We start from the raw sequence: 115,343 nt of genomic DNA on the forward strand, positions 1-115,343 counted from the left end.
GCACGGCGGGGTAAAGCGTCCCGCCGAGCCTGCCGGCTGCGACCAGCCTATGGCACTCGAACCCATGTCAAATCGGGCCTCGTCGGCCGGTGGCCGTCACCACGTGGTCCCGTGTGTTCCTCGCGAGTCGTACGTTCAGGTCGGGCGTGTCGTACGTTCGGGTCGGGCGAGTCGTACGTTCAGGACTGGTGAGTTGCACGTTCGGGACCGGCTGGTTGTGTGTTCGGGTCGCGAGTCGAACGTTCGTGACCACCGTGTCGAACGTTCGGGACGGGTGAGTTCCGCGTTCGTGGCCCGGTTCAGAACAGGTCGTCGTCTTCCAGGTGTTGGCGGAGGGTGTTGAGGCACCTGCCCCTGGTCGGGCCGATGGAGCCCCTGGTCATGGAGAGGGCTTCGGCTACCGCTCGGTACTCCGCGCGGCCCGCCAGCACGGTGAGGCGGAGGAGTTCCTGGCACTTGCGCGTCATCCTGCCGAACGCTTGCCAGAGGCGGCGGTCGCGGTCGTCGCGGAGGGCTTCCGCTTCCGGTAGCCAGCGGTCGTCCGGCATGTCCAGGGCCGAGTCGGTGGAGAGGGCCGCTCGGCCGTTCTGGTCGCGCCACGCCCGTTGCGCCTCGCGGCGGGTCGCGACGATCAGCCAGCCCGCCACGGCCCGTGGTTCGTGGAGGCGGTCCAGGTGGCGGAGGAGGCTGAGCCAGACCGTCTGCACGACGTCCTCGGCGGTCGAGCGGTCCAGGCCGTTGCCCCTGGCCACGTGCCAGACCAGCGGGGTCAGCTCGGTGACCAGGGCGTTCAGGGCTTCGTGGTCGCCGGCCTGGGCCGCGGTGACGAGGGTGGCTTGGCGGTCGTGGGGGGACGGGGCCTGCGCCATGATCGCCGCTGCTCCCAGCTCGTCGGGGTCGGGGTCGTCCGGGATCGCTTCGGACAGCTCTGCCCGGAGGTGGTCCAACCGGGGGTCCAGCTCGTCCGTCATCTCGTTCCCCTCCCGCGTCCCCGGGCCCGGCGTTCCTGGTTGCCGACCCGGTCGCTGACCCGCGACCTCGCCTCGGACACGTACCTGCGCACCGACTCGCGCCGGCAGCCCAGCACCTCGGCGATCTCGTCGTCGTCGAAATCCCAGAACCGCAGCACCAGGGCGGTGCGCTGGTGGTCCGGCAGGCGCGCCACGGCCGCCAGGGTGCTGGTCAGCTCGTGCCACGCCTCGGGGTCCCGGTGCCGCTGCACCAGGACCCGGTGGGCGCCGCGGACCTCGTCGGTCAGCTCGCTCGGCCTCTCCCACCTGCGCGCCTGGTCGACGAGCAGGTTGCGGATCACCTTCACCAGCCAAGCACGCCTCGACGTGGCCGCGATCGCCGGCCAGTGCCGCCACGCGCTGACGAACGCCTCCTGCACCGCGGACTCGTGGTCCAGGTGCGGCGACACGACCGCCGCGAACCTGAACAGGCGCGTGCGCTCGCGGTGGTAGAAGTCGGTGAAGGTGGCTGCGTGGTCGTCGGGGTCTTCCGCCGTCACGAACCCTCCTCCCTCGTGGTCTGCGCCCGGTAACGGGTAGACGGGCGGGACCCGGGGTTGTGGAGGAAATCCGGTCAGACCCTCCTCTTGGCCGCGGCGCGCGGCAACCTGGCCCGGGGAGACCACCTGTTCGGGTGAGCGGGTGGGTGGTCCGCGGCTCGGGCGGCGTTGTCCGGCAGGTCCTCGATCAGGGCGTCGTGCGGCGGGCGGATCGCGTGTTGCCAGGTCAGGGGCCCAGCGCTGGGGGCGGTCGACGAGTTCGGCGGGGTCGGGGACCTGGTGGGTGTGGACGTCCCTGGTCACGTTCCGCCCCTCCGTACGGGACCGTACGGTAGCGTGCGGAAGGGTGAAGCGGAGGACGCCGGACGACTGGACCGGGGTGGCGCTGCGGGCGTTGGCCGAGGGTGGGGTCGCCGCGGTCGCGGTGGAGCCGCTGGCGGCGCGGCTGGGTGCGACCAAGGGCAGCGCCTACTGGCACTTCCCGAACCGGGAAGCCCTGCTCAGGGCCACCGTGGAGCGCTGGGAGCGGGAGCACACCGAGGCGGTCATCGAGCTGGTGGAGTCGGTGGAGGGGCCCGCGGCGCGGCTGCGGCTGCTGTTCGGCACCGTGCTGGAGGCGGTGGACCACAGTTCGGTCGAGTTGGCGGTGCTCGCGGCCAAGGATCACCCGGTCGTGGCTCCCGTGCTGGCCCGGGTCACCGCCCGGCGGATCGACTACCTGGGGGCGGTGTTCCGGGACCTGGGCTTCACCGGCGACGCGGCGCGCCACCGGGCCGTCCTCGCCTACTCGGTCTACCTGGGCCAGGCGCAGCTGCTGGCGGCCGCGCCGGACGTGGTGGCGGCGCGGCGGGCGCTGCTGGAGGAGACCCTGGCCCTGGTGACGAGCCGTGGGTGAGGCGTTCCGGTTCTCGGTGCGGGTCAAGCCGGGGGCTGGGCGGGAGGTCGTCGGCGGGCGGTGGGGTGAGGGGGCGCTGATCGTGGCGGTCGCCGCGCCGGCCGTGGAGGGCAGGGCGAACGAGGCCGTGCGCAAGGCGCTGGCCAGGGCTTTCGGTGTGCGGGCGCGGGACGTGGCGGTGGTGGCCGGCGAGCGCGGCCGGGACAAGGTCGTGCAGGTCGACCCCGCCCCGGCCGCCGCTCCGGAGGTGCTGGAGCGGTTGCTAGGCGGCTAGCGTCCAGACCGCGTGCGCGATCGCGTCGGCGTTGCGGTCGAGCGCGGTCGCGTTGATGTTGGCCGTGGTGTCGCAGGAGCGGTGGTAGCAGCGGTCGAACGCCTGGCCGGCGGTGCCGCCCCACTTCTGGGCCTGCGCGGAGGTCTTGATGCCCTCGGCGCCGGTGAACGTGCCACCGACCGGGATGCTCGCGCGGGCGAACGCCGCGTGGTCCGACCTGCCGCCCACGCTGGTCAGTTCGGTCGGCACGCCGATACCGCTGAAGTAGCCCTGGATGACCTGCTGGAGCTCCGTCGAGCCCGTCGGCTGGCCGGAGGCGCTGTAGACGAAGTAGCCGGGGTTCGGCGAGCCCGTCATGTCGAAGTTCAGGTACGCCCGGATGCGCGACCGGTCCGTTGTGGACAGCGAGTTGACGTAGTAGGTCGAGCCCACCAGGCCCAGCTCCTCGGCGCCCCACCAGGCGAAGCGCAAGCCCTTGCTCGGCCGGAAGCCCGTGGACCGGACGGCGAGGGCCACCTCCAGCAGGCTCACGGAGCCGGTGCCGTTGTCGTTGATGCCGGGGCCCGCGGTGACGCTGTCGAGGTGCCCGCCGAGCATGATGACGTTGTTCGCGTCGCCGGTGGTCCAGTCGGCGATCAGGTTGTAGCCGACGACGCCGTTGCGGGTGAACGACTGCACCCGCGTGGTGTAGCCGGCGGCGTCCAACTTGGACTTGATCCAGTTGACCGAGGCCAGGTAGCCGGGCCTGCCGTGCGCCCGGTTGCCGCCGTTGGCGGTGGCGATGGACTGGAGCTGGTTGAGGTCGGCCTGGAGGGTGGCGACCGAGATGTCGGGGCCGGCCGGGGCGGCGGTGGCCGAGCCCGAACCGAGCAGCGCGCCGGCGGTGACCAGCACGACGGAGATCGTTCGCAGTTTCACGGTTTCTCCCGCAGGGAAGTGGAGGTTCTCCCACCGTGCCCTGGTCGGCGCGCCGCCGGTAGCGTCGTTCGGCTGGTGCCTGATTAGTCCAGATCGGCGACAACGGGGAGAATGACCGCGACGCGTGACGACAGGAGGTCGAGTGGGTGGTGTGACGGGCTTCCTCGGTGTCGCCGCCGGGGTGCTCCTGCTCTCGGTCGTCGCGGTGCGGCTGTCGATCCGGCTCGGCCTGCCGTCGCTCCTGCTCTACCTCGGCATCGGCGTGCTGCTGGGCGAGGCGGTGCTGGGCATCCAGTTCGAGGACGCGGACCTCACCCGGTCGCTGGGCACGGTCGCGCTCGTGCTGATCCTCACCGAGGGCGGTCTGACCACGCGGTGGCGCGACGTGCGGCCCGCGCTGGGGCTGGGCGTGGCACTGTCCACAGTGTCCGTCGGGGTCAGCATCGCGGTCACCGCGTTCGGGCTGCACCTGCTGCTGGACATGGACTGGCGCACGGCGCTGCTGTGGGGCGCGGTGCTGTCGTCCACGGACGCGGCGGCGGTGTTCAGCGTGCTGCGCGGGGTGGGCGTGGGCAAGCGGCTGATCGGACCGCTGGAGCTGGAGTCCGGCATCAACGACGCGCCGGTGTACATCGCCGTCGTGCTGCTGGCGGCGCCGGACCCGATCACCTGGACCGCGCCGCTGCTGATGGGCTACGAGCTGGTCGCGGGCACGCTGATCGGGCTCGCGCTGGGGTGGCTGGGAGGCGTGGGGCTGCGCCGGGCGGCGCTGCCCGCGACCGGCCTGTACCCGCTGGCCACGGTGGCGGTGTGCGTGCTGGCTTACACGGCGGGGGACCTGGCGCACGCGTCCGGGTTCCTCGCGGTCTACATCTCGGCGCTGGTGCTGGGCAACGCGCGGCTGCCGCACCGGTCGGACACGCTGTCGTTCGCCGAGGGGCTGGGGTGGCTGTCCCAGATCGGGCTGTTCGTGCTGCTCGGGCTGTACGCCTCGCCCGGTCGGCTGCTCGACGCGGTGGTGCCGGCGCTGGTGGCGGGCGGGGTGCTGGTGCTGGTGGCGCGACCGCTGTCGGTGCTGTGCGCGGCGCTGCCGTTCCGGGTGCCGTGGCGGGAGCAGGTGTTCATCTCGTGGTCGGGGCTGCGGGGCGCGGTGCCGATCGTGTTCGCGCTGATCCCGTTGATCCAGGGGGTGCCGGGGGCGCAGCGGCTGGTGGACGCCGTGTTCGTGCTGGTCGTCGTGCTGACGGTGGTGCAGGGGACGACGCTGCCGTGGCTGGCGAAGTGGCTGAAGCTGGTCCGGTCGGGTGAGGCGCTGGAGGTGCAGGTCGACTCGTCGGCGCTGGACGAGCTGGGCGCGGAGCTGCTCCAGGTGCGCATCCAGCGGGGGTCCCAGCTGCACGGCGTGTACCTGTCCGAGCTGCGGTTGCCGCCGGGGTCCTCGGTGAGCCTGGTGGTGCGGGGCGACAAGGGGTTCACGCCCCAGCCGACCACGCGGTTGCAGGAGCACGACCAGCTGCTGGTGGTGTGCACGGACGTCGTGCGCACGGCCACGGAGCAGCGGATCCGGGCGGTGGACCGGGCCGGTCGCTTCGCCCGCTGGAAGGGCGACGCGGGCCTGCCCTGACCCCGCGAGTCGTACGTTCCCGCCCGTCGTGTCGTACGTCCAGGACCCCCGAATTCAGCGTTCGCGTCACCCTGCGGGGTGCCTGAACGTGTAACTCGGGGGTCCTGAACGTACGACTCGCGGGGTCTGGGCGTACGACTCGCGGTCTCAGGGGGTGGGATGGGTGGTGGGGTGGTGGGGGTGGGGTTAGGGTGGTGGGGAAGGTCATGAGTGCCAGTGACAAGCCCGGGCTTGCTGGCCGGCAACCCTCCAACCGCGGTGGGGTGCCCCCGGTGAGGACCTGGTCGTGCGCGTCGGGCGTGCGGCAAGCGCGGGCCTCCGGTGGAGTCCCGGACTCCCGGAGGGTCTCGTGGCCGTTGCGGTTTCCCCTGTCGTCGGTGCCGGTCTGCCCCGGACGGTGGGCGCCTCGCTGAGGGTGCCGGTGCTGACCGGCGAGCGGGTCGAGTACGCGAACCTGGACCACGCGGCCGGCGCGCCCTGCCTGGAGCAGGTGCGGGACGCCGTCGACGAGCTGCTGCCCTGGTGCGCGAGCGTGCACCGGGGCGCCGGGTTCGCCTCACAGGTGTCGACGCGGGTTTACGAGCAGGCGCGGGAGGCGGTGCGCCGGTTCCTGGGCGCGCGCGACAGCGACTCGGTCGTGTTCACCCGCAACACCACCGACGCGCTGAACCTGCTGGCCAGGGCCCTGCCGCGGCGGACGGCGGTGGTGCTGTTCGACACCGAGCACCACGCGGCGCTGCTGCCGTGGCGCGGGCCGCACGTGCGGCGGCTGCGGACGCCCGGCGACCCGGCCGCGGCGGTGCTGGAGCTGGACCGGGCGCTGCGCGAGGCGCCGGTCGGGCCGCGGCTGGTGGTGGTGACCGGCGCGTCGAACGTCACCGGCGAGGTGTGGCCGGTGGCCGAGGTGGTGCGGGTGGCGCGCCGCCGCGGTGCGCGCGTCGTCCTGGACGCCGCCCAGCTCGCGCCACACCGGCCCATCGACCTGCGGGCCCTGGACGTCGACTACGCCGTGGTGTCCGGGCACAAGCTGTACGCCCCGTTCGGCGCGGGCGCGCTGGTCGGCCGGTCGGACTGGCTCCGGGCCGCCGAGCCCTACCTGGTGGGCGGCGGGGCCACGGCCCGCGTCACCGACCGCGGCGGCCGGTTGGGCGTGTCCTGGTCGAACGGGCCCGAGCGGCACGAGGCGGGCACCCCCAACGTGGTGGGCGCGCACGCCCTGGCCACCGCCTGCGACGTGCTGGCGCGGCACTGGGCGCAGACGCTGGAGCACGAGCGGGTGCTGCTGGCGCGGCTGCGGGACGGCCTGCGGTCGGTGCCCGGCGTGGCGGAGCTGTCGCTGTTCGGGGCCGGGCACGACCGGGTGGGCGTGGTCGGCTTCACGGTGGGCGCGCAGGACGTCGGCTACCTGGCGGCGGCGCTGTCCGCCGAGCACGGCATCGGCGTGCGCGACGGCGCGTTCTGCGCCCACGTGGCCGTCCAGCGGCTGGCCGGCGGCCCCGCGCTGCGCGCCTCGATCGGGCTGGGCACCACCGAGGAGCACGTGGACCGGTTCGTCGAGGCGCTGCGCCGGCTCGTCACCGAGGGTTCGCGGTTCGAGTACGAACTGAGGGAGGGTCGGTGGGCGCCGGTCGACGACGTGCGCCCGCTCCCGCCGTTCCTGCGCTGACGGGGATGCTGGACAATGGCCGGGTGAGCACTGAGCCCAACACCGAGTCCGACGCCGCGGACCAACCGGAGGCGCCGCTGCCCCAGCGCCGCGTCGCCCTGCTGGCCGTCATCGCGCCGCTCGTGCTGGCGCTCGACCTGGGCACCAAGGTCCTGGCGGTGGAGCGGCTGGAGGGCCGGGAGCCGGTCGAGCTGCTCGGCGGCCTGCTCTACCTGCCGCTGATCCGCAACACCGGCGCGGCGTTCGGCCTGGCCGAGGGCTGGACGGTGATCCTCGCGCTGATCGCGTTCAGCGTGGTCGGCTTCATCCTGTGGATCGCCCGCCGGCTGCGGTCGGTCGGCTGGGCCATCGGCCTGGGGCTCATCCTGGGCGGCGCGATGGGCAACCTGGTCGACCGGGTGTTCCGCGCCCCCGGCCCGCTGCGGGGCGGCGTGGTCGACTTCATCTCGGTGCTCGACCCGTGGGGCAACTTCTTCCCCGTGTTCAACCTGGCCGACTCGGCCATCTGCGTGGGCGGCGGCGTCATCGTGCTGATGGCCCTGCTCCAGCGCGACTACGACGGCACCAAGGTGGAGAAGAAGAAGTGAGCGGCTACCGCAACCTGCCCGTGCCGGACGGCCTGGACGGTATGCGCGTCGACGCGGGCCTGGCCAAGCTGCTGGGCCTGTCGCGCACCGCGGTGGCGGCGCTGACCGAGTCGGGCGACGTGGTGCTGGACGGGCACCCGGCGGGCAAGTCCGACCGGCTGGTCGCCGGCTCGGTGCTGGAGGTCACCCTCCCCGAGCCCGAGCGGCCGGTCCAGGTGCAGGCCGTGCCCGTGGAGGGCCTGGAGGTCCTGCACGAGGACGACGACGTGATCGTGGTCGACAAGCCGGTGGGCGTGGCCGTGCACCCGAGCCCCGGCTGGACCGGGCCCACGGTGGTGGGCGGCCTGGCCGCGGCGGGCATCCGCATCGCCACCTCCGGCGCCGCCGAGCGGCAGGGCGTGGTGCACCGGCTGGACGTCGGCACGACCGGCGTGATGGTGGTCGCCAAGAGCGAGGGCGCCTACTCCTCCCTGAAGCACGCCTTCAAGGAGCGGACCGTCGAGAAGCTGTACCACGCGCTGGTGCAGGGCCACCCGGACCCGATCAAGGGCACCATCGACGCGCCCATCGACCGGCACCCCAAGCACGACTACCGGTTCGCCGTGATGGCCAACGGCAAGCCCAGCATCACCCACTACGAGGTGGCCGAGGCGTTCCGGGCCGCGTCGCTGCTGGACGTGCACCTGGAGACCGGTCGCACGCACCAGATCCGGGTGCACTTCTCGGCCCTGCGCCACCCGTGCGTGGGCGACCTGACCTACGGGGCCGACCCGTCGCTGGCCAAGCGGCTGGGTCTCACCCGGCAGTGGCTGCACGCCCGGATGCTCGGCTTCCACCACCCGGCCGACGGCCGGTGGGTGGAGTTCACCAGCGAGTACCCGGCCGACCTGGCGAACTCCCTGGAGCTGCTCCGCGACGAAGGTCACTGAGTCGGCGTGACCTGAGCCATAACGCCGCCCCGCGGTTGCTTCGTCTTGCGAAGCTTTTACCGGAGAAACCGGGGGACGGACACATGGACAACAAGACCCGCCTGGCCGCCCTGCTGGGCGCGCTGTGCAGCCTGGGACCGCTCTCGATCGACACCTACCTGCCCGCGTTCCCGGACATGGCCCGGGAGTTCGGCACGGGTGGGTCCCAGGTCCAGCTGTCGCTGACGACCTTCATCATCGGCCTGTCGCTGGGCCAGCTGCTGGTCGGACCGCTGTCCGACTCGTGGGGCCGCCGCCGGCCGCTGCTGGTCGGGCTCGGCGGCTACGTGCTCGTGTCGCTGGTCTGCGCGGCGGCGCCGGGCGCGCTCGCGTTCTCCGGCCTGCGGCTGCTCCAGGGCCTCGGCGTGGCGGCCGGGTTCGTGGTCGCCGCGGCGATCGCCCGCGACCGCTTCGAGGGCCTGGCCATGGCCCGGTTCATGTCGCTGATGATGATGGTCAACGGGATGGGCCCGGTGCTCGCCCCGGTGCTGGGCGGCCAGCTGCTGCGGTTCACCAGCTGGCGCGGCACGTTCGTGGTGCTGGCGCTGCTCGGTCTGGTGCTGCTGGTCCTGCTCGCGCTCACGCTGCCGGAGACCCTGCCGCCGGACCGGCGCCGGCCCGCGAACCTCCTGCTGACCCTCCGGGTGTTCGGCGGGCTGCTGGCGGACCGGAAGTTCCTCGGCTACGTGCTCGCCTCGTCCCTGGCGCTGGGGTCGCTGTTCGCCTACGTCGCGGGCGCCTCGTTCGTGCTCCAGGACGTGTTCGGGCTGACCGCGCAGCAGTTCAGCTACGTGTTCGCGGCGAACTCGGTGGCCATCTTCCTGGCCGGCGTGCTCAACACCAGGCTCACCGGCCGGATCATGCCGCGCCCGCTGCTCAAGACCGGCCTGGCGGGCGCCGCGGTCGGCGGGGTGGGGCTGGTCGTCGGCGCCGCGCTGGACGGCGGGCTGGCCACGTTCCTGCCGCCGCTGTTCGTGCTCACGATCGGCGTCGGCCTGCTCATGCCGAACGCCTCGACGCTGGCCATGTCGCGGCACCCGGAGGCGGCGGGCAGCGCCTCGGCCGTGCTGGGCGTGCTCACGTTCCTGGTCGGCGGGCTGATGGCGCCGCTGGTGGGCGCGGGCGGGTCGGCCAGCCTGCTGCCGATGGTGACCGTGATGGGTGCCTCCGCCGTGCTGGCCACCGTCGTGTTCGCGGTGCTGACCAGGGGCGACGTGGGCATCACCCGGGACGGTGAGACGCGGGGCAGAGAGGTGCGGGACGGAGAGGCGCGGGGCGGTGAGGCGTCGGCCGCGGTGCCCGCGCGCTAGTCGTCGATCGTCCAGACCAGCGTGTTGAGGTCGGGCTCGGGGCGCGCGCTCCAGCGGACCGAGAAGACCCCGGTCTCCTCGGGCAGCACGTAGACGGTGTGCCCGCCCGCCGTCTCGCCCGGCTGCACGCCGATCTTGTGCGGCGGCCGCGACGACAGCGACACCGGCGCCTTGGCGATCGTCTCGCCGGTCTTGGTCATCAGCACCAGGTACATGTCCGGCAGCGCGTTGAACGGCACCTTGCCGGTGTTGGCCAGCTCCGTGTGCACGACCACGGCCCGCTCGCCGGGCGCGAGCTTGTAGCCCGCCGCGGTGAACAGGAAGTCGGCCGGGTCGACCACCTCGACCAGCTGGATGGTGAACCGGGCGCCCTCCAGGCCCTCGGTCGCCAGGGCGCTGCCGATCTTGCCGGTGCGGGAGCGCGGCGCGCCCTGCTGGTCGCCCCGCGCCCACCCGGAGGTGCCGGGCACGCCCCAGGTGCTCATCGGCTCCGGGAGCGGGACGGGCCCCGACGGCGGCTGGGCCGGGAACGGCTGGCTGGGCGGGCCCTGGGCGGGGGTGTACGGCGGGTAGGGGCCCGACGGCGTGCCGCGCGCCGAGCCCTGCCGGGGGTACGCGCCGCTGGGCGTGCCGCGGACCTGGGTGGGGCCGGAGGACTGCCCGGGGACCTGCCCGGGGTTGCCGGGACCGGAGTAGCTGCCCCAGGCCACGCTGTTGGCCAGGGCCGCGCGCACGCCGTTCGGGTCGCACTCCACGCCGACCAGCAGGGGCAGCCCGCTGCCGGACAGGGTGATCAACCGGGTCGCCGCCTCACGGGGGTCCATGCCCAGCTTCGCCGCCAGCTCGTGGACCGCCGCCCGGCCCGATTCGGCGAGCAGCGCGAGCAGACGTGCGTCGACTGGGTCCGGCGTTACCACACCTCCGAACGCTACCCGCCTGCCACGACCCCCGCGCCATCGGCCTGTCGAGTGGTGGGCGCGGACACGGTCGGACTAGTGTGCGACGGGCGGTGGCGCGGCGGGTTCCGCCACCCGGGTTCCCGCAGGTCCGCAAGGGGGTTCTGGCGTGGCTGACTCGTTCGTGCACCTGCACGTGCACACCGAGTACTCGATGCTCGACGGCGCGGCGAAGCTGAAGGACATGTTCGCCGAGTGCGAGCGGATGGGGATGCCCGCCGCCGCGATCACCGACCACGGCAACATGTACGGCGCCTACGACTTCTTCCGGCAGGCGACCGCCGCCGGGGTCAAGCCGGTCATCGGCATCGAGGCGTACATGGCCCCGGACTCCCGCTTCAACAAGCAGCGCGTGCTGTGGGGCGACCCCGGCCAGAAGTCCGACGACGTCTCCGCCAGCGGCGCGTACACCCACCAGACCATCTGGGCCCGCACCAGCGAGGGCCTGCACAACCTGATGAAGGTCTCCAGCCTGGCCTCCACCGAGGGCCAGCTGGGCAAGTGGCCGCGGATGGACGCCGAGCTGATCGCCGAGCACTCGGCGGGCCTGATGGCGACCACCGGCTGCCCGTCCGGCGAGGTGCAGACGCGGCTGCGGCTCGGCCACGAGCGGGAGGCCCTGGAGGCCGCCGCCAAGTGGCGCGACATCTACGGCGCGGACAACTTCTTCGTCGAGCTGATGGACCACGGCATCGACATCGAGCGCCGGGTCCGCGACGGCCTGCTGGACGTGGCGAGGAAGCTCGCCATCCCGTTCGTGGTCACCAACGACTCGCACTACACCTACGCCGAGGACCGCGAGGCGCACGAGGCGCTGCTCTGCGTGCAGACCGGCAAGACGCTCCAGGACCCGAACCGGTTCAAGTTCGACGGCACGGGCTACTACCTGAAGTCGCCCGAGGAGATGCGCGCGATCGACCCCTCCGACGCCTGGCAGGAGGGATGCCGCAACACCCTGCTGGTGGCCGAGAAGGTCGACCCGGCCGACATGTTCACCTTCCAGAACCTCATGCCGCGCTACCCGGTCCCGGAGGGCAAGACCGAGGCCGACTACTTCCGCGACGAGGTCTGGGAGGGGATGCGCCGACGCTTCCCCGGCGGTGTGGACGAGGTCCACACCAGGCAGGTGGAGTTCGAGATCGACGTCATCCTCCAGATGGGCTTCCCGTCCTACTTCCTGGTGGTCGCCGACTTCATCAACTGGGCCAAGGCCAACGGCATCCGGGTCGGCCCCGGCCGCGGGTCGGCCGCGGGCGCGCTGATCGCCTACGCGATGGGCATCACCGACCTCGACCCGCTGGCCCACGGCCTGATCTTCGAGCGGTTCCTCAACCCGGACCGCGTCAGCCCGCCCGACATCGACATCGACTTCGACGAGCGCCGGCGCGGCGACGTGATCCGGTACGTCACCGAGAAGTGGGGCGTCGACAAGGTCGCCCAGGTGATCACCTTCGGCACCATCAAGGCGAAGGCGGCGATCAAGGACTCCGCCCGCGTGCTGTACGGGCAGCCGGGCTACGCGGTGGCCGACCGCATCTCCAAGGCCATGCCGCCCGCCGTGATGGGCAAGGACATCCCGCTGTCGGGCGTTTTCGACCCGCAGCACAAGCGGTACGCCGAGGCGTCCGAGGTCCGCGCGCTCTACCAGACGGACCCGCAGGTCAAGGAGATCATCGACACCGGCCGCGGCCTGGAGGGCCTGATCCGCAACGCGGGCGTGCACGCCTGCGCGGTGATCATGTCCGCGGAGCCGCTGATGGACCACATCCCGGTCTGGAAGCGGCCCCAGGACGGCTCGATCATCACGCAGTTCGACTACCCGACCTGCGAGACGCTCGGCCTGCTGAAGATGGACTTCCTGGGCCTGAGCAACCTGACCACGATCGACGACGCGCTGAAGAACATCACGCTCAACGGCAAGGGCGACGTCGACATCACGACCGTCCCGCTGGACGACAAGAGGGCCTACGACCTGCTCGGCCGCGGTGACACCCTGGGCGTGTTCCAGCTCGACGGCGGCGCGCTGCGCGACCTGCTGCGGCTGATGCGCCCGGACAACTTCGAGGACGTCTCCGCCGTCATCGCCCTGTACCGGCCGGGCCCGATGGGCGCGAACTCGCACACGAACTACGCGCTGCGCAAGAACCGGCAGCAGGAGATCGTGCCGATCCACCAGGAGCTCGAAGAACCCCTGTCCGACATCCTGAACACGACCTACGGCCTGATCGTGTACCAGGAGCAGGTCATGGCGATCGCGCGGAAGGTCGCGGGCTACACGCTGGCCCAGGCGGACCTGCTGCGCCGCGCGATGGGCAAGAAGAAGAAGGAGATCCTCGACAAGGAGTTCACCGGCTTCGAGAAGGGGATGCTGGACAACGGCTACTCGCCGGAGGCCATCAAGACGCTGTGGGACATCCTGGTCCCGTTCGCGGACTACGCGTTCAACAAGGCGCACTCCGCCGCGTACGGCCTGATCGCGTACTGGACCGCCTACCTCAAGGCGAACTACCCGGGCGAGTACATGGCCGCCCTGCTCACCACGAACTCGGACAACAAGGACAAGTCGGCGATCTACCTCGCCGAGTGCCGGCGCATGGGCATCACCGTGCTGCCGCCGGACGTCAACGAGTCCGAGCGCGAGTTCGTCGCGGTCGGCGACGACATCCGGTTCGGCCTGGGCGCGATCCGCAACGTCGGCGCGAACGTGGTCGACGCGATCACCAAGGCGCGCCAGGAGAAGGGCCGGTTCACCGACTTCTCGGACTTCCTGCGCAAGGTCGACGCCACGGTCTGCAACAAGAAGGTCGTGGAATCGCTGATCAAGGCGGGCGCCTTCGACTCGCTCGGCCACCCGCGCAAGGGCCTGCACATGGTCCACGTGGAGGCGGTCGACGCGGTCATGCTGACGAAGAAGGAGGAGGCCCGCGGGCAGTTCGACCTGTTCGGGGACGGCGGGGGTGACGACGGCGTCGGCGTGTTCGACGTGCGCATCCCCGACGAGCACTGGGAGTCCAAGCACCAGCTGACCCTGGAGCGGGAGATGCTGGGCCTGTACGTGTCCGGCCACCCGCTGCGGGGCGTGGAGCAGGTGCTGGAGTCCTATTCGGACGCCTCGATCGCGCGCATCCTGGAGGGTGACGTGCCCGACGGCACGCAGGTCACCCTGGGCGGCATCCTCGCCTCGGTCACCCGCCGGGTGAACAAGAACGGCGAGCCGTGGGCCTCGGCGCAGCTGGAGGACCTGGCCGGTGGCATCGAGGTGCTGTTCTTCCCCAAGAGCTACGTGGTGCACGGCATGTCGGTCGCGGAGGACGCGATCGTGCTGGTCAAGGCGCGGGTGGCGAAGCGGGAGGACCGGATCTCGCTGATCGCCAACGACCTGGTCGTGCCGGACCTGTCGGAGCTGGGGTCCCAGGCGCTGAAGCTGAAGGTCTCGGCCTCGCGGTGCGACCCGAAGCTGGTGACCTCGCTCAAGGAGGTCCTGCGGGCCCACCCCGGGACCACCGAGGTGCACCTCAACCTCGTCATCAACAGCAGCCGCAACACGCTGCTGAAGCTGGACGACGCGCTGCGGGTCAGCCCGACTCCTTCCCTGATGGGCGATTTGAAGGCATTGCTGGGTCCCGGCTGCTTGGGCTGATCGGGTGATACCCGTGCTCCGCGGGGACAAGAGGGGGCCTCGGGTCGTTTGAGTTAACAGGGTTAACTCACACGAAGGGGTCCTCGATGGGGGAGAAGTTCAACGGTCTGGACGTGCTGGGCGAGGAGTACTTCGCCGACCCGCACGCCTACCACGCCCGGCTGCGCGAGCAGCGGGCCGCGACCGAGGTGGTGCTGCCCCGCGGCTCCCGGGCCTGGCTCGTCACCCGGTACGAGGAGGCTCGGGCCGCGCTCGCCGACCCGCGCTTCAAGAAGCACTACGAGGGCTTCCCGCGGGTGATGGAGCTGTCCCAGACGCGTCCCGTCGAGGCGGGGGTGTTCGCGGAGTCGCTGACCCGGCACATGCTCAACGTGGACCCGCCGGACCACACGCGGCTGCGCAAGCTCGTCACCAAGGCGTTCACCGCCCGGCGGGTCGAGCAGCTGCGACCGCGCGTCCAGGAGATCACCGACCGGTTGCTCGACGAGGCGGGGGAGGCGGCCGGGCGGGGGCCGCTCGACCTGGTGGACGCGCTGGCGTTCCCGCTGCCGATCACGGTCATCTGCGAGATGCTCGACGTGCCGATGGAGGCGCGCGAGGACTTCCGCGCCTGGTCCAACGTCCTGGTCGGAGGCTCGGAGCCCGCGGACATCGAGGCGGCGGGCAAGGCGATGGCCGGCTACCTGTTCGAACTGGTCGAGCACAAGCGCGCCACCCCGGGCGAGGACTTCTTCTCCGCGCTGGTGCACGCCAGCGAGGACGGCGACCGGCTCGACCAGGGCGAGCTGATCGCCATGGCGTTCCTGCTCCTGGTCGCCGGCCACGAGACGACGGTCAACCTGATCGCCAACGGCGTCTTCCACCTGCTGCGCCACCCGGAGCAGCTGGCGGCGCTGCGCGACGACCGGTCGCTGCTGCCCGGCGCGGTGGAGGAGTTCCTGCGCTACGAGAGCCCGGTCAACCAGGCCACGTTCCGCTACACCACCGAGGACGTCGAGCTCGGCGACGTGGTGATCCCGGCGGACAGCCTGGTGCTGGTGTCGCTGCTGGCCGGCAACCGCGACAGCGCGAAGTTCCCCGACGCCGACCGGTTCGACATCACCCGGCCGACGGGCGGGCACCTGGCGTTCGGGCACGGCCTCCACTTCTGCCTGGGCGCGCCGCTGGCCCGGCTGGAGGGCGAGATCGCGGTCGGGGCGCTGCTGGAGCGGTTCGACGTGACGCCCGCGGAGCGGCTGGACGCGCTGCCGTGGCGGCCGGGGACGCTGATCCGCGGGTTGGTCTCGCTGCCGGTTAACCTCACGCCCCGTGGACCGCGATGAGCTGCTGAAGCTGGACCGGGAGCACGTCTGGCACCCGTACGGGCCGATGCCGGGCGACCGGGAGCCGCTGGTGGTGACCTCGGCCTCGGGCGTCCGGCTCCGCCTCGACGACGGGCGCGAGCTGGTCGACGGCATGTCGTCGTGGTGGGCCGCCATCCACGGCTACGGGCACCCGGTGCTCGACGCGGCCGTGCGCGACCAGCTCGGCCGGATGAGCCACGTGATGTTCGGCGGCCTCACGCACGAGCCCGCGGTGGCCCTGTGCGCGCGGCTGGTCGAGATCACGCCCGAGCCGCTGCGGCACGTGTTCCTGTGCGACTCCGGCTCGGTGTCGGTCGAGGTCGCGGTGAAGATGGCGCTCCAGTTCTGGCGCTCGCGGGGGCGGCCGGCGAAGCGGCGGCTGCTGACCTGGCGCGGCGGCTACCACGGGGACACCTTCCAGCCGATGTCCGTCTGCGACCCGGAGGGCGGGATGCACGCGCTGTGGCGCGGGGTGCTGCCGGAGCAGGTGTTCGCCTCGGCTCCCCCGGCGGAGCTGGAGACCTCCTACGTGCAGGAGCTGGCCGACCTGGTCGAGGCCCACGCGGGGGAGCTGGCCGCGGTCGTGGTGGAGCCCGTGGTCCAGGGCGCGGGCGGGATGCGCTTCCACGACCCGCGCTACCTGCACGTGCTGCGCGAGCTGACGCTGGCCCACGACGTGCTGCTGGTCTTCGACGAGGTCGCCACCGGGTTCGGGCGGACCGGCGAGCTGTTCGCCGCCGACCACGCGGGCGTCAGCCCCGACATCATGTGCGTGGGCAAGGCGCTGACCGGCGGTTACCTGTCGATGGCCGCCACGCTGTGCACGGAGCGCGTGGCGGAGGGGATCTCGCGGGGCGAGGTGCCGGTGCTCGCGCACGGGCCCACGTTCATGGGCAACCCGCTGGCCGCGGCGGTCGCGTCGGCGTCGGTCGACCTGCTGCTGGGCCAGGACTGGCGGGCCGGGGTCGCGCGGATCTCGGCGGGGCTGCGCGGCGGGCTGGCCCCGGCGACCGGGGCGCCGGGGGTGCGGGACGTGCGGGTGCTGGGCGCGATCGGGGTGGTCCAGCTGGACCACCCCGTCGACGTGGCCGCCGCCACGGCCGCCGCGGTGGAGCGCGGGGTCTGGCTGCGGCCGTTCCGGGACCTGATCTACACGATGCCGCCGTTCGTCAGCACCGACGAGGACGTGGCGGCGATCTGCGGGGCGGTGGTGGCGGCCGCGGGGGCGTCAGGTGCGCAGCAGGGTTGAGCCCCAGACGAGCAGCAGCGTCGCGTAGGCCACGCAGATCCAGCCGATCTGCGGCTTGGTCGGCTCCCCCTCGCGACCGGCCAGCTTGGTGACGAACAGCCACCAGAGCAGGGCGACCACGCCGATCGCCAGGGGGGTGGCGATGATCCCGTACGCGCCCGCGAAGACGCCCGCCCAGTAGTCGGTCGGCAGGACGACGGTCTGGGCGCGGCCGACCGGGACGCAGAGCAGGGCCACCGCGGTCCAGCTCCAGGCGGTGGTCCTGAGCCGCTTGACCGTGGCGGGGCGGGCGGTGTCCTCGTTGATCGCCACGACGCCCCAGGCCGCGAACGCGCCGCCGGCGAACAGCCAGCCCGTGACGGTCGAGACGACCGGCACGCGGCCCACCAGGGCGCCGATGGCGGGGATCAGCTCGTACCAGAGGAGGAAGTGGCCGGCGACGGCCAGCGCGATGCCGCCGAGCACCACGCCCGTCCGGGCCAGGCCGGACCGGCGGTTGAACCAGTTCTTCCGGGCCGCCGCCTGGGCCGCCGCCTGCGCCGACGCGGACCGGGCCGTCGGCGCCCGGGCGGCCCCGGCCCGCGTCGCCCTGGTCCGCGTGGTCGAGCCGGTCCCACCCCCGCGCGGGACCGGCTGCTGCCCGCGCTTCCCGCTGCCCACGTCAGGCCCCCGGCGCGAGGGCGTCGGCCAGTTCGGTGTTGGTCGGCTCGACCAGGACCCGGCCGTCCGGCAGGACCAGGACCGGGATGTTCCTGCGGCCGCCCGCGATCTCGACGGCCCGGTCGCGGGCCGCGTCGTCGTGCTCCACGTCCACCTCGGTGAACGGGACTTCGTGCTCCCGCAGCCATGCCTTGGCCCGGCGGCAGTCACCGCACCAGTTCGCACTGTAGAGGACGATCTCACCCATGCCGGTGACTGTAGAACGCGGTGGCCGGCAACGCTCCGTGCAGTCCTAGGGTGAGTCGCCGTGAGCGTCCTCGTCATCACGGGCACAGGCACCGAAGTCGGTAAGACCGTGGTGGTCGCCGGCGTCGCGGCGCTGGCCGCGGCCGACGGCCGGCGCGTGGCCGTGCTCAAGCCCGCCCAGACCGGCATCCCCGACGGCGCGCCCGGCGACCTGGCCGAGGTGGTCCGGCTCGCGGGCCCGGTCACGACCCGGGAGTTGCGGCGCTACCCCGAGCCGCTGGCGCCCGCCACGGCCGCGCGCCGGGCCCGGATGCCGACCGTGAGCCCCCGGGACGTCGCCGCGGCGGCGGTGGAGCTGGCCTCGTCCCACGACCTGGTGCTGGTGGAGGGCGCCGGCGGGCTGCTGGTGCGGTTCGACGACGGCGGGACCACGGTCGCCGACGCCGCCTGGGCGCTGAACGCGCCGGTGCTGGTGGTGGCCCACCCCGGGCTGGGCACGCTGAACACCACGGCGCTGACGGCGGAGGCGCTGGTGCGGCGCGGGCTGGAGTCGGTGGGCGTGGTGGTGGGGCGGTGGCCCGCCGACCCCGACCTGGCGTGCCGCACCAACCTGGTCGACCTGCCCGAGGCGGCCGGCGCGCCGCTGCTCGGCGCGCTGCCGGACGGGGCCGGGCTGCTGGGCCGCGACGAGTTCCTGGAGGTGGCGCGGGAGGGCCTGTCGCCCTGGTTCGGGGGCACCTTCGACCCCGAGAAGTTCGCCGCTCCGCACCCCTGCTGAGGCTCCGCCCGTAGTGATGCACGTCGCTCGGTCCGGGCGGGTCCGGTGCGGCACACTGACCGGCGGACCACCGCCGTCGTTCGTCTGAGGAGATGACGTGACCGCAGCCCCTGAGCAGGTCGATGTGCTGGGCACCGCGCGCGAGCAGGTGCTGGAGCGGGGCGTCGGCCTGTCCGAGGAGCAGGTGCTCCAGATCCTCCGGCTGCCCGACGAGCGGATTCCCGAGCTGCTGGAGCTGGCCCACGCGGTGCGCCTGCGCTGGTGCGGGCCGGAGGTCGAGGTCGAGGGCATCGTGTCGCTCAAGACCGGCGGCTGCCCCGAGGACTGCCACTTCTGCTCGCAGTCCGGCCAGTTCCCCTCGCCGGTCCGGTCGGCCTGGCTCGACATCCCGGGCCTGGTGCGCGCGGCGCGGCAGACCGCGGAGACCGGCGCGACGGAGTTCTGCATCGTGGCGGCGGTGCGCGGCCCCGACAAGCGGCTGCTGTCCCAGGTCCGCGACGGCATCAAGGCCATCCGCGAGGACGGCAACGACATCCAGATCGCGTGCTCGCTGGGGATGCTCACCCAGGAGCAGGTGGACGAGCTGGTGGGGATGGGCGTCCACCGCTACAACCACAACCTGGAGACGGCGCGCTCGCACTTCCCGTCCGTGGTGACCACCCACTCCTGGGAGGAGCGGTGGGACACGCTGCGCATGGTCGGCGAGGCCGGCATGGAGGTCTGCTGCGGCGGGATCATCGGCATGGGCGAGACCCTGGAGCAGCGGGCCGAGTTCGCGGCGCAGCTGGCGTCGCTCGACCCGGACGAGGTGCCGCTGAACTTCCTCATCCCCAACCCCGGGACGCCCTACGAGAACTACCCGGTGGTCGAGGGCCCCGAGGCGCTGCGCACCGTCGGCGCGTTCCGCCTGGCGCTGCCGCGCACCATCCTGCGCTTCGCCGGCGGCCGCGAGCTGACCTTCGGCGACCTGGGCGCGAAGCAGGGGATGCTGGGCGGGATCAACGCGATCATCGTCGGCAACTACCTGACCAACCTGGGCCGGCCCGCGCAGGACGACCTGGACATGCTGGGCGAGCTGGCCATGCCGATCAAGGAACTGAGCAAGACGCTGTGACCTACTGCGGCTACTGCGGCAAGCCGGCGGACGGGACCGACCACACCGCCTGCGCCTCCCGCCTGGGCGTCATCGACCCACCGCGCTTCTGCGCGGAGTGCGCCCGGCGCATGGTGGTGCAGGTGACCCCCGCCGGCTGGACCGCCTCGTGCAGCCGCCACGGCCACCTGACCTCCCCCTAGACCCGCGCGAGTCGTACGCCCAGGACCACCGTGTCGTACGTCCAGGACCCCCGAGTTCAACGTCCAGGACCCCCGAGTTCCACGTTCGGAGCGGTCCGGGGCGCGCGGTAACCTGCCTGCGTCGGATCGGGGTGCGGGAGGTTTGCGGGTGGCTGAGCAACCGGTGGGCGAGCGGGCTGAACCGGTTCGGGTGCCGCCCCCGCCCGCGTACGAGTACTACTACGTGGTGCAGCGGCCCCGGGTCGTGGTGAAGCGCGACCTGCTGCCCGGTTTCTCGGTGCTGTCCGCGATCTCCCTGGTCGGCCTGCCGGTCGGGTGGCTGTGGGCCCTGCTCGCGCCGCCGCAGAACGTGGTGGTCCAGGCGGACGCCTCGCTGGTCCCGGTGACCGGCGAGAGCTACCACCGGCTCGACGGGCTGATGCTGTTCGTGCTGATGGGGCTCGGCGTGGGCCTGCTGACCGGGATCGCCGTGTGGATGCTGCGGGAGCGGCGGGGACCCGTCGTGATGGTGGCGGCGACCCTGGGTTCGGTGGTCGCCGCCTACCTGGCGCAGCGGACCGGGCTCGGCACGGCGGGCAGCCGGTACGCCCTGGACGCCGCGCCCGCGGTGGGTGACCTGATCGCCCTGGCCCCGGTGCTGGAGACGTCGTGGGGCTTGCTGGCGTGGCCCCTGGGCACGGCGCTGGCGTACGGCTGCCTGGCCGCGTGGAACGGGTTGGACGACCTGGGGCGTCGGCTCGGCTAGAGCACGTAGGCCGTGTCGGGCACGTCGGTGACGAACATGTGGCCCGGGGCGTGGGTGATGGCGAACGGCGGTCTCGACGCCACCACCGCCGCCTGCGGGGGTCACGCCGCAGGCCCAGAACACCGGCACGTCGCCGGGCCGGGGGTCGGCGGCGTCGCCGAAGTCCGGCCGGTCCAGGTCGCGGATGCCGAGGGCGGCCGGGTCGCCGACGTGGACCGGGGCGCCGTGGACCGCCGGCATCCGGGCGGTGACTTTGGTGGCGACGGTGACCAGGTCCTCGGGGACGTAGCGCATCGACACCACCACCGGCCCGTGCAGGCGGCCCGCCGGGCGGCACTGGACGTCGGTGACGTACATGGGCACGTTGCGGCCCTGCTCCACGTGGCGGAGGGGGACGCCCGCCCGCTCCAGCGCCGACTCGAAGCTGAAGCTGCACCCGATGAGGAAGGCCACCAGGTCCTCGCGCCAGTGGGCGGTGGCGTCGGTGGGTTCGGCGACGAGTTCGCCGTGCTCCCAGACGCGGTAGCGCGGGACGTCGCGCCGGAGGTCGGCGCCGGGCGCGAGGGGCGTGGTCGTGCCGCCCGCGTCGGTGACGTCCAGGACCGGGCACGGCTTGGGGTTGCGCTGGGTGAACAGCAGCACCTCGTAGGCCCGGTCGCGGGGGACGGCGATCAGGTTCGCCTGCGCGTAGCCGTCGGCGAGGCCGGCGGTCGGACCGGTGTGCGCCGCGCGCACGTCGGCCGGCGTGCTCGGGGTCATCGGAGCTCGACGCCCTTCGTCTCGGGGAGGCCCAGCAGGGCCAGGACGGCGATGCCGTAGGCGATCGCGCCGAAGATCATCGCGCCACCGACGCCCATGCCGGCCGCGAGGAAGCCGACGGCCGTGGGGAACAGCGCGCCCCCCGCCCGGCCGAAGTTGTAGGTGAAGCCCTGGCCGGTGCCGCGCAGGTCGGTCGGGTAGAGCTCGGCGAGGAACGAGCCGAAGCCGCTGAAGATGGCCGAGGTGGCGAAGCCCAGCGGGAAGGTGACCAGGAGCAGGAGGCCGTTGGCGCCGTCGGGGATCTGGGTGAACAGCACGATCAGCACGGCGCTCAGGGCGGCGAAGAGGGTGAAGGTGCGCTTGCGGCCGAGCCGGTCGGTCAGGTAGCCGCCGGTGACGTAGCCGGCGAACGCGCCGCTGATCAGCAGCGCCAGGTACCCGCCGGTGTTGACGACGCTGAGGTCCCGCTCGGTCCTGAGGTAGGTCGGGACCCAGCCGGCCAGGGTGTAGTAGCCGCCCTGGACGCCGGTGGCGAGGACGGAGGCGAAGAAGGTGGTGTGCCCCAGCGGACCGCGGAAGATCGCCTTGAAGCTGCCCTTGCGGCTGCTGGCCGCGCGCTTCTCCTCGACGGCCGGCGCGTCCTCGACGTTGCGGCGGACGTAGAAGATCAGCACGGCGGGGATGGCGCCGGTCCAGAACAGCACCCGCCAGGCCGTGTCCGGTGGCAGGAAGCTGAAGACGACCGTGTAGACGACGACGCTCAGGCCCCAGCCGACCGCCCACGAACTCTGGATGAACGCGACCGTGCGGCCCCGGTACTGGGGTTTGCAGTACTCGGCGACCAGGATCGCGCCCGCCGCCCACTCGCCGCCGAAGCCCAGGCCCTGGAGGGCGCGGAACACCATCAGCATCTCGTAGCTGGTGGCGAAGCCGCAGGCCACGGTGAACACGGCGTAGGTGATGACGGTGATCATGAGGGTCCGGACCCGGCCGATGCGGTCGGCCAGGACGCCCGCGATCGCCCCGCCGAGCGCCGAGACGACCAGGGTGACGGTGTTGAGCAGGCCCGCCTGGGCCTGGCTGATGCCGAAGTAGGCGGTGATGGCGAACAGGCTCAGGGGCAGGACCTGGAAGTCGTAGGCGTCGAGGCCGAAGCCGCCGAACGCGCCCGCGAACGCGCGCTTGCCCTTGGCGCCCAGGCTGTGGAACCAGGCGAAGGGGCTGGTGGTGGGTGTGGTCCGGGTACTCATGGCGTCACCTCGCGACGGTCGGTCGTGCCGTGGAGCACACGGTAGGGGATTGTTGAACAATCCGACTAGAGGGCAATCGAACGAGTCAACGAAGGGATGCTGAAGTCACCCGTGCGGCGCAGTGGGTGACGCCGGGGTGTGGTGGCGAGAGAGTGCGAGGGGGCAGGGGTGAGCGCGAGGGGGCAGGGTGAGCAAGGGGAGGGGTGAGCGCGAGGGGAGGTGAGCGCGAGCGGGCGTGCCCAGGCGGAACTCAGCCCTCGCGCCGACCGAAGTCCGGGTGGAAGCGGCGCATGAGGCGGACCGTCTCCTCGAAGTCGAGCTGTCCCGACGTGGGCGCCGCGCCCAGGAACGTGTAGGTGATCTTGGAGCCCAGCGCCGGGAAGAAGATCCGGGACGCGGTGCCGACCTCGCCCATGCCGATGACGATCAGGTCGTCGCCCTCCAGCAGCACGGTGGCCAACCGCTTGAGGTCGTCCCGCGAGCGCGCCATGGTCGAGATCTTGACGAGGTCCGCGCCCGCCTCCCGGGCGTCGCGGACCGTGGCCCGCAGGTCGTCGAGGGGCGGCGTCCGGTCGAAGTCGTGGAAGGAGACCACCGACAGCACGTCGTGCTCGCGGGCGGTGGCGAGCACCTCGGCCAGGACCGCGCGCGACGACAGCTCGACGTCCACCGCGTCCACGTGCGGCGTGAGCGCCCGGAAGAGGTCCAGGCGCTCCTGCTCGGACCCCTGCCAGAACCCGCCCTCGGCCCGGGAGCGGATCGTGGCCAGCGCGGGCAGTCCCCGGAACGCCGCGACCTGGCGCAGGACGTGGTCCGCCCCGGTGTCCCCGAAGCGGTCGACGCGGATCTCGGCCACGTCCACCCGCGCGGCCCGCGCCTCCTCGGCCGCCCGCTCCCCGCCCCGGTCGTCGAAGCTGACCGCGACGAGGGGGACACCGGTGTCGATCAGCGCCCGCAAGGTGTTCATCCGCAGTCCCCCGCCTGGTTCCGGTGCGGGCTGCGATCCTACCGGCTCAGTTGCGGTGGGGCAGGTGCCCCAGCTCGGACAGCGGCGCGGGCACGGCGTTCAGCGCGGTGATGATGCCCGCCTCGCGGTGCAGTATCCGGCGCACCAGGCGCAGCCGGCGGGCCGGCGAGGTCTCCTCCAGCAGCGCCAGGCGGTCTTCGAGGGTGAGCAGGCACTCGCCGGCCAGGGCGTAGGCCAGGTCCTCGACGGTGGTGTCCGCGGCGGGCAGGCGCAGGGCCGTGCTGGTGACCTCGCGGTAGCGGCCGTGGGCGGCCCGCGCGCTCTCGGCCAGCAGCGGCAGCAGCGGTTCGACCTCGGGCGGGTGCGGGGAGTCCGGCAGCCACTCGACCGAGCCGACCAGGTAGGGCGCGCTGTCCTCGTCCACCTCCAGCAGGCGGAACCGCCTGCCCCCCTTGGTGGTCAGGTCGAAGCGCCCGTCGGGCAGCCGCTGCGCGTCCTGGAGCACGGCGGTGCAGCCGACCGGGTGCAGCGCCGCCGCGTCCCCCTCACCGACCTCCCACCCCTGCTTGATCGAGACCACGCCGAACGTGCGCTCCGGCACCGCCCCGCTCACCAGGTCGACGGTCAGCTGGCGGTACCTGGGCTCGAACACGTGCAGCGGCAGGGACGCCCCGGGCAGCAGCACGGTGCCCAGCGGGAACAGGGGGAGCGTCGTGGTCACGGTCCCAAGTTACGTGTGGAGGGTGGCCGCAGCACGGCGAACGGGTCGGTGACCCGCATTTCGCCCGAGACGAAGCGGAACAGCGCCGCGGGCCGCCCACCCGCCGGACCGGGGGGAGCGGTGGCCCCGGTGGGTTCCAGGAGACCGCGGCGGGACAGCACGCGTTGCAGGTTCGTCGCGGAGACCTTGTAGCCCAGCGCCGCCGAGTACAGCGAGCGCAGCGCCGAGATGGTGAACTCCGGCGGCGCCAGGGCGAAGCCGAGGTTGGTGTAGGAGAGCTTGGCGGCCAGCCGGTTGCGGGCGCGGGCGCAGATGGCCTCGTGGTCGAACGCCGTGGGCGGCAGGGCGTCGACCGGGTGCCAGCAGGTGTCCGGGGGCACCACGGGGTCGATGTGCGAGGGCACCAGGCCGAGGAACGCGGTGGCGATGACGCGCGCGCCGGGCACGCGGGCCGGGTTGCTGAACGCGGCCAGCTGCTCGACGTGGGACAGCTGCCGCACGTCGACCTTCTCCGCCAGCTGCCGCCGGATGGAGGTCTCCACGTCCTCGTCGTCGCCGAGGCCGCCACCGGGCAGTGACCAGCGGTGAGCGTGCGGTTCCCGACCGCGCTGCCACAGCATGACCTGGAGTGACCCGGCTCTCACCTGGAGCACTGCGGCCAACACCTCATGTCCCGCGAGACCCACCCGGTGATACTATCGACCCTGTTTTCGACCGATAGGCGAAAACTGGCTCAAGGAGGAAGCATGGTCGCTACCGCCTATGTGGAGCGGGCCTCGGACGGCGCTTACGACGGCATCGCGCCCGACGCCGACTGGCGGGACGAGGTGCTGGAGCTGGCGCGCCGGCGGGACGCGGTCATCCTCGCGCACAACTACCAGCTGCCCGAGATCCAGGACATCGCCCACCACACCGGTGACTCGCTGGCCCTCAGCCGCATCGCGGCCGCGAGCGACGCGTCCACCATCGTGTTCTGCGGCGTGCACTTCATGGCGGAGACCGCCAAGATCCTGGCCCCGCACAAGACCGTGCTGATCCCGGACGAGCGCGCGGGCTGCTCGCTGGCCGACTCGATCACCGGCGAGCAGCTGCGCGCCTGGAAGGCCGAGCACCCCGGCGCCGTGGTGGTGTCCTACGTGAACACCACCGCGGAGGTGAAGGCGGAGACCGACATCTGCTGCACCTCGTCGAACGCGGTGGACGTGGTGGCCTCGATCCCGGCCGACCGGGAGGTGCTGTTCCTGCCCGACCAGTTCCTCGGCGCGCACGTCAAGCGCGAGACCGGCCGGGACAACCTGCGCGTCTGGGCGGGCGAGTGCCACGTGCACGCGGGCATCAACGGCCCCGAGCTGGCCGAGCGGGCGGCGGCGAACCCCGACGCCGACCTGTTCATCCACCCCGAGTGCGGCTGCGCGACCTCCGCGCTGTACCTCGCGGGCGAGGGCGCCGTGCCCGCGGACAAGGTGAAGATCCTCTCGACCGGCGACATGATCACCGCCGCCCGGCGCACCAGCGCGAAGTCCGTGCTCGTGGCGACCGAGGTCGGGATGCTGCACCAGCTGCGCCGCGCCGCGCCGGAGATCGACTTCCGGGCGGTCAACGACCGGGCGTCGTGCCGGTACATGAAGATGATCACGCCCGCGGCCCTGCTGCGCTCGCTGCGCGAGAACCGCGACGAGGTGCACGTGGACCCGGGTACGGCGGAGCGCGCCCGCGGGGCCGTGCAGCGCATGATCGAGATCGGGAAGCCCGGCGGCGGCGAATGACCGGCGTCCTGTGGGAGGCCCGCGCCGACCTGGTCGTGGTGGGCACCGGGGTGGCCGGGCTGACGGCGGCGCTGCGCGCGCGTGAGCTGGGGCTGCGGGTCCTGGTGGTCACCAAGGCGTCCGGTTCGGACGGCAACACCCGGTGGGCCCAGGGCGGCGTCGCGGTGGTGCTGCCGGGCGAGCACGACGAGGACGACTCGGTGGACGCGCACGTGCGCGACACCCTCGTGGCGGGCGCGGGCCTGTGCGACGAGGACGCCGTGCGGGCGATCATCGCGGGCGGGCCCGCGGCGGTGACCCGGCTGCGCGAGCGCGGCGCGGTGTTCGACGCCGCGCCCGACGGCCGGCTGGCGCGCACGCGGGAGGGCGGGCACTCGGCGTTCCGCGTGGTGCACGCGGGCGGCGACGCGACCGGCGCGGAGGTCGAGCGGGCCCTGCTGACCGCGGCCTTGGACGGGCTGGTGCCCGTGCTGGAGGACCACGTCGCGGTGGACGCGGTGCGCACGCCGCTGGGGCAGGTGTGCGGGCTGCTGGTCCTGGACGGCAACGGCGTGCCCGGCGTGCTGACCGCCCCCGCGGTGCTGCTGGCCAGCGGCGGCCTGGGCCAGCTCTACCAGGCCACCTCCAACCCGGAGGTGGCGACCGGCGACGGGCTGGCGCTGGCGCTGCGGGCGGGCGCGGTGGCGGCCGACGTGGAGTTCGTGCAGTTCCACCCGACCGTGCTCTACACCGGGCGCGGCGCGCGCGGCCGGTGCCCGCTGGTCACGGAAGCGGTGCGCGGCGAGGGCGCGGTGCTGGTCGACGCGACCGGCGCGCGGGTCATGCGCGGCGTGCACCCGCTGGAGGACCTGGCGCCCCGCGACGTCGTCGCGGCGGCGATCACCCGGCACCTGGCGGGCGCTCCCGGCGGCGTGGACGACCACGTGTTCCTCGACGCCACCGGCGTCCCGGGGTTCGCGGAGCGGTTCCCGACCGTGCGGGCGGCGTGCGCGGCGGCCGGCGTCGACCCGGCGCGCGAGCCGATCCCGGTGGCGCCCGCGGCGCACTTCGCGTGCGGCGGCGTGGTGTCCGACGTGGACGGCCGCACCGGGGTGACCGGCCTGTACGCGGCGGGCGAGGTGGCGCGGACCGGGCTGCACGGCGCGAACCGGTTGGCGTCCAACAGCCTGCTGGAGGGCCTGGTGGTCGGCACGAGGGCGGCCGCGGCGGTCGCGGCGGACCTGGCGATGGGCGTGCTGGCGCGCTGCTCCGGCACCGCCGAACTCCCGGTCGCGCCGGTGGCGGACCGGGACTCGCTGCAACGGGTGATGTCCCGGTACGCGGCGATCGGCCGCGACGCCGAGGGACTGGCGGTGGTCGGCTCGGTGCTCGACCTGTCCACCGCGGACCGCGTGCTGGGCACGCGGGAGCTGGTGGAGGACGCGGCGCTGACGGTGGCGGCGCGGGCGCTGATCGCGGCGGCGGCCGAGCGCGAGGAGTCGCGCGGCTGCCACGTGCGCACCGACTTCCCGGCGCGGGACGACGCGCGGGGCGGGCGCGGCCAGGTGGTCCGGCTCAACCCCTCGGGTCAGCCCGTGCTGGCCGACCCGGTGGCGGCGGCGAGGGGAGTGGCATGACGGTGGACAACCCGCTCGCGGGACCGGTTCCCGGGCTCGACCCGGACGACGTGCGCCGGGTGATCGCCGCGGCGCTGGCGGAGGACCTGCGGTACGGGCCCGACGCCACGACCGAGGCGACCGTGCCCGCCGACGCGGTGGCGGTGGCGGAGGTGACGCCCCGCGCGGCGGGCGTGCTCGCCGGCCTGCCCGTGGCGCTGGAGGTGTTCCGGCAGGTCACCGAGGTGGAGGTGTTCGAGCAGCGGACCGATGGCGACAAGGCGGTGCCGGGTGAGCCCGTGCTGGTGCTGCGGGGTCCGGTGCGCGGGCTGCTCACCGCCGAGCGCACCGCGCTGAACCTGGTGTGCCACCTGTCCGGGATCGCCACGCTGACCGCCGCGTGGGTGGCGGAGGTCGCGGGCACGAAGGCGGCGATCCGGGACTCCCGCAAGACCCTGCCCGGGTTGCGGCTGCTGGAGAAGTACGCGGTGCGGTGCGGCGGCGGCGTCAACCACCGGCTGGGCCTCGGCGACGCGGTGCTGATCAAGGACAACCACGTGCGGGCGGCCGGGTCGGTGCGCGCGGCGATGGCCGCCGTGCGCGCGCACGCGCCGCGGTTGTCGTGCGAGGTCGAGGTGGACTCGCTGGCGCAGCTGGACGAGGCGGTGGCGGAGGGCGCGGAGCTGGTGCTGCTGGACAACTTCACCGTCGCCGACTGCGCCGAGGCCGTGCGGCGCGCGGGCGGGGTGCGGCTGGAGGCGTCCGGCGGGCTGACCCTGGACGTGGCCCGCGCCTACGCCGAGACGGGGGTGGACTACCTCGCCGTGGGTGGGCTGACGCACTCGGCGCCGGCCCTCGACCTGGGGCTGGACCTGCGGTGACGTGACCGCGCCCGCGCCCGCGCCCGTGCCCGTGGGGGTGCGGGCGCGGTCGGGTCGGCCCGCGTCAGGACCGGCCGGGGTCGTCGGTCGCGGGCCGCTCCAGCCGGTCGTGGTCCCCGCCGCGCGGGTCGGGGGTCGGGTCGTAGTACGCGCACAGCTCGTCCTGCTGCTCCCGCGACATGTGCTGGTCGGAGACGTCGATCCGCGGCGCGCCCCGCACCGTCCGCTTGGCCAGGGGCACGGTGATGGTGCCGGTGCCCACGGTCGCGTCCCGGATCGGGACGAACGTCTCCCTGAGCCCGAGCAGGCCGGTGTGCACCGACGCCCACACGGGCCGCCCGTCGCGGTCGTCGAGCCAGATCTGCTTCACCGCGCCGATCCGCTCGCCGTGCTCGTCGATGACCTCGCACTCGTACAGGCGGTCGACTTCGGCCTGGTCGCTCATGGCCGGGTTCCCTTCGCTGTCGTGGACCTGCGACAGAGGGCTTCCCGGCCTGCTCGCGCGGTTCGCCGTGGGCCACCCGCACGGGTGATGAGCCTCCCCCGGAAGGGGTCAGAGCCTGCGGTTCACCAGCACCGGCAGGGTGCGGCGCGCCTGCTCGACGCTGCCCGCGTCCACGTCGACCAGGACCACCCCGGGCTCCGCGCCCAGCTGCTCGACCACCGCGCCCAGCGGCGAGGCCACCGTGCTGAACCCGATGCCGGTCGGCGCGCCCCCGTCGCCGGCCCCCTCGGGACCCACCGGGGGCTCGGCCTGGCCGCACGCCAGGACCCACGACGTGCAGTCCAGCGCGCGGGCGCGGACCAGCAGCTCCCACTGCTCCCGCTTGCCCGGACCGGCGCCCCACGACGCGCACAGCAGCACGGCCGTCGCGCCCCGGTCGGCCAGGGACCGGAACAGCTCGGGGAACCGCACGTCGTAGCAGGTGGCCAGGCCGAACACGATGCCGTCCACGGCGAAGACCACCGGCTGGGCGCCGGGCGCGACGGTGCGCGACTCGGCGAAGCCGAACGCGTCGAACAGGTGGATCTTGTCGTACCCCGCGTGGTGGCCGCCGCCGGTGACCAGCAGGGTGTTGGCCACCCGGCCGTCCGGCGCCGGGGTGAACATGCCCGCCACGACGACCACGCCGTGCTCCTCGGCGATGCCGCGCACCGCGCCGGCCCACGGCCCGTCCAGCGGCTCGGCCACCGGGCCGAGCGGCACGCCGAACCGGCACATGGCGGCCTCCGGGAACACCACCACCCCCGCGCCCCGCTCGGCGGCGCGCGCGGTCTCGACGCGCACCAGGTCGAGGTTGGCCGCCGGGTCGGCGGAGGAGGTGATCTGGCACAGGGCGACGCGCATACCTCCCACTCTAGGTAGTGTCGGGTTCCGTGCGCCCCCTCCTGCCCACGCTCGTCGTCGCCGCCCTCCTCGCCGCCGCGGGGTGCACGGGCGACACCACACCGAGCGCGGCGGGCACCCCGGACGGCAGCGCGCTCGTGCTGGCCGACGCGGTCGAGCCGACCACGCTGAACCCGCTGCTCGGCTACGGCCGCGAGGGCGTGTCCAAGATCTACGACGGCCTGGTCGAGCACCGGGCGGACGGCTCCGTGGGGCCCCGGCTGGCCGCCGAGCCGCCGACCCCCGCCGCCGACGGCCTGAGCTGGACCGTCCAGCTGCGGCGGGACGTCGCGTTCACCGACGGCACGACCTTCGGGCCCGAGGACGTGGTGGCCACCTACCGGGCGCTGCTGGACCCGGCGGCCGGTTCGACCGAGCGCGCCGCCTACGACGGGCTGACCGGCGTGGAGCAGCTGGACGCGGACACCGTCCGGTTCACCCTCGCGCGGCCCCGGGCGGCGTTCCCCCACCTGCTGGTGCTCGGCATCCTGCCCAGCGAGGCCCTGGGCGTGCCGCTGGCGGACGTCACCCCGGTCGGCACCGGTCCCTACCGGCTGGTCGAGTGGGCCAGGGGCGACCGGATGGTGCTGGAGGCCAACGCCGCCCACTTCGGCGGCGAGCCGGAGATCCGCAAGCTGACCGTGGTGTTCGTGCCGGACGACAACACGCGCGCCCAGCGGATGCAGGCGGGGGAGTTCGACGGCACCGAGCTGCCGCCCCGGCTGGCCGCCGCGTTCGGCAACGCCAACGGGATGCGCGTGCTCACCCACCGCAGCGCCGACCTGCGCGCGGTGACCATGCCCGCGGGCCCGGTGACCGGCGACGGCGCCATCCGGATGGCGCTCAACCACGCGGTCAACCGCAAGGGCCTGGTGGACAACCTGCTCGGCGGCAAGGGCGCCCCGGAGAGCACGCCGGTGCCCGCCGCGCTGCCGGAGTTCGTCGAGACCGCCGCCGAGTTCACCCACGACCGGGCCCAGGCCGAGCTGCTGCTCGACCAGGCGGGCTGGTCGCGCGGCCCGGACGGCGTGCGCGCGCGCGACGGCGTGCCCGCCCGGTTCACGCTCATGTACCCGATCGGCGACGTGGTGCGCGCCGACCTGGCCACCGGGTTCGCCGCGGACGCCAAGGCGGTCGGCGTGGAGGTGCAGCTGGCCGGCCTGGGCTGGGACGCCATCCCGGCCCGGCTCGGCGCGGACGCCCTGCTGCACGGCGGCGGCAGCCCGTTCGACCCCGACCTGGCCGTGCACCAGCGGCTGCACACCGGCAACCCGTGGGGCTACGCGAACCCGCAGGTGGACGCGGCCCTGGACGCCGGGCGGTCGCTGCTGGACCCGGCCCAGCGTGCGGCGGCGTACAAGCAGCTCCAGCGGGCGTACGTGGCCGCGCCGGGCATGGTCGTGCTGGCCTCGGTGCAGCACACGTACGTGGTGCGCGAGAACTGGAACGGTTACCAGGAGGTCGTGGACCCCTACACGCGCGGCGCGCTGTCGTGGGGGCCGTGGTGGAACCTGGAGAAGTGGACGCCCCGCTAGCCCACCTGGAGGACCGCACGTGATCGCCTTCCTCGACTCCGCCGGTTCGTCGCTGCCCCCGCGGGAGGTGCTGGACGAGGTCGTCGGGCACCTGCGGCGGGAAGCCGAGATCGGCGGGTACGCGGCCGCCCGGGAGCGCGCCGACGACCTGGCCGCGGGGTACGGCGTGCTGGCGGAGCTGCTGGGCGCCGAACCCGACGAAATCGCCTTCACCGACAGCGCCACCCGGTCGTGGCTGGCCGCGTTCGACGCGGTGCCGCTCGGCCCCGGCGACCGGGTGCTGATCAGCGAGGCCGAGTACGCGGGCACCGCGATCCCGATCCTGCACCGCGCCCGCGAGGCCGGGTACGAGGTCGACGCGGTGCCGTCCGACGCGAGCGGCCAGCTCGACCTGGAGGCGCTGGAGGAGGCGCTCGACGAGCGGGTCAAGCTGGTGTCCCTGGTGCACGCGCCCACCAACAGCGGCCTGGTCAACCCGGTGCGCGAGGTGGTCGAGGCGGCGCACCGGGTGGGCGCGCTGGTGCTGCTGGACGCGTGCCAGTCGATCGGCCAGCTGCCCGTGCGGGCCGACGAGCTGGGCGCGGACCTGATCTCCGGCACCGGCCGCAAGTGGCTGCGGGGCCCTCGGGGCACCGGCGTGCTGGTGGTGCGGCGCGCGGCGGCCGACCGCCTCCGGCCGCGGCTGGTGGACCTGCACGGCGCCGAGTGGGTGGGGCCGCGCGAGGTGCGGCTGCGGCGGGACGCGCGGGTCTACGAGATCTGGGAGTCGAGCGTGGCCGACCGGCTGGGCCTCATCGCGGCGGCCCGGCACGCGCTGGCCCGGGGGCTGGACGTAATCGAGCGGGAGGTGGCCGAGCGCGCCGGGAGGCTGCGGGAGGGGCTGGCCGGGCTGCCCGGGGTGGCGGTGCACGACGTGGGCGTGCGGCGGTCCGGCATCGTCACGTTCACCGTGGCGGGGGTCGCGCCGCAGGAGGTGCGGGACCGGCTGGCCGCCGAGGGCGTGGTGGTGAGCACCAGCGGCGCGTCGTCCACGCTGCTGGACATGGGCCGACGCGGGCTCGACGAGGTGGTGCGGGCGTCGCCGCACTACTTCGTCGAGCCCGCCGAGCTGGATCAGGCCCTGGCGGCGATCGGCGGCTTGCGCCCGTGACCGGGTCTTGCGGGACCGGGTCGATCACGTGGTGATCGTCGTCGCGACACCCACCTGCTGGGCCACCGGGGTCCAGATGTCGGTGTCGACGCCGGGGGTCGAGATGGAGACGACGAGGCCGTAGCGGGCGTCGTGGTCGACCCGGCCGCGCGCGGCTCGTTCCTTCCACCAACCGCCGACCGGGTAGACCGCCAGCACCCCGCGTCGCGCCAACCCGGCCGCGGTCCCGGTCCAGATGTCGGTGTGCAGTGAACCGGAAGTGCGTCGGGCCTCGGGTCCGAAGACCCATTCCCCGGTTTCCCCGGCCGGGGCAGGGCGCTTCTCGCCTTCGTCCAGGGCCTTGCGGTTGAGGCGTTTGTGGAATTCCTCGTCGGACTCCGTCGAACGCCGCACGTCGAACCGCAGACCGTGGGAGGCGTAGTTGTAGCGGCCGTTCCACCCGCGCCGGGCCGGGTTGGGCTCGATGAAGTAGGACAGGGTCACCCGTAGCCGGGCGGCGGTGGCGCCGAGGTCGGTGAGCACGTCCGTCGGCCAGGGGAGGTCGTGGAAGTGGATCTCCCCGAGCTTGTCGGCCCGGAACGGCGTGATGGTCTCCTGCGTGATGAGGGTCAGCGCGTCCTCGGCGCTCCGGGTGGCCCTCGTGAGGTCGGGGACCCCCATGCCGTAGCGGCGCAGGAAAACGCGCTTGTCCCGCTTCTTCGACATCCCTTCCAGGCGGGCGAGCATGGCCGGGGTCCACTCGGCGGAGTGAACGATCAGGCCCCGTACGGTTTCCGGCCACAGCGCCGGGTAGTCGGCTGTGATCCGGGCGGCGAGGTGGGCTGCCTGAGCCGTGGCGGCGCTGGTGGCGCCCGCGGTGGTCAGCTGACGGCTGCTCCCCGCCGTCGAGCGGGTCATGGGCGCGCGGGTGGTCAGCAGCTCCAGCGCGCCCACGGAATGGCGTTCCGAGCCGTCGGGGGACTCGGCGACGTTGCCCCCCTCCAGGACGACCTCCGGCTTGACCGGCCACCTGGTGCCGAACGAGACAGAGGTGCGGCTGAAGGGTGACAGCTCACCCCGCGGGGCGAGCGGGCTCCATCCGTCGTAGACGGCGGGTGAGTCCGCGAACTTGTCCCGCTCGGTGAAGGCCCCGACCGTGAGCACGTTCCAGGCTTGTGCCGGGTCCTGCACGGGTTCGACGTCGCTCCGGGCCAGGTGGTCGTGGTCGAAGGCGGTCACGTTGCCGGCGGACACGATGAACAGCCGGTGCGCGTCCGGGTCGGCTTCGTCGAGCAGCGTCAGGCCGGTGCCGGATTCGACGACACCGCGCCCCGCGGCCAAGGCGTCCAGCGAGGCCGACCAGGAGGTCGGTTTGCCCGACACCGGCTTACCCGTGCCGTCCGGGGACGGTGCGGGGGTGACGGCGGTGACGGCCATCGAGTACGCGCGGCGTCGACGGGTTCCACCGATCTCCACCGCTGCGACGCCCGCAGCGGTGATCGCGCCGTAGAGGTGGGGCTCGTTGTCCGGGAAGCCGGGTGGCGGGAGCAGCTTGAGCGATTCCAGCCTGTGCCGCAGGTGGACGGGGCTGTTGGCGTTCACGGCCTCGGCCAGGTCGCCGTAGAGCGCGAGGCCGGCCATCCGGGTTCCGTGGCCGTCGTCGTCGAACTCGGCGGGCCACCGCGGGTCCGCGACGTGGCAGTCCCTCGGTTCGAGGGAACCGTTCAACAGGGGGTGCGCGCGGTGCACCCCGGTGTCCACCACGCAGACGGCGGGAGCGCTCGCCCCGGCCGGCACCACCAGCCGGGCCAGGTCGTCGATGAACCCACCCTGCGTCGCGGCGTCCTCGTCCGCCAGGAATTCGGCGCGGTGGTGGGGGCCGCGCAACTCGGCGATGTCGTCGAGGACCGCCAGGGCCGAGATCAGCTGTCGCGCTGTCGTGCGCACGAGGACCACGGTCCGGGTGCCGAACCCGAGGGCCCGGCTGCCGACCCGCATGTCGACACCGTCGGCGTAGGCGCGCAACCTGGCCGGTTCGGCACCGTCCCGGCGGCGCAGCCACAGTTCCCACCACACCTGCTCGTCCACGGCGGGGAACCGCGTGGCCGGATCGGTCCACAGCGCTTCGACCGAGGCCAGGCGAACGGCGTGGACCCGGTCCACGAGGTTGCGGTTGGCGGGGTTGTTCTTGTCGGCGGAGGCGAGGTACTCGTCCAGGCGTTTGAAGAAGTAGCTCATCGTGCCCTCGGGCACGAAGACCGTCGCCCACTGCACGCACTGCCCGTCAACCTCGTCGACGCGGACCGAGCGGAGTTCGGGGTGGGTGGTCCCGGTACGGGGGTCGAGGCTGTCCAGCGCCAGTTCGATGCCGGGGAAGCTCTCGAACGTCACGTAGGTGCCGGGCACGGCGTCCGGCACGACGACCTGGCCGCGCTCCCGCCGAGCGCGGGCCTCGTGCTCGGCCGCTTCGAGCCCGCGGCGGATCGAGGTCACGTGAGCGCGTCGGTCCGCCGGCGAGGGGGGCTCCCGGGTATCTCCACCCGAGCCGACGGGCGTGTAGTCGGCGGCGGAACAGCGGCCAGAGATGATCAGGTGGGTCTTGTCGCGCTCCGCCATGCACCCTCGAACGTCGATCAACCGGTGTGGTCGGCCCTCCGGGCCTGCAGGGCACTGCACAACGCCACCGTGGTCACCGGTCCGCCACCGGTCAGGATCGCGTCCTTCGCGGCGAGTTCGGCGGCGATCGTGATTTCGCCCTGGCTCAACCCCTCGGCGGCTCGATCGATCTCCGCCCAGTTCAACCCCGCGACGTCCACGGTGGCCAACCGGTTCCTGATCACCTGCCGAGCCACCGCAGGATCGGGAACAGGATATTCGATCACCGCATCGAATCGACGAAAAATCGCCCGATCGAGGAGTTGCGGGTGGTTGGTCGCGGCGATCAGAAGACTCTCGGAGGAATGGCCTTCCAAGAACTGCAGAAAGGAGTTGAGAACTCTTCGGATCTCGCCGACGTCGTTGCCGTGGACCCGTTCGCCGGCCAGCGCGTCCACCTCGTCGAAGAGGTACACCCCCCGGGTCTCGGCGAGGGCGTCGAAGATCAGGCGCATCTTGGCGGCGGTTTCGCCCATGAACTTCGTGATCAGCCCGTCGAGGCGGATCGCGAAGAGCGGCAGCCGCAGCTCGCCCGCCATGACCTTGGCCGACATCGTCTTCCCGGTTCCCGGTGCCCCGGTGAGCAGCAGGCGCCGAACCGGCTGGAAGCCGTACGAGTGCAGGCGATCGGCCTGGCGCTGTTCCAGGATGATGCGCTCGAGCCGCTGCCGCACGTCCGGGCTGAGCGACATGTCGGCCAGGGTGAGTTCCGGGTAGCTCACGCTCAACAGCTGGGCGAGTTCACCGCGGGGCTGCGCGACCGCGACGAGTTTGCCGTGCGCGACCGCGGACGTCGACCGCCGGCGCAGGGTGTCGACCAGCTCCTTCAGCTCCTGGGCGAACCTCCCGTGCCCGTTGCGGGCCGCACCTGCGGCGACCTGGAGCGCGACGGAGTAGAACCGGGTGTCGTCGCCTTCCCCGTGACTCTTGACCAGTGCCTTGACCTGGTCCGCCGTTGCCACCGGATCCTCACCTCCTGCCGCGCGCGGACGGGACGCTCGGCCGCCGCCGAACGATAGCGCCGGCGCTCCCGCCAGCTTCCCACGCCCGGTGCGTTCCGGCTGCTCACCCGGGGTTCGCGTGGAACCCCGGGTGAACGACCGGGCGGGCTCGACCGGTGGCGCGCGTCTCCGCGCCACCGGTCGAGCCCGCCGAGCTGGATCAGGCCCTGGCGGCCGTCAGCAGGTGCGCCCGGTGATGCGCGGGACGCAGTCGGTGTAGTCCAGCAGCAGCTGGACCGCGGTGTCGTTGCGCGAGGTCTGGGCGGCGATCAGGGTGTCGCGCGGGTAGAAGCCGCTCGTGCCGCTGGCCGACCTCGGGTACATCTCGAAGGTGTAGCTCCAGATCTTGTGGGCGGCCCACATCCAGTCGTCCACCGAGCCGTCGGTGATGTAGAGGTCGCTGGCCTGCTGCGGGGTGTACCCGTTCAGCGAGGCCATCCGCCGGCCCATCGTCTGGAACACGTTGGCCTGGGTGGCGTCGAGGCCGGCCGCGGTGTCGTTGTAGGTGTAGCCGTACGGCCAGAGGATCAGCTCCGAGAACGTGTGCCAGTCGATGTGCGACTTGATCTGCTGCACACCGCCGACCACGCGGCTGTTGGTGAAGTCGCGGACCCGGGCGACCTCCGGCGCGGAGAACGCCGCCGTGCCGCGGTAGGTGTCGCTGGACCCGCTGCCGCTGGAGCCGCCGCAGCAGCCCCACTGGTAGCCCCAGTTGCGGTTGGGGTCGGTGCCGGTGGCGGTCGAGTTCGGCTGCCGGTTCTTGCGCCACGCCCGGAACGAGCCGGTCGCGATGTCGTACTCCGCGCCGTCCGGGTTGACGCTGGGGATGACCCAGATCTCCCGGCTGTCGACCGTGCTCTTGATGGCCGAGTTGGACGCGTAGTTGTCCGTGTACCGCTTGATGATGTGCAGGCACATCTCCACGGTCAGGTGCTCGCGGGCGTGCTGGTTGCAGGTGAACAGCGCCTCGGGCTCGGACTCGTCGACCGAGGGGTTGTCGCTGATCTTGACCGCCCACAGGTCGCGGCCCTGGTAGGACTTGCCGATGCTGCGCAGCGAGACCAGGTTCGGGTGGTCCGCCACGGCCTGGTTCAGCTCGGCGGTCATCTCCGCGAAGTTGTGGTAGCCGGTGTAGCCGGACGGGAAGTCCTGCGCGCCGACCTCGCCGGTCGGGTCGGTGAAGTCCGCCTTGCCCAGGTCCGCGAGCTGGGCGTCCGCGTCACCGAGGTTGTTCAGGGGCAACCCGGTGGCGCGCAGCAGCAGGTGCTGGCGTGGTTCGGCGATGACGGTGAGCTTGTCGCCGGTCTGACCGAGCACGTCGACCCCGGTCCGGGCGATCTTCGTGCGGGCCTCCGGCGTGGTCGCGGTGACCTCGAAGACGGTGCGCTGGGGCGCCTGGGCCGTCGCCGGCTGCGCGGACCCGGTGTGCAGGGGGAGCACCAGGGTCGCGCTCGCGACCAGCGCGGCGGCCACGAGGCCGCGCCGCTTGCTGAACATGGAGCCTCCATCATGGGCAGGGTTGCGACGGAGATGTGCCCACGCAGCGTTGCCCTTCGATCACGGATCGAGGTAGCCCCCGTTGGTCGGGTTCACCACATCGGTCCCGGGCTGACAGTTGACGGAATTCGCGACCGCTTACCCTTGGACCATGCTCAACCGCATCGACCTGCGAGGTCGGGTCCCGTCCGCCGCCGAACTGCGCGCCGCGCTGCCGCGCGCCGAGGTCGACGTGGACGCGGTGCTGCACCACGTGCGGCCGATCGTGGAGGACGTCCGGGACCGCGGCGTCGAGGCCGTGCTGGAGCACACCGAGCGGTTCGACCACGTCCGCCCCGCCGCCGTCCGGGTGCCCGCCGCCGAGCTGGAGCGCGCGCTGGTCGAGCTGGACCCGGCCGTGCGCGCCGCCCTGGAGGAGTCCGTCGCCCGCGCCCGCCGGGTCCACGCCGACCAGCGCCGGACCGACACGACCACCCAGGTCGTGCCCGGCGGGACGGTGACCGAGCGGTGGGTGCCGGTCGCCCGGGTCGGCCTCTACGCGCCCGGCGGCCTGGCCGTCTACCCGTCCACCGTGGTGATGAACGTGGTGCCGGCGCAGATCGCCGGGGTCGGGTCGCTGGTGGTCTGCTCGCCGCCGCAGGCGGAGTTCGGCGGCCTGCCGCACCCGACGATCCTGGCCGCCGCCGCGCTGCTCGGGGTGACCGAGGTGTGGAGCGCGGGCGGCCCCATGGCGATCGCCCTGCTGGCCTACGGCGGCACGGACACCGACGGCTCGCCCCTGGAGCCCGTCGACGTGGTGACCGGGCCCGGCAACATCTACATGACCGCGGCCAAGCGGCTGCTGCGCGGCCTGATCGGCATCGACTCCGAGGCCGGGCCCACCGAGATCGCGATCCTGGCCGACGAGACCGCCGACCCGGTGCACGTGGCGGCCGACCTGGTCAGCCAGGCCGAGCACGACACGCTGGCCGCGAGCGTGCTGGTGACCACCTCGGTGGAGCTGGCCGACGCGGTGGACGTCGAGCTGGAGCGGCAGGTCGGCGCGACCAAGCACAGCGAGCGCGTCCGCACCGCGCTGCGCGGCCGGCAGTCCGGCACCGTGCTGGTGTCGAGCGTGGACGAGGGCCTGCGGGTGGTCGACGTGTACGCGGCCGAGCACCTGGAGGTCCAGACCGCCTCCGCCCGCGAGGTGGCCGCCCGGGTGCGGGCGGCGGGCGCGGTGTTCGTGGGCGCGCACTCGCCGGTGTCGCTGGGCGACTACTGCGCGGGCTCGAACCACGTGCTGCCCACCGGCGGCTGCGCGCGGCACTCGTCGGGGCTGTCGGTGCAGACCTTCCTGCGGGGCATCCACGTCGTGGACTACAGCGAGGAGGCCCTGCGCGAGGTCGCGCCGCACGTCGTGGCGCTGGCCAACGCAGAGGACCTGCCCGCGCACGGCCAGGCGGTCACCGCGAGGTTCGGCGGATGAGGCCGGTCGGGGAGCGGGTGGAGCTGAGCGACCTCCCCCTGCGGGAGGACCTGCGCGGCCGCACGCCCTACGGCGCGCCCCAGCTCGACGTGCCCGTGCGGCTGAACACCAACGAGAACCCGTACCCGCCGTCGCCCGCCCTGGTCGAGGACGTGGCCAAGGAGGTCGCGGCGGTGGCGGCCGAGCTGCACCGCTACCCGGACCGGGACGCGGTGGCGCTGCGCGAGGACCTGGCGGCCTACCTGGCGTCGGCCACGGGCGTGCCGCTGACCGCGGCCAACCTGTGGGCGGCCAACGGGTCGAACGAGATCCTCCAGCAGGTCCTCCAGGCGTTCGGCGGGCCGGGCCGCACGGCGCTGGGCTTCGAGCCGTCGTACTCGATGCACCCGATCATCGCGGCGGGCACGCGCACCGAGTGGGCGCCCACGCCGCGCCGCGCGGACTTCTCGCTGGACGTGGCGCGGGCGGCGGAGGTCATCGCCGAGCGCGCGCCCGACGTGGTGTTCGCGACCAGCCCGAACAACCCGACCGGGCAGAGCCTGCCGCTCGACGACCTGCGCGTGCTGGTCGAGGCCGCGCCGGGCGTGGTCGTGGTGGACGAGGCGTACGCGGAGTTCTCCTCGCGGCCGAGCGCGGTGGAGCTGCTGGCCGAGCACCCGGCGAAGCTGATCGTGAGCCGGACCATGAGCAAGGCGTTCGCGTTCGCGGGCGGGCGGCTGGGCTACCTGGCCGCCGCGCCCGCCGTGGTGGACGCGCTGCTGCTGGTCCGGCTGCCCTACCACCTGTCCGCGCTGACCCAGGCGGCGGCGCGCGCGGCCCTGCGCCACGCGCCGGAGACCCTGGGCTCGGTGGCGAAGCTCGCCGCCGAGCGGGACCGGGTGGTGGCCGAGCTGTCCGAGCTGGGCTTCTCGGTCGTGCCGAGCGACGCGAACTTCGTGCTGTTCGGCTGGTTCACCGACACGCGGGCCGCGTGGCGGTCCTACCTGGAGCGCGGTGTGCTCATCCGGGACGTCGGCATCACCGGGCACCTGCGGGTGACGGTCGGCACCCCGGCGGAGAACGACGCGTTCCTCGCGGCGAGCAAGGAGGTTGACCGGTGAGCCGGGTCGGCAAGGTGGAGCGGACCACCAGGGAATCGTCGGTGCGCGTCGAGGTGGACCTCGACGGGACCGGGCAGGTCGAGATCGCCACGGGGGTGCCGTTCTACGACCACATGCTGACCGCGCTGGGCGTGCACGGGTCGTTCGACCTGGTGGTCCGGGCGACCGGCGACGTGGAGATCGACGCGCACCACACCGTGGAGGACGTGGCGATCGTGCTCGGGCAGGCGCTGCGCGAGGCGCTGGGCGACAAGAAGGGCATCCGCCGGTTCGGCGACGCCTGGATCCCGATGGACGAGACGCTGGCGCACGCGGCGGTGGACGTGTCCGGCCGCCCGTACTGCGTGCACGTGGGCGAGCCGGAGCAGTTCAACGCCTTCACCATCGGCGGGAACTACCCGTTCGTGCTCAACCGGCACGTGTTCGACTCGCTGGCGTTCCACGCGGGCATCGCCCTGCACGTGCGCGTCGAGTACGGCCGCGACCCGCACCACATCACCGAGGCGCAGTTCAAGGCGATCGCCAGGGCGCTGCGCGCGGCCGTGGAGCCGGACCCCCGCGTGGGCGGCGTGCCCTCCACGAAGGGTGTGCTCTAGGTGTCGAAGGAGCTGGTCGTCCTCGGCCTGCTCGCGCTGGCGGGGTTCCTGGGCGGTGGGGTCTACAGCACGTGGAAGACCGCCCGGGGCCTGTCGGTGGTGCTCGCGGTGCTGACCGCGCTGGCCCTGGGCGGCGTGCTGCTCTGGCTGCTGTAGGGGCTCATGCCGGGTGTTCCCGCAGGTAGGCGGGCGGCACCGCGGCGGCCAGCCACACGCCGTTCGCGCTCACCCGGAACTCGTGGCCGGCGGCGCGCATGGCCGCCGCGTCGACCTCCAGCACCACCGGCCTGCCCCGGCGCGACCCGACCCGCACGGCCGTCTCCACGGTCGCCGACAGGTGCACGTCGTGCCGACTCATGGGCCGCAGCCCGTCGCGCAGGATGTCGGGCAGCGCCGTGCCCACCGTCCCGTGGTAGAGCACTGCGGGCGGCTCGGCCGCGGCCAGGCCCAGCTCCACGGGCACGCTGTGGCCCTGGCTGGCGCGGATGCGCCCGTCGACCACCTCGTAGCGCTTCTTGTCGTTGAGCGCCACGACCTCCAGCACGTGGTCCCGGCCCACGCCGAGCGCCGCCACGAACTCGTCCAGGTCCACCCAGCCGGCCGCGTCGAGCACCAGGCCCGCCCGCCCCGGGTCGTGGCGGAGCACCTTGGACATCCGCTTCGACAGGCGGATCACCTCTTCTTCCCGCACCGACCCAGTCCAGCACGCCGCCGCAAGCGGGTTTCCTACAGCCCGCCCTCGCCGGCCGGCTTGAGCTTCGGCGCGCCGGGGCCGTTCGCGGCCTGCTCGTCCTGGAAGTTGTGCAGGTAGCAGCTGCGCAGCGACAGGCACCCGCACCCGATGCACGAGGTCAGCCGGTCGCGCAGCCGCTGGAGCGCGTCGATCCGCGCGTCCAGCTCGGCCTGCCAGGTGGTGGACAGCCTGCTCCAGTCGGACTTGGTCGGCGTGCGGCCGTCCGGCAGCGCGGCCAGCGCCTGCTGCACGTCCTCCAGCGAGAGCCCCACCCGCTGGGCGGTGCGGATGAACGCCAGCCGGCGCAGCACCGACCGCGCGTACCGGCGCTGGTTGCCCGCGGTCCGCTCGGACGCGATGAGCCCCCGTTCCTCGTAGAACCTCAGGGCGGTGTGCGGCACGCCGCTGCGGTCGGCCACCTGGCCGATGGTCAACGTGTCGGGCAACTTGCTCACGTGCCCATCCTATGGGTTGACCTCGACTTAAGTCGAGGTTGTTCGCTGGGGTCATGGCAGTCACGAGCGAGCCGGCGCACGCGGAGCTGCGCGCGTTGTTCCGGCGGATGACCGGGGACGAGAAGCACGAGTGGGCGGCCGCGTCCACCCTCGACGTGCTGTGGGTGCTCTACGACCGGGTGCTGGACGTCTCGCCGGACCGGGTGGACGACCCGGACCGCGACCGGTTCCTGCTGTCGAAGGGGCACGGGCCGATGGCCTACTACGCGGTGCTGGCGGCCAAGGGCTACCTGGAACCGTCCACCCTGGACGACTGGACGGCGTGGGACTCGCCGCTGGGGCAGCACCCGGACCGCGTGCTGGTGCCCGGCGTCGAGATCGGCAGCGGGTCGCTGGGCCACGGCCTGCCGATCGCCGTCGGCACCGCGCTGGGCCTGCGCCTCCAGGGGCGCGCCGCCCGGACGGTGGTGCTGGTCGGCGACGCCGAGCTGGACGAGGGCAGCAACCACGAGGCGATCGCGCTGGCCGGGCGGCTGGCGCTGGACCGGCTCACCACCGTGGTGGTGGACAACGAGTCCGGCACGCACGGCTGGCCCGGCGGCGTGGCGCGCCGGTTCGAGGTCGAGGGGTGGCAGTCGTCCACTGTGGATGGAAGGGACCAGGGCGCGCTGCACGCGGCGCTCACGCGGGAGCACACCGGGCGGCCGCTGGTCGTGGTGGCGCGGATCGAGGAGGGGCGATGACGACCATGCGGCAGGTGTTCGTGGACACCGTCGAGGAGGTCATGCGGCACGACCCGCGCGTGGTCGTGGTGATCGCGGAGATCTCGCGCGACGCCTTCCGGCCCCAGGACCGGCTGATCAACGTCGGCATCCGCGAGCAGGCCATGGTCGGCGTGGGCGCGGGGCTGGCGCTGGCCGGGCTGCGGCCCGTGGTGCACAGCTACGCGCCGTTCCTGGTCGAGCGGCCGTTCGAGCAGGTCAAGCTGGACTTCGGGCACCAGGACGTGGGCGGGGTGCTGGTCGGCATCGGCGGCTCCTACGACGACCCGGCGTGGGGCCGCACGCACCAGGCGCCCGGCGACGTGGCGCTGCTCGACACGCTGCCCGGCTGGACCGTGCACGTGCCCGGCCACGCGGGCGAGGTGGAGCCGGTCGTGCGGGCCGCGCTGGCCGGTGACGACCGGGTCTACCTCAGGCTGTCCCTGCGGCAGAACGCCGCGCCGCTCCCGGTGGTCGAGGGGTTCACCGAGGTGCGGCGCGGCGGGCGGGGCGTGGTGGTGGCGGTCGGGCCGCTGCTCGACACCGCCCTGGCCGCCACCGAGGGGACCGACGTGACCGTGCTGTACGCCTCGCGGGTCCGCCCGTTCGACGCCGCCGGGCTGCGCGCGGCCGTCGCGCGGACCGGCCGGGCCGACGTGCTGCTGGTCGAGCCCTACCTGGAGGGCACGTCCGCGCACCACGTGGCCGAGGCGCTGGCCGACGTGCCGCACCGGCTGCGGTCGCTGGGCGTGCGGCGGGACGCCGAGCTGCGCGCCTACGGCACCGCCGAGGACCACGACTCGGCGCACGACCTCGACGTGCTCGGCGTGGCCGCGGCCGCGCGTCGGATGTTCGACCACCCGGCGGCTGCGGCATGATCCCTACCCGTGAGCGTGCCGAGAACCCTGATCTGGACACCCGCGCCGACGGCGGAGCTCCAGCTGAACCTGCACCGCGCGGTCGTGGGCCCGGCCGCGCTGGTCCCGGTGACGTCCGGGACGGTGCTGCTGCCGCGCAGGCAGATCGGGTTCCCGGCGGCGCTGCGGTTGGCCGAGCAGGTGCGCCGGACCGGCGTGCCCGCGCTGCTGGTGCGCTGGAGCCCGGCCGGTGAGGTGTGGACGGACGGCGAGGCGGCCGGCTACACGGGGGCGCCCCGCCGGCTGGTCGGGCTCGTCCGCTGGTGGCGGCTCGACGCCCGGCCCGGCGCGGCGGACCTGCCCGGCGACGTGACCGAGGTCAGGGCCCTGGTCGACGAGGGCCGCGCGGACGCCTGGGTGACCAACCTCCCGTCCGGGGCGGGCCTGCCGATCAACACCGTGCTGCCCGTGGTGCCCGTGACGCAGGGCGGCTCACCGCTGGCCTAGTAGCCTGGGCGTTGTGGCACGAGTCGTCGTTTTGGACTACGGATCCGGCAACCTCCGCTCCGCCGAGCGCGCGCTCCAGCGCGTCGGCGCCGAGGTGGAGGTCACGGCGGACCACCGGGCGGCCCTCGACGCCGACGGCCTGGTGGTGCCCGGCGTGGGCGCGTACGCGGCGTGCGTGGAGGGCCTGAACGCGGTCCGGGGCGGCCGGCTGATCGGGCAGCGGCTGGCCGGCGGCCGTCCGGTGCTGGGCATCTGCGTGGGCATGCAGGTCCTGTTCGAGCGGGGCATCGAGCACGGCGTGGAGTCCGAGGGCTGCGGCGAGTGGCCGGGCACGGTCGAGCGGCTGGAGGCCCCGGTCGTGCCGCACATGGGCTGGAACACGGTCCGGGCACCGGGGGGGACCCGGCTGTTCGCGGGCCTGGACCCGGACACCCGGTTCTACTTCGTGCACTCCTACGCGGTGCGCCGGTGGGAGCTGCCGGAGGGCGGCCCGCTCAGGGCGCCGCTGGTGACGTGGTCCTCGCACGGCGGTGACGACTTCGTCTCGGCGGTCGAGAACGGGCCGCTGTGGGCGACCCAGTTCCACCCGGAGAAGTCCGGCGACGCGGGCGCGCACCTGCTGGAGAACTGGCTCGGCACCCTCAACTAGGCTGTTCGCGTGACCTTCACGCTGCTCCCGGCCGTTGACGTGGCCGATGGCCAGGCGGTCCGGCTCGTCCAGGGCGAGGCCGGCACCGAGACCTCCTACGGCGACCCGCTGGACGCCGCGCTCGCCTGGCAGCGCGACGGCGCGGAGTGGGTCCACCTGGTGGACCTCGACGCCGCGTTCGGCCGGGGGAGCAACCGCGAGCTGCTGGCCCGGGTGATCGGGCGGCTCGACGTGAAGGCGGAGCTGTCCGGCGGCATCCGCGACGACGAGTCGCTGGCCGCCGCGCTGGCCACCGGTTGCGCGCGGGTGAACCTGGGCACGGCCGCCCTGGAGGACCCGGTGTGGTGCGCGAAGGCCATCGCCGAGCACGGCGACAAGGTCGCGGTCGGCCTGGACGTGCGCATCGGCGAGCGCGGCTACCGGGTGGCCGGGCGCGGCTGGACCACCGACGGCGGCGACCTGTGGGACGTGCTGGAGCGGCTGGACCGCGACGGCTGCGCCCGCTACGTGGTGACCGACGTGAGCAAGGACGGCACGCTCCAGGGCCCGAACGCGGACCTGCTGCGCGAGGTGTGCGCGCGCACCGACGCGCCGGTCATCGCCTCCGGCGGGGTGTCCAGCGTGGCCGACCTGGTGGCGCTGGCCGCGCTGAACCGGGACGGCGTGGAGGGCGCGATCGTGGGCAAGGCGCTCTACGCGGGCGCGTTCACGCTCCCGGACGCACTGGCCGCGGTCCGCGGCTGATCGCGGCCTCGATCGCCGCCACCACGTGGGCCTCGGCGGCCTCCCTGGTCACACCCGTGGCCATCAGGACCTCGGCCGCCGTGCCCTCGCCGACGGCGAGCAGGCCCAGCAGCACGTGCTCGGTGCCCACGAAGCGGTGCCCGAGCCGCAGCGACTCGCGCACGGCCAGCTCCAGCGCCTTCTTGCAGCGGGCGGTGAACAGCTGCTGCGCGGGTGGCTGCCTGCCGGTCGGGTCCAGCGCGTTGAGCAGCACCAGCCGCGTGGTGCCCTCGGACGCCTCCAGCGCGGCGATCGTCTTGGCGGCCAGCCCGCCGGACTCGTCGAGCAGGCCCAGCAGGAGGTGCTCGGTGCCGATGCGCTCGCTGAACCGGGCGTGGTGGCGGGCCAGCACGACGACGCGGCGGGCCCGGTCGGTGTAGCGGTCGAAGCTCGGCCTGAGCTCCGCCGACTCCTTGGGCACGAACCGCTTCTGCGCGGCCTGCTTGGTCACGCCGATGCTCTCGCCGATGTCGGTCCAGCTCGCGCCCGCCCGCCGCGCCTCGTCCACGAAGTGGCCGATGAGGTGGTCGCCCAGCTCGTCCAGCTCGCCGCTGAGCCGCACGGCGGCGGTCAGCCGGCCCAGCACGTCCCCGTGCTCCGTCGCGACCGCGACGATGAGGTCGGTGAGCTGGACCGGCGTGGTGACCATCCGTCAACCCTAGGTTGACGGTGCCGGGATCGTCAACCCGTGGTTGACGGCACCGGATCGTCAGTCCGCGGTTGAGGTCGTGATCTCGATGCCGACCGTGCCCTCCCTGCCCCGGCGCAGGCGGCTGCCCAGCAGCGTGAGCCGCCCGAACACCCCGTACTTCTTCGCGATCAGGTCCCGCACGCGGTCGCTGTCGGCCCGGTCGAGCAGCCGCGCCCGCCCCGGCACCTGCGGCCCCGTGGGGTTGCCCCGCACGTCGCAGGGCCCGACCTCGACCTCACCGCTGCGGCGGATGCGCTTGACCTTGCCCGCGTCGGCCGCCGACCAGGCGTAGACCGCTCCGCCGTCCCCGACCACCCACACGGGGGTGGGCACGGGCGTGCCGTTCTTGCGGTACGTCGTCAACAACAGGTACTTGCCGTCTCCCAGGCCCATGCCCGCACACGGTAAGGGCCCCGCCCGGACGATGCCGGACGGGGCCCTCACTGACCGGTCAGGTCAGATAACCGTGACGTTGGTGGCCTGGGGGCCCTTGGCGCCCTGACCCACGTCGAAGCTCACGCGCTGGTTCTCCTCCAGGCTGCGGTAGCCGCCGCTCTGGATCTCCGAGTAGTGCACGAACACGTCCGCGCCGCCGTCCTCGGGGGAGATGAAGCCGAAGCCCTTCTCCGAGTTGAACCACTTCACGGTGCCGTTAGCCATTTTTCTCCTCATACCACTTCCAGCGGGGCGGACGCACCCACTGCGGCCGGTCCGGGCGTATGGACCTCAGAGGAGTCACACGCTCAAACGCCGTTTCGCGAGCGTGAAGACACGACACAAAACCTACGACCTCCATCAGTTAACCACACTTCTCCCGGGATTGCCGGCCCCCCGGTCTCGCGCCGCCCGAACGAGGGTGCCCCGTAGGCTTTTACCCATGTCAGTAGCGGTGCGCGTGATCCCCTGCCTGGACGTCGACCGGGGCCGGGTGGTGAAGGGCGTCAACTTCACCGACCTCGTCGACGCGGGCGACCCGGTCGAGCTGGCGCGGGCCTACGACGCCGAGGGCGCCGACGAGCTGACGTTCCTGGACGTGACGGCCTCGTCGGGCGACCGCGAGACCACCTTCGACGTGGTCCGCCGCACCGCCGAGCAGGTGTTCATCCCGCTCACCGTGGGCGGCGGCGTGCGCAGCGCCGACGACGTGGACAAGCTGCTGCGCTCGGGCGCGGACAAGGTGAGCGTGAACACGGCCGCCATCGCCCGCCCCGAGCTGCTGGGCGAGCTGTCCCGCCGGTTCGGCGCGCAGTGCGTCGTGCTGTCGGTCGACGCGCGCCGCGTGCCCGGGGGCGAGCGGCCGACCCCCTCGGGCTTCGAGGTCACCACGCACGGCGGCCGCCGGGGCACCGGGATCGACGCGGTCGAGTGGGCCGCGCGCGGCCAGGAGCTGGGCGTCGGCGAGATCCTGCTGAACTCCATGGACGCCGACGGCACCAAGGCCGGGTTCGACCTGGAGCTGATCCGGCTCACCCGCGCGGCCGTCGACGTGCCGCTGATCGCCAGCGGCGGGGCCGGGCAGGTCGACCACTTCCCGCCCGCCGTGGCCGAGGGCGCGGACGCGGTGCTCGCGGCGAGCGTGTTCCACTTCGGCGCGCTGCGCATCGGCGAGGTCAAGCGGGGCCTGCGCGACGCGGGCGTGGAGGTCCGGTGATGCTGCGCGACGCACCCGTGGAGGCGCGGGTCGCCATCCTGATCGGCACGGCGGGCGCGCTGGCGTTCGTGCTCATGGGCCTGGTCCAGGCGCAGGTGGAGGCCGACTCGTCCTGGCTGCGGTTCCCGGTGATCATCGCGGTGCTGGAGCTGCTGGCCGTCGCCGGGCTGGCGGCCGGGCCGCGTCCCGCGCGGCTGGTCGCCGCCTGCCTGTTCGGCCTGGTGGGGCTCATCCACCTGCTGGCCGTGCTCAACGACGGTCCGGTGTGGTTGCGCGTGCTGTCCGGCGTGCTCTCCGCCGCCCACGTGTTCGCCGTGGTGCTGCTCAACACCCGGCCCGCCCGGCTCCACTACTCCGGAGGACAGCGGTGACCAGCGCGCTCGACCCGTCCATCGCCGCCCGGCTCAAGCGCAACGCGGACGGCCTGGTGTGCGCGGTCGCCCAGCGGCGCGGCACCGGCGAGGTGCTGATGGTGGCGTGGATGGACGACGAGGCCCTGCACCGCACGCTCACCACCCGCCGCGCCACGTACTACTCGCGCAGCCGGCAGCGGCTGTGGGTGAAGGGCGAGACGTCCGGGCACACCCAGCGGGTGCACGAGGTGCGGTTGGACTGCGACGGCGACACCGTGCTGCTGACCGTGGACCAGGAGGGCGCCGCCTGCCACACCGGCGACGCCACCTGCTTCGACGCGGACGTGCTGCTCAGCTGACGTGGCCGGTGCCGGCGTGGTCGGTGCCGATGTCGCCGGTCAGGTAGCGCTGGAGGGTCGGCGCGATCGCCCGGACCACGGTGTCCACGTCCGCCGAGGCGAGCGGCTCGAACCGCACCACGTACCGGACCACGCCCATGCCGAAGATCTGGCTGGCCAGCAGGGTGGCGCGCAGCTCCGCGTCCGGCGCGCCCAGGTGGGACACGAGCCGCTTGAGCAGGACCTGCACGAAGAACCGCCGCAGCACCTCGGCGACCTGCTCCTGCGAGGTGATGCTGCGCACCATGGCCGCGAACTGCCCGCCCCCGGTGGCGTCCCAGATGGCGATGAAGTTGCGCACGATCCGCTCGCCGACCTCCTCCCGCGGACCGTCGAGCAGACGTTCCACCAGCACGTTCGGGTCGATCGGCACCTGGAGCACGGCCTTGGCGAACAGGCCCTCCTTGCTGCCGAACCAGTGGTTGACCATGGCCGCGTCCACGCCCGCCCGCGCCGCGATGGACCGCACGGTCGCGCCCTCGAAACCACGCTCGACGAACACCTCGCGGGCGGCGGTCAGCAGGGCGGCCTTGGTGTCCTCGCCGCCGGCCCGGCGGCCCCGGCGCTTGGGTTCGGTTTGTCGCGGGCTCTCGTTCACGTCACCATCATGGGCGAAACCGGACATTTTTTCAACGTGTGATGAAATAGGGCGCCCCGGGGTCGCCCCCGCCCACCGGGCCCGCCGACGCCCCGTGCCCACCGGGCACAATGGCGCCCATGGTGAGCGTCATCGGTGCAGGCACCGGTCTGGGCGAGATCAGCCCCACGCGCGAGGAGTTCCGCGAGCTCGCCGCCCAGCGGCGGGTCGTCCCGGTGGTGAGGCGGCTGCTGGCCGACGCGGAGACACCCGTCGGGCTGTACCGCAAGCTCGCGGCCGACCGGCCCGGCACGTTCCTGTTCGAATCGGCGGAGAACGGCCGGTCCTGGTCGCGCTGGTCGTTCGTCGGCGCGCGCAGCGCGGGCGCGCTGACCGCCACCGGCGGCGAGGCGTACTGGCAGGGCCAGCACCCCGTCGGCCTGCCCGAGGGCGGCGACCCGCTGGCGGCGCTGCGCGAGACCATCGAGGTGCTGCGCACCGACCCGCTGCCCGGCCTGCCCCCGCTGACCGGCGGCATGGTCGGCTACATCGGCTACGACGCCGTGCGGCGGTTGGAGCGGCTGCCGTCGCTGGCCGAGGACGACCTGCGGCTGCCCGAGCTGGTCATGATGCTGGCCACCGACCTGGCGGCGCTGGACCACCACGAGGGCACCGTCACGCTCATCGCCAACGCCATCAACTGGGACGACTCGCCGGAGCGCGTGGACGCCGCCTACGAGGACGCCGTGGCGCGCCTGGAGCGGATGACGCGGGACCTCCAGTCGCCCGCGCCGCCCACGGCCGCCGTGTTCTCGCGGCCCAAGCCGGAGTTCACCCGCCGCCGGACGCCGGAGGAGTACCGCGGCGTGGTGGAGCGGGCCAAGGAGGCGATCCGCGCCGGCGAGGCGTTCCAGGTCGTGCTGTCGCAGCGGTTCGAGATGCGGACCACCGCCGACCCGCTGGACGTCTACCGCGTGCTGCGCACGTCCAACCCCAGCCCGTACATGTACCTGCTGCGGCTGGAGGACTTCGACATCGTCGGGTGCAGCCCGGAGTCCCTGGTCACGGTGCGGGACGGGAAGGCGACCACGCACCCCATCGCGGGCACCCGGTGGCGCGGCGTGGACGAGGAGGAGGACGCGCTGCTGGAGAAGGACCTGCTGGCCGACCACAAGGAGCGGGCCGAGCACCTGATGCTCGTCGACCTGGGCCGCAACGACCTGGGCCGGGTGTGCAAGCCGGGCTCGGTGACCGTGGTCGACTTCTTCAAGGTCGAGCGCTACTCGCACGTCATGCACATCGTGTCCACGGTCAGCGGCGAGCTGGCCGAGGGGCGCACGGCGTTCGACGCGGTCGCGGCGTGCTTCCCGGCCGGCACCCTGTCCGGCGCGCCCAAGCCGCGGGCGATGGAGCTGATCGAGGAGCTGGAGCCGACCCGCCGCGGGCTCTACGGCGGGGTGGTGGGCTACCTGGACTTCGCGGGCGACGCGGACACCGCCATCGCGATCCGGACCGCGCTGATCCGCGACGGGGTGGCGTACGTGCAGGCGGGGGCGGGCATCGTGGCCGACTCGGACCCGGTGGCCGAGGACAACGAGTGCCTGAACAAGGCCGGTGCGGTGCTGTCGGCGATCGCGACGGCGGGGACCATGGCCCCGGCGGCGGAACCGGCTCGTGTCTGATCCGGAGCGGCCGGGGGCCGGGCCCGGGGCCGGGGCAGGCGGCGGGGCCGGCTCCGGGTCCCGGGCCGGCGCCGCGCCCGGCCCCGAGCCCGGTGGCGGGCCCGCGCCCGGGGTCGGGGCTGAGCCCGGTGCTGAGCCCGAGCCCAGGGCCGACCCGGGGTCCAGCCCCGGCGCCGAGCCCGAGCCCCACCCCGGCGCCGACCCCGATCCCGCCCCCGACCAGGCCGCCAGGCGCGCCCGCGCTGCCCAACGACGTCCACTGTGGATCGTGGTGGCCCTGCTCGTGGCCGCCGCGGCCGCCCTCGGGGGCGCCTCCGGCCTGACCTGGGACGCCGCCGACGACCTCGACGGCGGCGACGTGGTGCCCGCCCTGGTCCCCCTGGCGCTGCTGTGCCTGGCCGCCATCGCCGCCGCGGTGGCGCTCGGCGGGTGGGCGCGGGGCGCGCTGGGCGGCGCGGTGCTCCTCGCGGGCGTCGCGGCCGGGGTCCAGGGCGCCGGGGCCGACGGCCCGCCGACCGGGCGGGGCCTGGTCCTCGCGGGCGCGGCGTTGGTGGTGGCGGCCGGCGCGCTGCTGCTCGTGCGGGGCGCGGCGATGCCGAAGCTGGGCGGCGGCTACCGGGCGCCGGGCGCGGTCGAGCGCACCGCCGATCCCGAGCGCGAGCTGTGGAACGCCCTGGAGCGCGGCGACGACCCCACTGATCGGGACTGACCCCCGGACGCCGCACGTTCGCGCACGTCGGCTCGCGAGGGCCCCGGTCAGCAGCGCGAACAGCGCGACCCCGGTGGCCCGAGCAGGTGCGTCACGGGGTTAGCATCCTCGTGGCGGGAAGGGGAGCATGACGTGCGGGAGCTTGCTACTGAACCGGAAGGTCCGACGGGGTCGAGCGAGGTGCTCGGATGACCACCGTGCTCGAATCGATCATCGAGGGAGTCCGGGAAGACCTCGCCCAGCGCGAGGCCGCGCTGCCCTTCGACGTGCTCAGGGAGCGGGCGACCAAGGTGGCCCCGCCGCAGGACGTGATGGCGGCCCTGCGCAGCCCCGGGGTGGGTGTGATCGCCGAGGTCAAGCGGCGCAGCCCGTCCAAGGGTGAGCTGGCCGACATCCCGGAGCCCGCCGACCTGGCGGTGCAGTACGAGCTCGGCGGGGCGCGGTGCATCAGCGTGCTGACCGAGCAGCGCCGCTTCGGCGGGTCCCTGGCGGACCTCGACGCGGTGCGCGCGGCGGTGCGCGTCCCCCTGCTGCGCAAGGACTTCATCGTCAGCCCCTACCAGGTGCACGAGGCGCGCCTGCACGGCGCGGACCTGGTGCTGCTGATCGTGGCGGCGCTGGAGCAGAACGCCCTGGTCTCGCTGCTGGACCGGGTCGAGTCGCTGGGCATGACCGCCCTGGTCGAGGTGCACACGGCCGAGGAGGCCGACCGCGCGCTGGAGGCGGGGGCGAGCGTCATCGGCGTGAACGCCCGCAACCTGCACACCCTCCAGGTCGACAAGGACGTGTTCGGGCGGATCGCGCCGGGCCTGCCCTTCGACACCATCAAGATCGCCGAGTCCGGGGTCACCGGTCCGGGCGACCTGATGGCGTACGCGGGCGCGGGCGCCGACGCGGTGCTGGTCGGCGAGAGCCTGGTGACGAGCGGCGACCCCAAGGTCGCGGTGAACAAGCTGGTGACGGCGGGCTCCCACCCCGCCTGCCCCCGGCCCAGCCGGTAGAAGGAGAAGGCGCATGTCGCGCGGCCAGTTGGCTCCGACACCACACGACCCGGACGAGCGGGGCCACTTCGGGCCGTGGGGCGGCCGGTTCATGCCGGAAGCCCTCATCGCCGCGGTGGACGAGCTCGCCGCGTTCTACGAGGAGGCGCGGGTCGACCCGGGGTTCCTGGACGAGTTCGCCAGGCTGCTGCGCGACTTCGCCGGCCGCCCGTCGCTGCTCACCGAGGCGCCCCGGTTCGCCGAGCACGCGGGCGGCGCGCGGATCTTCCTCAAGCGCGAGGACCTGAACCACACCGGCTCGCACAAGATCAACAACGTGCTGGGCCAGGCGCTGCTGACCAAGCGCATGGGCAAGAAGCGGGTCATCGCCGAGACCGGCGCGGGCCAGCACGGCGTGGCCACGGCCACCGCCTGCGCGCTCATGGGCCTGGACTGCGTGATCTACATGGGCGAGGTCGACACCGAGCGGCAGGCGCTCAACGTGGCCCGGATGCGGCTGCTGGGCGCCCGGGTCATCCCGGTGTCCAACGGCTCGCGGACCCTCAAGGACGCGATCAACGAGGCGCTGCGCGACTGGGTCGCCAACGTCGACGACACGCACTACCTGCTGGGCACCGCGGCGGGGCCGCACCCGTTCCCGGTGCTCGTGCGCGACTTCCACCGCGTCATCGGCGTCGAGGCCCGGCAGCAGGTCCTGGAGAAGGCCGGCCGCCTGCCCGACGTGGTGGCCGCGTGCGTCGGCGGCGGGTCCAACGCCATCGGCATCTTCCACGGCTTCATCGACGACCCGTCCGTGCGGCTGGTGGGCCTGGAGCCCGGCGGCGACGGCGTCGAGACCAGCAGGCACGGCGCCACCCTCACCAAGGGCACGCCCGGCTCGCTGCACGGCGCGATGTCCTACGTGCTCCAGGACGCCGACGGGCAGATCGCCGAGGCGCACTCCATCTCGGCCGGCCTGGACTACCCGGGCGTCGGCCCCGAGCACGCCCACCTCAAGGACACCGGCCGCGCCGAGTACCGGCCGGTGACCGACGCCGAGGCCATGGACGCGTTCGCCCTGCTCTCGCGCACCGAGGGCATCATCCCGGCGGTCGAGTCGGCGCACGCGCTGGCCGGCGCGCTCAAGCTCGGCCGCGAACTCGGGCCCGAGGGGTTGATCCTGGTGAACCTGTCGGGCCGGGGCGACAAGGACATGGACACCGCGATCAAGTGGTTCGGGCTGGGGGTGGACTCGTGAGCGGGCTGGGTTCGGTCTTCGAGACCTGTCGGGCGGAGTCGCGGGCGGCCCTGATCGGGTACCTGCCGGCGGGCTTCCCGACCGTCGAGGGCTCGCGGGACGTGCTGCGCACGATGGTGTCGGCCGGCTGCGACGTGGTCGAGGTGGGCCTGCCGTTCTCCGACCCGGTCATGGACGGCCCCACCATCCAGCGCGCCGCCGAGCAGGCGCTGCGCGGCGGGTTCCGGGTGCGCGACCTGTTCGGCGTGGTCGAGTCGGTCACCTCGGCCGGCGGGCGCGCGGTGGTCATGACCTACTGGAACCCCGTGCTGGCCTACGGGGTGGACCGGTTCGCGCGCGACCTCGCGGCGGCGGGCGGGTTGGGCGTCATCACGCCCGACCTGGTGCCGGACGAGGCCGAGGAGTGGATCGCCGCGAGCGACGCGCACGACCTGGACCGGATCTTCCTGGTCGCGCCGTCGTCCTCGGAGGAGCGCGTCGCGATGACCGCGCGGTCGTCGCGGGGCTTCCTGTACGCGACCTCGGTGATGGGGGTGACCGGCGCGCGCGACGTGGTGTCGTCGGCGGCCCCGGCGCTGGTCGAGCGGGTGCGCGCGCACACCGACCTCCCGGTGGGCGTGGGGCTGGGCGTGCGCAACGGGGCGCAGGCGGCGGAGCTGGCGGCGTTCGCGGACGGGGTCATCGTGGGGTCGGCGTTCGTGTCCGCGGTGGCGGACGACTCGGTGGCGGCGCTGACCGAGGAGCTGGCCGGCGGGGTGCGCCGCGCGGCGGCGGCCGTGTAGCGCGCGCCCGAGCGGGACGGCGGGCCCGGGTCCGGACGACCCGTCCCGGTAACAATCGCGCTGTCGCCGCGGAGCCGGTCGGAGCACCCACTACGGTGGTCCCGTGGTGACGACTTACCTGGCGACGATCCCGAGCCCGGACCAGGGCGTGTGGCAACTGGGACCGATCCCGCTCCGCGCCTACGCGTTGTGCATCATCCTCGGCATCGTCCTGGCCATCTGGTGGGGCGAGCGCCGCTGGGTGGCCAGGGGCGGGCTGAAGGGCGAGGTCACCGACATCGCCGTCTTCGCGGTCCCGTTCGGCCTGGTCGGCGGCCGGCTCTACCACGTGGCGACCGACTACCACAAGTACTTCGGCGAGGGTCGCAACCCGCTGGACGCGCTGGCCATCTGGAACGGCGGCCTCGGCATCTGGGGCGCCATCGCCCTGGGCGGCGTCGGCGCGTGGATCGGCTGCCGCCGCAAGGGCATCCCGCTGCCCGCCATGGCCGACGCGCTCGCGCCCGGCATCGTGGTCGCCCAGGCGATCGGCAGGCTCGGCAACTACTTCAACCAGGAGCTCTACGGCGGTCCCACCACGCTGCCGTGGGGCCTGGAGATCTACGAGCGGGTCGACCCGGAGACCGGGTTCAAGGACGACCTGGCCGGCGTGGCGCTGGACCACACCCCGATCGAGATCGTGCACCCCACGTTCCTCTACGAGCTGCTGTGGAACCTGGGCGTGGCGCTGCTGATCGTGTGGGCCGACCGCCGGTTCCGACTGGGCCACGGCCGGGTGTTCGCGCTCTACGTCGCGGGCTACACGGCGGGCCGGTTCTGGATCGAGCTGATGCGCACCGACCCGGCCACCGAGGTGTTCGGGCTGCGGATCAACGTGATCACCTCCGTGGTGGTCTTCCTCGGCGCGGTCGTCTACTTCGTCCTGGCCGCCAGGCGGGGTCCGCGGGAGGTGATCGTGCGGAGCGAGTCGCCCACCGGCGACACCGGGTCCGACGGCGCGACCGACGGCGGTGACGCGACCCCCTCCGACCCGGACGCCCCGAACCCCTCCGGTTCCTCCGCCGCTTCCTCCGCCGCGAGCGAGGTCAGCACGGTGCCGCGGACCGGGACCGAACCGGCGACCAGGCCCGCGGACGCCGGCGACAAGCCGGAGCAGTAGCGGGTATGCGCATCCTCGTCGTCGAGGACGACGACCGGGTGGCGCGCGGCCTGCTCACCGCCCTGCGCCACGCGGGCTACGAGGTGCACCGGGTCGCCACGGCCGCCGCGGCGCTGACGGCCCAACCGGCGGACGTCGTGCTGCTGGACCTGGGCCTGCCCGACGGCGACGGCCTGGACGTGCTGCGCGAGCTGCGCCGCCGCACCGGCACGGCGATCATCACGGTCACCGCGCGCGGCGAGGAGCGGGAACGCGTGCTGGGCCTGCGCCTGGGCGCGGACGACTACGTGGTCAAGCCGTTCGGCACGGCGGAGCTGCTGGCGCGCATCGAGGCGGTCCTGCGCCGCACCCGCGCGGCGCGGGCGGCCGAGCGCGAGCACGAGGTCACGCTGGGCCCGCTGACCCTGGACCCGGCCGGCCGGGAGGCCCGGATCGACGGCGAGCCGGTGCCGCTGACCCGCAAGGAGTTCGACCTGCTCGCCCTGCTGGTGGCGCGGGCGGGCACGGTGGTCAGCCGCGACCTGATCGTGGACCAGGTGTGGCAGGCGCACTGGGAGGCCCCGTCCCGCACGCTCGACACCCACATCGCGGCGCTGCGCGGCAAGCTCGGCGACGCGCTGCGGATCGAGACGATCCGGGGCGTGGGCTACCGGGTGGCGGCCCACGCCTGAACCGGCGTCACCAGGTGTGGGCGACGTCCACCACGAGGCGGTCGGTCAGCACGAGCACGCGGAACGGCAGCCGCGCCCGCACCCCCATGCCCACGGTCGTGGTGCCCTCCCACGACCCGGCCCACACGACCTGCCGGAACGTGGTGTAGCCGGTCACGTCCACCAGCTCCATCGGGTCGTCGTACTCGTAGGTCGGGTCGAAGTTCTCGTCGTAGGCCGGCGAGTAGGTGGTGACCTGGATCTTCCCGCCACCCCGCACCGGGATCGGCTCGCCCGAGGCGTCGTGGGTGATCTCCGGGACGTACCTCGCGCTGTACCCGCCGGGCGTGCCGGCGATGTCGAACACCAGCCGGTCGTAGCACTCGTGCCGGCCGGCCCGGATGTCGGTCAGGTACGGGGCGTGACCCTCGTACAGGTACTTGTCGCCGGAGCCCCAGTCGACCGGCGCGCAGGCCGCCGGGGCCGCCTGGGCCGCGGGTGCGACCAGCACCAGCCCGAGCACCGCCGACAGCACCGCCGAGATCGTGCGCAACATGTGAGTTCCCCCTGACGCGGGCCCCCTGCCCGCAGTGTGGATTGTGACACGCATCACCCGGTTGGGGGTGCCGATCGGGGAGTTCACCCGATCCGGGGCGTCACCAGGTGTGGGCGACGTCCACCACGACCCGGCCGGGCAGCGTGAACACGCGGAACGGCAGCACCGCCCGCACGCCCAGCCCCACCGTGGTCTGCCCCTCGAACGACCCGGCCCACGCGACCTGCCGGAACGTGGCGTAGCCGGTCACGTCCACCAGCTCCGACCGGTTCGCGGGCACGTAGGTCGGGCCGCCGTTGTCGTACGCGGGCGAGGCGACCGTGACCCGGAGCCTGCCGTCGCCGCGCAGCGGCACCGGCTTGCCCGAGCCCTCCTGGAGGACCTCGTCGACGTACTCCACCCAGTAGCCGTCGTTCACCCCGCCGAAGTCGAACACCAGCCGGTCGTAGCACTCGTGCTGTCCCGACCGGATGTCCGTCAGCGTGCCCTGCCCGGTCGGCCACTGCGACTTGGCCCCGCTGCCCCACCCGGTCTCGCACACCGCGGCCGAGGCGACCGCCGGGGCGACGACCGCCACGGGCACGGCGGCGGCCACGACCGCCGCGAGCACGGCGGCGACTTTGCGTAACATCCCGTTTCCCCCTCCTCGGGCCCATGCGGCCCCCCAGGAGTTATGACGCGCCTCACCCCAGGGAGGTTGCCCGCGTGCTGCGCCGCCTGCTCGTCCTGATCGTGCCGCTGCTGGTGGCCCTGGTGGCGGCGCTGGGTGTGCCGCTGGCGTTCGCGGTGGCGCAGCGCGAGAGCCAGGAGACCTACCTCGACCGCCTGGGCGACGCGAGCCGCTTCGCCTCGCTGGCCGAGAACGCCCTGGCCTCCGACCGGCTGACCGCGCTGCGCGACGAGCTGATCCGCTACGACCAGCTCTACGGCATCGAGGCGGCCCTGATCGGCGCGGACGGCGACGTCGTCGCCTCGTCCCGGCAGGGGTTCGACCGGGCCGGCGACCCGCACGTGGCCACCGGCCTGGAGGCCGCGTTCAGCGGTTACCGGGGCGAGGCCGAGCAGTTCATCTGGCCGTGGGAGCGGGTGGACCTGGTCGTGGTCGAGCCGGTGGGCCGGGACAGCGAGGTGGTGGCGGCGGTGGTGACCGTCTCGCCCACGGAGGGGCTGCGGGCGGCGATCCTGCGCCAGTGGGGCGTGCTGGCCCTGATCGGCCTGGTGCCGATGCTCGCGGTGGTGGCGGTGGCCTGGCCCATGTCGCGCTGGGTGCTGCGCCCGGTCCGCAGGCTCGACGAGGCCACGGCCGCGGTCGCGGGCGGCGAGCTGGACGCGCGGGCCGACGAGGTGGGCGGCCCGCCGGAGCTGCGCCGCCTGGCGGCCAGCTTCAACGCCATGGTGGACGTGGTCGGCCGGGCCCTGCGCCGCCAGCGGGCGTTCGTCGCCGACGCCTCCCACCAGCTGCGCAACCCCCTGGCCAGCCTCCGCCTGGCGGTGGACAACCTGGCACCGCACCTCACCGACGAGGCGGGCCGCGAGGCGCAGCGCATCGCCGCCGACGAGGCCGAGGAGATGGGCCGCGTGCTGGACGCCCTGCTGGCCGCCACCCGCCTGGACAGCGCGTCGGCCGCCGAACCGGTCGACGTCGACAGCCTGCTGGCCACGCACGTCCCGGGGTGGCGGGCCCTGGCGGGGCGGGTCCGGCTGGTGGTGGACGTCCCGCCCGGCCTGCGGGTGCTGGCCCCGCCCGGTGGCCTGGGCAGCGTGCTGGACGAACTGGTCGGCAACGCGGTCCGCCTGTCCGGCGCGACGACCATCCGGCTGTGGGCCGAGCGGACCGGCGACCACACCGAACTGCACGTCACCGACGACGGCACGGGCCTGACCGCCGACGAGCGCGCCGCCGCCCTCGGCCGCTTCTGGCGCGCACCGAGGCACCAGAACGTCGCGGGCACGGGTCTGGGCCTGTCGATCTGCGCCGAACTGGTCGCCTCGGCGGGCGGCGAACTGGTGCTGCGCCCGACCGGACCGCACGGTGTGGACGCCGTGGTCCGGCTCGGTGCCGCCGGTCGGTAGGGGAGGGCACCGGGAGCGCTCCACCGCCCGCCGCCGAACCACCGCCCGCCGCCGAACCACCGCCCGGCGGGGAACTACCGCTTGGTCGCCCGGAACCAGCGCGCCGCCCCGTGGTGCAGCGGCACCTTCCCGGTCGCGATCCCGGTGCGCACGTTGATCCGGCTCGCCTCCGGGTGCCCGGCCGCGATGCGCCCGGACTCGGTGAACACCGTCCGCGTCACCAGCTCCACCAGGTCGTCGTCCAGCGAAGTCCGCGCCAGCAGCAGGTTGGGCACGGCGAAGGTCCGGCACGGCCCCAGGTCGCCGTAGGTGGTGGCCGGGATGGTGGCCGGCACGTACGGGCCCGGGTACGCCTCGGCCAGCCGCACGGCCTCGTCGGGCAGGTTGAGCAGGCGCACCGGGACCGCGCGCAGCACGTCGTCGATGGCCGGGGTGGGGATGCCGGTCAGCGCCAGCAGGGCGTCGATCTCCCCGGCGGCCAGCCGGCGGGCGGCCTCGCTGTGCGCCATGTTCCGCGCGTCCACCCGGATGCCCAGCAGGTCGAGCAGGCGGGAGCCGGTGAACTCCGAGCCCGACCCCACCGGGCCGAACGACACCGGCCGCCCGGCCAGGTCCGCCAGCGAGCGCACCGGCGACGAGGCGGGCACGGCCACCTGGAGGAAGCTGTCGTAGAGCCGGCCGACGGCGCTGATGCCGCCCGCGTCCTCGGCGCTGAGCGGCGCCCCCTCCAGCGGGTCCAAAGAAGACAGTCCCAGGTGGACCTCGCCCTCGCGCAGCAGCCGGACGTTCTCCACCGACGCCGCGGTCGGTCGGGCCCGGACCCGTGTCGACGGCAGCCGGTCGGCCAGGGCCGCCGCGAGCGCGCCGCCCACCTCCTGGAATACCGCGCCGTCCGGGCCGGTCGCCAGCACCAGCTCGTCGAGGGCCGGCGCGTCGGTGGACGTGCAGCCGGGCACCCCCGCCGCGAGGGCGGCGAGCAGCACCGAGCGCCGGGGGACCCGCACGCCCGCAGACTAGTCCCACCGGTGGGTGAACGGCGCGTTACGTCAGGGGGACCTGAAGTTTCCGGCGGGCTCCTTGTCCCGGGTGCCGGCTGTGCCCAGGATCACCCACCAGACCCGAGCGCCGAAGCCCCCTGGAGGAGACGTGGTCAGCGCGCAAGCCCGTGAGCGCAAACCGATCTACCGGCACCTGTACTTCTGGGTCCTGGTGTCGATCGTGCTCGGCATCGTGGTCGGGTACGCCTTCCCCGCCCAGGCGTCCGGCATGAAGTGGCTGGCCGACTTCTTCGTCGCCCTGGTCAAGGTCGTCATCGCCCCGACCATCTTCTGCACGATCGTCGTCGGCATCGCGGGCCTGGGCAACCTGGCCAAGGCGGGCGGCCTGGCGCTGCGGACCATCCTGTACTTCACCGCGATGACCACGGTCGCGCTGGCCATCGGCCTGCTCGTGGTCAACGTGGTGCAGCCCGGCCACCACGGGCCGCCCATCCCGATCGACGAGGACGCGGCCTCCGGCACCCTGGAGGACGCCAAGACCGCCGAGACCGGCATCACCGGCTTCATCCTCGGCCTGGTGCCCAAGTCGTTCCTCGGCGCGTTCACCGACGGGCAGCTGATCCAGGTGCTGGTGGTCGCGGTCCTGGTCGCGGTGGCCGTGGCCGGCATGGGCAAGCGCGGCGAGCGGGTCGTGCAGGCCCTGGACACCGTCGCCAAGGTGATGTTCGGCGTCATCAAGATCGTCATGTACGCGGCGCCGATCGGCGCGTTCGGCGGCATCGCCTACACGATCGGCAAGTTCGGCGGCACGATCCTGGGCAAGCTCGCCTGGCTGATGGGGTCGTTCTACGCCACGTGCCTGCTGTTCGTCCTGGTCGTGCTCGGCGGCGTGGCCCTCTACGCCGGGTTCTCGATCTTCAAGTTCCTCCGCTACATCAAGGACGAGCTGCTGATCGTGCTGGGCACCTCGTCCAGCGAGTCGGTGCTGCCCCGGATGCTGGTCAAGCTGGAGGCCGCGGGCGCGGACAAGTCCGTGGTCGGCCTCACCATCCCGACCGGCTACTCGTTCAACCTGGACGGCACCTGCATCTACCTGACCATGGGCGCCATCTTCATCGCCCAGGCCACCGGCCACGACGTCTCGCTGGGCACCCAGATCGGCCTGCTGCTGTTCATGCTGCTGGCCAGCAAGGGCGCGGCGGGCGTCACGGGCGCCGGCCTGGTCACGCTGGCGGCCTCGCTCAGCGCGTTCGAGGCGAACAGCGCCATCCCGGCGGTCGGCATCGCCCTGATCGTGGGCATCGACCGGTTCATGTCCGAGGCGCGGGCCATCACCAACGTCATCGGCAACGGCGTGGGCGCCCTGGTCGTGGCCCGCTGGCAGGGCCAGCTCGACCGCGACCGGCTCAGGCGGGTCCTGGACAACCCCGCCGAGGTCGACGTGGACGCCCTGATGGACCGCCAGCACGGTGACGACGACGGGTCCGCCGACCGCGAGCCCGCCGCCGCCGGCCACCGCTAGGCGCCGGGGTCGGGACGCACCGGGGCCGAACGGCGGCCCCGGTGCGTCCGCTCGACGCACGCCCGGCGGGGCCGCTCAGGCGCGTTGCGCCGGGCGCCCCCGGGGGTACCCGAACGGGTGCGGAGCCGTGTCAGGAGGGTCTCAGCGAAGCCCTCGGGAGGAGGGGCGGGGCGTATGCTTAACAACGCGTAACAACGCCGGCCCCACTGTCGCTCCGCGGGGTCGAATCGTTACACGTTGATGACCGAGATCACAGTAGTCGTGGTGTGGTTCGGTTTCACGACTGTTAAAGTCGCGTCAACACGCGGGCCATCGTCGTCCCGTGCCCAGCACCCGGATTCCCAGGACCTGGACACGAGGACTAGTTCGTCAGCCAGGACGACGAAGGAGGTCTGCGCAGTGATCTTCTCCGCCATCCCGTCCCCGCAGGGGCTCTACGACCCCACCGCCGAGCGCGACGCCTGCGGTGTGGCGATGGTCGCCGACATCCGAGGCCGCCGGTCGCACGACATCGTCGTCGACGCGCTCACCGCGCTGGCCAACCTGGAGCACCGCGGCGCGGCGGGCGCCGAACCGACCAGCGGCGACGGAGCGGGCATCCTGCTCCAGACGCCCGACGCCTTCCTCCGGGAGGTGGTGGGCTTCGACCTGCCCGAGGCGGGCGCCTACGCCGCGGGCATCGCGTTCCTGCCCGCCGACGAGGGGGAGCGCGCCAGGGCGGTCGGGCTGACCGGCCGGATCGCCGCCGAGGAGGGCCTGGAGGTCCTGGGCTGGCGCGACGTGCCCACCGACCCCGACCACGCCGACGTGGGCCCCACCGCCCGCTCCGTGATGCCGCACTTCGCCATGGTCGTGGTGCGCGCCGAGGCCGACCGGCGGGGCGTCGAGCTGGACCGCCTCACCTTCGCCCTGCGCAAGCGGGTCGAGCACGAGTCCGAGGCCGCCGGCGTCGGCACCTACTTCCCGTCGCTGTCCGCCCGCACCCTGGTCTACAAGGGGATGCTGACCACGGGCCAGCTGCCCGCGTTCTTCCCGGACCTGCGCGACGAGCGCCTGGCCAGCGCCATCGCCCTGGTGCACTCGCGCTTCTCCACCAACACCTTCCCGTCGTGGCCGCTCGCCCACCCCTTCCGGTACGTGGCGCACAACGGCGAGATCAACACCGTCCGCGGCAACCGCAACCGGATGCGCGCCCGCGAGGCGCTGCTGGCCTCCGACGTCATCCCCGGCGACCTGACCAGGCTCTACCCGATCTGCGACCAGGACGGGTCGGACTCGGCGAGCTTCGACGAGGTGCTGGAGCTGCTGCACCTCGGTGGCCGCAGCCTGCCCCACGCGGTGCTGATGATGATCCCCGAGGCGTGGGAGAACCACGCCTCGATGGACCCCGCGCGCCGCGCGTTCTACGAGTTCCACGCCAGCCTGATGGAGCCGTGGGACGGCCCGGCCTGCGTCACCTTCACCGACGGCACCCTGGTCGGCGCGGTGCTCGACCGCAACGGCCTGCGCCCGGCCCGCTGGTGGCAGACCGCCGACGGCCGCGTGGTGCTGGCCAGCGAGACCGGCGTGCTGGACGTCGCCCCGGAGCAGGTGGTCGCCAAGGGCCGCCTCCAGCCCGGCAAGATGTTCCTGGTCGACACCGGGCAGGGCCGCCTGGTCGACGACGACGAGGTCAAGTCGCAGCTGGCCGGCGAGCTGCCCTACGACGAGTGGCTGCACGCGGGCCTGCTGGAGCTGGACGACCTGGCCGACCGCGAGCACGTCGTGCAGAGCCACGACTCCGTGGTCCGCCGCCAGCTCACCTTCGGCTACACCGAGGAGGAGCTGCGGGTCCTGCTCGGCCCGATGGCGGTCAACGGCGCCGAGCCCCTGGGCTCCATGGGCACCGACACCCCGGTGGCCGCGCTGTCCCAGCGCTCCCGCCTGCTCTACGACTACTTCGCGCAGAGCTTCGCCCAGGTCACCAATCCGCCGCTGGACGCGATCCGCGAGGAGATCGTCACCAGCGTCTCCCGGGTGATGGGCCCCGAGCAGAACCTGCTGGAGCCGAGCGCGGCGAGCTGCCGCCACATCAAGCTCACCTACCCGGTCATCGACAACGACGAGCTGGCCAAGCTCATCCACATCAACGACGACGGCGACCTGCCGGGCTTCGCCTGCACCGTCCTGTCCGGACTGTACGAGGTGGACGGTGGCGGCCCCGCGCTGGAGGCGGCCGTCGGGCGGGTGCGCCGCGAGGCGTCCGAGGCCATCGCGAACGGCGCCCGCACCCTGGTGCTCTCCGACCGCGACTCCGACCACCGGATGGCGCCGATCCCGTCGCTGCTGCTGGTCTCCGCGGTGCACCACCACCTGGTGCGCACCAAGGAGCGCCTGCGCGTGGCGCTGGTCGTGGAGACCGGCGACGCCCGCGAGGTGCACCACATCGCCGCGCTGCTCGGCTACGGCGCCGCCGCGGTGAACCCGTACCTGGCCTTCGAGACCATCGAGGACCTGATCAACCAGGGCGCCATCACCGGCATCGAGCCGCGCAAGGCGGTCCGGAACTACGTGACGGCCCTGGTCAAGGGCACCCTGAAGATCATGTCCAAGATGGGCATCTCCACCGTCGGCGCGTACACCGCCGCCCAGGTCTTCGAGGCCGTGGGGCTGTCCAAGGACCTGCTGGCCGAGTACTTCACCGGCACGGTGTCCAAGCTCGGCGGCGCGGGCCTGGACGTGCTGGCCGAGGAGGTGGCCCTGCGCCACCGCCGCGCCTACCCGGACAACCCGGCCGCGCGCGTGCACCGCCGGCTGGAGGTGGGCGGCGAGTACGCCTACCGCCGCGAGGGCGAGCTGCACCTGTTCACGCCCGAGACGGTGTTCCTGCTCCAGCACGCCACCAGGACGGGCAGGGAGGACGTCTACCGCCGCTACACCGAGGAGGTGGAGGCGCTCGCCCGCCGGGGCGGCACGCTGCGCGGCCTGTTCACCCTCAGGACCACCGGCCGCGCGCCGGTGCCCATCGAGGAGGTCGAGCCCGTCTCCTCGATCGTCAAGCGCTTCAACACCGGCGCCATGTCCTACGGCTCGATCTCGGCCGAGGCGCACGAGACGCTGGCCATCGCGATGAACCGGCTCGGCGGCCGGTCCAACAGCGGCGAGGGCGGCGAGGACCCGGAGCGCCTGTACGACCCGGAGCGGCGCAGCGCGGTCAAGCAGGTCGCGTCCGGCCGGTTCGGCGTGACCAGCGAGTACCTGGTCAACGCCAGCGACATCCAGATCAAGATGGCGCAGGGCGCGAAGCCCGGCGAGGGCGGCCAGCTGCCCGGGTACAAGGTGTACCCGTGGATCGCGCGCACCCGGCACTCCACGCCCGGCGTGGGCCTGATCTCGCCGCCGCCGCACCACGACATCTACTCGATCGAGGACCTGGCGCAGCTCATCCACGACCTGAAGAACGCCAACGAGCAGGCCCGCGTGCACGTCAAGCTGGTCAGCGAGCTCGGCGTCGGCACGGTCGCGGCGGGCGTGGCCAAGGCCCACGCGGACGTCGTGCTGATCTCCGGCCACGACGGCGGCACCGGCGCGTCCCCGCTCAACTCGCTCAAGCACGCCGGCACGCCGTGGGAGGTCGGCCTGGCCGAGACCCAGCAGACGCTGCTGCTCAACGGCCTGCGCGACCGGATCACCGTGCAGGTGGACGGCGCCATGCGCACCGGCCGGGACGTCGTGGTCGCGGCGCTGCTGGGCGCCGAGGAGTTCGGCTTCGCCACCGCGCCGCTCATCGTCGAGGGCTGCGTGATGATGCGGGTCTGCCACCTGGACACCTGCCCGGTCGGCATCGCCACCCAGAACCCGGAGCTGCGCAAGCGCTTCACCGGCCAGGTCGACCACGTGGTCAACTTCTTCCACTTCGTCGCGCAGGAGGTCCGCGAGCTGCTGGCCGAGCTGGGCTTCCGCACCGTCGACGAGGCCGTGGGCCACGCCGAGCTGCTGGAGACCGACGCGGCCGTCGAGCACTGGAAGGCGTCGGGCCTGGACCTGACGCCGGTGTTCGCGGTGCCGCGGACGCCCTACCGGACGGCCAAGCGCAAGGTCCGCGAGCAGGACCACGGCCTCGCGCAGGCCCTGGACCGCACGCTGATCCAGCTCGCCGAGGCGGCCCTGGAGGACGCCCACCCGGTGCGGCTGGAGCTGCCGCTGCGCAACGTCAACCGCACCGTCGGCACGCTGCTCGGCGCGGAGGTGACCCGCCGGTTCGGCGGCGACGGCCTGCCGGACGACACGATCCACGTGACGTTCACCGGCTCGGCCGGCCAGTCGCTGGGCGCGTTCGTGCCGCGCGGCATCACGCTGGAGATGATCGGCGACGCCAACGACTACGTCGGCAAGGGCCTGTCCGGCGGCCGGGTCGTGGTCCGACCCCACCCGGACGCGCCGTTTGCCGCCGAGCAGCAGGTCATCGCGGGCAACGTGATCGGCTACGGCGCCACGTCCGGCGAGATCTTCCTGCGCGGACGCGTCGGCGAGCGGTTCTGCGTGCGCAACTCCGGCGCGCTCGCGGTGGCCGAGGGCGTGGGCGACCACGCGTTCGAGTACATGACCGGCGGCCGGGCCGTGGTGCTCGGGCCGACCGGCCGGAACCTGGCCGCGGGCATGTCCGGCGGCATCGCGTACGTGCTCGACCTCGACCCGGCGGCGGTCAACACCGCCATGGTCGAGCTCCAGCGGCCGAACGGGGACGACCTCCGCCGGCTGCGCGACGTGGTGGAGAAGCACCACAAGCTCACCGGATCCACCGTGGCCGCGTCGCTGCTCGGCGACTGGCCCCGGCGGTCCGCCGCGTTCACCAAGGTCATGCCCGGTGACTACCAGCGCGTGCTCGAAGCGATGAGGCTCGCCCGCGCGGAGGGCAGGGACGTCGACCAGGCGATCATGGAGGCTTCCCGTGGCTGACCCGTACGGTTTCCTCAAGCACCCCCGCCAGGACGCGAAGAAGCGCCCGGTCGCCGACCGGGCGGCCGACTGGCACGAGGTCTACCTCGACCCCGGCGCCGAGGCGCGCGACCAGCAGGTGCGCACCCAGGCGGCCCGCTGCATGGACTGCGGCATCCCGTTCTGCCACTCCGGGTCGGCCGGCTGCCCCCTGGGCAACCTCGTCCCGGAGTGGAACGACCTGGTCCGCCGCGGCGACTGGGAGCTGGCCTCCGACCGGCTGCACGCGACGAACAACTTCCCGGAGTTCACCGGGCGGCTGTGCCCCGCGCCGTGCGAGGCGGCGTGCGTGCTGTCGATCAGCCACGACGCCGGCGGCCCGGTGGCCATCAAGCGCGTGGAGCAGGCCATCGCGGACGTGTCCTGGGAGCAGGGGCTCGTGCGGCCCGCCCGGGCCCACGTGCCGTCGGGCCGGAAGGTCGCGGTCGTCGGCTCCGGCCCGGCCGGCCTGGCCGCGGCCCAGCAGCTGACCCGCGCCGGCCACGAGGTCACCGTCTTCGAGCGGGACGACCGGCTCGGCGGGCTGCTGCGCTACGGCATCCCCGAGTTCAAGATGGAGAAGAAGGTCCTCGACCGGAGGCTGGCGCAGCTCCGCAACGAGGGCACCAGGTTCGTCACCGGCTGCGAGGTCGGCGTGGACGTGACCGTGGAGCAGCTGCGCGAGCGGTTCGACGCCGTGGTGCTGGCCGTGGGCGCGCTGCGGGGCCGGGACGACCGGACCACCCCGGGCCGCGACCTCGACGGCGTCCACCTGGCCATGGACCACCTGGTGCCCGCCAACCGCGCCTGCGAGGGCGACGGCGCGCCGGCGATCGACGCGGCCGGCAGGCACGTCGTCGTCATCGGCGGCGGCGACACCGGCGCCGACTGCTACGGCACGGCGGTGCGCCAGGGCGCGGCGTCGGTCGTGCAGCTCGACCAGTACCCCACGCCACCCGCCAAGCGCGACGACGAGCGCTCGCCGTGGCCGGTGTGGCCGTGGGTCCTGCGCACCTACCCCGCGCACGAGGAGGCGGGGGAGCGGCGGTTCGCCGTGGCCGTGGAGGAGTTCGTCGGCGACGAGGCGGGCCACGTGCGGCAGATCAAGCTGCGCAAGGTGCGGGTGGAGCGCGACGCCTCGGGCCGGCGCGTGGTGGTGCCGGTGACGGAGGAGGTGGAGCTCCTCCCGGCCGACCTGGTGCTGCTCGCCATCGGCTTCGAGGGCGTGGAGCACATGCCCCTGCTCGACGGCCTCGGCCTCCGGCTGACCTCGCGCGGCACCATCTCGTGCGGTTCGGACTGGCAGACGCAGGCCCCCGGCGTGTTCGTGTGCGGTGACGCCCACCGGGGCGCGTCCCTGGTGGTGTGGGCGATCGCGGAGGGCCGCTCGGTGGCCAACGCGGTGGACACCTACCTGACGGGTTCGTCCGACCTGCCGTCGCCGGTGATCCCCAACCAGCTCCCGCTCGCCGTGGTGTAGGTGTCCCGGCACCACCGATCGCCCCCGACAACGGCGTCGGGGGCGATTTCTTTTCGCGGTCGAGCCCGGCGATCGGGGAGCGCGGCGTTCCGGGTTCGAGTTCGGTTCCCGCCGTCGCCGCCCGAATTGTTCCGCACCGGTCCGCGGCTCATCCGAACGACGCGCGCCTGATGCCCCCGGTCGGGCCTTTCGTGGAGCACGCGACCTTCATCGAGGAGGTCTGGTTCGACGAGGCCGTCATCCGCCGGTCCCGCGCCGAGATCGGCATCCCCGCGACACCGCACGAGTCGTTTGCGCCGGGTGTACCTCCACGTGCTGCGCGAGCTCGCCCAGCACTGCGGGCACGCCGACATCCTGCGCGAACAGCTCGTGGGCGAGTAGCGCGCGGCACCCGCCCCCGCCGCCGACCATGATCGCGCACCCGGACCAAGCGGTCTGGGCCGCTCGACGACCCGGCTCGTCAACGGCTGCCCGCGCGGTCCGCCGATGCGCTCATCCCGTGCTGCCGAGCAGCGCAAATTTTCTTCACCGAGGTATCGGGACGGCCCGCGGCCACCTCCAGCACGCCGTTGGCACCCACTCCGCAGAGGAGACCCCGTGAAGACCACCAGATCAGTCCCGCGCATCGCGACGCTCGCGTCCGGCGCGCTGCTGACCGCGTCGATCCTGGCGCCGGCGGCATCGGCCGCACCCGCCCCGGCGGGCCCCGCCAGGTCCGCCGAGCACGCGGTCAGCGACACCGGGGGCGTCACCCTGTCGGCGACCGCGGCCAGTGGGCTGCGCGGCATCGACAGCTACCGGGGCACGGGCTCGACCAGGGACGCCGTGAAGGACGGCGCCCGCGCCGTCCCCGCCGGCCACCGCGTCCAGGGCTACCGGTCGCCCACCGGCGACGACTTCGGCACCCGATCCATCATCGGTGACGACAACCGGACCCGGGTCAACCCGACCACGGGCTTCCCGGCCCGCGCCACGGTCCTCATCACCCGGACCGTGAACGGCGTGGAGAACCAGCACTGCACCGGCTGGATGTTCAGCGACGACCTGGTCGTGACCGCCGGCCACTGCGTCTACAACCAGACCAGCGGCTGGTACACCGGGCAGCTCCGGTTCTACCCCGGCGCCAACGGCACCGGCAGCCGCCCGTACGGCGGCTGTTCCGCGACCACCCTCCGGTCGAACACCGGCTGGACCGTCGACGGCAGCGCCGACGCCGACTACGGCGCCGCCACCCTCGACTGCACCATCGGCAACACCGTCGGCTGGTACGGCGCCTACTGGACCACCGCCTCGCTGAACGGCACGTCCACCACCATCCAGGGCTACGGCGGCGACAAGGCCCAGCAGCAGTGGATCCACAGCGACCAGGTCCGCGTCAGCGACAGCCTGCGGCTGCGCTACGACAACGACACCGTCGGCGGCAACAGCGGCAGCGCGGTCTACACCGTCCGGGCGCCGGGCTCCTCGGGCTGCTCCGGCCAGTGCTCGCTGGCGGTCCACGCCTACGGCACCGGCGCCGACGGCCACAACAGCGGACCGCGCATCACCGAGAGCCGGTTCACCCTCATCGCCGGCTGGCGCTGAGCCGACCGGTCCGGCGCCGAGCCAACCCACCGCACCCCCGGTTCCGTCCTGGGCACGGAACCGAAGGGAGCAGAGCAATGGGACACGTCAAGGCAGTGCTGCTGGTGGGCCTCCTGGTGCTGGGCGGGTGCGGCGGTGAAGCGGGCACGTCCTCGTCCGGCGGCGGGTCCCCGCGGACCCCGTCCGCCCAGGTAGCCATCACCGGCACGGTGGTGGACGACGCCGGCCGGCCCGTCGAGGGGGCGCTCGTGCAGCCGAAGTCCGTCGACGACCCGCCCCAGCCGGTACCGGAGTTGGCCGTGATCTCCGGTCCCGACGGCCGCTACGAGTGGAACCTGCCCGCCGGTCGCTATGAGTTCACCGCGACCAAGGGCGACCGGACCGGCCCGCCGGTCCAGGTCACCGCCTCGACCGGCACGATCGACGCGACCCAGGACGTACCACTCCGCCTGTCCTGAGGGCGCGCCTCGGCGAGGTGTTCCAACGGCGTGCCTCGGCGAGGTGTTCCGACGGCGTGGGCCCCGAACACCGCGTTCGGGGCCCACGCGCGTCCCGACCTCACGCGCGGGCGACCACCCGCACCGAGCGGATGTCGCTGACCAGGAACTCCCGGGCCTCCCCGCGCGGCCCGCACGTCGCCGTGAGGTTCCCCGAGGCGTGGTCGACCGGCGTGATCACGTGCTTGACCGCCGTGCGCGGCCCGTTGGCCACGGCGACCTCCACCGAGGTCCGCGTGACCAGCGCCTCCGCCAGCAGCAGCACCTCCGAGTCGCGCAGCACCAGCGACTGGTCCCGCAGCAACCGCACCGCGCCCATCCGCCGCGACTCCGCGCAGGGCGGCACGTACCACTGCCGGGGCCGCTCCCGGTCCACCAGCGCCACCGCCAACCTGCTCAGGTCCTGCTCGCCCAACGGCTCGCCCCGACGCCCGTTCCCCCACCCGTCGACCACCCCGCCACCCCGGCGCACCGGCGGCGGGGTGGCCCGCTGCCGCGGCACCCGCGCCACCACCGGCGCCCCGTCCGCCCCCGCCGACGCCGGCGCGTACCCGGCCGCCCGCAGCAGCGCCAACGTCTCCGCCACGGGCTTGGTCGAGGCCAGCACGGTCGGACCGAGCGGCCGCAACCCCAGCGACGCCAACGACCGGCGCGCGGCGATCTCCGCCAGCAGCACCGGGTCCGCGGTCCGCACGCAGCACGCCACCGGCACCACCGTGATCCGCCCGTGCTGCCGCGCCACCTCCCGCACCAGGTCCGCCAGCGCGGCGGGCACCCCGTGCGCGGCCACCGCCCCCAACCGGGCCAGCAGCGCGTCCGGCTCGTGCCCGAGGTCCAGCGCCCGCCGCACCCCGGCCCCGCCGAACCTCCACACCCCGCCGGAGCCACCGGCCTCCTCGGCGACCAGCTCCAGCACCGCGCTCAACTCGCGGTCCGGCAACCCCTCCACCACGGCCGTCAGGTCCGGCCGCAGGTCCGCCGTCGACACCGAGGGCGGCACGAACCGACCGGCCACCGCCGCCACGCCACCCGTACCCGCCGCACCACCCGCACCCGCCGCCGCCGCACCACCCGTACCCGCCGCCGTACCCGCCCCGCCCTCCAGCAGCACCCGCCCCAACGAGGTCAACGCGCCCAGCGCCACCAGCCCCAGCGACTCGGCCTCCACCAGCACGGCCTCCGCCACCCCCGCCCCCCACACCGCGGGCCGCGACCACGCCAGCTCGGCCACCACCTCGTGCCGGTGCTCGAACGCCTCGTCCGGCCCCAGCTCCGCGTACCGCGCCAGCACACCCCGCCGCGCCCGGCCCCCGCCGTCCGACGGGGACGGCTCCACCACCGCCTGCCGCTGCCTGCCCGGCACCCCCGCCAACCGCGGCCACGCCTCGACCAGCGCGGCCAACCGGTCCGCCGTCGGCGCGGCGCGCCACGCGTCCGACCGGGTGGTGGGCAGCAGCCACCCGCCCTCCGCGGCCAGCAGCCGCACCTCCACCGCCAGCTCCACCCACAGCCGCACCCGCGCCTCCTCCGCGCGCAGCACGCCCGCGATCCGGCGCAGCTCCCGCAGGCCCAGCCCGCTGCGGCAGGCCACCGGCTCCAGGTCGCAGAACGCGAGCAGCCGCGTCGTCCCGTCCACGGTGGACGTGGCGGGCGCGATGCCGGCCCGGTCGGCGTAACCCCGGTGCTGCGCGGTCCGGCGCGGCAGGCGCGGCGCGGGCGTGATCCGGCGCGCCGGCTCGTCCAGCAGCGGTCGCAGACCGGGCGAGCCGACCACGCCCCCGCCCGCGGGCCACACCAGGGCGCGGGCGCGCAGCTGCGCCAGCACCCGCTTGAGCTCCGCCCGCGCGGCCTTCCCGTTGCAGCGCAGCTGCTCGGCGACCGCCTCCACGTCCGCCCGGCCGCCCAGCCGAGCCACCGCGTCCAGCACGTCCCGGGCCCCCTGGTCCAGCCCCTCCACCGCGATCCGCAGCGACGCCGTCGTGGTCAGCTCGTCGGCCAGCGCCCGCAGCGAGTGGGGTCGGGTCCGGGCGGCGTCCTCCCGCGAGGACAGCACGTCCCGGATTCCCTGCACGTCGAGTTCCCGCAGCCAGGCCACGAGGGCCGCTTTCCTACCCACTCGGCTGATTATGCACAGAACGTGACGACCCGGTGATGCAAAGCTATAGCACTCCCCAATAAGGCACGAATGGCCGAACGTAAGCTTGGTGCCGTGGAATTCAGCGGCTTCGGCGAACACGCCATCGACTTCTACGACGGTCTCGTGGTCGACAACTCGAAAGCGTACTGGGAGGACAACAAGCACCTTTACCACGCGGACGTGCGCGTGCCCATGGAGGCGCTGCTCGCGGCCCTGGAACCGGAGTTCGGGAAGGGAAAGGTCTTCCGGCCCTACCGCGACGTGCGGTTCAGCAAGGACAAAACCCCCTACAAGGACCATTGCGGCGCGGTCGTCGAACCCGGTCGCGGCAGCGGCGCGCACTACGCGCAGATCGGCCCGGAGGGGTTGTTCGTCGCCGGCGGGTCGTTCGCCATGGCCCCCGACCAGCTCGCCCGCTACCGGGAGTCGGTCGCCGACGACCTGCGCGGCCGGGCGCTGGAGCGGGTGCTCGCCCGGCTGGCGGGCCAGGGGTGGGAGCTGCGCGGGGACAGGCTCAAGCGCGCGCCCCGGGGCACGGACCCCGAGCACCCCCGGATCGAGCTGCTCAAGCACAAGCGCCTGTACGTGGCGAAGGTCTGGCCGCCGGACGACGTGCTGCACGAGCCCGGGTGCCTGGACCGCGTGCGCGAGGGGTGGCGCCAGGTGACCCCGCTGGTCGACTGGTGCAACGACCACGTCGGCCTGACCGAGGTGGGCTTCCGCCGATGACCGGGCCGCGCCCCGCGTCGGGCCCCATGCCCCTCCCCCTACTCCCGGCCCCGCTCCCTCCCCACCGGCAGCAGCCGGAACACCAGCAGCCCGACCCCGATCCCGGCGACGTCCACCAGCGCGTCGAGCACGTCACCCCCGCGGCCCAGCGCGGTGATGAGCCACTGCAACACTTCCGAGACCGCGGCGTAACCAACCAGCCCCGCCGCCAACCCCGCGACCGGCAGCCGCGCGTACCGCCCGGTGGTCGTGAGCAGGGCGAACAGCAGGCAGTGGACCACCTTGTCGGTGCCCGGCGGCGAGTCGGGCACTCCTGACTGGGGGGTGAACAACACGATGACGCTCAGCAACGCCGCGATCACGAACGGAAGTATTCTGGCACCCACCCGGCAGATTCTGCCCGTTCCGCGGAGATTACCCCCGGGTACATCCTGATCGGTCCAGTGACAGGGACTACTCTGCACAGACGTGAGTCGACGCGCGAAGATCGTCTGTACGCTTGGTCCCGCCACCGCGACCGAGGACAAGGTCAACGAGCTGGTGGCGGCCGGTATGGACGTGGCTCGGATGAACTTCAGCCACGGTAGCCATGCCGACCACAAGCAGGTCTACGACCTCGTCCGCGCAGCGGCCGACGTGTCGGGGCGGGCGGTCGGCATCCTCGCCGACCTCCAGGGGCCGAAGATCCGCCTGGGGCGATTCGCCCACGGGCCGGTCGAGTGGCGCACCGGGGACGTCGTCCGGGTGACCGTCGAGGACGTCGCGGGCACCCACGACCGCGTCTCCACCACCTACAAGCAGCTGGCGCAGGACGCCAAGGTCGGTGACCGACTGCTGGTGGACGACGGCAAGGTCGGCCTGGTCGTGGTCGACGTCGACGGACCGGACGTGGTCTGCGAGGTCACCGAGGGCGGCCCGGTCAGCAACAACAAGGGCCTCTCGCTGCCCGGCATGGACGTGTCCGTGCCGGCGCTGTCGGAGAAGGACATCGAGGACCTGGAGTTCGCGCTGCGCCTGGGCGTGGACTTCATCGCCCTGTCGTTCGTGCGCTCGCCCGCCGACATCGACCTGGTGCACCAGGTGATGGACCGGGTCGGCAACGGCCGCAAGCCGGTCATCGCCAAGATCGAGAAGCCCGAAGCGGTCGACAACCTCGAGGCCATCGTGCTGGCCTTCGACGGCGTCATGGTCGCCCGCGGCGACCTGGGCGTGGAGCTGCCGCTGGAGTACGTGCCGCTGGTGCAGAAGCGGGCGATCCAGATCGCCCGCGAGAACGCCAAGCCGGTGATCGTGGCCACCCAGATGCTGGACTCCATGATCACCAACTCCCGGCCGACCCGCGCCGAGACCTCCGACGTGGCGAACGCCGTGCTGGACGGCGCGGACGCGCTGATGCTGTCCGGCGAGACGTCGGTCGGCCGCTACGCCATCGAGTCGGTCAAGACCATGGGCCGGATCATCGAGGCCGTGGAGACCGAGTCCGTGGTGGTCCCGCCGCTGACCCACGTCCCGCGCACCAAGCGCGGCGTCATCTCCTACGCGGCGCGCGACATCGGTGAGCGGCTGAACGCGAAGGCCCTCGTGGCGTTCACCCAGTCCGGTGACACCGTGCGGCGGCTGGCCCGCCTGCACACGCACCTGCCGCTGCTGGCGTTCACGCCGGAGCCCAGCGTGCGCAGTCAGCTTGCTCTCACCTGGGGCACGGAGACGTTCCTGGTGCCTAAGGTGGACTCGACCGACGGTATGGTCCGCCAGGTCGACCAGTCGATGCTGTCCATCGGCCGCTACCAGGCCGGTGACCTGATGGTCGTCGTGGCCGGCTCGCCGCCCGGCACCATCGGCTCGACGAACCTCATCCGGGTGCACCGCCTGGGGGAGGAAGACCACGCTTAGGAGATGACGTGACCGAGGCTGCCCGCGCCGCGGCTTCCGCCGGTTTCTCGGACGTTCCGCTGGACGCCGACGGCGTGCCGCACGGGCAGCCCGTGCTCGACCGCCTCGTGGCGCTGCTCGACCTGGAGCGCATCGAGGAGAACATCTTCCGCGGGGTGTCGCCCGCCGAATCGCCCGTGCGGGTGTTCGGCGGGCAGGTGGCCGGGCAGGCCCTGGTGGCCGCCGGCCGGACCGTGGACCCGGGTCGGCGGGTGCACTCGCTGCACTCGTACTTCATCCGGGGCGGTGACCCGACCGTCCCGATCGTGTACGAAGTGGACCGCATCCGTGACGGGCGGTCGTTCACCACCCGCCGGGTGGTCGCCGTGCAGCACGGCAAGGCGATCTTCTCGCTGTCGGCGTCGTTCCAGCTCGACGAGCCGGGCCTGGACCACCAGGACCCGATGCCGTCGGTGCCGCCGCCGGACTCCCTGCCGACCTACGCCGAGTCGGCGGCCGGGTACCTGGACAAGGTGGGCATGGCCCGCCTGCCCAGGCCGGTCGACATCCGGTACGTGACCCAGCCGCCGTGGCGGGCGCGCGAGGACGGGCCGGGCGAGGCGCGCAGCCGGGTGTGGATGCGCGCGGACGGCAAGCTGCCCGACGACGACCTGCTGCACGTGTGCGTGCTGGCCTACGCCTCGGACATGACCCTGCTCGACTCGGTCCTGGTCCGCCACGGGGTCTACTGGGGCACGGACAAGGTGCTGGGCGCGAGCCTGGACCACGCCATGTGGTTCCACCGCCGGTTCCGCGCGGACGAGTGGTTCCTCTACGACTGCGCGTCGCCCTCGGCGTCCGGCGCGCGGGGCCTGGCGACGGGCCGCTTCTACGCCCGCGACGGCAGCCTGGTGGCCACGGTGGTCCAGGAGGGCCTGCTCCGCGTGGTGCGGTAGGCCCCCGGGCTCACTCCTCTCCCCGCAACGCCTCCCACAGCGCCCGCACGTGGTGCTCCCTCGTGCCCTCGGCCCCGATGGCGACGCGGACCGCGAACCGCCCGTTCACCGTCGTGTGCGTGACGAACGCGTCGCCGCTCGCGTTGACCCGCTCCATCGCCGCCCGCGTGGCCCCGTCGCCGTCGCGGTGGGCGAGGGTCACCAGGGACAGCGTGCGGGGCGCGGCCAGCTCCCACCCCTCGTCGGCCCCGACCCACGACTCCAGCAGCGCCGCCAGCTCCACGTGCCTGCGCAGGTGGGCCCGCACGCCCTCCAGCCCGTACCAGCGCAGCACCGACCACAGCTTCAGCGCCCGGAACCGGCGGCCCAGCGGGATCTGCCAGTCGCGGTAGTCGACCACGGCGCCCGACTCGGTCGCGGTGTTGCGCAGGTACTCGGGGAGGATGGTCAGGGCGTCCACCAGCACGTCCGGGTGGGCCGTCCAGAACAGCGACAGGTCGAACGCGGTCAGCATCCACTTGTGGGCGTTCGCGGTGAACGAGTCGGCCAGCCCGACGCCGTCGAACAGGGGGCGGAACTCCGGGCACAGCGCCGCCGGCCCGGCCCACGCCGCGTCCACGTGCAGCCAGGCGCCGTGCTCGGCGCACAGCGCCGCGACCTCCCGCACCGGGTCCACCGCGCCCGTGCCCGTCGTGCCGATGGTCGCGCACACGAGCACCGGCCGCCGTCCCGCCTCCACATCGGCCTTGAGCCGCGCCGCCAGCGCCCCCGCGTCCATCGCCGACGTCGCCGGGTCCACCGGGATCGACCGCACGGCCTGCTCGCCGAGCCCCGCCATGCGCGCCGCGCGCTCGATCGACGAGTGGGTCTGCGAGGACACGTAGACCGTCTCCGCGCCGTCCACGCCGGACTGGCGCCACTTGCCCCCGGACGCCCGGTGCAGCGCCGCCAGCAGCGCGACGAGCGCGGCCGACGACGCCGTGTCCTGGATGACCCCGCCGCCGAGGAAGCGCTCCGGCAGGCCCATGGCGCCCACCAGCTCGTCCATCAGGTGCTGCTCGACCTCGGTCGCGGCGGGGGAGGTGGACCACAGCATCCCCTGCACGCCCAGGCCGGACGACAGCAGGTCGCCGAGCACGGACGGCAGCGACGCGTTGGACGGGAAGTAGGCGTAGAACCCGGGGTGCTGCCAGTGGGTCGTGCCGGGCAGCACCACCCGCTCCAGGTCGGCCAGCAACCCGGCGAAGTCGCCGCCCGCCTCGCTCAACCCGTCGAGCTGCCCGCGCACCCACCCCGGCTCCACCCGGGACCGGACGGGGAACTCCTCGACCCGCGCCCGGTAGTCGGCGATCCAGTCGACCACCTCGTGCCCGACCCGCCGAAACTCCTCAGCATCCACCTCCCCAAGCTAACCCCCCGCGAGTCGTACCTCCAGACCCCGCGAGTCGTACGTCCAGACCCACCGTGTCGTACGTTCCGGACCCCCGAGTTCAGCGTTCGCGCACCCCCCAGGCCGGACACGAACGTTGAACTCGGGGGTCCTGGACGTACGACACGGCCGACCGGAACGTACGACTCGCGGGGTCTGGACGTACGACTCGCGGGGTTCTTCGGGGTTTTGGTTATGTTGGCGGGCGGTGGCCGTCTTCGGTGGGTAAGCCCAACTCGGCCGGGAGGATCGGTATGCGCACACCAGGTGACGCCGAGGCGGTCAAGGCCGCCCAGCGCGGCGAGCCGGGCGCGTTGGACGCGCTGGTGGCGGCCTACCTGCCGCTGGTCTACAACGTCGTCGGGCACGCACTCGGCGGGCACCCCGACACCGACGACGTGGTCCAGGAGACCATGCTGCGCGCCGTGGACGGGCTGTCCCGCCTGGAGAAGCCCGAGTCGTTCCGCTCCTGGCTGCTGGTCATCGCGATGAACCAGGTCCGCGACCGCCACCGCCGCAACCAGCCGCTGCCCGTCGACCACGAGGTGCTCGACCGGGCCGACCCCGGCGCGGACTTCGCCGACCTCGCCATCACCCGCCTCCAGCTCACCGGCCAGCGCCGGGAGGTCCTCGCGGCCACCCGCTGGATCGGCGACGACGAGCGCGAGGTGCTCTCGCTGTGGTGGCTGGAGCAGGTCGGCCGGATCACGCGCGCCGAGCTGGTCAAGGCCCTCGACCTCACCCCGCAGCACGCCGCCGTCCGGGTCCAGCGGATGAAGGCCCAGCTCGACTCGGCCCGCGTGGTCGTGCGCGTGCTGGCCATGCCCCGGTGCGGCGAGCTGGCCGAGGTGGTCGCGGACTGGGACGGCCACCCCGGCGCGCTGTGGCGCAAGCGGATCGTGCGGCACGCCCGGGAGTGCCGGCGCTGCGGGCGCGGGTTCGACGACCTGGCCGCCGTGGACGGGCTGGTGGCCCGCATCCCGCTGGTGCCGGTGCCCGCCGGGTTCGACCTGCTCGACCCCGCTCCGCTCGACCCCGGGCTGGTGGACCCCGGGCTGGTGGACCCCGGCCTGGTCGACGGGCAGGCGACGGCCACCCCGAACGCGATCACCCCGAACACCACCACCCCGACGCCGCTCAAGCCGTCGTTCTGGGCGCACGTGGCGGCCAAGCCGCTGGTCGCGGCGGTCGCGGTGGCGGCGGTGGTGGGCGCGGTGACCCTGCTGCCGCCCGAGCAGGCGCCCCGCCCGGTCCCGGTGGCCGCGCCGATCACCGCGACGACCACCACCCTCGTGCCCGTCACCGCGTCGAGCCAGGCGACCACGACCACCACCACGACGACGACCACCACGAGCCCCACCTCCACCACCACCCGGCCGGTCGTCGCCGCGCCACCCGACCCCCTCCCGGCCGCCAGGTCGATCAAGAAGGGCGTCAGCACCTGGCACTTCGACGGCGTCGGCCGGGCGCTGTCGGACGTCGGCGCGGGCTGGTTCTACAACTGGGCCACCACGCCGGAGGGCGTGCGGGCGCCGGGCGTGGAGTACGTGCCGATGATCTGGGGCGCGAAGACCGCGACCCCGGCCAACCTGGAGGCCGTGAAGGGGCAGGGCACCACGCTGCTCGGCTTCAACGAGCCCGACCTGGCCGAGCAGGCGAACATGTCCGTCGAGCAGGCGCTGGACCTGTGGCCGAGGCTCCAGGCGACGGGGATGCGCCTGGGCAGCCCGGCCGTGGCCTACGGCGGCGACCGACCGGGCGGCTGGCTCGACCGGTTCCTGACCGGCGCCCGCGAGCGCGGCCTGCGGGTCGACTTCATCACGCTGCACTGGTACGGCTCGGACTTCGGCCCGGCCGCCGTCGGCCACCTGAAGGGCTACCTGGACGCCGTGCACGCCCGCTACGGCCTGTCGGTCTGGCTCACGGAGTACTCGCTGATGGACTTCTCCGGCGGCGGCGTGCGCTACCCGGACGACCGGCAGCTGGCCGATTTCGCGGGCGCGTCGTCGCGGATGCTCGACGGTCTGCCCTACCTGGAGCGCTACGCGTGGTTCGCGCTCCCGGCCGACAAGCCCGGCACGGGCCTGTACGCACCCGGCGGCACGCCCAACGCCGCCGGGCAGGCGTACCGCGCCACCGGGTGAGGTGACCCCCGTCGCCGCCGGTCGTGCGGTGGTGACGGGCACCGGCCCGCCCGCCACGACCGGTCGTGCGGTCGCGGCGGGCGGGCCGGTCGCGTTGGGGGGCGAACGGGCCGGGCAGTGAACGGATTGAGCTGCGGCGAGCCGGGCAGCGGCGGGCCGGCGGGAGTGAGCCGGCAGCGGCGGGCTGGGCGGCAGGAGCCGGGTAGCAGCGGAGCGGGCGGCGGCAGGCCGGGCAAGCGAGCCGGGCAAGCAGGTCGGCCGCCGGCCGGTCAGTCGAACAGCGGCTGCCAGCGGCCGTCGAAGCCGCCGTTGGCGGGCAGGTGCCAGCCGGGCGGCAGCCACGTGCCGACCTCGCGGCTCCGGGCGTCGTCGATGCCGCCGGAGTGCACGAAGTACTCGTGCTGCCGCCAGTACGCGCCGTGCGAGGCGGGGTCGCCGCTGACCGCGCCGCGCGTGCGGCCGAGGCTGTCCACGCCGGTGCCCGCGAACCCGCCGAAGTCGTCGCTGCCCGACGGCGTGTCCTCGTCCAGCTCGGCCGAGTAGGCGCCGAAGAACCACGCCTTGGACAGGTAGCCCTCGCGGCCGTCGGTGAGGTCGGACGCGGCGTTGTCGCGCGATTGGTTGTAGAACCGCCGGCGCCCGGTCCCGATGCCCAGCGCGGGCGTCTCGAACCACACGTCCACGACGTCGGTGTCCAGCCAGTGCCGCCGCCAGTCGCCCTGCGACCAGTGCGACGGGACGATGTCGGCGAGGTCCTGGAGCTCGTAGGTCAGCCGCTTGACCGCCGGCCACCGCACCGTGGTGCCGTTGTCGACCCGGCTGGCCTGCGTCGCGGCGTTGGCGCCGGTCAGCGGCACCGCCCCGAGCGCGGCCACCGCGCCCGCCGAGCCGCCGGGCACGAACGCGTAGTGCACGTTGCGGTCGTCGCCCGACCCGGAGATGCCGACCTCCGCCTCACCACCGGCCAACCGCCCGGCGATCTCCGACCACGGGTCGGTGACGTAGCGCAGCTCGTGCCCGTGCGGGCCGATGTCCGGCAGGTCGAAGTCGCTCTCGTCGGCCTGCCACAGCAGCAGGTGGCGGCCGGTGGCGGTGTCCAGGAACCGCACGTCCGGGTCGGTGGACCGGCGCATGACGTGGTCCTTGTGGTGGGTCACGGTGGCGTTGGCGAAGGACTCGCCGGCGGACCCGGGGGTGCCGGTCACGCCGCGCACCACGATCTCGACGCGCTCCCAGTCGTGGATCTCGTCGCCGTCCTTGTCGGCGGCGTTGTAGACGTGGTAGAGCAGCACGAGGGACTTGGCGCCGCCCTCGGTGAACTCCAGCAGCGCGGTGTAGAGGGTGGGCCGGACCTGCCAGTCCGGCAGCGCGCCCGCGACGTGCTGGTCGACCTCCAGCCAGTGGGCGCGGTTGGTGGCGTAGTCGCCGTCGCGGTCGAAGTCGAAGTTCGTCAGCCAGTCGCGGCCCTGCTTGCCGTTGTTCTCGTCGCCGCGCTTGAGGACGACCGGCGCGTAGTGCGACAGGTAGGCCCGGCGCTGGGCCGCGGTCAGGGTCCAGGCGGCCGGGACCTGCTGAGCCGACACCTGCTGAGCCGACACCTGCTGAGCCGACACCTGCTGAGCCGACACCTGCTGCGCCGACACCTGCTGAGCCGACACCTGCTGCGCCGAGACCTGCTGCGCCGACCTCTGCTGGGCCGACGTCTGGTGGGGCGCCACGAGGAACGTGGCCAGGACCGCGGTGGTCAGGGTGAGCACGCGGAGTCTCATGCGCCGATGGTGCTGCGCCGCCGGGCGCGTCGCGCGCACGGCGGCGCCGGGGGTTCGGGATCACGCGCGGAGGGGCCCCGCCGGCCGCCGCCAGTGGTGTGGGCGGGGCCCCGTCACGTCACCGGCCGGGGTCCGCCCGCCGGTGGCCTGGTGGCGGGGACCCACCGGGGTCCCCGCCGCTGTTCACGGGTTCAGGCGAAGGTCCACTTCTGGTTGGCCGCGCCCGTGCAGGTCCACAGCTGGAGCCGGGCGCCGTCCACGCTGGTGTTGCCGGTGACGTCGACGCACTTGTTCGCCGCCGGGTTCACCAGGTCGCGGCCCGCCGTGGCGGTCCACTGCTGGTTCGGGGTGCCGCCGCACGACCACAGCTGGAGCTGCGCGCCGTCGCCGGTGCCCCGGTCCTTCACGTCCAGGCACTTGCCCAGCGCGCGGACCGTGCCGTCGCCGGGGCGGGTCCACTGCTGGGCCGCGGAGCCGTTGCAGGTGTAGAGCTGCACGGCCGCGCCGTCGGCGCTGCTGCCGCCCGCGACGTCGACGCACTTGCCGGCCAGGCCGGTGATGGTGCCGCCGACGGGCTGGGTGCCGCCGCCCGGGGTGCCCTGCCAGGTGAACGTCGCCGTGGTGCGCGCGGGCAGGGTGTAGGTGAACGCCTGGTTGCCCCAGTTCACCCGGATCGACTGGGCCGACGTGCCGCCGTTGTGGGCGATCAGCGCCTTGGAGCCGTCGGGGTTGCGGTAGGCCACGTTCTGCACGGTGCCGTTGGCGGTCGAGTCGATCCGGTGCGCGCCGGGCCGGACGAACTTGGTCAGGTGCCCGGTCGTGTAGTACTCGATCGTGTTGTCCACCTGGCCGGCCCGCGAGCCGCCCTCCTGGACCGTGACCAGGCCGGTGCAGGTGCCGCAGCCGCCGTTGTGCGGGCCCATGTTCTGGTTCAGCGCCAGGCTCCACTTGACCAGGCTGGAGCTCCAGTTGCGGGCGTAGTTGACGATGTCGGCCATGTCCTCGTTGTGCTGGTTCGAGATCCACGTGCCGCCGGAGTGCTCGGTGCTGAACTGCTTCACGTTCGGGTACTGGTTGTGGACCTGCGTGCCCACGGCCGGGTCACCGAAGTAGCCGTGCCAGGCGATGCCGCCGAACAGGGGGTCGTTGCGCACGGCGGCGTCGTTCAGCACGCCCGAACCGAAGTTGGCGTAGTCGCCGTAGTTCCAGTCGTGCACCAGCACCTTGGTGTTGATGCCGGCCGCGCGGAACGCCGGGTAGAGGTTGTTCTTGGTGAACTCGGCCAGGCCCGCCGGGTTCCAGCTCATGCCGGGGTAGTTCATCGCGGTGGGGTTGGACGCCTGGCAGCAGTTCGGCTCGTTCTGCACGGACACGTAGTCGACCGGGATGCCCGCCGCCTGGTAGCTCTGCACGTACTTCACGAAGTACTGGGCGTACATCGGGGCGTACTCCCACTTGAGCCAGCCCATCTGGTCCATGCGGCCGTTGTCCTTCATCCAGCCCGGCGCGCTCCACGGCACGCCCTTGACCCGCAGCTGCGGGTTGAGCTGCTTGGCCTGCTGCGTCAGCAGCCGCACGTTCGTGTCGTAGCCGTTGGCGCCCCAGTCGTTGAGGTCGCAGCACGTGTCGTCCAGGGACACGTTGCCCGGCCGGGACAGGTCGGACGCCCCGATCGGGTTGCGCACGAAGGACAGGCCGATGCCGTCGACGGGGTGGAACAGCCTGCGCATCACCGCGTCCCGGGTGGCCGCGGAGACCGCGCCGCCGCGCAGCAGGTGGGCGGTGGTGTCGGTGATCGACGCGCCGCCGCCCTCGAACTGCTGGTAGCGGGTGTTCTCGTTGACGGTGATGGTGTGGGTGGCGCTGCCGCCGCTGGTGCCGAACGCGACGGACGGCTGCTGGGCCAGGCCCCGGGTGACCACCCGGCCGCCGCTGTCGGAGGTGGTGGTCAGGTGGACGTTGACCGTTTCGCCCGCGGCGACCGCGGCCGGTGAGGGCACGGCGGCCACGGCGGCGGCCGCGGTCAGGGCGGCTATCGCGGCGGTGGTGAAAGCCCGATGGCGGGTAGAGGGCACCTCGGACTCCTTTCACGACGGTGTGGGCAGGGTTCCGGCGGCTGTAACAAATGGAACTTTTGTGGAACGTGTCCGCAAGTGAAAGGAAACAATGGGTCGGTACCCGTGTCAAGGCCGCGCATTCAGCCCGGTAAATACCGGAAAAAGCCGCTCGGTCAGGAGTTCCGCGCGGGTCCGGTGGAGGCCCTGACCACCAGTTCCGTGGCCAGTTCGACGTGCAGCGCCTCCAATTCGTGCCGGTCGAGCAGGCGCACCAGCAGCGTCACGGCCATCCGGCCCATCTCCTGCAACGGCTGCCGCACGGTGGTCAGCCCCGGCACCGCGGCCCGGCTCAGGTCCAGGTCGTCGAACCCCGCGACCGACACGTCACCGGGCACCGACAGGCCGCGTTCCCGGGCCGCCCGCAACGCGCCGACGGCCATCTTGTCGTTGAACGCCACCAGCGCGGTCGGTCGTTCGGGCAGGTCCAGCAGCTCGCCGGCGGCCGAGTGGCCGCGCTCGTCGGTCGGCTCGTCCACGTGCCGCAGCAGCTCCGGCGACGGCAGCACGCCCACGTCCGACAGCGCCGCCGCGTACCCGGCGAGCCTGCCGTCGCTGGCCTGCCAGTCCCGCGGGCCGCCGAGGACGCCGATGCGCCGGTGCCCCAGCTCCACCAGGTGCGCCATCAGCCGCCGCGCGCCCGCGAAGTGCGCCGCCGACACCGAGGCCACGTCGCGCGGCAGCTCGGTGCGCGGGTCCACCACCACGAACGGGAAGCGCCGGTCCCGCAGCCGGACCAGCTCGTCGGCCGGCTCCGGCGGCAGGATCAGCACCGCGCCGCCCACGTCCGCCCGGCCGGCCAGGTCCGGCAGCACCCGCGCCCGCTGCGCCGACGTGCCCGCGTCCAGCACCACCTGGTGGCCGTGCAGGGCCAGCGTCTCGGCCACCGAGGACACGATCAGTCCGAAGTAGTCGGTGAGCAGGTACGGGCAGCGCACGTAGATGGAGCCGGTCGGCTTGGCGCCGCGCGGCCTGGGCGCCCGCGCGCCCAGCTGGTCCACCGCCCTGAGCACCAGCTCGCGGGTGTGCTGGGCGACGTTCGCCTGGCCGTTGAGCACCCGGGAGACGGTGGCGATGGACAGCCCCGTCGCCCGCGCCACGTCCCGCACCGTCGCCCTGCTCATGCGCACCCCCGTTTTCCACAGTTGTTTCACGATGTTACAGCCGCTCGGGGTGCACCCCGACCTTCGTTTTGAGGGGTCGGCGGTGCGTGCGCGCGAGCGCGAACTTCGGCAGGCTGTCCGGATGACCACCTCCGAGGCACCCGCGCGGATCGCCGTCACCGGGCTCGCCGTCATGGGCAGCAACCTGGCGCGCAACCTCGCCCGGCACGGCTACCGCGTCGCCGTGCACAACCGCACCGACGCCCGCACCAAAGCACTGATCGAGGAGCACGGCCACGAGGGCGACTTCGTCCCCGCGGGGACGCTGGAGGAGCTCGTCGCGAGCCTCCAGACCCCGCGCCAGATCATCATCATGGTCAAGGCGGGCGGCCCGACCGACGCCGTCATCGACGAGCTGGCGCCCCTGCTGGAGCCCGGCGACATGGTGATCGACGGCGGCAACGCCCACTACGCCGACACCCGCCGCCGCGAGGCGAGGCTCAGGGAGGCCGGGCTGCACTTCGTCGGCAGCGGCATCTCCGGCGGCGAGGAGGGCGCGCTCAACGGCCCGTCGATCATGCCCGGCGGGTCGGCCGAGTCCTACCGGCACGTGGGGCCCGTGCTGGAGGACATCGCGGCCAAGGTGGACGGCGTGCCGTGCTGCGTCCACGTCGGACCGGACGGCGCCGGGCACTTCGTGAAGATGGTGCACAACGGCATCGAGTACGCCGACATGCAGCTCATCGCGGAGTCCTACGACCTGCTGCGCCGCGTCGGCGGCATGACGCCGTCCGGGATCGCGGAGGTCTTCCGCGGCTGGAACAGCGGCGACCTGGAGTCCTACCTGGTGGAGATCACCGCCGAGGTGCTGGGCCACGCCGACCCCGACACCGGCGTGCCGCTGGTCGACGTGATCGCCGACGAGGCCGAGCAGAAGGGCACCGGCCGCTGGACCGTGCAGGAGGCGCTGGAGCTGGGCGTGCCGGTGACCGGCATCGCGGAAGCCGTGTTCGCCCGCTCGCTGTCCGGGCGGGTCGAGCAGCGCGAGGCCGCGCGCGACGCGTTCGGCGCCTCGGAGGTGCTCGCCTCCGAGCAGCTCGCGGGCGGGCTGGTCGAGGACGTGCGGCAGGCGCTCTACGCGTCCAAGGTCGTGGCGTACGCGCAGGGCTTCGACCAGATGCGCGCGGCGAGCGCCGAGTACGGGTGGGACCTGGACCTGGGCGCGATGGCCACCATCTGGCGCGGCGGCTGCATCATCCGGGCCCGGTTCCTCGACCGCATCCGCGAGGCGTACGACAAGAACCCGGAGCTGGCGTCCCTGCTCGTGGACGACTACTTCCGGGACGCGGTGCGGGCCGCCGAGGCGGCGTGGCGGCGGGTCGTCGTCGGGGCGGTCCAGGCGGGCGTGCCCGCGCCCGGCTTCGTGTCCGCGCTGGCCTACTACGACGCCCTGCGCTCGGAGCGGCTGCCCGCGTCGCTGGTGCAGGGGCTGCGGGACTTCTTCGGCGCGCACACCTACCGGCGGACCGACCGCGGGGGCAGCTTCCACACCCTCTGGTCGGGTGACCGGTCCCAGGTGGACGGCTGATCCCGGGGCTGTCGACGGCGGCCGGGGGCGTGACCGCTCCCGGCCGCTTGACCGCTCTGGCTGTTTGACCGCTCTGGCTGTTTGACCGCTCTGGCTGTTTGACAGCTCTGGCTGTTTGATCGCTCCCGGTGCTCGATCGGTCCGGCTGCCTGACCGCTCCGGTGCTCGACCGCTCCGGTGCTCGACCGCTCCGGTGCTCGACCCGCCACGGCCGACTGACTCGCCGGCCGTGGCGGGCCGCCGCCACTCCAGCCCTGCCCGGCCGCCGCCACTCCGGCCCCGGCCTGCTCCACCGCGGCGTGCCGGCCCGCCCGGCCCTCACCCGCCATCCTCCCCGGCAACCCCGTCACCAGCCGTGACGAGCGGCCGTTGATCAACACGTCCGGGTGGAACCGCTGTCAGATCGCCCACATCGTCGTCATGATGGTGTCGACGCTGACCTTCAGCAACGCGGCTGTGCCGACACGTCCACTGTGCCGACACGGAGGTGCCACCGTGGCGACCACCCACCACCGCGCCGGGGCCGAGCGCCGACTCGTCACCCCCCGGCCGCGACCTCCGCTGCCCTTAGCCGCGCGCTGACCCCGCCGCCCCGACCGCCGCCCCGTCCACCGCGCCGGGTCCCGCGGCCCTCGGCCCTCGGCCACCGCGCCGGAACTCCCCCCACCCCACCGCGACCCGCGCACGTCCGCGCGGGCCGACCACCCCCTGCTGCCTGGAAGGACCACGAGATGAACCGTCCGCGCCCCACCAAGTCCCACGCCGGCGAGCACACCACGGCCGGCCCACCGGGAGGGCTCGCCGCGGTGCTCCGCCACGACCTGCCCGCCTCGGTGGTGGTGTTCCTGATCGCGGTGCCGCTGTCGATGGGCATCGCCGCCGCGACCGGCGCGCCGCTGGTGACCGGTCTGGTCTCCGCGGTCGTCGGCGGCCTGGTCGCGGGCGCGCTCAGCGGTGCGCCGCTGGCCGTCAGCGGGCCGTCGACGGGCATGGTGGTGATCACCGCGGGCATCGTCGCGGAGCACGGCTGGGCCGCCACGGCCGCCATCACGCTCGCCGCCGGTGTCGTCCAGGTGGCGTTCGGCCTGCTCAAGCTGGGGCGGGTGGCGCTGTCGCTGTCACCGGCGGTGGTGCACGGGATGCTCGCCGGCCTCGGCTTGAGCATCGCCGTCGGCCAGCTCGCCGTCGTCCTCGGCGGCACGGCCGCCACGACCGTGCCCGACAACCTGGCGCGGATGCTGACCACCGGGGTGAGCTGGGACGCCGTGCTGGTCGGGACGCTCACCGTCGCGGTGATGCTGCTGTGGCCGCGCCTGCCGCGGGCGGCGCTGGTGCCCGCGCCGCTGGTGGCCGTGCTCGCCGTGACGCTGGCGACCGGCGGGCTCGACGTGGCGCGCGTCGACCTGCCCGACGACCCGCTGTCCGGGCTGGTGCTGCCGCGGCTGCCCGCGGGGAGCCTCGGCGGCGTGGTGTTCGCGGTGCTCACGGTGGCCGTGGTGGTCAGCGTGGAATCGCTGCTGTCGGCCGTCGCGATCGACCGGCTGCACGACGGGCCGCGCGCCGACCTCGACCGCGAGCTGGTCGCCCAGGGCGCGGCCAACGCGGTGGCGGGCGCGCTGGGCGGGCTGCCGGTGTCCGCGGCGATCGCGCGCAGCTCCGCCAACGTGGCGGCGGGCGGGCGCACCAGGGCGTCCGCGGTGCTGCACGGCCTGTGGATCGCGGTGTTCGTGCTGGCGCTGGGGGCGGTGCTGGAGCTGATCCCGCTGGCCGCGCTGGCGGGTGTGCTGCTGGTGATCGGGCTGCGACTGGTGGGCGTGCGGTGGATGCGGGCGCTGTGGCGGCACGGCGAGTTCAGCGCGTACGCGGTCACGGTGGTGGGCGTGGTGGTCCTCGGGTTGGTGGAGGGCGTGCTGCTGGGGGTCGCGGTGGCGGCGGTGCGGTCACTGCACCGGTTGACCCGCGCGACGGTGCGCGTGGAGGCCGAGCCGGACGGCTACCGGGTGGTGGTGCGGGGCTCACTGGTGTTCCTCGGCGCGGGCCGGCTGGTGCGCGGGCTGCGGTCGGTGCCGCTGGGGCAGCGCGTGCTGCTGGAGCTGCACCTCGACTTCCTCGACCACGGCGCGTACGAGGCGATCGACGAGTGGCGCACCGGCTACGAGCGGCTGGGCGGGCAGGTCGAGGTGGACGAGGTGCACGACACGTGGTTCAGCAAGGCCACGCGCGGCATCCCGGCGCTGCGCAAGACCCCGCTGTCGCCGCTGCCCAGGTGGTTCGCGCCGTGGTCGCACTGGCAGCGGCAGCGGGCGGTGACCGTGCCGAGGCAGCGCGACGACGCCGACCCGATGATCCGCGGCATGGACGAGTTCGAGCGCACCACGGCGCCGCTGGTGCGGCCGTTCCTGGCGGAGCTGGCCGAGCGGGGGCAGCGGCCCCGGCAGCTGTTCATCACCTGCGCGGACTCCCGGGTGGTGCCGAACCTGATCACCACCAGCGGGCCGGGCGACCTGTTCTGCGTGCGCAACATCGGCAACCTGGTGCCGCTGGGCGGTGACGCCTCGGTGGGCGCGGCGATCGAGTACGCGGTGGAGGTGCTGGCGGTCGAGACCGTCGCGGTGTGCGGCCACTCGGACTGCGGCGCGATGAAGGCCCTGCTCAACGGCTCCGCCCGGCCGGGCTCGCAGCTGCACGAGTGGCTGCGCGCCGCCGAGCCGAGCCTGATCCGCTTCCACGCGGGCGAGTCGGACCTGCCGGTGCTCGAACACCTGGCCGTCACCAACGTCGCCCAGCAGCTGGACAACCTGATGACCTACCCCGCCGTGCGCGAGGCCGTCGCCGCGGGCGCGCTGCGCCTGGTGGGCATGTACTTCGACATCTCCGCCGCCCGCGTCTACCTGGTCGACCCGGCCCAGGCCGCCCTGCGCCCGGTCCGCGCCTGACCGCGAGTCGAACGCTCAGGCCCACCGTGTCGAACGCTCACGACCCCCGAGTTCAACACTCAGGACCGACCGGGGGTGCGCGAACGCAGAATTCGGTGGGTCTGAGCGTTCGACACGGTCGACCGGAGCGTTCGACACGGTCGACTTGAGTGTTCGACACGGTCGACTTGAGTGTTCGACTCGCGCGGGGGTCAGCCGGCTCGGCGGGCGTGTTCGCGGCGGCCGGAGGGCTCGTCGTCGAAGACGGTGAGGCAGAGCTGGGTGGTCAGGTAAGCGCGGCACGGGGACGGCAGCCGGCGGCTCCACCAGCGGGTGCGGCAGGTGGGGCAGCGGCCGCGGTCGTCGGGGGTGTGCTCGTCCAGGAGGGCCTTGACGGCGGCCACCACCCGCGGCAGCTCGCTGCGGGCCAGGTCCGCCGCGGTCTCGTCGTCGCCGGTCGCCGCGAGGCGCACCAGCGTGGCCAGGTGTTCGTGCAGGGACTTGTCGAGCTGGCTGAAGACCGTGCCGGACACCCTCAGCGCTCCTTCCGGGGGGCTCGTGTGCTCCAGCAGCCTGCTTCCGTTCCCCGGCCACCTGCAAGTTGCGTTACACGAATGGATGACGCCCCTTTGCTCCATCCGCGCACCGCCACAGACTGGGGCTGATCAACGGACTGGGAGCTGGTCAACGTCCCACGAGGAGGTGCGGATGTCCCGGGGGAGCAGCCCGACGCTGCGCAAGCGCCGGCTGGTCAGCGAGCTGCGCAGGCTGCGCGAGGCGGCCGAGCTGACCATCGAGGAGGTCGGCGAGCGGCTGGAGTGCTCCGCGTCGAAGATCAGCCGGATCGAGACCGGCCGGGTCGGCGTCACCCCGCGCGACGTCCGCGACATGCTCGCCGCCTACGGCGCGGACCCCGACACCCGCGACGAGCTGGTGCAGCTGGCCCGCGAGGCCCGCCGCCGGGCCTGGTGGGACGAGTTCGGCGACATCGCGCCCGGCCGCTACGTCGGGTTCGAGGCCGACGCCGAGTCCGTGCGCACCTACCAGGGCCTGGTGGTGCCCGGCCTGCTCCAGGACGAGGACTACACCAGGGCGCTCATCCGCAACGTCCTGCCGGGCGCCGCGCCGGCCGAGGTCGACCGCCGGGTCAAGCTGCGCAAGGCCCGCCAGGCCCTGCTGACCGAGGACGACCCGCTGCGCCTGGACGTGGTCGTGGACGAGGCGGCGCTGCGCCGGCTGGTCGGCGGCCGGGCGGTGATGGCGGCCCAGGCGCGGCGGCTGAACCAGGTCGGCGCGCTGCCGAACGTCACCCTCAGGGTTGCTCCTTTCGCCGCCGGCGGACACGCCGCAATGGACGGCCCTTTCGTGATTCTCACATTTCCGGGGAAACTCGACCCGGACGTGGTATACCTCGAAAGCGCAAGGAGTGACGTCTATTTGGAACAGCCCACCGACGTCGCCAATTATTCCAACATGTTCGAGCGGCTCTGCGCGGGATCGCTCGACCCGGCGGCCTCGGCCGCCCTGATCGAGCAGGTGGCGCACGAGCTCACCTGAACGAGGGGTGAACTGCCATGCAGCGAGAGTGGCGCAAGAGCAGCCGGTCGTCCGCGGGCGGGCCGGAGTGCGTGGAAATCGCGCTCGACCCGACGTGCGCCGGCGTGCGTGATTCGAAGAACCGAACGGGCGGTGAGCTGGGCTTCGGTTCGGCGCAGTGGTCGCGGTTCGTGTCGACCGCGAAGGACGGCGCATTCGACCTGGGCTGAACGACGCAGCGGGGTGGGGCGCGGCGGCGCAACGGCGGAAGGCGAAAAGGGCAACGGAAGAGCGGAGCGGAAGAGCGGCGGAATGGAATAACACGAGAGCGGGAGAACGGAAGAGGGGAACGGTCGAGGGGCGTGCCGGGGGGTGCGCCCCCGACTTCTGCCCGGGGTCCGTGCGACCGGGGTCTGGCGCTGCTGCCGGCGTCCACCGCGGTGACGACCGCGCCCCGGTTCCCGCCCGCCTCGATCGCGGGCGCGGTGAGCCGGGCGGCGCTGCGCATCGGCATCGGCTCGGCCGGAGGAGGCCCGGAGGAGGCCCGGGAGCCGGAGGGGGTCGCCCGAGGCGTCCGACGCGAAGGGGCCGCGGTCGGGGGTTCGGTCCCGACCGCGGCCCCGTTCACTGGGGGAGGGCAAGGGAGTCGAGCCACCCCCTACCGGGTGGCCCTCTCCGGTGGTCCTGAGGGACGAGGGCGGGCCGGCGTTCCGCCGCCGCGGGCTGGATGCCCCTTGCACGCCGGCACGCCCTCGTCGTTCTCGGAGACGGCCCGTGTTCGGCCGTCTGGTCCAACCTGCCCCACCGGGGTTCGCCCTGTGTGGTTGGTCGGACACGCTTAGCGTAAGAATGCGGCTACAGGACGACTGGAGCCCGACTGGAGTGATCTCCCGGGCTCCGTCGTGGCGAGGTACTCCGGTGGGGGATTCGGTCGGTGGACAAGGGTGGCGGGGAGCACTTGCGGTTCGAGGTGCTCGGCCTGCTCAGGGCGGTGCGCGGCGGCGCGGAGGTGGACCTCGGCGCCGCCAAGCAGCGCGCCGTGCTCACGGTGCTGCTGCTGGCCCGCAACACCCCGGTGAGCCGGGACCAGATCATCGGGGCGGTGTGGGGCGACCACCAGCCCAGCAGCGCGGTCAACCTGGTGCAGACCTACGTGGCCGGCCTGCGCCGCGCCCTGGAGCCCAGCCGCGCCCGCCGCGCGCCGGCCGAGCTGCTGACCTCCGTCGGCGACGGCTACCTGCTGCGGGTCGAGCCCACCGCGGTCGACCTGGACGACTTCGAGCGCGGCGTGGCGGCCGCGAACCGGCTGCGGGCCGCCGGCGACCTGGTCGCGGCGGCCGCCGCGCTGGAGGAGGCCCTCGGCCTGTGGCGCGGCGAGCCGCTGGGCGGGGTCGCGGGCCTGTTCGCGGAGGTCGAGCGGGGCCGGCTGGTGGAGCGCCGGCTCGCCGTGCTGGAGGAGCGCGCGGAGCTGATGCTGCTCATCGGGCGCGGCGCGGAGCTGGTGCCGGCGCTGACCTCGCTGGTGGCCGAGCACCCGCTGCGCGAGCGCGGCCACGGCCTGCTGATGCGGGCGCTGTGCCAGGCCGGGCGGCAGGCGGAGTCGCTGGCCGCCTACCGCGAGGCCCGCCGGGTGCTGGTGGCGGAGCTGGGCGTGGAGCCCGGCCCGGAGCTGCGCAAGCTGCACCAGGCCGTGCTGGCGGGCGACAACCCGGAACCGGAGCCGCCGACCCGGCCGATGGTGCTGCCCGCCGCCGAGCCGGTCCAGGCGGTCCCGATCACGCCCGCGCAGCTGCCCCGCGCGTCGGTGTCCCTGATCGGGCGCGACGCGGAGCTGGCGCGGCTCGACGGCCTGCTGGCGGGGCACCCGGACGGCGGGCTGGTGCTGGTGGTGACCGGTCCGGCGGGGGTCGGCAAGACGGCGTTGGCGCTGCACTGGGCGAACCGGGTGCGCGAGGACTTCCCGGACGGCCAGCTCTACGTCGACCTGCACGGCTACGACCCGAACCGGGAGCCGCTGGGCGCGGGCGAGGTGCTCAACCGGTTCCTGCGCGCCCTGGGCGTGCCGTCGCCGGACATCCCGGTGAGCGTGGAGGAGCGGTCGGCGCTGTTCCGCACGCTCATCGCGGACCAGCGGATGGTCGTGATGCTGGACAACGCGCGCGGCTCGACCGAGCTGCTGCCGCTGCTGCCCGGCCCGCCGTCGTGCGTGGTGGTCACCTCGCGCCGGCGGCTGGTCGGCCTGGTCGCGCACGCCGAGGCCCGGCTGGTCGAGCTGGACATGCTGGACCTGGACGCGGCCGTGGCCGTGGTGGGCCGGGTGGCCGGGCGGGACGGCGCGGAGTCCGCCGCGCTGCGCCGGCTGGCGGTGCTCTGCGACGGGCTGCCGCTGGCGCTGCGGATCGCCGCGGCCCGGCTGGCGGTCTCGCCCGCGCTGAAGGTCTCGGAGCTGGTGGCCGAGCTGGACGACGAGCACGGCCGGCTCGCCGCGCTGGGCCTGGAGGACGAGGACTCGACGGTGCGGGCGGCGCTGGACGCCTCGCGCCGGGCACTGTCGCCGCTGCCCGCGCGCCTGCTGGCGCTGCTGGGCCTGCACCCCGGGCCGGAGGTGACGGCGTTCGTGGTCGCCGCCATGGCGCGCGTGCGGGTCGCCGAGGCCCAGCGCGCCCTGGACGCGCTGACCGCCGCGAACCTGCTGTCGGCGACCGAGGCCGGCCGCTTCGGCGCGCACGACCTGGTGCGCGTCTACACCAGGACGCTGGCCGCCGAGCTGGACGCCGCCGAGCGGCGCTCCGCCACCGGCCTGATGCTCGACTACTACCTGCACTGCGCGGACCTGGCGGACGGGCGGCTGCCGGTGGCGCGCGGCAACAGCGTGCGGGTGGCGCCCGAGCGCCCGCCCGCCGAGGTGCCGAAGCTGGCCGGCTCCGCCGAGGCGTTCGCCTGGCTGGACGCCGAGCAGGGCAACGTCATCGCCGCCGCCGAGCTGGCCGCGGAGGGCGCGGAGCGGGCGTGGCTGGTGCACGCCTGGCAGCTGCCGTACACGCTGTCGCGGTTCTTCTGGCTGCGGGCCGACCGGTCGACGTGGCTGCGCACCACCGAGACCGCGCTGAAGGCGGCCACGAGGCTGGGCGACCCCGAGGCGAAGTTCGTGATGCTGTTCAACTCCGGCATCGCGCTGGCCCAGTTCGGCCGGGTGGACGAGTCGCTGGCCCGGCACCGCGAGGCGCTGGAGGTGGCGCGGGCGTCGGGTGACGCGAACGCGCAGGCGCGGGCGCTGACCACGGTCGCGGACATGCTCCAGGGCCTGGGCCGGGTGGACGAGTCGGAGGCGTCCTACCGGGAGGCGCTGGAGGTGAGCCGGGCGGCCGGGTCGCGCTGGGCCGAGGCGAACGCCCACCACAACCTCGGGCTGCTGCACCTGGCGTCGTGCCGGTACGGCGAGGCGGAGAAGTGGCTGCGCACGGCCGTGGGCATGTACCGGGAGGTCGGCGAGCAGTGCGGCGAGTCGACGTGCCACACCGACCTGGCCATGGTGCTGCTGGAGTCGGACCGGCACTCGGAGGCGCTGGCGTCGGCGCGCACCGCGCTGTCGGTGGCCTCCGCGGCGGCCAGCCCGTACCACCAGGCGGTGTCGCACGACCGGCTGGCGGTGGTGCTCGACCGGCGGGGGCAGCCGGGCGCGGTGGCGCACTGGCAGCGGGCGTTGGCGCTGTTCACGGAGCTGAACGCGCCGGAGGCGGACCAGGTGCGGGCGCGGTTGGCGCGGGCGCGGGCGGGCACCGCGGTCTGAACCGCCGTGATCGGTTCAGTGGTCTGGACCTATTGCCAGGAAGGTCTAGACCTATTTACGTTCACGACGCTGCGTCGAGGTCGCCGCCTGGTGCAGGAGGTACCCGTCGTGTCCCGAAGAAAGCTGTTGCCGCTCCTGGCTTCCCTGGTCACCGCGGCCGGGTTGGCCGTGGCGGTCCTGTCCCCGACGACGGCCGCCGCCGCCGGTGAGGAGTGCCGCCCCGACGGCCTCCACCAGACGCCCGGCGTCGCCGTCCCGTACTGCTCGGTCTACGACACCGAGGGCCGCGAGCAGATGGGCGCCGGCCACGCCCGCCGCGTCATCGGTTACTTCACCAGCTGGCGGACCGGCCGCAACGGCACGCCCGCCTACCTGGCCACCGACATCCCGTGGACCAAGGTCACCCACCTCAACTACGCGTTCGCGCACGTCGACGCGCGGAACCGGGTGTCCGTCGGCCCCGACGGCCCGGACAACCCCGCCACCGGCATGACCTGGCCGGGCGTCGAGCTCGACCCGACCCTGCCCTACCGGGGGCACTTCAACCTGCTCACCAAGCACAAGAAGCAGCACCCGAACGTGAAGACGCTGATCTCCGTGGGTGGCTGGGCCGAGACCGGCGGCTTCCTCAACCCCGACGGCACGCGCAACGCCAGTGGCGGCTTCTACAAACTCGGCGCGCAGCCCCAGGCCACCGTCGACGCGTTCGCCGACTCGGCCGTGGACTTCATCCGGGAGTACGGCTTCAACGGCGTCGACATCGACTACGAGTACGCCACCTCGAACAACCACGCGGGCAACCCGGACGACTCCTGGATCTCCAACGCCAACCGCGGCACGCTGTGGGCCGGCTACGAGAAGATCATGAAGACGCTGCGGGAGAAGCTGGACCGCGCCTCCGCCCAGGACGGCAGGCACTACCTGCTCACCGCGGCCGTGCCCGCCTCGGGCTGGCTGCTGCGCGGGCAGGAGGCGTACCAGGTCACCCGGTACCTGGACTACCTCAACATCATGTCCTACGACCTGCACGGCTCGTGGAACCACTTCGTCGGCCCCAACGCGTCGCTCTACGACGACGGCAAGGACGGCGAGCTGGCCGCCGGCGGCGTCTACACCGCGCCGCAGTACGAGGGCATGGGCTACCTGAACACCGACTGGGCCTACCACTACTACCGCGGCGCGATGCAGGCCGGCCGGATCAACATCGGCGTCCCGTTCTACAGCCGCGGCTGGCAGGGCGTCACCGGCGGCACGAACGGCCTGTGGGGTCGCGCGGCGCTGCCCGACCAGGCGAAGTGCCCGCCCGGCACGGGTTCCGCGGTCGGCTCGACCACCCCGTGCGGCAACGGCGCGGTCGGCATCGACAACCTGTGGCACGACAGCACCGCGGGCGGCGCGGAGGTGCCCAGCGGCGTGAACCCCATGTGGCACGCCAAGAACCTGGAGCACGGCATCACGCCGGACTACCTGGGGCAGCACGGCCTGGACCCGGCCAACGACCCGACCGACCGGGTGACCGGCACCTACCGCAGGCACTACGACAGCACGCTCACCGCGCCGTGGCTGTGGAACGCCGACAAGAAGGTCTTCCTGTCGACCGAGGACGAGGAGTCCATCGCGGCCAAGGCGAAGTACGTGGCGGACAAGGGCATCGGCGGCATCATGATCTGGGAGCTGGCCGGCGACTACCGCTTCGACGCGGCCAAGGGCCAGTACACCGTCGGCGACACGCTGCTCACCAAGATCGACGAGGGGCTGCGCGGCGCCGCGCCCTACGGCAACCGCAAGGCGTCCGGCGCCACGCCGACCGACGTGCTGGACGTGTCCGCCACCGTCTCCGGGTTCGCCCTCGGCGACAGCAACTACCCGATCACGCCCAAGCTCAGGATCACCAACAACTCGACCACCACGGTCCCCGGCGGCACGAAGATCGGTTTCGACTACGGCACCAGCGCCCCCGGCAGCATGGCCGACCAGTCCGGGTTCGGGCTGCGGGTCACCGCCAAGGGCCACTCCGGTCCCAACGTCGGCGGCCTGAAGGGCGACTTCCAGCACGTCGAGCTGACCCTGCCCACGTGGCAGCCGCTGGCGCCGGGCGCCTCGGTGGAGGTCGCGCTGAGCTACCAGCTGCCGATCGCCTCGCCGTCGAACTTCACCCTGACCTTCGGCGGCAAGTCCTACGCCATCGCCTCCGACCACCCGCGCGCCGGAGCCCGCGGCCCCGACCCGACCACGACCACCACGACGACCACGACCAGCCAGCAGCCCAGCTGCACCACGCCCGCGTGGGACCGCGCCAAGGTCTACAACGGCGGCAACGAGGTCTCGCACGGCGGCAAGCGCTGGCAGGCCAAGTGGTGGACGCAGGGCGACGAACCGGGCGCCGGCGGCGAGTGGGGGGTGTGGCGCGACCTGGGCGCCTGCTGAGGATTCCCGAGTCCCCCTTACCCGCCGCCTGCCCACCCCTTACGGCGGCGGGTAAGGGAACCACCCCCTCGGACCACGTGGATCCCCGGTGCCCGCACGCGTCGCGCGGCGGCGGGCGGCGAGATGAGGACGAGCGGGAACAGCCCCTGTGAGCCGGTTCGAGGTGCGACAACACGCCTGGTGCGGCACGCCTCGGTGCCGGAGTTCCCCTGGTGGCGCGCAACCGGGAGCTGACCAGGCTCCGCGTCGCCCTCGACGAGGCCGCCCGCGGCGAGGCCGGCGCGGCGCTGGTCGCGGGCGACGCGGGCGGTGACCGGCGGGTGCCCCGGACGCCGACCGAAGTGCTCCTGGGCCGGGTCGAGCGCCTCGGCGCGGACGCGCGGCACGTGGTGCGGGTCGCGTCGGTCGGCGAGCGGTCGGTGCGCCACGACCTGCTGCGCGACCTTGCCGGGATGGGCGACGCGGTGCTGGACGGCGCGCTGCGCGAGGCGGTGCGGCACCACGTGCTGCTGGTCGAGCGGGGTGAGGTCCACGCGTTCCGGCACGCGTTGCCGCGCGAGGCCGTGCACGGCGACCTGCTGCCCGGCGAGCGGGTGCGGCTGCACGCCGCCTACGCCGACCGGCCGGCGCCCGCCGACGGGCGCGGCGCGGCGGAGGCGCTGGCCCACCACAGCCTGGAGTCGTACGACCTGCCGCGGGCGCTGCGGGCCTCGGAGGCGCTGCTGGGCGCGGACCACCGACCCGAAGCCGTGGCCAACGCCCTGGACCGCGGCCTCCTCCCCTCCCCAACCAACCCCGCGAGTCGTACGTCCAGACCTCGCGAGTCGTACGTCCAAGACCCCCGAGTTACACGTCCAGGACCCCCGAGTTACACGTTCGCGTCGGTTGGGGCGGGGCTGTCGGGCGCGCGAATGTAGAACTCGGGGGTCCTGGACGTACGACACGGTCGACCTGGACGTACGACTCGCGCGTTCTGGACGTACGACACGCAGGGCCTGGACGTACGACTCGCGGGTCAGACTGGAGGGGGACGGTGGGTCAGACCCCAGGGGTAGGGGGATGTGGGCGGCGGGGTGACGACTGGGTAGGAGGAGTGGATTTAGCTTCGTTCCCGTTGGGTTGGTCTAGGGAATGAGGGAGCATGTCCGCACTGGTGTCCGACATCGGGACCGGCACCGCCGCCGCGGCCGCGAACCTGGTGAAGGTGTACGGCAAGGGCGACACGGCGGTGCGGGCGCTGGACGGCGTCAGCGTGGCCTTCCAGGCGGGTCGGTTCACCGCCATCATGGGCCCGTCCGGGTCCGGCAAGTCCACCCTGATGCACTGCCTGGCCGGGCTCGACAACGTCGACGAGGGCGCCGTGCACATCGGCGGCACGGAGATCACCTCGCTGGGCGACAAGGAGCTGACCAGGCTGCGCCGCGACCGCGTGGGCTTCGTCTTCCAGGCGTTCAACCTGCTGCCCACCCTCTCCGCGGAGCAGAACATCCTGCTCGGCCTGGAGCTGGCCGGCCGCAAGCCCGACCGCGAGTGGTTCGACACGATCGTGGACGTCCTCGGCCTGCGCGACCGCCTCAAGCACAAGCCCAGCGAGCTGTCCGGCGGCCAGCAGCAGCGCGTGGCCTGCGCCCGCGCCCTGGTCGCCCGCCCCGACGTGGTCTTCGCCGACGAGCCGACCGGCAACCTGGACTCGCGCTCCGGCGCGGAGGTCCTCGACTTCCTGCGCATGTCCGTGCGCAAGCTCAACCAGACGGTGATCATGGTGACGCACGACCCGGTCGCCGCGTCCTACGCCGACCGCGTGGTCCTGCTCGCCGACGGCCGGCTGGCCGGCGAGATCCAGGACCCGACCGCCGACTCCGTGCTGTCCGCGCTCAAGCACCTGGGGGCGTGACCCGATGCTGCGCACGATCATCGCGGGTCTCCGGGCCCGCACCGCGCGGCTCGTGCTGTCCTCGATCGCCATCGCGCTCGGCGTCGCGTTCGTCACCGGCACCCTGGTGCTCGGCGACGCGATGAACGCGAGCCTGCGCGACGAGTTCGCCCGCAGCGCCCGCAACGTCGACGCCGCGGTCACCCTGTCCGGCACCACCGACGCCAGGGGCCTCACGCCCCAGCAGTTGGACGCCATCCGCCGGGCGCCGGGCGTGGCGGGCGCCGACCCGCGCAACAGCGCCCCGGTGCCGCTGATCGCCGCGAACGGCAAGGCCAGGCAGGCGTACGCCACCCCGCTGGCCACCACGCCCGAGCTGCGCGAGTACGACCTCGACCAGGGCCGCTACCCGGACGCCGACGACGAGATCGCGGTCGACGCGCGCACCGCCGAGTCCGCCAAGCTCACCCTCGGCCAGTCCGTGGAGCTGCTGGGCGAGGACGAGTCGCGGCGCTCGTACACCCTGGTCGGCACCTACACCCAGGGCGGCTCCGAGATCGCCATGATGGGCGGGGACCACCTGGTCCTCACGCCCACCGCCTTCACCGGGTTCAGCCGCGACGAGCTGCCGTACGAGGTGGTGGTCGCGGCCGCGCCCGGCGTCTCGCAGCAGCAGCTGGTGGACGACGTCCGGGCCGCCGTCGGCGCGGACGGGCTCAGCTTCCGGACCGGTGAGGAGATGACCCGGGCGCAGCTGGCGCAGATCAGCTCGCAGGCCGGGGAGTTCACCGCGGTGCTGCTGGCGTTCGCGCTGATCGCCCTGGTCGTCGCGTCCATGGTCATCTACAACACCTTCACCATCCTGATCGCCCAGCGCACCCGCGAGCTGGCGCTGATGCGCTGCGTCGGCGCGAGCCGCGGCCAGGTGTTCCGCGGCGTGCTGGCCGAGGCCGTGGTCATGGGCCTGGTGGCGTCGGTGATCGGCCTGCTCGGCGGCCTGGGCGTGTCGGCCCTGCTCCAGAAGGTGATCAACTCCTTCAACGGCGGTTCGGGCGAGGTGCTCCTGCCGGTGGCGGGCACGACCGTGCTCGCCGCGTTCGCGGTCGGCACCGTGGTGACCGTGCTGGCCGCCGTGCTGCCCGCCCGCCGGGCGACCCGGGTCGCGCCGGTGGCCGCGCTGCGCAGCCAACTCGACAGCGGCGAGGAGGTCGCCCGCACCGGCGTGCTGCGCGTGCTGACCGCCGTGCTGCTCACCGCGGTCGGCGTCGGCGCGATCGCCTACGGCCTGAGCCTGAACGGCGACGAGGTCGCGGCCTACATCAGCGGCGCGGGCACGATGGCGCTGCTCGGCGCGGTCCTGGTGCTCGGCCCGCTGCTGGTCGGCCCGGTCAACCGGGTGCTGGGCGCGCTGCCCCGGGCGCTGCTCGGCGTGCCCGCCAAGCTGGCCTCGGCCAACGCCGGCCGCAACCCCAAGCGCACCGCCGCGACCACGGCCGCGCTGATGATCGGCGTGACCATCGTGTCCCTGGTGACCGTGGTCGCCAACAGCGCCCGGGAGACGGCGAACGCCCAGGTCGACGAGCGGATGCCCGCCGACTACACGGTGACCTCCTCGGTCTGGGACCGCCCGCTGCCCGAGGAGCTGGCCGACCGACTGGCGGCCGTGCCGCAGGTCGCGGAGGTCGCGCCGACCACCACCGTCTACGCGGACCGCGCCTACTTCACCGGCATCGGCCGCGAGGCGCTGGGCAGCCTGTTCCGGCCCGTGGTGGTCAGCGGTTCACTGGACGACCTCGTGGACGGCACGGTCGCGCTGCGCCAGGAGTACGCGGAGGAGCAGGGGCTGGCGGTCGGCTCGACGCTCGTGGTCAAGGGCATGGGCGGCGGCGAGCAGTCGCTGCGGGTGGTCGCCGTGGCCACCGGCAACCGCCTGGCCGACGGCGTGATGACGCTGGAGACCTCGCGGCGGTTCGAGAGGACCGCCGAGGGCTACGAGAGCATCATGATCAAGCTCCGGGACGGCGCGGGCGACGGCCGCGCGGCGATCGAGGCCATCACCGACGCCTCGCCGCTGGCGGTGCTGGACAGCGCGGCGGAGACCAAGGAGCAGCTGAGCGAACAGCTCGACCAGGTGCTGGCGTTCATCTGGGCGCTGATCGGCCTGGCCGTGGTGATCGCCCTGTTCGGCATCGCCAACACGCTGACGCTGTCGGTGCTCGAACGCACCCGAGAGTCGGCCCTGCTGCGGGCGCTCGGCCTCACCAAGGGGCAGTTGCGGCTGATGCTGGTCGTCGAGTCGATCCTGATGGCCCTGATGGGCGCGGCGATCGGCCTGGCGCTGGGCGTCGGCTTCGGCTGGGTGATCAACCGGGCGGTGTCCTCGGACGACGTCTCGATCGACCTGGTCGTCCCGTTCGGGCAGCTGGGTGTGATGCTCCTGGCCGCCGTGGTGGCGGCGGTGCTGGCCGCCGCGCTGCCCGCCCGGCGCGCCGCTCGGACCTCGGTGATCGCGGGGATCGCCGAGGCGTGACCCGCGGTGGCCCGCCTCCTCGTCGGGGGAGGGGCGGGCCACCGCGGGGGAGCAGGGGAATGGGGGAATGGGAGCGGCGGGGAGCGGGAAAACTTCCGGCCCGCGCGTCCCGCCGGGCCCCCGGGGCCCTCTAACCAGGTGCGGGGTGGCCCGAGCGAGGGCCGGGCCACCCCGCCTTTGTGATCACCTGCTGTGACAACCGGGTCACGCGTGGCACACGGAAGCGCTTCAGAAAGTTACGGAACGATGTCGTAGTCCCGGTCCCCGTTGACATCCCGGCCCGCTCGCCCAAGTGTGAGAGCGCTCTCATGAGAGCGCTCTCATGTCGTCGGGGCGAGAGCCGGCGAACGCGTCGAGGAGGACGGATGAGCAGGATCCCGGTCGGTCGGACGACGGCGGCGGTGGCCGTCACCATGGCCGCCACCCTGGTGGCCGCGTGTGGTGGCGGGGGAGGTGGCGCCGGCGACGACGGCAGGATCACGCTGTCGATCGGGGTGTTCTCCGACTTCGGGTACGCCAACCTGATCAAGGAGTACCAGCAGGCGCACCCGAACATCGAGATCGAGCAGCGCACGGTCAAGATGGAGCAGCACCACACGCAGCTGGCCACCCAGCTCGCCGGTGGTCGCGGCGCGGCCGACATCGTGGCCATCGAGGAGGGCGCCATCGCCCAGTTCCGCCAGTCCAAGGACAAGTTCGTGAACCTGGCGGACCACGGCGCCAAGGAGCTGGAGGGCCAGTGGGCCCCGTGGAAGTGGAACCAGGGCACCGCCGACGGCGGGAACTTCGTGCTGGGCCTCGGCACCGACATGGGCAGCCTCGCCCTGTGCTACCGCCGCGACCTGTTCCAGGCCGCCGGCCTGCCCACCGAGCGCGAGGAGGTCGGCAAGCTGTGGCCGACCTGGCAGGACTACCTGGAGGTCGCCGACACCTTCACCGCCGCCACGCCGGACAAGAAGTTCGTCGACACCGCCCAGAACGTCTACAAGGCGATCCTCGACCAGACCGAGGAGGGCTACTTCGCCAAGGCCGACGACTCGTTCATCGGTGACTCGAACCAGAAGGTCGAGGACGCCTTCCGGCTGGCGGCCACGCTGGGCGAGAAGAAGCAGACCGGCGCGCTGGCCTCGTTCAGCCAGGACTGGAACGTCGCCCTCAAGCAGGCGTCCTTCGCCACCACCACCTGCCCCGCGTGGGCCCTCGCGCTGATCAAGGCGGGCGCGGGCGACGAGGCCGCGGGCAAGTGGGACGTGGCCGCCGCGCCCGGCGGCGGCGGCAACTGGGGTGGCTCCTTCCTGGCCGTGCCCAAGCAGGGCAAGCACCAGGAGGAGTCCTACGAGCTGGCCAAGTGGCTGACCGCGCCCGAGCAGCAGAAGCGGATCTTCAAGGAGACCGGCAACCTGCCCAGCGAGCCTGCCGCCTACCAGGACCCCGAGGTCACCGCGACCAAGAACGAGTACTTCAACTCCGCGCCCGTCGGCGAGATCTTCGGCAACTCCGCGGAGAGCCTGGAGCCGACCTACCGCGGCACCAAGGACTCGGTCGTCACCCCGGTGTTCAACAACGCCCTGTCCCGCGTGGAGAGCGGCAAGCAGTCCACCGCCGAGGCGTTCGAGCAGGCGGTCCGGGAAGCCCGGGAAGCGACGAGGTGACGGTCGCACCGGAGCGGACGGGGGCGGGACGGGGCGGCGCCCCCGTCCCGCCCCCCGCCGGGCGCGGGTCGTGGCGCGACCGGCTCGGCCGGTGGGACACCAGGTACACGCCGTACCTGGTCGTCGCGCCCTTCTTCGTGGTGTTCGGCGTCTTCGGGCTCTACCCGCTGCTCTACACCGCGTGGGTCTCGCTGCACGACTGGCAGCTCATCGACGGCAACCAGGGCTTCACCGGCCTGGCCAACTACACCGAGCTGCTGTCCGACGGGAACTTCTGGAACGCGCTGGGCAACACCATCAGCCTGTTCCTGCTCGCCACCGTCCCGCAGCTGTTCGCCGCGCTCGGCCTGGCCGCCGTGCTCGACCGCGGGCTGCGCGGCCGGGCGTTCTGGCGCGCGGGGGTGCTGCTGCCCAACGTCATCTCGGTCGCGGCGGTCGCGCTGGTGTTCGCGCAGCTGTTCGGCCGTGACTTCGGCATCGTCAACCACCTGCTCGGCCTGGTGGGGATCGACCCGGTGGACTGGCGCGCCGAGACGTGGGCCTCGCACCTGGCCATCAGCTCCATGGTCATGTGGCGGTGGACCGGCTACAACGCGCTGATCTACCTGGCGGCCATGCAGTCGGTGCCCAAGGACATGTACGAGTCGGCCCTGCTCGACGGCGCGTCCCGGTGGCGGGTGTTCTGGTCGATCACGGTGCCCAGCATCCGGCCGACCATCCTGTTCACCGTCATCGTGTCCACCATCGGCGGTATGCAGCTGTTCGTCGAGCCGCAGCTGTTCGACCCGGGCGGCACGGCCACCGGCACCGGCGGTGACGACCGGCAGTTCCAGACCCTGGTGATGTACCTGTACGAGAAGGGCTTCCGGCTGTTCGACGCGGGCTACTCGTCGGCCATCGCCTGGGTGCTGTTCCTGCTGGTGCTCGTGGTGGCACTGGTCAACTTCGCGGTGACGCGGCGCATCGCGTCGAAGGGGTGAGGCGGATGGCGGTCGTGGAGTCCCGCGAGGCGTCTCGCGAAACCCCGCGCGGGGCGTCGGGCGAGGCGCCCCGCCGGGAGCGCCGGGGGGCGTCGCGGTTCTCCGTCGCGCACGCCGGCCCGCTCGCCTACGGGCTGCTGGTCGTGGTGCTGCTCGCGTCGGTGTTCCCGCTGTACTACTCGTTCCTGATCGCCAGCAAGGACAACTCGGCGCTGGGCGACGTGGTGCCGTCTCTGGTGCCGGGCGGGAACCTGCTGGAGAACCTGACCCGGGTCTTCGACACCGTCGACTTCTGGCTGGCCATGCAGAACTCGCTGGTGGTCGCGGGCACGGTGGCGATCAGCAACGTCGTGCTGGGCACGCTGGCCGGGTTCGCGTTCGCGCGGCTGCGGTTCCGGGGCCGGAACTCGCTGTTCCTGGTCGTGGTCGGCACCTCGATGGTGCCCACGCAGCTCGGCGTGATCCCGCTCTACATGCTGATGTCCGACCTCGACTGGTACGGCACCCTCCAGGCGGTCATCGTGCCCGCCCTGATCGGCGCGTTCTCGGTGTTCTGGATGCGGCAGGCGTGCGAGGAGTCCGTGCCGTACGAGCTGGTCGAGGCGGCGCGGGTGGACGGCTGCACCGTACTGCGGACGTTCTGGCACGTGGCGTTCCCGGCGGTGCGGCCGCAGGCGGCGGTGATGGGCATGTTCACGTTCATGACGGCGTGGAACGACTTCTTCTGGCCGCTGATCGTGCTGGACCCGAACGACAGCCCCACCGTGCAGGTGGCGCTCTCTACGCTGGCCAGCGGCTACTACACGGACTACTCGCTGATGCTGTCCGGCGCGTCGCTCGCGGTGCTGCCGGTCGTGGCGATCTTCGTCCTGCTGGCCCGCCAGATCGTCGGCGGGCTCATGCAGGGCGCGGTGAAGGGGTGAACTTCTCGGTGAACTTTCCGGTGACCACAACGGACCCGGCGCTCGACGTCGACCTGTTGCGCTTCCCGCCCGGCTTCACCTGGGGCGCGGCGACGGCGGCGTTCCAGATCGAGGGCGCGACCACCGAGGACGGCCGGGGACCGTCCATCTGGGACACGTTCGCGGCGCGACCGGGCGCGGTGCTGGGCGGCGACACGGGCGACCCGGCGTGCGACCACTACCACCGCTACGCCTCCGACGTGGAGCTGATGGCGTCGCTGGGCCTGGGCTCGTACCGGTTCTCGCTGGCGTGGCCGCGCATCCAGCCGCTGGGTTCCGGCCCGGTGGAGCCGCGCGGGCTCGCGTTCTACGACCGGCTGGTGGACGAGCTGCTGGGGCGCGGCATCCAGCCCGTGGTGACGCTCTACCACTGGGACCTGCCGCAGGCGCTGGAGGACCGGGGCGGGTGGCGCGACCGCGACACGGCCTACCGGTTCGCCGAGTACGCGCAGGTGGCGCACGCGCACCTGGGCGACCGCGTGCGGGAGTGGACCACGCTGAACGAGCCGTGGTGCTCGGCGTTCCTGGGCTACGCCACCGGCATCCACGCACCCGGCGTGGTCGACCCGAAGGGCTCGCTGGAGGCGGCGCACCACCTGCTGCTGGGGCACGGCCTGGCGCTGCGGGCGATGCGCGAGCAGGCGTCCGCGGAGCACCGGTTCTCGGTGGTGCTGAACTTCTGCGCGGTGATCGCGGAGGACGAGGAGGCGGCCCGCAAGGTCGACGGCCTCCAGAACCGGCTGTTCCTCGACCCGCTGGCCGGGCGGGGTTACCCGGAGGACGTGCTGGCCGACACGGCGTGGCTGGGGGACTGGGCGTCGGTGGTGCGGCCCGGTGACCTGGACGCGATCGCCGCCCCGGTCGACTGGATGGGCGTGAACTACTACAGCCCGACCCGGGTGGCTCGGGCCGAGGACCCGTCGGTGGTGGCGGAGGGGCCGTTCCCGGGCCTGCGCGGGGTGGAGTTCCTGCCGCCGGAGGGCGAGGTCACCGGGTTCGGCTGGGAGGTGCGGGCCTCGGCGTTCACCTCGCTGCTGCGGCGGCTCGGGCGGGACGTGGCCGTGCCGCTGGTGATCACCGAGAACGGGTCGGCGTTCCCCGACGAGCTGGTGGACGGCGAGGTGGTGGACGAGCGGCGGACCCGGTACCTGGTCGACCACCTGCGGGCGGTGCACGCGGCGATCGAGGCCGGGGTGGACGTGCGCGGGTACTTCGCGTGGTCGCTGCTGGACAACTTCGAGTGGGCGGCGGGGTACAGCCAGCGGTTCGGCGTGGTGCACGTGGACTACGCGACGCAGGAGCGGACCGTGAAGCGGAGCGGCCGGGTGCTGGCGCGGGTGATCGGCGCGAACGCCGTGCCGGCGCGGGGCTACGACCTGGGCTGATCGGCCTGGGCTGCCCGGTGTGCTCGACCGCGCCGGGCAGCCCGGACCACCCGGGGTGTTCGACCGCGCCGGGCAGCACCGGCCACCCGGGGCCGACCGCGCCGCCCTACGGCGCGGACTCGCGCTTGACCAGCGACGTCGGCAGGACCTCCCGCCTCGCCTTGACCGGCTCGTCCCGCAGCAGCCTCAGCAGGTGCGACACCATGTGGCGCACCTGCGCGGTGGTGTCCTGCCGCACGCTGGTCAGCGGCGGCGCGGTGTGGGGCGCGATCATCGGGTGGTCGTCGAAGCCCACCACCGCGACGTCCTCCGGCACCCGCCTGCCCGCCTCGCGCAGCGCGTCCAGCGCGCCCGCCGCCATGTGGTCCGAGGCGATGAACGCCGCGTCGAGGTCGGGCACGCGCGCCAGCAGCGCCTCCATCGCCCGCTTGCCGCCCTCGCGGGAGAAGCCGCCGTCCTCGGTCATCAGCGCGGTCTTCTCCTCGTCGGCTCCCACCGCCCGCTGCCACCCGGCCAGCCGGTCCCGCGCGGAGTGCTCGTCCAGCGGCCCGGTCACCGAGACGACCCTCGTGCGGCCCATCGCGAGGAGGTGCTCGGTGGCCAGCAGCCCACCGCCCTGGTTGTCGTGGTCCACCAGGTGCATCCCGCGCAGCGAGCCCCACGGCCGGCCCGCGTACACGACCGGCAGCGGCAGCTTCCGGGCGGTGGTCAGCACCTGGTCGCCCTTGTGCGGCGCGAACATCAGCGCGCCGTCCACGTGGCCGCCCGCCAGGAACCGCTCGGCCCGCGCCTGGTCCTGCGGCGAGTGCACCAGCATGAGCACCATCTGCACGTCGGCGTCGGCCAGCGCCCGCGCCGCGGACCGGATCAGCCAGGCGAAGTGCGGGTCGTCGAAGATCTTCGGCTCGGGCTCGGAGAACACCACGGCGACCGCGCCGCTGCGCCGCGTCACCAGCGCCCGCGCCGCGTGGTTGGGCTGGTAGCCGAGCGCCACCACGGCCGCCGTGACCGCCTCGTGCGCCTCCGGGCTGACCCTGGGGGAGGCGTTGAGCACCCGGGACGCCGTCGCCCGGGAGACACCCGCCCTGGCGGCCACGTCCTCCAGCGTGGGTCGGGTGCCTGAGTGCGACTGGACGGACACGGGCACCACTCCTCGGACGATCGCCTTGCCGGCCCCAGCTTAGCCCGAGGCGACCTGCCGGGAAGCGCTCTCCGACTGCACCGGACCGGTGATGTCGGCGTGGCCCGTGGAGATCGACACCCGCAGCAGCCCGTCCTCCCGCCGGGACGAGTGGGCCAGGCCGGCGCGCGTCGCCGTGCGCGTCAACCCGCTCTCCGCGGGCAGGCACCAGCCGACCAGCTCCCGGTGCCCGGCCGCCCGCGCCGCGCGGGCCAGCGCGCCGAGCAGGGCCGTGCCCACGCCCCGGCCCTGCCAGGCGTCCTCCACCAGCAGCGACACCTCGGCGCTGTCCGGAGTGGACATCGGGAGGAGCTGGCCCAGCGCCACCACCCGATCGGCGCACTGCGCCACGGTGGTCGTGCCCCGGGGCGGGCTGAGCAGCCGGTGCAGCCACCGCCGGGGTACCGTCCGCATCCCCGCGTGGTACCGGTTGAACAGGGTGCCCATCGAGCACCGGGCGTGCAGGTCGGCCACGGCGTCCTCGTCACCGGTCCGGCCGGGCCGCAGCACCAGCGCCATCCCGTCGTCGGTCAGCAGCGCGGCGGGCCGCGGGACCAGGACGCCACCGGTGGCCAGCAGGTCCAGCAGCGCCCGCGCCCGCGCCAGCTCGACCTGCGCGAACGGCGCCCAGCCGCGCCGGGCGACCACGACCACGCCGTTCCCCGCGACCAGCCGCGCGTGGTGCTCGTCCGGGTCGTCCGGGTCGTCCGCCGATCCGGGCACGACCACCACGGAGTCGGCCGCCAGCACCACCCGCAGCGCCTCGCACGCGGTGGCGGGGTCGCGCACCGCCTGCCCGGCCGCGCGCAGGGCCGCCGTCGGGGCGTCGACCAGGTCGCGCACGTCCGCGGCGGTGATGCCCGCGCACCGACCGCCCTCCGCGCGCACCTCGGCCACCAGGTCGGCGGGCAGCAGGCCGGGCGCGGCGCGCACGACCAGCTCGTCGACCACGCCGCCGGGCACCGGGATCACGGACAGGGCCAGCACGTTGCAGTCCCGTCCGGCCAGCCGGACGGTCACCCGGGCCAGGGCTCCCGGGCTGTCGTCCAGCTCGACGCGCAACCGCCAGGTCTTCGGTGTGGGCTCCATGCCCCCAGGCTGGTCGGCCGACGTTGCCGCCCGGCGACACGGGCGTTTCGGCTCCGTTGAGCCGGCGCCCGTCCCGAACGCTGAACTCACCGGGCCCGAACGTACGACACGGTGGTCCTGAACGTACGACTCGCGCGCGAGTCGTACGTTCAGGCCGCGCGAGTCGTACGTTCAGGACACCCGAGTTCTTCACCCGGGAGTAGGTCAGTCGTCGCAGTGCGGTGGCGGCAGCGGGTTGAGGGGGCTGCACGGCCAGGCGGTGCTGCGGGCCGACGGCGTGGTGGTGGTCGTCGCCGGCGGCGCCTGGGTGGTCGGCTCGCGCTCGGGCGGCGGCGTGGCGGCGGGCGCCCTCGTCGTCGTGGTGGGCCTGGTGGTGGTCGTGGAGCTCGGCGTGGGGGACAGCGCGTCCAGGGCCGCCCCGCTCGACGACGCGGACGCGCTGGTCGAGGTGGAGGGCCGCTCGGTGATCCACGTGGAGACCGGCATGTCGGCCTGCTCCCGGTCGTTCACCCCGTCGATGTACACCCCGATGAGGACACCCGTCAGCGCCGACGCCGCCACGGCCAGGCCGCACGTCGCCCACAGCACCCGCACAGCGAGCCTCCTTCACAGAACGCACTTGTCGCGCGAGGTGAGCGGCTGAACAGTACCGCCCCGTGGCCGGAACCCGCTCCACGCCGGGCGCCCCGCCGCCGGTCCGCCCGCTGAACACGGGCTTTCCGCTCCGCCGCGGTCGACGAGCGGAGCGGCCCGGCGGTGCCGGCGCCCGGTTCCCCGCCGGCCGACCGCACCCGCTCACCAGGAGTATCGGCGGCCGGCGCGCCCAGGCTGATACACCCGATCGGGCGTCCTGCGGTGGGGCGAGCGCACGGCGTGCGGGATGGTTCGGACCACGTGCCGGTTCCCGGGGCGTGGACGGGGTTCACCCCGGTTCCCCACGGGGTCGCACCGCCGCCAACCGCCGCTCCAGCGCCGCCGTGCCCAGCACGCGGGCCAGCACCAGCCCCGCCCCGGACAGGCCCGCCACCAGCACCGACCCGGTCATGTGCCAGGTCGGCGCGTCACCCGCGCAGGCGAAGACGTCGGTGAACTCCCCGGTCGAGCAGGTGACGTAGGCGATCGGCGCGAGCGCGATGCCCGTCGCGGCCACCCCGCCGAGCAGGGCCGCGCCGAAGGTGCGCATCAGCGGGAACGCGGCGTTGGCCGCGGCGGCGGCCGAGATCGCGAACAGCAGCGGCACCGGGTGCGGGAACGGCCCGAACGCGGCGCAGCCGACCATCAGCGCGCACACGATCGCCAGCCCGACCCGTTCGTCCACGCGGCGACCCTAACAACGCCGCCCGCCGCACGTCAGAACTTCGTAAGGCGGTTCGGGCCCCGCGCCGCCGCCCGTTTCGCCAGGGTTGTCCCCGAAGACGACTTCGGGAGGTGTGGGATGTCCAAGCGAGCAGTGGTGGTCGGTGTGGCGGGCGTCGTGGTGGTGGCGCTGGTGGTGGGTCTGTCCCTGTTCCAGCCGTGGCGGTTGTGGACGGACCGGACCGCCGACGAGGCGCTGCTGGTGCCGGTGGGCACCACGAGCACGAGCGGCGCCGCGGACCGGGCGGTTCCGACCACGTCGCCGCCGCCGGCGGGCCTGGTCGTGGTGGCCTCCGGCCCGTTCCGGGCGATCGGCTACGCCACCAGCGGCAGCGCCTCCCTGGTCCGGCTGCCGGGGGGCGGGCACGCGGTGCAGTTCGAGGCCCTGGACACCACGGACGGCCCCGACCTGTACGTCTACCTGTCGGCGCAGCCCGCCGAGGCGGAGGAGGCCGCGTTCGCCTCCGGCTTCACCAGCCTGGGCAAGTTGAAGGCGAATCGGGGCAACCAGGTGTACGAGGTGCCCGCCGGCACGGACCTGTCCGCGGTCCGCAGCGTCGTGATCTGGTGCCAGCGGTTCGCCGAGGGTTTCGGCGTAGCGCCGCTGGTACACGCCTGACACGCAGCGGAAACACGGAGTAGTGGTCTGGGCCACATATAGCCTTTTCGCCGTATTGACGTATCTGGTCTAGACCACTTAGAGTGATGGGTACCACAACGTCCCTCGTTGGTGGGCGGGCGGATGCCCCATCGACGAGGAGCCGGCTCACTGGGGTGGGCCACCCGTTGGCGGCGGCGCGGCACCGCCTCTCTCTCCCCACGCCGCGCCGTCGCCCACGGCACTCCGGGCGGCCGTGGCACCGCGTCCGGGGCGCCGCGGCACCACGGGGGCCCTCACCGCCCGTCGCCCACGGCACTCCGGGCGGCACGCCCGATCGGGCACACTGGACGGTGATGCTCACCCGGACCATCGCCATCCACTACGTGCACGCCGCCCTGCGCGGAGCCCTGCGCCGCGGCCACGCCGCCGGGGAGTTCCTGGGCCCGGCCGGCATCGGCGAGGCCCTGCTGGCCGATGGGCGGGCCCGCATCACCCCCGCCCAGTACACGAGGCTGGTCCAGGTGCTCTGGGAGGTCCTGGACGACGAGTTCATGGGCCTGGGTCCGCAGCCGAGCAAGCGCGGGACCTTCCCCACGATGTGCCTGCTCGCGGTGCACTGCGCCTCGCTGGAGGAGGCGCTCGGCCGCGGCCTGGCGTTCTACGGGCTGTTCGACGTCCGGCCCGCCATGGCGCTGGACGAGCGGGACGGCACGGCCGCGTTCACCCTGGACGCCGCGGGCGTGGACGACCCGGACCGGTTCCTGGTCGAGTCGCTGCTGGTGCTGTGGCACCGGTTCTCGTCCTGGCTGATCGGGCGGCGCATCCCGCTGCGCGGCGTCGACCTCGCCTACCCCGAGCCGCCGCACGCCGCCGAGTACCACCTGATCTTCGGCGCGCCCCTGCGGTTCGGCGCGCCGACCACCACGCTGCGCTTCGACACCCGCTTCCTGCGGATGCCGGTGGTCCAGGACGAGGCGGCGCTGAAGCGGTTCCTGCGGGGCTCGCCGGCCGAGCTGCTGTCGCGCCGCGACTACGGCGCGGACGCCTCCAGCCAGGTGCGCCGCGTGCTCGGCGGCGGGGTGTCCGGCCTGGACAACGTGGCCGCGCGCCTGGGGGTCAGCGCGCCCACGCTGCGGCGCAAGCTCGCCGCCGAGGGCACGTCGTTCCGCGAGGTGCGCGAGCAACTGCTGCGCGACCAGGCGGTGGCGAGCCTGGTGCGCGGCGGCGAGTCGGTGGAGGAGCTGGCGCTGCGGCTGGGGTTCTCCGAGGCCAGCGCCTTCCACCGGGCGTTCAAGCGCTGGACGGGCAGCAGCCCCGGCACCTATCGGAGGAGCAAGCCGCTGTAGGCCGATCGGCTGGTACCGCTTGCCACCGCCCTCCGTACCAGCGATCGTGCAAATGCACGTGCATCTGCACGATCGTCAGGGGGTTGGATGCAGAACCGCTTCGCGGGAGGGGCGTTCGGGGGAGCGCTCCAGACCAGCGGGTCGATCAACGGGGGCGTCGCGTTCCACGTCACGGCGACCACGCCGGTCGAACTGCTGCTCAAGGCCGTCGACCACATCTCCTCGCGGCACGCCGTCATGCGCGCGGTGGCCCTGCTCGAACTCGAACAGCTCGCGCGCGACCACCCGCAGCTGCGGCGGACCGTGTGCCACATCCTCAACGCGTACCTGGACCTGCAACGGCGGCCCGACGTCGCCGAGCAGCGGGTCCGCCGCGTGGCCCGCGCGGTGCTGTGCCGGGTGGGGAGGTTGGCCGCCCCACCCGGCACGTGACCTAGTACGCCTCGCCGCGCGCCGCGCGCTCGCGCAGCGACGTCGGCGGCCGGAAGCGCTCGCCGTAGGTGTCGGCCAGGTAGTCCGCCCGCTCCACGAACTCGCGCAACCCGTACGAGTTGACGAACTGCACCGTGCCGCCGCTCCACGGGGCGAAGCCGAACCCGAGGACGCTGCCCACGTTCGCGTCGCCCACCGAGGTCAGCACGCCCTCGTCCAGGCAGCGGATCGTCTCCAGCGACTGGATGAACAGCAGCCGGTCCTCCACGTCCCGCTCGGTCACGCCCGCGTCGGCCCCGGCCCAGCGCCGGAGCCCCGGCCACAGGAACTTCCTCCCGCCCTCCGGGTACTCGTAGAACCCGGCGCCGCCGGCCTTGCCGGTGCGCCCGCCCGCCACCAGCTCCTCCAGCACCGCGAACGCCGGGTGGTCGCCCAGCGCGCCGGCGTTCGCCGGGTCGTCGGCCAGGGTCTGGTCCCTGATCCGGAGCGGCAGGGTCAGCGTGACCTCGTCGGACACCGCCAGCGGGCCCACGGCCATGCCGGCGCGCCGGGCCACGTTCTCGACCAGCGCCGGCGCCACGCCCTCGGCCACCATCGACACGGCCTCGGTGACGTAGGTGCCGAACGTCCGCGAGGTGTAGAAGCCGCGGCTGTCGTTGACCACGATCGGGGTCTTGCCGATCCGGATCACGTAGTCGAACGCGCGGGCCAGCGTCTCGTCCGAGGTCTTCTCGCCGCGGATGATCTCCACCAGCCGCATCTTCGGCACCGGCGAGAAGAAGTGCAGGCCGATGAACCTGGTCGGGTCCGACACGGCCGAGGCCAGGCCGGTGATCGGCAGCGTGGAGGTGTTCGACGCGATCACCGCGTCCGGCAGGGCCGACGCCTCGGCCGCGGGCAGCACCCGGTGCTTCAGCTCCCGGTCCTCGAACACGGCCTCGACGACCAGGTCGCAGCCCGCCAGGTCGGCGTCGGAGTCGGTGGGGGTGATGCCGGGCGTGTCGCCCGCGCCCCTGCGGGCGGCCTCCAGCGTCACGTCCTTGAGCACGACCTCGATCCCGGCCTTGGCGCTGACCTCGGCGATGCCCGCGCCCATCATGCCCGCGCCGAGCACACCGACCCTGGTCACCGCCGTCCGCTCGACCCCGGCCGGGCGGGAGCCGCCCGCGGTGATCGCGTTGAGCTGGAACCAGAAGGTGTTGATCATGTTCTTGGCGACCTGGCCGGTGACCAGCTCGACGAAGTAGCGGGCCTCCACCACCAGCGCCGTGTCGAAGTCCACCAGCGCGCCCTCGACGGCCGCGGCCAGGACCCGCTCCGGCGCCGGGAACACGCCGTGGGTCTTCTTCCGCAGCACGGCGGGCGCGGCGGCCAGCAGCCCGTAGAGGTCCGGGTCGCCCACCCGCACGTCGGGCACGGCGTACCCGGGCCCGTCCCACGGCTGCACGGGCTCCGGGTTGGCCCTGATCCAGGCCCGCGCCTTCGCCACCAGCTCCTCGCGGGTGGCCGCCAGCTCGTGCACCATCCCGGCCTGGAGCGCCCGCGCCGGGCGCAGCTGCCTGCCCTCCATCAGCAGCGGCAGCGCCGGCTGCACGCCCAGCAGCCGCACCAGGCGCGTCACGCCGCCCGCGCCGGGCAGCAGCCCCAGCGTCGCCTCCGGCAGGCCGATCCTGATCCGGTCGTCGTCCAGCGCCACCCGGTGGTGGCAGGCCAGCGCGATCTCGAACCCGCCGCCGAGCGCGGAGCCGTTGATCGCCGCCACGACCGGCCTGCCCAGCCGCTCCAGGCGCCGCAGCTGGCCCTTGACGTCCTCCAGGAACCCCAGCGCCTCGGCGGCGTTGTCCGGGGTGATCCGGACCAGCACGTTGAGGTCGCCGCCGGCGAAGAAGGTCTTCTTCGCCGAGGTCAGCACGACCCCGGTGATCCCCTCGCGCTCGGCCTCCAGCCGCGCGACCGCCTCGCCCATCAGCCGGTGGTACTCGGCGTTCATCACGTTCGCCGAACCCGGCATGTCCAGGGTGAGCGTGACGATCCCCTCGTCGTCGCGCTCGAAGTGGATGGTCATCTACACCCTCTCGATGATCGTCGCGATGCCCATGCCGCCGCCCACGCACAGCGTGGCCAGGCCCCGGCGCAGGTCCCGGCGCTCCAGCTCGTCGAGCAGGGTGCCGAGGATCATGCAGCCGGTCGCGCCCAGCGGGTGGCCCAGCGCGATCGCGCCGCCGTTGACGTTGACCTTCTCGTCGGGCAGGTCCAGCTCCCGCTGGAACCGCAGCACCACCGACGAGAACGCCTCGTTGATCTCGAACAGGTCGATGTCCTCGACGGTCAGCCGCGCCTTCTCCAGCGCCTTGCGGGCGGCGGGCGCGGGACCGGTGAGCATGATCGTGGGCTCGGTGCCGACCACGGCCGTGGCGGTGATCCGCGCGCGCGGCGTCAGGCCCAGCTCCCGGCCGGTGCGGGCGCTGCCGATCAGCATCGCCGCCGCGCCGTCCACGATCTGCGACGAGTTGCCCGGGGTGTGGACGTGCTCGATGCGCTCGACGGCGGGGTAGCGGTCGATGGCCACCGCGTCGAAGCCCAGGTCGCCGTGGAAGGCGAAGGACGGCTTGAGCCTGCCCAGGCCCTCCATCGTCGTCTCCGGGCGGATCGCCTCGTCGTGGTCGAGGACCACCGCGCCGTTGCGGTCGACCACCGGGACCAGGGACCGGTCGAAGTGCCCCTTGTCGCGGGCCAGGGTCGCGCGCTGGTGGGAGCGCAGCGCGTAGGCGTCCACGTCCTCGCGGCCGAAGCCCTCCAGGGTGGCGATCAGGTCGGCGCTCACGCCCTGCGGCACGAAGTGGGTGGCCAGGTTCGTCTCGGGGTCGGCCATCCACGCGCCGCCGTCGGAGCCCATCGGCACCCGCGACATCGACTCGACGCCGCCCGCGACCACCAGGTCCTCGAACCCGGACGCCACCTTCGCCGCCGCCAGGTTCACCGACTCCAGGCCCGAGGCGCAGAACCGGTTGAGCTGCACGCCCGCGGGCCGCAGGTCCCAGCCCGCCGCGAGCACCGCCGTGCGCGCGATGTCCGCGCCCTGCTCCCCGACCGGCGAGACGACGCCGAACACCACGTCGTCCACGGCCGAGGTGTCCAGGTCGTTGCGCCGGGCCAGCGCCGCGAGCACCCCGGA

At 73.5% G+C, this 115,343-nt stretch carries 102 protein-coding genes, 1 pseudogene and 1 riboswitch (1 of these 104 running past the window's edge); of the genes and pseudogenes, 65 read left to right on the plus strand and 38 right to left on the minus strand.

The features are described from left to right. Positions 1-299 precede the first annotated feature (299 nt). Both ACFP3R_RS06650 and ACFP3R_RS06655 read right to left on the minus strand, forming a co-directional pair. Positions 300-869 carry an RNA polymerase sigma factor gene (locus ACFP3R_RS06650; protein WP_380634227.1) on the minus strand — a complete coding sequence of 190 codons (570 nt, stop codon included), beginning with the start codon at positions 867-869 and terminating at the stop codon, positions 300-302. A gap of 98 nt (positions 870-967) precedes the next feature. After that, complete coding sequence (locus ACFP3R_RS06655; protein WP_380633837.1) at positions 968-1,510, minus strand: RNA polymerase sigma factor; 543 nt, start codon at positions 1,508-1,510, stop codon at positions 968-970. Between the two features lie 346 nt (positions 1,511-1,856). On the opposite strand from ACFP3R_RS06655, the gene ACFP3R_RS06660 reads away from it, so the two are divergent. Further along, positions 1,857-2,405, plus strand: a complete 549-nt coding sequence (locus ACFP3R_RS06660) for a TetR/AcrR family transcriptional regulator (protein WP_380633838.1) — start codon at positions 1,857-1,859, stop codon at positions 2,403-2,405. Next, positions 2,398-2,679, plus strand: a complete 282-nt coding sequence (locus tag ACFP3R_RS06665) for a DUF167 domain-containing protein (protein ID WP_380633840.1) — start codon at positions 2,398-2,400, stop codon at positions 2,677-2,679. Before ACFP3R_RS06660 ends, ACFP3R_RS06665 begins: the two co-directional genes overlap by 8 nt. On the opposite strand, the gene ACFP3R_RS06670 is transcribed toward ACFP3R_RS06665, so the two are convergent. After that, positions 2,668-3,597, minus strand: a complete 930-nt coding sequence (locus ACFP3R_RS06670) for a M28 family metallopeptidase (protein ID WP_380633842.1) — start codon at positions 3,595-3,597, stop codon at positions 2,668-2,670. The two genes, ACFP3R_RS06665 and ACFP3R_RS06670, sit on opposite strands and share 12 nt — an antisense overlap. A 151-nt stretch (positions 3,598-3,748) precedes the next feature. Here ACFP3R_RS06670 and ACFP3R_RS06675 point away from each other — a divergent pair, with 151 nt between their 5' ends. From ACFP3R_RS06675 to ACFP3R_RS06695, 5 genes are all read left to right on the plus strand, one after another. Next, entirely contained in the window at positions 3,749-5,221 is a 1,473-nt protein-coding gene (locus ACFP3R_RS06675) for a potassium/proton antiporter (RefSeq protein WP_380634229.1), read from the plus strand. Between the two features lie 202 nt (positions 5,222-5,423). Continuing rightward, positions 5,424-5,538, plus strand: a riboswitch (SAM riboswitch). A 32-nt stretch (positions 5,539-5,570) separates the two neighbouring features. Next, entirely contained in the window at positions 5,571-6,887 is a 1,317-nt protein-coding gene (locus ACFP3R_RS06680; protein ID WP_380633843.1) for an aminotransferase class V-fold PLP-dependent enzyme, read from the plus strand. A 23-nt stretch (positions 6,888-6,910) separates the two neighbouring features. Further along, positions 6,911-7,474 carry a signal peptidase II gene (gene lspA / locus ACFP3R_RS06685; protein ID WP_380633844.1) on the plus strand — a complete coding sequence of 188 codons (564 nt, stop codon included), beginning with the start codon at positions 6,911-6,913 and terminating at the stop codon, positions 7,472-7,474. Positions 7,475-7,515: 41 nt separating this feature from the next. Continuing rightward, positions 7,516-8,403: an RluA family pseudouridine synthase gene (locus tag ACFP3R_RS06690; protein WP_380634231.1), complete on the plus strand. Its 888-nt coding sequence runs from the start codon at positions 7,516-7,518 to the stop codon at positions 8,401-8,403. Positions 8,404-8,486: 83 nt separating this feature from the next. Further along, the gene (locus tag ACFP3R_RS06695; protein WP_380633845.1) at positions 8,487-9,752 is read left to right on the plus strand and encodes a multidrug effflux MFS transporter; all 1,266 of its coding nucleotides are present in this window, start codon (positions 8,487-8,489) and stop codon (positions 9,750-9,752) included. Here ACFP3R_RS06695 and ACFP3R_RS06700 read toward each other — a convergent pair. Beyond that, positions 9,749-10,669, minus strand: a complete 921-nt coding sequence (locus ACFP3R_RS06700; RefSeq protein ID WP_380633847.1) for an AsnC family protein — start codon at positions 10,667-10,669, stop codon at positions 9,749-9,751. The genes ACFP3R_RS06695 and ACFP3R_RS06700 overlap by 4 nt on opposite strands. A 148-nt stretch (positions 10,670-10,817) precedes the next feature. Between ACFP3R_RS06700 and dnaE the strand changes: the two genes are divergently transcribed. From dnaE to ACFP3R_RS06715, 3 genes are all read left to right on the plus strand, one after another. Then, positions 10,818-14,348, plus strand: a complete 3,531-nt coding sequence (gene dnaE, locus ACFP3R_RS06705; RefSeq protein ID WP_380633849.1) for a DNA polymerase III subunit alpha — start codon at positions 10,818-10,820, stop codon at positions 14,346-14,348. Between the two features lie 86 nt (positions 14,349-14,434). After that, positions 14,435-15,670 (plus strand): cytochrome P450 family protein, encoded by a 1,236-nt coding sequence (locus tag ACFP3R_RS06710; protein WP_380633851.1) that lies wholly within the window; start codon positions 14,435-14,437, stop codon positions 15,668-15,670. Continuing rightward, positions 15,657-16,940: an adenosylmethionine--8-amino-7-oxononanoate transaminase gene (locus ACFP3R_RS06715; RefSeq protein WP_380633853.1), complete on the plus strand. Its 1,284-nt coding sequence runs from the start codon at positions 15,657-15,659 to the stop codon at positions 16,938-16,940. The genes ACFP3R_RS06710 and ACFP3R_RS06715 overlap by 14 nt, the downstream gene beginning before the upstream one ends. Here ACFP3R_RS06715 and ACFP3R_RS06720 read toward each other — a convergent pair. Continuing rightward, the gene (locus ACFP3R_RS06720; RefSeq protein ID WP_380633854.1) at positions 16,920-17,600 is read right to left on the minus strand and encodes a hypothetical protein; all 681 of its coding nucleotides are present in this window, start codon (positions 17,598-17,600) and stop codon (positions 16,920-16,922) included. The two genes, ACFP3R_RS06715 and ACFP3R_RS06720, sit on opposite strands and share 21 nt — an antisense overlap. Position 17,601: 1 nt before the next feature. Continuing rightward, entirely contained in the window at positions 17,602-17,847 is a 246-nt protein-coding gene (locus ACFP3R_RS06725) for a glutaredoxin family protein (RefSeq protein WP_380633856.1), read from the minus strand. 60 nt (positions 17,848-17,907) lie between these two features. On the opposite strand from ACFP3R_RS06725, the gene bioD reads away from it, so the two are divergent. The 4 genes from bioD to ACFP3R_RS06745 all read left to right on the plus strand — a co-directional run bounded on the left by bioD (position 17,908) and on the right by ACFP3R_RS06745 (position 20,665). After that, positions 17,908-18,624 carry a dethiobiotin synthase gene (gene bioD / locus ACFP3R_RS06730; protein ID WP_380633858.1) on the plus strand — a complete coding sequence of 239 codons (717 nt, stop codon included), beginning with the start codon at positions 17,908-17,910 and terminating at the stop codon, positions 18,622-18,624. 97 nt (positions 18,625-18,721) lie between these two features. Further along, a complete protein-coding gene (gene bioB, locus ACFP3R_RS06735; protein WP_380633859.1) occupies positions 18,722-19,738 on the plus strand; it encodes a biotin synthase BioB in 1,017 nt (338 codons plus the stop codon). Next, on the plus strand, positions 19,735-19,920 hold the full coding sequence (gene bsaP, locus ACFP3R_RS06740) for a biotin synthase auxiliary protein BsaP (protein WP_380633860.1): 186 nt from the start codon (positions 19,735-19,737) through the stop codon (positions 19,918-19,920). The genes bioB and bsaP overlap by 4 nt, the downstream gene beginning before the upstream one ends. A 148-nt stretch (positions 19,921-20,068) precedes the next feature. Beyond that, complete coding sequence (locus ACFP3R_RS06745; protein WP_380633862.1) at positions 20,069-20,665, plus strand: DUF2567 domain-containing protein; 597 nt, start codon at positions 20,069-20,071, stop codon at positions 20,663-20,665. On the opposite strand, the pseudogene ACFP3R_RS06750 reads toward ACFP3R_RS06745, so the two are convergent. From ACFP3R_RS06750 to ACFP3R_RS06770, 5 genes and pseudogenes are all read right to left on the minus strand, one after another. After that, positions 20,662-21,424 (minus strand): annotated as a pseudogene (locus ACFP3R_RS06750) (putative hydro-lyase). The gene ACFP3R_RS06745 and the pseudogene ACFP3R_RS06750 sit on opposite strands and share 4 nt — an antisense overlap. Continuing rightward, on the minus strand, positions 21,421-22,674 hold the full coding sequence (locus ACFP3R_RS06755) for an MFS transporter (protein WP_380633864.1): 1,254 nt from the start codon (positions 22,672-22,674) through the stop codon (positions 21,421-21,423). Before ACFP3R_RS06755 ends, ACFP3R_RS06750 begins: the two are co-directional and overlap by 4 nt. 250 nt (positions 22,675-22,924) lie before the next feature. Next, a complete protein-coding gene (locus ACFP3R_RS06760) occupies positions 22,925-23,641 on the minus strand; it encodes a type I 3-dehydroquinate dehydratase (protein WP_380633865.1) in 717 nt (238 codons plus the stop codon). Positions 23,642-23,687: 46 nt separating this feature from the next. Next, the gene (locus tag ACFP3R_RS06765; protein WP_380633866.1) at positions 23,688-24,362 is read right to left on the minus strand and encodes an LON peptidase substrate-binding domain-containing protein; all 675 of its coding nucleotides are present in this window, start codon (positions 24,360-24,362) and stop codon (positions 23,688-23,690) included. After that, entirely contained in the window at positions 24,359-25,048 is a 690-nt protein-coding gene (locus ACFP3R_RS06770) for an NUDIX hydrolase (RefSeq protein WP_380633867.1), read from the minus strand. Before ACFP3R_RS06770 ends, ACFP3R_RS06765 begins: the two co-directional genes overlap by 4 nt. A 60-nt stretch (positions 25,049-25,108) precedes the next feature. Here ACFP3R_RS06770 and nadA point away from each other — a divergent pair, with 60 nt between their 5' ends. Genes nadA through nadC form a run of 3 tightly spaced genes read left to right on the plus strand, consistent with a single transcriptional unit; the run spans position 25,109 to position 28,604 of the window. Further along, entirely contained in the window at positions 25,109-26,128 is a 1,020-nt protein-coding gene (gene nadA / locus ACFP3R_RS06775; RefSeq protein WP_380633868.1) for a quinolinate synthase NadA, read from the plus strand. Continuing rightward, entirely contained in the window at positions 26,125-27,744 is a 1,620-nt protein-coding gene (locus tag ACFP3R_RS06780) for an L-aspartate oxidase (RefSeq protein WP_380633870.1), read from the plus strand. The genes nadA and ACFP3R_RS06780 overlap by 4 nt, the downstream gene beginning before the upstream one ends. After that, positions 27,741-28,604, plus strand: coding sequence for a carboxylating nicotinate-nucleotide diphosphorylase (gene nadC, locus ACFP3R_RS06785; protein WP_380633872.1), 864 nt, complete (start codon positions 27,741-27,743; stop codon positions 28,602-28,604). The genes ACFP3R_RS06780 and nadC overlap by 4 nt, the downstream gene beginning before the upstream one ends. A 64-nt stretch (positions 28,605-28,668) precedes the next feature. On the opposite strand, the gene ACFP3R_RS06790 is transcribed toward nadC, so the two are convergent. Together ACFP3R_RS06790 and ACFP3R_RS06795 are read right to left on the minus strand one after the other, a co-directional pair. Then, positions 28,669-29,049 carry a PRC-barrel domain-containing protein gene (locus ACFP3R_RS06790; RefSeq protein WP_380633873.1) on the minus strand — a complete coding sequence of 127 codons (381 nt, stop codon included), beginning with the start codon at positions 29,047-29,049 and terminating at the stop codon, positions 28,669-28,671. Positions 29,050-29,157: 108 nt separating this feature from the next. Further along, positions 29,158-29,952 carry a carbon-nitrogen hydrolase family protein gene (locus tag ACFP3R_RS06795; protein WP_380633875.1) on the minus strand — a complete coding sequence of 265 codons (795 nt, stop codon included), beginning with the start codon at positions 29,950-29,952 and terminating at the stop codon, positions 29,158-29,160. Between the two features lie 29 nt (positions 29,953-29,981). Between ACFP3R_RS06795 and ACFP3R_RS06800 the strand changes: the two genes are divergently transcribed. Next, positions 29,982-31,526 (plus strand): ABC transporter substrate-binding protein, encoded by a 1,545-nt coding sequence (locus ACFP3R_RS06800; RefSeq protein ID WP_380633877.1) that lies wholly within the window; start codon positions 29,982-29,984, stop codon positions 31,524-31,526. Between the two features lie 19 nt (positions 31,527-31,545). Beyond that, the gene (locus ACFP3R_RS06805) at positions 31,546-32,676 is read left to right on the plus strand and encodes an aminotransferase class V-fold PLP-dependent enzyme (RefSeq protein WP_380633879.1); all 1,131 of its coding nucleotides are present in this window, start codon (positions 31,546-31,548) and stop codon (positions 32,674-32,676) included. A 24-nt stretch (positions 32,677-32,700) separates the two neighbouring features. Here the strand turns inward: ACFP3R_RS06805 and ACFP3R_RS06810 are convergent, their stop codons facing one another. From ACFP3R_RS06810 to ACFP3R_RS06820, 3 genes are all read right to left on the minus strand, one after another. Next, entirely contained in the window at positions 32,701-35,148 is a 2,448-nt protein-coding gene (locus tag ACFP3R_RS06810; RefSeq protein ID WP_380633880.1) for a S8 family peptidase, read from the minus strand. A gap of 140 nt (positions 35,149-35,288) precedes the next feature. Further along, positions 35,289-36,272 (minus strand): AAA family ATPase, encoded by a 984-nt coding sequence (locus ACFP3R_RS06815; RefSeq protein ID WP_380633882.1) that lies wholly within the window; start codon positions 36,270-36,272, stop codon positions 35,289-35,291. 216 nt (positions 36,273-36,488) lie between these two features. Further along, complete coding sequence (locus ACFP3R_RS06820) at positions 36,489-37,808, minus strand: M14 family metallopeptidase (RefSeq protein WP_380633883.1); 1,320 nt, start codon at positions 37,806-37,808, stop codon at positions 36,489-36,491. 151 nt (positions 37,809-37,959) lie between these two features. Here ACFP3R_RS06820 and hisD point away from each other — a divergent pair, with 151 nt between their 5' ends. The 4 genes from hisD to ACFP3R_RS06840 are packed head-to-tail and all read left to right on the plus strand — an operon-like array spanning position 37,960 to position 41,128. Further along, positions 37,960-39,276 (plus strand): histidinol dehydrogenase, encoded by a 1,317-nt coding sequence (gene hisD, locus ACFP3R_RS06825; RefSeq protein WP_380633885.1) that lies wholly within the window; start codon positions 37,960-37,962, stop codon positions 39,274-39,276. After that, positions 39,273-40,376 carry a histidinol-phosphate transaminase gene (locus ACFP3R_RS06830; protein ID WP_380633886.1) on the plus strand — a complete coding sequence of 368 codons (1,104 nt, stop codon included), beginning with the start codon at positions 39,273-39,275 and terminating at the stop codon, positions 40,374-40,376. Before hisD ends, ACFP3R_RS06830 begins: the two co-directional genes overlap by 4 nt. Continuing rightward, complete coding sequence (gene hisB / locus ACFP3R_RS06835; RefSeq protein ID WP_380633888.1) at positions 40,373-40,972, plus strand: imidazoleglycerol-phosphate dehydratase HisB; 600 nt, start codon at positions 40,373-40,375, stop codon at positions 40,970-40,972. The genes ACFP3R_RS06830 and hisB overlap by 4 nt, the downstream gene beginning before the upstream one ends. Then, positions 40,973-41,128 carry a hypothetical protein gene (locus ACFP3R_RS06840; protein WP_380633889.1) on the plus strand — a complete coding sequence of 52 codons (156 nt, stop codon included), beginning with the start codon at positions 40,973-40,975 and terminating at the stop codon, positions 41,126-41,128. 4 nt (positions 41,129-41,132) lie between these two features. Here ACFP3R_RS06840 and ACFP3R_RS06845 read toward each other — a convergent pair whose 3' ends face one another. Continuing rightward, positions 41,133-41,663: an RNA 2'-phosphotransferase gene (locus ACFP3R_RS06845; protein WP_380633891.1), complete on the minus strand. Its 531-nt coding sequence runs from the start codon at positions 41,661-41,663 to the stop codon at positions 41,133-41,135. Between the two features lie 35 nt (positions 41,664-41,698). After that, entirely contained in the window at positions 41,699-42,160 is a 462-nt protein-coding gene (gene soxR, locus ACFP3R_RS06850; RefSeq protein ID WP_380633892.1) for a redox-sensitive transcriptional activator SoxR, read from the minus strand. 53 nt (positions 42,161-42,213) lie between these two features. Between soxR and ACFP3R_RS06855 the strand changes: the two genes are divergently transcribed. From ACFP3R_RS06855 to priA, 5 genes are read left to right on the plus strand one after another with little or no spacing between them, the layout of a single operon-like run. Then, positions 42,214-42,903 (plus strand): thiamine pyrophosphate-dependent enzyme, encoded by a 690-nt coding sequence (locus ACFP3R_RS06855; RefSeq protein WP_380633894.1) that lies wholly within the window; start codon positions 42,214-42,216, stop codon positions 42,901-42,903. Next, the gene (locus tag ACFP3R_RS06860; protein ID WP_380633896.1) at positions 42,900-43,799 is read left to right on the plus strand and encodes a transketolase family protein; all 900 of its coding nucleotides are present in this window, start codon (positions 42,900-42,902) and stop codon (positions 43,797-43,799) included. Before ACFP3R_RS06855 ends, ACFP3R_RS06860 begins: the two co-directional genes overlap by 4 nt. Positions 43,800-43,808: 9 nt before the next feature. Continuing rightward, the gene (locus ACFP3R_RS06865) at positions 43,809-44,285 is read left to right on the plus strand and encodes a hypothetical protein (protein ID WP_380633897.1); all 477 of its coding nucleotides are present in this window, start codon (positions 43,809-43,811) and stop codon (positions 44,283-44,285) included. A 13-nt stretch (positions 44,286-44,298) separates the two neighbouring features. Continuing rightward, the gene (hisH, locus tag ACFP3R_RS06870; protein ID WP_380633899.1) at positions 44,299-44,934 is read left to right on the plus strand and encodes an imidazole glycerol phosphate synthase subunit HisH; all 636 of its coding nucleotides are present in this window, start codon (positions 44,299-44,301) and stop codon (positions 44,932-44,934) included. Positions 44,935-44,943: 9 nt separating this feature from the next. After that, entirely contained in the window at positions 44,944-45,678 is a 735-nt protein-coding gene (priA, locus tag ACFP3R_RS06875) for a bifunctional 1-(5-phosphoribosyl)-5-((5-phosphoribosylamino)methylideneamino)imidazole-4-carboxamide isomerase/phosphoribosylanthranilate isomerase PriA (RefSeq protein WP_380633900.1), read from the plus strand. On the opposite strand, the gene ACFP3R_RS06880 is transcribed toward priA, so the two are convergent. The 3 genes from ACFP3R_RS06880 to cspE form a co-directional block, all read right to left on the minus strand. Further along, positions 45,641-46,366, minus strand: a complete 726-nt coding sequence (locus ACFP3R_RS06880; RefSeq protein ID WP_380633902.1) for a Clp protease N-terminal domain-containing protein — start codon at positions 46,364-46,366, stop codon at positions 45,641-45,643. The genes priA and ACFP3R_RS06880 overlap by 38 nt on opposite strands. 60 nt (positions 46,367-46,426) lie before the next feature. Then, positions 46,427-46,801 (minus strand): PPOX class F420-dependent oxidoreductase, encoded by a 375-nt coding sequence (locus tag ACFP3R_RS06885; RefSeq protein WP_380633904.1) that lies wholly within the window; start codon positions 46,799-46,801, stop codon positions 46,427-46,429. Positions 46,802-46,864: 63 nt separating this feature from the next. Beyond that, positions 46,865-47,068, minus strand: coding sequence for a transcription antiterminator/RNA stability regulator CspE (gene cspE / locus ACFP3R_RS06890; RefSeq protein WP_344034944.1), 204 nt, complete (start codon positions 47,066-47,068; stop codon positions 46,865-46,867). A 217-nt stretch (positions 47,069-47,285) separates the two neighbouring features. Between cspE and hisF the strand changes: the two genes are divergently transcribed. From hisF to hisI, 3 genes are read left to right on the plus strand one after another with little or no spacing between them, the layout of a single operon-like run. After that, positions 47,286-48,059, plus strand: a complete 774-nt coding sequence (hisF, locus tag ACFP3R_RS06895; RefSeq protein WP_380633906.1) for an imidazole glycerol phosphate synthase subunit HisF — start codon at positions 47,286-47,288, stop codon at positions 48,057-48,059. Further along, positions 48,056-48,430 carry a hypothetical protein gene (locus tag ACFP3R_RS06900; protein ID WP_380633908.1) on the plus strand — a complete coding sequence of 125 codons (375 nt, stop codon included), beginning with the start codon at positions 48,056-48,058 and terminating at the stop codon, positions 48,428-48,430. The genes hisF and ACFP3R_RS06900 overlap by 4 nt, the downstream gene beginning before the upstream one ends. Next, entirely contained in the window at positions 48,427-48,771 is a 345-nt protein-coding gene (gene hisI, locus ACFP3R_RS06905; RefSeq protein WP_380633909.1) for a phosphoribosyl-AMP cyclohydrolase, read from the plus strand. Before ACFP3R_RS06900 ends, hisI begins: the two co-directional genes overlap by 4 nt. Here the strand turns inward: hisI and ACFP3R_RS06910 are convergent. Further along, complete coding sequence (locus ACFP3R_RS06910) at positions 48,764-49,435, minus strand: TetR/AcrR family transcriptional regulator (protein ID WP_380633911.1); 672 nt, start codon at positions 49,433-49,435, stop codon at positions 48,764-48,766. The two genes, hisI and ACFP3R_RS06910, sit on opposite strands and share 8 nt — an antisense overlap. A gap of 92 nt (positions 49,436-49,527) precedes the next feature. Here ACFP3R_RS06910 and ACFP3R_RS06915 point away from each other — a divergent pair, with 92 nt between their 5' ends. The 7 genes from ACFP3R_RS06915 (at position 49,528) to ACFP3R_RS06945 (ending at position 56,628) form a co-directional block, all read left to right on the plus strand. Next, on the plus strand, positions 49,528-51,069 hold the full coding sequence (locus ACFP3R_RS06915) for an anthranilate synthase component I (protein WP_380633912.1): 1,542 nt from the start codon (positions 49,528-49,530) through the stop codon (positions 51,067-51,069). Positions 51,070-51,337: 268 nt separating this feature from the next. Further along, a complete protein-coding gene (locus ACFP3R_RS06920) occupies positions 51,338-51,778 on the plus strand; it encodes a Trp biosynthesis-associated membrane protein (protein ID WP_380633913.1) in 441 nt (146 codons plus the stop codon). A 188-nt stretch (positions 51,779-51,966) separates the two neighbouring features. Further along, positions 51,967-52,779, plus strand: coding sequence for an indole-3-glycerol phosphate synthase TrpC (trpC, locus tag ACFP3R_RS06925; protein WP_380633914.1), 813 nt, complete (start codon positions 51,967-51,969; stop codon positions 52,777-52,779). Between the two features lie 13 nt (positions 52,780-52,792). After that, positions 52,793-54,016, plus strand: a complete 1,224-nt coding sequence (trpB, locus tag ACFP3R_RS06930) for a tryptophan synthase subunit beta (protein ID WP_380633916.1) — start codon at positions 52,793-52,795, stop codon at positions 54,014-54,016. Then, positions 54,013-54,798 (plus strand): tryptophan synthase subunit alpha, encoded by a 786-nt coding sequence (trpA, locus tag ACFP3R_RS06935; protein ID WP_380633917.1) that lies wholly within the window; start codon positions 54,013-54,015, stop codon positions 54,796-54,798. Before trpB ends, trpA begins: the two co-directional genes overlap by 4 nt. Positions 54,799-54,904: 106 nt before the next feature. Further along, positions 54,905-55,957 (plus strand): prolipoprotein diacylglyceryl transferase, encoded by a 1,053-nt coding sequence (gene lgt, locus ACFP3R_RS06940; RefSeq protein WP_380634233.1) that lies wholly within the window; start codon positions 54,905-54,907, stop codon positions 55,955-55,957. Positions 55,958-55,962: 5 nt separating this feature from the next. Next, the gene (locus ACFP3R_RS06945) at positions 55,963-56,628 is read left to right on the plus strand and encodes a response regulator transcription factor (RefSeq protein ID WP_380633918.1); all 666 of its coding nucleotides are present in this window, start codon (positions 55,963-55,965) and stop codon (positions 56,626-56,628) included. A gap of 7 nt (positions 56,629-56,635) precedes the next feature. Here the strand turns inward: ACFP3R_RS06945 and ACFP3R_RS06950 are convergent, their stop codons facing one another. Next, a complete protein-coding gene (locus tag ACFP3R_RS06950) occupies positions 56,636-57,163 on the minus strand; it encodes an AMIN-like domain-containing (lipo)protein (protein ID WP_380633920.1) in 528 nt (175 codons plus the stop codon). A 100-nt stretch (positions 57,164-57,263) separates the two neighbouring features. Next, positions 57,264-57,794: an AMIN-like domain-containing (lipo)protein gene (locus ACFP3R_RS06955; protein ID WP_380633922.1), complete on the minus strand. Its 531-nt coding sequence runs from the start codon at positions 57,792-57,794 to the stop codon at positions 57,264-57,266. Positions 57,795-57,868: 74 nt separating this feature from the next. On the opposite strand from ACFP3R_RS06955, the gene ACFP3R_RS06960 reads away from it, so the two are divergent. After that, positions 57,869-59,236 carry a sensor histidine kinase gene (locus ACFP3R_RS06960; protein WP_380633923.1) on the plus strand — a complete coding sequence of 456 codons (1,368 nt, stop codon included), beginning with the start codon at positions 57,869-57,871 and terminating at the stop codon, positions 59,234-59,236. A 74-nt stretch (positions 59,237-59,310) separates the two neighbouring features. Here the strand turns inward: ACFP3R_RS06960 and ACFP3R_RS06965 are convergent, their stop codons facing one another. Next, complete coding sequence (locus ACFP3R_RS06965; RefSeq protein WP_380633925.1) at positions 59,311-60,240, minus strand: TAXI family TRAP transporter solute-binding subunit; 930 nt, start codon at positions 60,238-60,240, stop codon at positions 59,311-59,313. A 142-nt stretch (positions 60,241-60,382) separates the two neighbouring features. Between ACFP3R_RS06965 and dctA the strand changes: the two genes are divergently transcribed. The 6 genes from dctA (at position 60,383) to ACFP3R_RS06995 (ending at position 70,234) form a co-directional block, all read left to right on the plus strand. Beyond that, positions 60,383-61,756 carry a C4-dicarboxylate transporter DctA gene (gene dctA / locus ACFP3R_RS06970; protein ID WP_380633926.1) on the plus strand — a complete coding sequence of 458 codons (1,374 nt, stop codon included), beginning with the start codon at positions 60,383-60,385 and terminating at the stop codon, positions 61,754-61,756. Between the two features lie 399 nt (positions 61,757-62,155). Continuing rightward, positions 62,156-66,694, plus strand: a complete 4,539-nt coding sequence (gene gltB, locus ACFP3R_RS06975; protein WP_380633927.1) for a glutamate synthase large subunit — start codon at positions 62,156-62,158, stop codon at positions 66,692-66,694. Continuing rightward, positions 66,687-68,192 (plus strand): glutamate synthase subunit beta, encoded by a 1,506-nt coding sequence (locus ACFP3R_RS06980; protein ID WP_380633928.1) that lies wholly within the window; start codon positions 66,687-66,689, stop codon positions 68,190-68,192. Before gltB ends, ACFP3R_RS06980 begins: the two co-directional genes overlap by 8 nt. Before the next feature lie 300 nt (positions 68,193-68,492). Further along, entirely contained in the window at positions 68,493-68,573 is an 81-nt protein-coding gene (locus tag ACFP3R_RS06985; protein WP_380634236.1) for a mycothiol transferase, read from the plus strand. 216 nt (positions 68,574-68,789) lie between these two features. Then, positions 68,790-69,776 carry a trypsin-like serine peptidase gene (locus tag ACFP3R_RS06990; protein ID WP_380633929.1) on the plus strand — a complete coding sequence of 329 codons (987 nt, stop codon included), beginning with the start codon at positions 68,790-68,792 and terminating at the stop codon, positions 69,774-69,776. 77 nt (positions 69,777-69,853) lie between these two features. Then, a complete protein-coding gene (locus ACFP3R_RS06995) occupies positions 69,854-70,234 on the plus strand; it encodes a carboxypeptidase-like regulatory domain-containing protein (protein WP_380633931.1) in 381 nt (126 codons plus the stop codon). Positions 70,235-70,334: 100 nt separating this feature from the next. Here the strand turns inward: ACFP3R_RS06995 and ACFP3R_RS07000 are convergent, their stop codons facing one another. After that, a complete protein-coding gene (locus ACFP3R_RS07000; RefSeq protein WP_380633933.1) occupies positions 70,335-72,389 on the minus strand; it encodes a helicase-associated domain-containing protein in 2,055 nt (684 codons plus the stop codon). Positions 72,390-72,482: 93 nt separating this feature from the next. Here ACFP3R_RS07000 and ACFP3R_RS07005 point away from each other — a divergent pair, with 93 nt between their 5' ends. Next, on the plus strand, positions 72,483-73,139 hold the full coding sequence (locus ACFP3R_RS07005) for a DUF2461 domain-containing protein (protein ID WP_380633934.1): 657 nt from the start codon (positions 72,483-72,485) through the stop codon (positions 73,137-73,139). Positions 73,140-73,177: 38 nt separating this feature from the next. Here ACFP3R_RS07005 and ACFP3R_RS07010 read toward each other — a convergent pair whose 3' ends face one another. Then, positions 73,178-73,501, minus strand: a complete 324-nt coding sequence (locus ACFP3R_RS07010; RefSeq protein ID WP_380633936.1) for a VanZ family protein — start codon at positions 73,499-73,501, stop codon at positions 73,178-73,180. 106 nt (positions 73,502-73,607) lie between these two features. On the opposite strand from ACFP3R_RS07010, the gene pyk reads away from it, so the two are divergent. After that, positions 73,608-75,032, plus strand: coding sequence for a pyruvate kinase (pyk, locus tag ACFP3R_RS07015; RefSeq protein WP_380633938.1), 1,425 nt, complete (start codon positions 73,608-73,610; stop codon positions 75,030-75,032). An 8-nt stretch (positions 75,033-75,040) separates the two neighbouring features. Continuing rightward, positions 75,041-75,967, plus strand: a complete 927-nt coding sequence (tesB, locus tag ACFP3R_RS07020; RefSeq protein ID WP_380633939.1) for an acyl-CoA thioesterase II — start codon at positions 75,041-75,043, stop codon at positions 75,965-75,967. Positions 75,968-75,977: 10 nt separating this feature from the next. Here the strand turns inward: tesB and ACFP3R_RS07025 are convergent, their stop codons facing one another. Continuing rightward, a complete protein-coding gene (locus ACFP3R_RS07025; RefSeq protein ID WP_380633941.1) occupies positions 75,978-77,366 on the minus strand; it encodes a pyridoxal phosphate-dependent decarboxylase family protein in 1,389 nt (462 codons plus the stop codon). A 284-nt stretch (positions 77,367-77,650) separates the two neighbouring features. On the opposite strand from ACFP3R_RS07025, the gene ACFP3R_RS07030 reads away from it, so the two are divergent. After that, a complete protein-coding gene (locus ACFP3R_RS07030) occupies positions 77,651-79,540 on the plus strand; it encodes a sigma-70 family RNA polymerase sigma factor (protein ID WP_380633942.1) in 1,890 nt (629 codons plus the stop codon). Between the two features lie 269 nt (positions 79,541-79,809). On the opposite strand, the gene ACFP3R_RS37875 is transcribed toward ACFP3R_RS07030, so the two are convergent. From ACFP3R_RS37875 to ACFP3R_RS07045, 3 genes are all read right to left on the minus strand, one after another. Next, entirely contained in the window at positions 79,810-81,309 is a 1,500-nt protein-coding gene (locus ACFP3R_RS37875) for a hypothetical protein (protein ID WP_465269985.1), read from the minus strand. 191 nt (positions 81,310-81,500) lie between these two features. Next, a complete protein-coding gene (locus ACFP3R_RS07040) occupies positions 81,501-83,384 on the minus strand; it encodes a ricin-type beta-trefoil lectin domain protein (RefSeq protein ID WP_380633944.1) in 1,884 nt (627 codons plus the stop codon). A 155-nt stretch (positions 83,385-83,539) separates the two neighbouring features. Beyond that, the gene (locus tag ACFP3R_RS07045) at positions 83,540-84,547 is read right to left on the minus strand and encodes a LacI family DNA-binding transcriptional regulator (protein ID WP_380633945.1); all 1,008 of its coding nucleotides are present in this window, start codon (positions 84,545-84,547) and stop codon (positions 83,540-83,542) included. A gap of 121 nt (positions 84,548-84,668) precedes the next feature. On the opposite strand from ACFP3R_RS07045, the gene gndA reads away from it, so the two are divergent. Together gndA and ACFP3R_RS07055 are read left to right on the plus strand one after the other, a co-directional pair. Next, on the plus strand, positions 84,669-86,114 hold the full coding sequence (gene gndA, locus ACFP3R_RS07050; protein ID WP_380633947.1) for an NADP-dependent phosphogluconate dehydrogenase: 1,446 nt from the start codon (positions 84,669-84,671) through the stop codon (positions 86,112-86,114). Positions 86,115-86,845: 731 nt separating this feature from the next. Continuing rightward, positions 86,846-89,050 carry a SulP family inorganic anion transporter gene (locus ACFP3R_RS07055; RefSeq protein WP_380633948.1) on the plus strand — a complete coding sequence of 735 codons (2,205 nt, stop codon included), beginning with the start codon at positions 86,846-86,848 and terminating at the stop codon, positions 89,048-89,050. 191 nt (positions 89,051-89,241) lie between these two features. Here the strand turns inward: ACFP3R_RS07055 and ACFP3R_RS07060 are convergent, their stop codons facing one another. Beyond that, entirely contained in the window at positions 89,242-89,562 is a 321-nt protein-coding gene (locus ACFP3R_RS07060; RefSeq protein WP_380633950.1) for a hypothetical protein, read from the minus strand. A gap of 175 nt (positions 89,563-89,737) precedes the next feature. Between ACFP3R_RS07060 and ACFP3R_RS07065 the strand changes: the two genes are divergently transcribed. The 11 genes from ACFP3R_RS07065 (at position 89,738) to ACFP3R_RS07115 (ending at position 106,164) form a co-directional block, all read left to right on the plus strand. After that, a complete protein-coding gene (locus ACFP3R_RS07065) occupies positions 89,738-90,586 on the plus strand; it encodes a helix-turn-helix domain-containing protein (RefSeq protein ID WP_380633951.1) in 849 nt (282 codons plus the stop codon). A 17-nt stretch (positions 90,587-90,603) separates the two neighbouring features. After that, positions 90,604-90,795: a DUF397 domain-containing protein gene (locus tag ACFP3R_RS07070; protein WP_380633952.1), complete on the plus strand. Its 192-nt coding sequence runs from the start codon at positions 90,604-90,606 to the stop codon at positions 90,793-90,795. 704 nt (positions 90,796-91,499) lie between these two features. Then, complete coding sequence (locus ACFP3R_RS07075; RefSeq protein WP_380633954.1) at positions 91,500-94,355, plus strand: AfsR/SARP family transcriptional regulator; 2,856 nt, start codon at positions 91,500-91,502, stop codon at positions 94,353-94,355. A gap of 108 nt (positions 94,356-94,463) precedes the next feature. Further along, on the plus strand, positions 94,464-96,782 hold the full coding sequence (locus ACFP3R_RS07080) for a chitinase C-terminal domain-containing protein (RefSeq protein ID WP_380633956.1): 2,319 nt from the start codon (positions 94,464-94,466) through the stop codon (positions 96,780-96,782). 212 nt (positions 96,783-96,994) lie between these two features. Continuing rightward, on the plus strand, positions 96,995-97,699 hold the full coding sequence (locus tag ACFP3R_RS07085; RefSeq protein ID WP_380633957.1) for a hypothetical protein: 705 nt from the start codon (positions 96,995-96,997) through the stop codon (positions 97,697-97,699). Positions 97,700-97,923: 224 nt separating this feature from the next. After that, positions 97,924-98,676 (plus strand): ABC transporter ATP-binding protein, encoded by a 753-nt coding sequence (locus ACFP3R_RS07090; protein ID WP_380633959.1) that lies wholly within the window; start codon positions 97,924-97,926, stop codon positions 98,674-98,676. 4 nt (positions 98,677-98,680) lie between these two features. Next, the gene (locus ACFP3R_RS07095) at positions 98,681-101,185 is read left to right on the plus strand and encodes an ABC transporter permease (protein WP_380633960.1); all 2,505 of its coding nucleotides are present in this window, start codon (positions 98,681-98,683) and stop codon (positions 101,183-101,185) included. Between the two features lie 365 nt (positions 101,186-101,550). After that, positions 101,551-102,837 (plus strand): extracellular solute-binding protein, encoded by a 1,287-nt coding sequence (locus ACFP3R_RS07100; RefSeq protein ID WP_380633962.1) that lies wholly within the window; start codon positions 101,551-101,553, stop codon positions 102,835-102,837. A 116-nt stretch (positions 102,838-102,953) separates the two neighbouring features. After that, a complete protein-coding gene (locus tag ACFP3R_RS07105) occupies positions 102,954-103,817 on the plus strand; it encodes a carbohydrate ABC transporter permease (RefSeq protein ID WP_380634237.1) in 864 nt (287 codons plus the stop codon). Between the two features lie 5 nt (positions 103,818-103,822). Then, on the plus strand, positions 103,823-104,740 hold the full coding sequence (locus tag ACFP3R_RS07110) for a carbohydrate ABC transporter permease (protein WP_380633963.1): 918 nt from the start codon (positions 103,823-103,825) through the stop codon (positions 104,738-104,740). Positions 104,741-104,760: 20 nt separating this feature from the next. Continuing rightward, positions 104,761-106,164 (plus strand): GH1 family beta-glucosidase, encoded by a 1,404-nt coding sequence (locus ACFP3R_RS07115; RefSeq protein ID WP_380633965.1) that lies wholly within the window; start codon positions 104,761-104,763, stop codon positions 106,162-106,164. A 106-nt stretch (positions 106,165-106,270) separates the two neighbouring features. Here the strand turns inward: ACFP3R_RS07115 and ACFP3R_RS07120 are convergent, their stop codons facing one another. From ACFP3R_RS07120 to ACFP3R_RS07135, 4 genes are all read right to left on the minus strand, one after another. After that, positions 106,271-107,305, minus strand: a complete 1,035-nt coding sequence (locus tag ACFP3R_RS07120) for a LacI family DNA-binding transcriptional regulator (RefSeq protein ID WP_380633966.1) — start codon at positions 107,303-107,305, stop codon at positions 106,271-106,273. 39 nt (positions 107,306-107,344) lie between these two features. After that, complete coding sequence (locus ACFP3R_RS07125; RefSeq protein ID WP_380633968.1) at positions 107,345-108,433, minus strand: GNAT family N-acetyltransferase; 1,089 nt, start codon at positions 108,431-108,433, stop codon at positions 107,345-107,347. Positions 108,434-108,637: 204 nt separating this feature from the next. Further along, entirely contained in the window at positions 108,638-109,027 is a 390-nt protein-coding gene (locus ACFP3R_RS07130) for a hypothetical protein (RefSeq protein WP_380633969.1), read from the minus strand. A 328-nt stretch (positions 109,028-109,355) separates the two neighbouring features. Continuing rightward, positions 109,356-109,751, minus strand: a complete 396-nt coding sequence (locus ACFP3R_RS07135) for a hypothetical protein (protein WP_380633971.1) — start codon at positions 109,749-109,751, stop codon at positions 109,356-109,358. A gap of 117 nt (positions 109,752-109,868) precedes the next feature. Here ACFP3R_RS07135 and ACFP3R_RS07140 point away from each other — a divergent pair, with 117 nt between their 5' ends. From ACFP3R_RS07140 to ACFP3R_RS07150, 3 genes are all read left to right on the plus strand, one after another. Beyond that, positions 109,869-110,408 (plus strand): DM13 domain-containing protein, encoded by a 540-nt coding sequence (locus ACFP3R_RS07140; RefSeq protein WP_380633973.1) that lies wholly within the window; start codon positions 109,869-109,871, stop codon positions 110,406-110,408. A gap of 335 nt (positions 110,409-110,743) precedes the next feature. Further along, positions 110,744-111,736: an AraC family transcriptional regulator gene (locus ACFP3R_RS07145; RefSeq protein WP_380633974.1), complete on the plus strand. Its 993-nt coding sequence runs from the start codon at positions 110,744-110,746 to the stop codon at positions 111,734-111,736. 87 nt (positions 111,737-111,823) lie between these two features. Beyond that, complete coding sequence (locus ACFP3R_RS07150) at positions 111,824-112,168, plus strand: hypothetical protein (protein ID WP_380633975.1); 345 nt, start codon at positions 111,824-111,826, stop codon at positions 112,166-112,168. 1 nt (position 112,169) lies between these two features. Here the strand turns inward: ACFP3R_RS07150 and ACFP3R_RS07155 are convergent, their stop codons facing one another. Both ACFP3R_RS07155 and ACFP3R_RS07160 read right to left on the minus strand, forming a co-directional pair. Next, complete coding sequence (locus ACFP3R_RS07155) at positions 112,170-114,233, minus strand: 3-hydroxyacyl-CoA dehydrogenase NAD-binding domain-containing protein (protein ID WP_380633976.1); 2,064 nt, start codon at positions 114,231-114,233, stop codon at positions 112,170-112,172. After that, positions 114,234-115,343 carry the 3' portion of an acetyl-CoA C-acetyltransferase gene (locus ACFP3R_RS07160; RefSeq protein WP_380633977.1) on the minus strand. 93 nt of this gene lie beyond the right edge of the window, so the window shows 1,110 of its 1,203 coding nt (coding positions 94-1,203); its start codon lies off the right edge, out of view; it ends in the stop codon at positions 114,234-114,236.

This window comes from Saccharothrix lopnurensis (assembly GCF_042658445.1).
In the GTDB taxonomy this organism is placed as follows: domain Bacteria; phylum Actinomycetota; class Actinomycetes; order Mycobacteriales; family Pseudonocardiaceae; genus Actinosynnema; species Actinosynnema lopnurensis.

What these genes read in the sequence shown, in the direction of transcription:
- ACFP3R_RS06650 (WP_380634227.1), bottom strand. Translation starts at nt 869, where the DNA reads ATGGCGCAGGCCCCGTCCCCCCACGACCGCCAAGCCACCCTCGTCACC.
- ACFP3R_RS06690 (WP_380634231.1), top strand. Translation starts at nt 7,516, where the DNA reads ATGCGCGTCGACGCGGGCCTGGCCAAGCTGCTGGGCCTGTCGCGCACC.
- ACFP3R_RS06695 (WP_380633845.1), top strand. Translation starts at nt 8,487, where the DNA reads ATGGACAACAAGACCCGCCTGGCCGCCCTGCTGGGCGCGCTGTGCAGC.
- ACFP3R_RS06710 (WP_380633851.1), top strand. Translation starts at nt 14,435, where the DNA reads ATGGGGGAGAAGTTCAACGGTCTGGACGTGCTGGGCGAGGAGTACTTC.
- ACFP3R_RS06725 (WP_380633856.1), bottom strand. Translation starts at nt 17,847, where the DNA reads ATGGGTGAGATCGTCCTCTACAGTGCGAACTGGTGCGGTGACTGCCGC.
- ACFP3R_RS06755 (WP_380633864.1), bottom strand. Translation starts at nt 22,674, where the DNA reads ATGAGTACCCGGACCACACCCACCACCAGCCCCTTCGCCTGGTTCCAC.
- ACFP3R_RS06760 (WP_380633865.1), bottom strand. Translation starts at nt 23,641, where the DNA reads ATGAACACCTTGCGGGCGCTGATCGACACCGGTGTCCCCCTCGTCGCG.
- nadA (WP_380633868.1), top strand. Translation starts at nt 25,109, where the DNA reads ATGGTCGCTACCGCCTATGTGGAGCGGGCCTCGGACGGCGCTTACGAC.
- ACFP3R_RS06780 (WP_380633870.1), top strand. Translation starts at nt 26,125, where the DNA reads ATGACCGGCGTCCTGTGGGAGGCCCGCGCCGACCTGGTCGTGGTGGGC.
- nadC (WP_380633872.1), top strand. Translation starts at nt 27,741, where the DNA reads ATGACGGTGGACAACCCGCTCGCGGGACCGGTTCCCGGGCTCGACCCG.
- ACFP3R_RS06790 (WP_380633873.1), bottom strand. Translation starts at nt 29,049, where the DNA reads ATGAGCGACCAGGCCGAAGTCGACCGCCTGTACGAGTGCGAGGTCATC.
- ACFP3R_RS06795 (WP_380633875.1), bottom strand. Translation starts at nt 29,952, where the DNA reads ATGCGCGTCGCCCTGTGCCAGATCACCTCCTCCGCCGACCCGGCGGCC.
- ACFP3R_RS06820 (WP_380633883.1), bottom strand. Translation starts at nt 37,808, where the DNA reads ATGTTCAGCAAGCGGCGCGGCCTCGTGGCCGCCGCGCTGGTCGCGAGC.
- hisD (WP_380633885.1), top strand. Translation starts at nt 37,960, where the DNA reads ATGCTCAACCGCATCGACCTGCGAGGTCGGGTCCCGTCCGCCGCCGAA.
- ACFP3R_RS06830 (WP_380633886.1), top strand. Translation starts at nt 39,273, where the DNA reads ATGAGGCCGGTCGGGGAGCGGGTGGAGCTGAGCGACCTCCCCCTGCGG.
- ACFP3R_RS06855 (WP_380633894.1), top strand. Translation starts at nt 42,214, where the DNA reads ATGGCAGTCACGAGCGAGCCGGCGCACGCGGAGCTGCGCGCGTTGTTC.
- ACFP3R_RS06860 (WP_380633896.1), top strand. Translation starts at nt 42,900, where the DNA reads ATGACGACCATGCGGCAGGTGTTCGTGGACACCGTCGAGGAGGTCATG.
- ACFP3R_RS06880 (WP_380633902.1), bottom strand. Translation starts at nt 46,366, where the DNA reads ATGGTCACCACGCCGGTCCAGCTCACCGACCTCATCGTCGCGGTCGCG.
- ACFP3R_RS06885 (WP_380633904.1), bottom strand. Translation starts at nt 46,801, where the DNA reads ATGGGCCTGGGAGACGGCAAGTACCTGTTGTTGACGACGTACCGCAAG.
- cspE (WP_344034944.1), bottom strand. Translation starts at nt 47,068, where the DNA reads ATGGCTAACGGCACCGTGAAGTGGTTCAACTCGGAGAAGGGCTTCGGC.
- hisF (WP_380633906.1), top strand. Translation starts at nt 47,286, where the DNA reads ATGTCAGTAGCGGTGCGCGTGATCCCCTGCCTGGACGTCGACCGGGGC.
- ACFP3R_RS06910 (WP_380633911.1), bottom strand. Translation starts at nt 49,435, where the DNA reads ATGTCCGGTTTCGCCCATGATGGTGACGTGAACGAGAGCCCGCGACAA.
- ACFP3R_RS06915 (WP_380633912.1), top strand. Translation starts at nt 49,528, where the DNA reads ATGGTGAGCGTCATCGGTGCAGGCACCGGTCTGGGCGAGATCAGCCCC.
- trpC (WP_380633914.1), top strand. Translation starts at nt 51,967, where the DNA reads ATGACCACCGTGCTCGAATCGATCATCGAGGGAGTCCGGGAAGACCTC.
- trpB (WP_380633916.1), top strand. Translation starts at nt 52,793, where the DNA reads ATGTCGCGCGGCCAGTTGGCTCCGACACCACACGACCCGGACGAGCGG.
- ACFP3R_RS06945 (WP_380633918.1), top strand. Translation starts at nt 55,963, where the DNA reads ATGCGCATCCTCGTCGTCGAGGACGACGACCGGGTGGCGCGCGGCCTG.
- ACFP3R_RS06950 (WP_380633920.1), bottom strand. Translation starts at nt 57,163, where the DNA reads ATGTTGCGCACGATCTCGGCGGTGCTGTCGGCGGTGCTCGGGCTGGTG.
- ACFP3R_RS06955 (WP_380633922.1), bottom strand. Translation starts at nt 57,794, where the DNA reads ATGTTACGCAAAGTCGCCGCCGTGCTCGCGGCGGTCGTGGCCGCCGCC.
- ACFP3R_RS06995 (WP_380633931.1), top strand. Translation starts at nt 69,854, where the DNA reads ATGGGACACGTCAAGGCAGTGCTGCTGGTGGGCCTCCTGGTGCTGGGC.
- ACFP3R_RS07030 (WP_380633942.1), top strand. Translation starts at nt 77,651, where the DNA reads ATGCGCACACCAGGTGACGCCGAGGCGGTCAAGGCCGCCCAGCGCGGC.
- ACFP3R_RS37875 (WP_465269985.1), bottom strand. Translation starts at nt 81,309, where the DNA reads ATGAGACTCCGCGTGCTCACCCTGACCACCGCGGTCCTGGCCACGTTC.
- ACFP3R_RS07045 (WP_380633945.1), bottom strand. Translation starts at nt 84,547, where the DNA reads ATGAGCAGGGCGACGGTGCGGGACGTGGCGCGGGCGACGGGGCTGTCC.
- gndA (WP_380633947.1), top strand. Translation starts at nt 84,669, where the DNA reads ATGACCACCTCCGAGGCACCCGCGCGGATCGCCGTCACCGGGCTCGCC.
- ACFP3R_RS07055 (WP_380633948.1), top strand. Translation starts at nt 86,846, where the DNA reads ATGAACCGTCCGCGCCCCACCAAGTCCCACGCCGGCGAGCACACCACG.
- ACFP3R_RS07065 (WP_380633951.1), top strand. Translation starts at nt 89,738, where the DNA reads ATGTCCCGGGGGAGCAGCCCGACGCTGCGCAAGCGCCGGCTGGTCAGC.
- ACFP3R_RS07070 (WP_380633952.1), top strand. Translation starts at nt 90,604, where the DNA reads ATGCAGCGAGAGTGGCGCAAGAGCAGCCGGTCGTCCGCGGGCGGGCCG.
- ACFP3R_RS07090 (WP_380633959.1), top strand. Translation starts at nt 97,924, where the DNA reads ATGTCCGCACTGGTGTCCGACATCGGGACCGGCACCGCCGCCGCGGCC.
- ACFP3R_RS07095 (WP_380633960.1), top strand. Translation starts at nt 98,681, where the DNA reads ATGCTGCGCACGATCATCGCGGGTCTCCGGGCCCGCACCGCGCGGCTC.
- ACFP3R_RS07100 (WP_380633962.1), top strand. Translation starts at nt 101,551, where the DNA reads ATGAGCAGGATCCCGGTCGGTCGGACGACGGCGGCGGTGGCCGTCACC.
- ACFP3R_RS07110 (WP_380633963.1), top strand. Translation starts at nt 103,823, where the DNA reads ATGGCGGTCGTGGAGTCCCGCGAGGCGTCTCGCGAAACCCCGCGCGGG.
- ACFP3R_RS07125 (WP_380633968.1), bottom strand. Translation starts at nt 108,433, where the DNA reads ATGGAGCCCACACCGAAGACCTGGCGGTTGCGCGTCGAGCTGGACGAC.
- ACFP3R_RS07140 (WP_380633973.1), top strand. Translation starts at nt 109,869, where the DNA reads ATGTCCAAGCGAGCAGTGGTGGTCGGTGTGGCGGGCGTCGTGGTGGTG.
- ACFP3R_RS07145 (WP_380633974.1), top strand. Translation starts at nt 110,744, where the DNA reads ATGCTCACCCGGACCATCGCCATCCACTACGTGCACGCCGCCCTGCGC.
- ACFP3R_RS07150 (WP_380633975.1), top strand. Translation starts at nt 111,824, where the DNA reads ATGCAGAACCGCTTCGCGGGAGGGGCGTTCGGGGGAGCGCTCCAGACC.
- ACFP3R_RS07155 (WP_380633976.1), bottom strand. Translation starts at nt 114,233, where the DNA reads ATGACCATCCACTTCGAGCGCGACGACGAGGGGATCGTCACGCTCACC.